The organism is Rhizobium sp. 268, from assembly GCF_036571585.1.
Classification (GTDB): Bacteria; Pseudomonadota; Alphaproteobacteria; order Rhizobiales; family Rhizobiaceae; genus Rhizobium; species Rhizobium redzepovicii.
The window spans coordinates 336,937-449,704 of the sequence record NZ_JAPPSO010000004.1 but is presented as its reverse complement, the minus strand read 5'-3'; the positions used below and the strand labels follow the sequence as shown (position 1 = coordinate 449,704).

The window sequence follows — 112,768 nt, the reverse complement described above, 5'->3', positions numbered from 1 at the left end:
GATAATCCCGGAAATTCCAGCTCCCGCTGGCCCAAAATTGGGGAGCACTTCACAATGGGCCAGAGCTGACCTCAAAATGGATTATTCCAATGGGGCAAGGTCACGCCCAGCGGGCTTTCTGGGATGACAGAGTGGACATTCCCCTAGTTGCCCCAGCCGATTTGGAATCGATCAAATCGAACCTCGCTCAATGGCTGGTTGGAGGCGTTCAGCCTCACCGAACGAAGAACGAGATGAAGCTCGGGGGAATAGTATTGTTCGAAAATAATCGGAGGCAATTCCGTCAGTTCCAGACGGCTGTTGATGGCCCAGACTTTGTAGGAACAAGATGCAATAGTTTCCTCTCCCAAGCCGTCGAACCTCATGAAGGTCGTGCCCGAAACGGATTTTTTGCCATTGATGAAAAGCGTGGTGTCTGATTGCCAGTTCTTCTTCTGGGGTAGATCGTCTAACGCAATCGCATTCGCGTATTTCAGCTCATGCGTCCCGCTGGCACTCACTCTCTTTTCGACGAGCAAGGGGTGCAGATATACAGCCGAGACTGGCTGCAGCGAACCGTCGCGCTCCACCAGCCGTTGTTCGGTTAGACCCGGGCCGTTCGGCTTGTAGAATACGGAATAGAAAGGCGCCTCTCTGGTCATCAGCACGCCCTGTTTGGTCTCATTGGCGGTTAAGCAATTGCCAAAGGCTGGTACCGCCAATGTTATTCCAACCAGTAGCGACAAATTTCTTAGCAAGATGGACATCCTAGATTCCCCTCATCCAAGTCCGCTACCACCGTGCTTGGGTGAAATTGGGGAGATCTAGTCTAGTCGTCGGCCCGGGGCTCGCCCACAGCCTGACCGAACTTGGCCTGATCGACGCGTATCGGATCTGCCTGCATCCGGTCGTGGTGGGGCAGGGGAAGTCCTATTTCGCGGGGCCTCGCCCTCCGCGACAGTCGAAAATCCATTCACCATACCAAGACACCCGCGATAAACCCTAATCTCACAACCCCACGCCCAACCCTCCCAAACACCGGCATTTCCGCACTCGTCGCCCGCCCATTTCAACCTTCCTTAAGCGACCGCTGATTAGCGTGCCCTCTGAAATCGAGGGCCTCTTCCATGTTTACCGTTCTGACGTGCGTTACCGACCAGCATGATCTCACGCTGGTCGGGCTTGCGGGTCTGATCTGCTTTCTCGCCAGCCATTGCGCGCTCGTTCTGCTGCATCGGGCGACCTTATCCGATGGCGCGGTTCGGTGGGTGTGGCTAGCGACAGCGGGGGCGGCGGGTGGTTTCGGCATCTGGGCCACGCATTTCATCGCCATGCTGGCCTACGACCCCGGCGTCGTCGTCGGTTATCATGCCGGATTGACGCTGATCTCGCTCTTGGTCGCGATCGTGGCGACCACGGCGGCAGTTGCCGCCAAGATCGCCTATGACAGATGGGTGGCGAACGTCCTGGCGGGCGTGCTCTTCGGCGTCGGTATCTGGTCTATGCATTTCGCCGGCATGTTGGCGATCGAATTCCCCGGTGAAATCTCGTGGGATACGGGCTTCGTGACGGCCTCAGTCGTTCTCGGCGTGGCGTTTTCGGTCGCGGCCTTTCGATTTGCCGGCCGGAGCGGCCGGTCGACTTTGGGTAAGCTGGCGCCGACAGTTCTCCTGACACTTGGTGTCGTTGCCCTGCATTTCACCGCAATGGCGGGGATCACGGTCATTCCCGGGATCACTGCGCTCAATCCCGCCATGCTTCTTTCGCCGGCGCTGATGGCGGTGACGATCGCAGCCGTCACCATTTCGCTGCTGGCGGCGGGTTTTGCGGCCGCGATCTTCGCCGTGCGCTCGCAGGCCAAGACGGCCGGGGCGGAGCGCAACTTCAAGCTCCTGGTGCAGGGAGTGACCGACTACGCGATCTACATGCTCGATCCGGATGGCAAGGTCAGCAACTGGAATGCCGGCGCCCAGCGTGCCAAGGGCTATAGCGCCGACGAGATCGTCGGCAAGGATTTCTCGCTGTTCTATTCTGAGGAAGATCGCCGCAAAGGCCTGCCGCAGCGGGCGCTTCGAACCGCCCGCAGTGAAGGCAAGTTCGAAGCCCAGGGATGGCGTTACCGCAAGGACGGCTCCTCCTTCTGGGCTCATGTCGTCATCGACCCGATCTATGACGAGGCCGGCGAACTGATCGGCTATGCCAAGATCACCAAGGATAACAGCAAGCAGAAGGACGATGCCGACCGGATCGAGGAGGTCACCCGCAATCTCGACGTCGCGCTCGAAAATATCGGGCAGGGCATCTGCATGTTCGACAGGGACGAGCGCCTGCTGCTTTGCAACAAACGCTATCTGGAAATCTTCCGGTTCCCCGAGGGATCGGTGCGTCCCGGCATGATCTACCGTGAGATCGTCGACATCGGCTATGCCGCCAATACGGAGGATCCCGGCGAGGCGGCCGCGCGGGCCGAGGCGCATTATACCAGGAACATGGCGCTGATCAGATCAGGCGCCGGCAGCGCGGTTCACAAATATCCGAGCGGCATATCCATCCAGCAGAATGTCAACATGCTGCCCAATGGCGGCTGGGTCGTCACCTTCGAAGACATCACCGATCGCCTGAAATCCGAGGAGCAGGTTGCCTTCCTTGCCAAGCATGACGGCCTGACGGGCCTGCCGAACCGGCTACAGTTCGGCGAGAGCGTCTCCGAGGAAATGATGATCGCCGACCGGGTGAGGGGCAATGTCGCCGTCATCGGCATCGATCTCGACAAGTTCAAGGAGATCAACGACCAGCACGGGCACGGCACCGGCGACAAGGTGCTTGTCGAGCTGGCGCGGCGTCTCGATGAAGCGCGGCAGGAGGGCGAGTTCATCGCCCGGTTCGGCGGAGACGAGTTCGCCGCGACCAAGCGCTTCGATGAGCTGAGCGCGCTCCACGATTTCATCGCACGGCTGGAAGGCGCGCTCACCGAGACGGTCACGATCGACGGCTTCGAGATCAAGACGGGCGCCAGCCTCGGCGTGGCGGTTTATCCGAGCGATGCGGCCGGAGTCGACGGCCTTCTCGCCAATGCCGACCTTGCCATGTACCGCGCCAAACAATCCTTGCTGCAGAAGGTCTGCTTCTACGAGGCCGCCATGGACGAGCATGCGCGCCGCCGCCGTTCGCTCGCCAAGGACCTCTGGGCCTCGATCGACCGCAGCCAGCTGCATCTGCACTATCAGGTGCAAAAATCGGTGCGGACGGGCGAGATCACCGGCTACGAAGTTCTGCTGCGCTGGCGCCATCATGAACGCGGCAACATCCCGCCCATGGATTTCATCGGCCTTGCCGAGGAATGCGGCGCGATCCTCCCGATCGGCGAATGGGTTCTCAGGGAAGCCTGCCGCGAGGCGGCGAGCTGGAACAACAACCACAAGATCGCCGTCAACCTTTCGCCGATTCAGCTCGGCCATGCCGATATGGCCGCCGTCATATCGGAGATCCTTGCGGAAACCGGCCTGAACCCGCGGCGTCTCGAAATCGAGATCACCGAAAGCTCGATCATCGTCGACAAGGATAAGGCCTTGCGGACGATGCGGCAGATCAAGGCGCTCGGCGTGTCGATCGCCATCGACGACTTCGGCACCGGCTATTCCTCACTGGAAACGCTGCGCTCCTTCCCGTTCGACAAGATCAAACTCGACAAGAGCTTCATGGCCGAGGTCGAAACCAGCCCGCAATCAAAGGCGATCGTCCGCGCCATCCTGGCCCTTGGCCGCAGCCTTGAGGTGCCGGTGCTGGCGGAGGGCGTGGAAACCCAGGCGCAACTCGACACGCTCTTGGAAGAACAATGCGACGAGGCGCAGGGTTATCTGCTTGGCAAGCCGCAGGCGATGGGCGAGCCGGCGGTTGAGAAGGCCGCTTGACCGAAGGGTTCTATAAAAGGCGGAGGTGCCGATGGATAGGCAAGAAGGCTACAGGCTGTTGCAGCGCTTGAGTGAGCTGGAAAGGCATCGAAAGCCGTTCGAACCGGTGCTGCGATATCGGCCGGCCTCTGTCGAGCGCCCCGACTATAACGGTCTCTCGGAACCTGAGATAAAGGTCTTCGAAAGCGCAATGGAGATCTTGTTGTCCGCGCTAGGTACGGCCGCGAACCATCTTAAGTTCGATGGTTGGCAGCAGACGCGAAGCCCGGACCTTGCCGATAGGATCGAGTTCACCAGGGCGGTTCATCGTTTCAATGCTGGCTTCTACGAGCACGAAATTCCAGGTTACGACCGGGAATCCCGGATGCGACGTCTTAAACGGATACGCTCCGTTTACGGAGCATGGGCGGAACCTATGAACGCACTGCCCCCGCGTCTCGAATACAAGATATTTGTCCATCCAAGCAGCAACGAGGTGCTCATTCAGACCGTCGCCGGAAGCGAGGTCGCAATTTTCTTGGGACGAAAATTCGTGCCGGCAGCACTCATCGGACTTCAATGTGAGTTCATCAAGAACCGTTTCACGAGCCCAGACGATAAACAGTCAAGCAGTTACACTGCCAAAAGCGGTGGAAGGAAAATCTCGGGCTCGCTCACGCGACACACCAGGGATACGTCCGATGACTATCAGTTTGAGGCAAGGGTCGGTGACGATTTACCGTCCAGCTTTGACAGCATGAGAGAGCAATTCTTTCACGTGTTTGCCGAGATGCGAACTCTCGGCCGGTCTCTCTAAGCGATTTCAGATAATCTTGGCGCCATGTGAGATCTTGGTCGGCGGCTGCCTTGGCGCCCAATGTGCATGCCATTTTAACCTGATGAAAGATAGATTGCGGTCGCGCATTGCACATCGGGCTGAGGTCGGGTTCGCGGCCTCGGCTATGGTCCTAGGCTACGCAGCCGCTCCTGACCGCCAGCGTGCTGCGGCGATCGTCTCGGCCGATCTCTCCAGCTAAAAAAGAAGGATTTACGGAGGGCGCCGCCTCTGCGTTGACCCGTCAATCCGGCCATGGCTAAGGTAACGGGCTCCGCAGCAGGATTAGTAGTTCAGGTAAATTGAAGATTTTCCGAACTCTGTCATCCCTCGACCTGCCGCGCCCCTCCGTGCGGTATCGCTGATTAAAGCGGCATCAGGTAATACAAAATGACCCGTCCTGGCGGGGCATTTCCTTATGGACTCCCGTACCGCAGGAAGGCTTCACGCGACCTAACCATAGGAATCACTGGTGCGAGTAGCGACCCTTGTCCAGCGCTCACCGCGCTCGGGGAGCGGGGCAGCCCCCTGCAAGTTTGAACGTCCTTGACATCGTCCGGCCATTGACGGTGAGCCTCACGTCGACTCCGCCGTGCTGTGAGAACCTCCAATGTAATGTCCATGGAGAAACTCCTTGTTACTCGTCCATGGAAACTCGATCACAGATCAGGCGACAGCGGGCAATGTGGGGGCAGACCATCGGTTACGTAGAGCACGGCGAACATCTATCCAAAAGGCCTGTTAACGGTCACAAACAGAGCAAGATCAATGAACGCTTACCTTGGAATGCATAACGACTCCCACCTATGATCCAATCAGCCAATTGCGGATTGCTTTATTATCACAAATATCTATCGCCAGATTCAAAAGGGACTTCTCCGGCTTTTTAAGGCGTGAATATGATTATCTATGCGACCAAAAATGACGCCGATTTAATCCGAACCTGGATCAACGACGAGCCACATATCGCGTGGATCGTCAAAAATTCAGAACAGGACCGCATCTGCCAGTGGAAGGCAGTCGATTCCATTGAGGTGCTGGAAGAGCAGATATACGCGCTGTGGCATGTCAAAAGCGGGGCGCTCAACATTCCGTCTGTTGACCGCAATATTCCTGATGAGATCGTCGCCGATCCATTCGCCGGTTGGTTCCAGACGATGCAGCACAGTGGCCAAACGTCGCCATGGTTTGGTGGCAATTTGCCGGGACCTTATACATTCAGCTTCGCTGAGGCTGGTCAGGAAGCACCAGGAAGTCTCGCCAGATCGGAATTCAACTGGCTTGAAGATCGTTACAAGTCCATTGGAAAGCCTGCACACCCTGATGCCAAGCGTTGGTGGAAAAAATTGCGCCGCTTTCTCGACAAGTCCTCAGTACAAGTGCCATGGACGATTAGCACAAACCGGAAGCGGGTAATTATGGCCCACGTCTTTCCTGAAGCTAAGCTTCAAATCGAAACCGGGCGGCATCGCGACTTGAATCCCCGCTGAGGACGGCGATCAGACAATTAGCGCTCCGTTCGATACATATTTGCCGCGTCTTCTACCCCAGACATTTCATCCAAAGTTTATTTTCTAGGTGAGACCGGCACAACGCTTACGCTCTAACGCAGTTTCGGCAGAAGCGGCTTAGGAAGAAAGGAGTGGACGATGAAAGCGATCACGGTTTCTGGCTTCATTATGCTAGTCTCAGCACCTGGTGCATATGCCGCAACCTTGACCGGGGAGCAGTTGAAAGGCGAGTTGGAGGCCACCCAATCCACTGGAAGTCAAAGACGCAATCGGGCATCACAACTTATAAACCAGACGGAACGATTGAAGCGACTGCCGACGGGACAAGGCCACTTACAAGGGCACATGGAGCATCAAAGGCAACAAGATGTGCGAGAAGTTCGATAAGGAAAAATGCGCGACGATCAATTCGCTTTGGGGGAAGAAATACTCCAAGGGGACGGAACGCTTACGGTGGAATAGCTGCTGTTTTGATTTTCGTAGCCAGGCGGCACGTAAACCGCCTGGCTTCTCGCGCAAGCCCGAGGCCGAAACTCGCGAAGGCGCGAAAAACCGGTTCAGGGAATCGCGAGGTTTTCAGGTGGCGATCGCCGCGCAGCAGGTTCAGCCAGGCCCGCCAGTTTTTCCGCGCCTATGGCCGCGATATGACAATCGTCGTAGCGGAAGTCTCCGTCGAGCAAGGCGGCTTGAGGCGCCACCCCGCCTGTGCGCCGAACGGTGCGTCAGGTCGCTGCCCGTTACCCTAATCCGACCGGAATCGAGGCCGGTGGCTCGACTCCGATCGGTGTCGGCAGGTGGATGAGGGGCATCCCTGCCGATCTCTCAGAGCACGTTCGCGCCCCGAATTTGCTCAAAAAAAGAGAGCATTCCGTTACTCAAACAAAGACGGAAATGCTCTCATAGTCTGGCGCGCAACATAACCGATTAGCTGCGCACCTCACGCAACCCACTGGTGGCTATTCGTCTGACGTCGCCGGCGCGGCGTTTTCCAGCGAGGTGCGGATTTGATCGATCTTACCGTTCGCATCGCCCACGCCCAGAATGGTCTTCGCTTCAGCCAGGACCGCCGGGCTCACCTGACCGGATTTCGTTGCGGAAGCCAATGCATCCTCCAGCGCCGCGTCCCCAAGCAGAGGATCGGTGGCTGTGGGCTCGATTCCGTTGTCGATTTCATACTGGGCATAAGCCACGGCATAGGCCGAGATGGCCGTCATGCGTGGGTCCGAGGTATGCATCAACGCCCTGTAATTCCGCTTCAAGGAGTTCAGGCCCGCAAGCTGCGCCGAAAGGTTTTTCTCTTTTGTGACCCTGTCTGTTCTTGCCGACTTGGACTTGCCTTCCGCTTCCGAAGATTTGCCTTTCAAGCCTGTCGATTTGGAGCCGCTATTGGCTGAACCTCTGCCCTGGTTGTCGCTGCCGTGGCTGCCGCTGCTTCCATGACCGCCGCCATTGCCGCCGCCGTTACCGCCGCCGTTGCCACCACCATTGCCGCCGTCCTTCGCTAGCGCGGCCATATCAATACCGGCAATCGTGACCGGGCCTGCGGCAAGAGCCAGCGAGAGCACAGCCAGAGACGCTAAGGTTGCTATCCGCATCGTTTTCCTCCGGATCAGATCAATAGGCGCCGTGCAGTTTCACGACGTAAGCAGTTGTGAAAGATTAAACCGCGATCGCATTCTGCACATCGGACTGAGGTCTGGTCCCGGCCCACGGCTATGGTCTTAGAGGAAACGCCGGCTTAGCTGACTTGGTGAGGGTGGAAAGGTGTGCCGGCCCGATGAAACAGCCGAGACGCAGCGGCTTGTAAGCCCCCAAGTTTGGCTGGAAAACCAGCCCCACTTTCCGTCTTCCTTGGCCTTGGCCGAGGACCCACGCCACGGTGCGGTGGATGCTCGGCTCAAGGCCGAGCACGACGGAGGGAGGGCGGGCACAAACATCTATTCACGGCGCAGAGTCGGTTCTAACCGCCGACGTGCCGGCGGCCATCATCGCGGCCAATCTGGTGGAGTCGATGCGGGAGGGGCGAGCTGGAACAGGGTGTGTGCTACACCATGTGAGCGGAGGATTGGGCGCGTGGACGCCAGCCGTGCTCCCTCATTCCTGTGCTTGTCACAGGAATCCCGTGCGCCCAAGTCCTTGGGCGTGAAAGACTTTTTCCGCGCGATTTGGTTCGTTCACGGCGCGGACGCGCCGTGGCTGGATTTCTGTGACGAGCACCGGAATAGGGGTGGAGACATGAATGCCTTGAAGCACGGACGCCCAAAATTACGCCAACCGCAAATCAAGAAGCGGGTGCAGCTTCTTGAGGTTCGGGAGGGATTTGGCTTGCCAGGGATATTGATGCGTGCCTTTGACGATGATCAGCAGGTCGCCCATCTTTCTGGCCTCGATGGTCAACTTGGCCAGGAGATTTATGCCGGAGGAATTGAGAAACTCGAGACCGGTCAGGTTGAACGTCACCTGTTTGTGCCCGTCGTGGAGCAGGCCGGAGATCAATGAATAGATCGGTGCATAGGCGTCCGGTCCGGCCAGCCGGAAGACGCCGTCGAAATAGACTTCGTTCTGTTCCGCCCATACACGGAAGTTTTCGTCGCTGATTTCCATTCTTCGCTCACGGATTGGAGGAGGGCGGCATTGCCACGGCTGCAGTCGTCGTCAGGATAATACGCTCATCATTATTCTCTTCGAATGCCCATGCCATTTTTGCGTCGTAATCGCTCAAAAGGGTCAGCAAGCCCAAGCCGGAACCGCTTGCAGACGATATGGCGTTGGTTTCGATTTGCTCAAGAAGAAGTTCCCCAGGATCCTTCGATTGCAGGCGGCGCAGCAGTTGCTGAAAGCGTGAGGCTGTCGCGCCGTCGATGGTGTTCTTTACCCGTATCAAAAAGCTCCCCTCGGATATGCCGGCTTCAATGAGGATCTCACCCGGCTGTCGAAACTTGACGGCGTTTTCGATCAGCTCGTTGCTGAGATAGCCGATGTCATGATGCGCCTGCATGTAGTCCTTTCTTGAACGTGAAAAGGGCAGGGCCATGACCTCAGCGATGAAGTCGGCCGTCATGCCCGAGTGCTTCCATCCAAGCTGAAGCGGTCCATCGGTCAAGGTGAGGCGCGTGCCCGAATCCAGGCTTATGTCAGTCAGAGATTCGATGCCGTATACCGTTGGCGCCATGACTCACCTATGCCGTACTGCGAGAAGCGTGATGTCGTCGTAGATTTTCTGCGATCCGATAAAGAGCATGAGTGTCGCCACAATTTCGGAAACGACTTTCTCAGCGCTCAAATTCCTGAGGCGAACGGCTTCGCAGCACAGCCGGTCCATGCCGAACAATTCTCCGGCGTCGTTTTCGGCTTCCGTGACGCCATCGGTATGCAAGAGTATGAGATCCCCCTTTTCGAACGCGATTTCACGGGTTTTGATGAAGGCGGAGATATCCGCTTCCAGCCCGATCGGTATGCCCAGATCCATGGTGTCTATGCGTTCGACCTCCCCGTTTGCCCTGACGACGATAACTTCCTCGTGTTGCCCCGACAGGATCATCTCTTTTCCGTCGTAGTCAAGAAACGCCAAAGTGAGGTGCTTATCGATTTTCGTCCTGACGATATTTTTGAACAGGGCGCTGTTCAGATTTGTCAAGAATTCGACGGCATCGGTGTTTCCGGCTTCCTGCAGGGCGCGGGCGACAGACTGAACCATCAGCATCAACACGCCGCTTTCCAGCCCGTGTCCGGTGACGTCGCCGATGCCGATCTTCAACCGGTTTCCGTTCTTCAAGACGTCGTAATAATCGCCGCCGACCTCTTCCGCAGGTCTCATATAGGCGGCGATCTCGAGTGCCTGAAAGTCCTCGAGCTCCTGATGCAGCGGAAGCACCATCAGCTGGATTCTCTCGGCGACGGCGAGCTCCGTTCCAAGACGTCTGTTTTCTCGCTGCAGTTGTGCGTTCAGCGTCGAAATCTCTTCCTTTGCATCTTCGATTTGAGCGGTCCGCTCTTCGACGAGCTGCTCGAGATTTTCGGTGTGATAGCTGATTTCTTCGGCCATGCGATTGAAGGCTTCACCGGCCTCACCGACTTCGTCCTTGCTCGATATGGCGACCCTGACCGAATAATCCTTCATCTGGATTCGCTTGGCAGCACCTGCCAGGGCGCTGATTCCGCTGGTTATTCGTTTCGATGCCGCAAAGACCGCGATCGTCACGATCAGCAGGGACATCAGGATCGCCAGAATTTGGTAGAGCACGATCCGGTTCGTCGCCTCGGAAATCTTGGCCTGGGCCGCATAGAGCGAGGCGTCGATTTCACGCTCGGGCACAACCACCCCAAGCAGCATTGCCTCTTGGCGAACCGGGCCGCTGACCCAGAGATTGGTCGCAGGCAGTTTCTTCACGATGGCGATATACGGGACCTCGCTGCCGTCCTGCTGTAACAGCAAGTGTTGGATGCCCTGTTCGCGGTCGAGGGCCAGTTTGGCGATTGCAGGCTGGGAGCTTCCCTTCAGCGAGCGCTCCAGGCCGGTCACGCCGGTTCCGCTCGCACCGCTTGCGGAGCGCAGGCCGAGGGTTTTTTCGCCCGTGCTGTTAATCGCGACGACATTGCCGTCGGACATGGCGAGAAACCCGAAGCCCGATTGGGCGACTTTGACATTTTCAACCGTTTGCGCCAGCTGATCGAGCGTGATGTCGGCGCCGGCTGTCCCGGCGACATCCTGCCTGTCGGCTGTCCATAGGGGATGAAAGAAACTGACGATCAGCTTGCCGGTAATGGCGTCGGTATAGGGCGCTGTCTGGGTGATGTCATCCGCGACAGGCCGCGTCTTCATATCCTTGGCCCAGCCCTGCCAGGATTCGTAAAGTCCGGGGAAAAAGAAGTCCCAGAAATTGGCCTCGTTATGGCCGGGATAAAGGCGATCGAAAGTCTGGGCCTGGTCGGTATAGGGCGCCGTTCTGAAGATCGGCCGTTCTTTCGAGCCGATGTAATACATCTGCAGCTTCGAAGCACCGTGCTGCAGCAGGCTCGGCGCAACAAGATCCAGAACCGCGCTCGTGCGGATATCGCTCTCGACGTCCTGCCTTGGCTGCCGGTCCTGTCCGAGCAGGTAACCCCAGACGCTCACGACCGAGACCGAGCCCGGAGCGTTCTGAGACCACTTCCCCTGCGGATCATAGGAAAGGCTGACGCTGCCCGGAGATGTGCGGGAGATGGCCGCGCCGACGTCGGAATTGCGCGCGGGATCGTCGATCTGCGCCTGCAGCACGCCGGCGAGCGTACTGACGTCGCTATGAACCTGCCGCAGCAGCAAACTCACCTGTGACGCTGTCGAATCCGCGTAGGTGCGGATGTACTCCTGGCTTGCCGCTTCGAGACCCTGGCCGACCTCGAGCGTTGCGTCGCGCGACAGCCTCTGAACGTTCCAGAGCGCCAGCCCGCCGCTGACCAGCAGGTCGAAGAGGACAGCTCCGCCTACGACCAGGATGAACTTTGCCCGAAAGCCTATTCCTGCCGGTCTTTTCAGTGATCTGCCTCCCATCACAGTGGCTTTCGTCCGGAAGCCGCCCAGATCGGCCAGCCGGCATAACCCTTGGGGTGAAGGGCGGCAAAAACGTGATCCTTGAACCCTTGCCGGAACCTGCGGATAAAGTCCACCGAGTCGCCGCGCCGGACCGCCATCTCACCAGCATAGACATTCTCCCAGGCTACGATGATGTCGGCGAAGTCCTGAGGATCCCCGTCGAGGTTCGTCACCATGAAGCAATCGACCTTGATGGCATCGAATCCCGCATCGGCGAGAAGATGCCGGCTTTTCGGCCCCATCTCGACATCCATGTCGAAGTGCCTGAACAGTTTGGCGACTTCCTCGTAAGTCCATTTGATCGTTTCCGCATGCGGCTCGCCCAGGCAATGCGAATTTTTTTCGTTGGTGATGTAGACACGGCCGCCGGGTTTGCAGATGCGGTAAAGCTCCCGCAACAGCATCTCGGGACGGTTGAAAATCTGCAGCGAATGCCGGCAGGTCACAAAGTCGAACTGGTTGTCCCGAAGCAGCATTTGAGAGGCGTCGCCATAAGTATACTCGATCCCCTGCAGATCGAAGTCGGCAGCGACCCTGCGGGCATAGTCGAGGCTGCGTATGGAATGATCGAGCGCCACAAGCCGTTCCGGTTTGAATTCCCGTTGAACCAAGGCGGCGAAATCACCAATTCCGCAACAGATGTCCGCCATGACAAGGCCGTTGCGCAGGCCGTGGCGCGGCAGCAGCTCGCGTTCGTGCCTCCATGTCATTTTCGTCTGGGTCCGCAGGATGGGGATGAAGCTCTCATCCTCGACAAAGGTCTGGCCCGGATAAAACGCCGAATCGTAGACTTCAACCGACAGGTTTGGCTGTGATGTCGCCAACGTCTGGAACAATGAGGTCGACCAGGCCACCACGCTCGACGTAATGATGACGATCTTCCGTTCCGGCCTTGTCCGGCAGTGTGCCGTCAAAATATCGGAGAGGGCTGTAAACGCCGTCATGTTGATGTGCGTCAAACGTTTGACGTTCAGGTAAACGACGCCGCTGTATTGTTCCAAAGTTTGCCGCACCAGCTTAAGAGCATCGGCAATCTCGTTTGCACTTTCGGGCCGCATCTTGCCGGACAGCAGCAGCTCCTGATTTGTCGGATCAAAATGGACGGTGAACGGGCGGGCAAGCAGGTTCATTGGAAATCCTCGGCCGAGGGGAAATCCGCGATGATCTGCAGCCCGTGGGTGCCGTCCTGCTCAATTCGGATAGCGGCACGGAATATGGTGGCCAGATCTTTGAGCAAAATCGTCCCGTCGGACTTCAGGTCAGGCCCGACGCCCGGGAGAGGCTGGCGTCCACTTGACCTCATGCCGGTGCTCTCGCGGTCCTCGCGGGTAAAGGCAATTCTCAGCCGGTTGGACGTCGCGCCGCGATAGAGACTGAAACTTATCCTTCCCGGCTCACGCGTCGAGCGGAAGGCAAGTTCAATGAGTTCGTTGGCCGCGACGGAAAGAAAATTCGAATATCGAGCCGGGTCGCTGTGACCTTGGCCGAGAATGTCGGAGAGATATTCGGTAATCCTGTCGCAAAACTGCCACTGAGATTTGAACGTCGCAACATTCAGTTCCAGCGATACCATCGGCGCCAATGCATGGTCATCGAAGCCAGATGCTTGCTCTTCCAATACAGCCTCCATCAGTTTGTCTGGCGCGTCAGATGCCCTCAAAAAAGCACGGCGAAAAATCTCTCGCTTGCTATACCAGCGCGTGGCTCACAGGTGTTTCAGCCCGGTTGATGAATTCGCCGATCGCCTCGACCGGAAGCGGCCTGCTCACCAGATAGCCCTGAAGCCTGTCGCAGCCCACACTGTGCAGCCATTCCGCCTGAGCCGGCGTCTCGACCCCTTCGGCCGTCACCTGCATGTCGAGGCCATGTGCGAGGTTGACGATGCAGCGGACGATCGTCTGGCTTTTCGGATCGCTTTCCAGATCGGTGATGAAGTATTTGTCGATTTTGATCGTGTCGAAAGGGAATGTCTTGAGATAGCTGAGTGAAGAATATTCGGTCCCGAAATCATCCAGCGAGATCCGTATCCCCAGTACGTTGAGCGTATTCAGCGTGTCGATGTTGTTGACGGTGCGCTCGAGCAGCACGCTTTCGGTGATCTCAAGCTCCAGACGCTCGGGCGGAAGTCCGACAAGGTCCAGCGTCTGCGATATGCGATCCGTGAGGCCGCTCGTCAGGAATTCTGCCGCCGAGACATTGACGGCCACGATGTAATTCTCAGGCCACTTCATCGCTTCGCGGCATGCCTGCTCCAAAACCCATGCGCCGATGTCAGGCATCATTCCATCGGCCTCGGCCATCGGAATGAATGCCGCCGGTGGAATATTTCCAAGCAGCGGGTGGTGCCATCTCAGCAACGCTTCGAACCCGACAATGCAGCCGCCTTCGGCAAGGGGTTGATATTCGACGAAGAATTGCTGTTGGTCCAAAGCCATGCGCAGGCTGCGGCGCAGCAATTCGCGTTGCTCCAGCAATTCCAGCATTGCGGCATCGAAGGCTTTTGCCCGGCCGCGCCCCTCTTGCTTGGCGGCATAAAGCGCAAGATCGGATGCCTTCATCAACTGCTCCGGATTGGTTCCATCTGGAGGAGCTGTGGATATGCCGATGCTGGTGCCGACAAAGACCGCGATGCCATCGATCGTGAAAGGCTTTTTGAATGCGGCAACCAAAGCTTCCGCCAACCGGTGCGCTTTGGCCGGATGTCCCGAGCCCCTGGAAATGACCGTGAATTCGTCGCCGGCCAGTCGGTAGGCTCTGTCATCGCTGGTCAGGCAGTCTTGAATACGCCTTGCGGCAAATTGAAGAAGCTTGTCACCGGCTGGATGCCCAAGCGTGTCGTTAACGGGCTTGAAATCGTCGAGGTCGAGCTGCATCAGAGACAGGGTCTCGTCCGAGCCTGCGGTCTCCTGCAGCAGCGCAGCAAGGTCGTCGCTGAACTGGCGTCGGTTCGGCAGTCCCGTCAGCGGATCGTGGGTCGCCAGATGCAAAAGGGTCGCGCGCTCATCGTCGACAAGCTCCTCGGAGCGAACCACGGCAAACAGCTCTCCGATCCGATAGATCGTCAGCCCGTGCGCGCCCGGCCTGCCCAGATCGCCCGATATTCGCAACGGCTGGGCGCTGTCATCCAAGGAGCGGAAAGCGAGCGTAATCGCTGATTTGTCCAGCTGTGGAAAATGCTCCCAAAGTGACGCGGCCGGTTTGACGGAAGCAGGCAGTTCATTGCCCAGCAAATTCTCGACGGGATTGAAGTCGCGGTCAAAGAACAAAAGCCGGTCGATCGAAGTCGAAGCTTCTGGCTGTGTTTGTCCGAGGGCCGAGCTGGCCGCACGAATTTTCCGCATCTTCGGGCCTCTCTCAGTCGAATGTCCTAACCAGATATCGTAGCAAATCAACTGTCGCACAACTTGTGCACGTCAAGATTTACATTAGGCACCCCTGATTAACAATCCCAAACCTCTGCCGACACGCTTACGATTTGGGGCACACTGCACTGATCCAACAGGGGATTTGCACGATGAGGACGCGGAGTAACGGGATTTAGGCAGCGGCGGCCCAGAGTTCACGCACCAGCTGCCGCAGCGCCAGGGCCTCAGCCCATCGATCGGTCGAGTCGTTGCCGTCTCTGCCGGTGATCGCATAGGGTTTGGGACCCAGCTCGCATGTAAAGATCAGTTCAGCGTCCTCGGCGGAGCGGGATCGCCAGTGGCGAAAACCATACTCCCACCACTCGATGAAGAGATCGACCCAGGGCCGGTGGTGCGGAAAGGAGATCTCGATCTGCACCTGTTCAGGCGAGGCAACCCGACCGTGAAATGCCTGGGTGTTCCCTAGGATGCGTCGGATCAGAGCGTGGTTTTCCTCATCGACCGGAAAGGCGAATTCGCGGCCGACGAGGAAATGCGACAGGTCGGCCAGCAGCGGGAGGTCGGGACGCTGATCGAGCAGATCCAGCGTAAAGAACAGGTCCGCGGTCATCCTGTCGCGATGCGTTTCAATGAACACGGGGATGCCGGCATCTTCCGCGAGCCGCATCCAGCCGTCGAGAAGCGGCAGGCAGGCATCGATGCGGCGCGGGCGGATATCGGGTTGCAGGTTGAGGTGGCTGACCGGAAACTCCGCGGCCAGTTCCAGCGGCAGACGCAGATCGTCGACAAAGCGAGGGAAGCAGCCCCCTTCGATCTTCAAGCCGCTGCCCCGGATGGCCTCGTTGAGGGCAACGACATCGCCCCGGTTGGTGTAATGCGCGCTGATGCCGTCGAAGCCCGCCTCTGAGATCATCGCGATGTTCTCGTCGAGTGTGCGCTCGAACCCATCCGTGTGCCGCCGCTCCATGGCCCAGAGCGATTGGAAGATCAGCAGCTTCTGTGTCATGCGGCCCGCGCGCTCTTAAGAAGCATTTTGAGGTTTACGCCCGGGTCTGCCAGTTCTGCGGGGCTGGGGCTGAGGCCCGCGGCAATCAGCATCTCGGCGAGCTTGATGTCTCTGGCCAGGCCATTGCCGGTGCCAAGGCCCGCGGATGCCGCGAGGCGTCCGTCGTCGAGATAAAACTCCAGTTCGCCCTCCGCGGCCGAACGCAGGACGATCTGATGGGCGGGCTGCGGCAGTCCCGCCACCTGGAGGCCGAGATCATACTGGTCTGACCAGAACCAGGGGAGGGCGCCGAAGGTCTCGGCGGCACCGGCCATATTTCGCGCCGCGGTCTCCGCCTGCGTCCTGGCGTTGCGCCAGCTTTCATAGCGGATATATCCGCCGCCCGGCTGGGCCACCGCCGCGCAATCGCCTGAAGCGAAGACGTTCGGTGCGCTGGTGCGAAGATCGGCGTCCGTCAGAATGCCGTTGCCGGTGGCCAGTCCCGCTGCTTCCGCCAAAGCGATGTCAGGCACCACTCCGATGGCGCTAACGACGAGATCAGCATGCACCAGACTGCCATCGGTCAGGGTGACGCCGTCGTCGCTGATCGCCGCCACGCCTCGATCGAGGTGAAAGCGCACGCCTTCCGCAACATGTCTGGCGTGCAGCGTTTCGGCAAAGCGGGCGGGGACGGCACGGCCCAAAGGTCTCAGCGCGGCTTCGATCACGCTGACCGAAACGTCCTTTCCGCGCAGGACCGCTGCGAGTTCCATCCCGATCAGGCCGGCGCCGATGATCGCCACGCTCCGGCCCGGCGCAACACGGGAGAAGATCGCTTCGGCATCGGCGTGGGTGCGGAAATCGAGTGCGCCCGCTGCACCGGGACATGTGAGCCGTCTCGGCCGCGCGCCGGTGGCCAGAAGCAGCTTTTCATAGTGGAGCACCCGGCCGTCGCTCAAGCGCACCGCTCCTGCGCCAGCATCCAGCTCGGCGGCCGACAAGCCCTTGAGATAGGTGATGCCGGCCGCATCCAGCGCTTCTGCAGCGCAGATCAGCTTCATCTGCACCGCATCGCCGACGGTCTTCGACAAAGGCGGCCGTTCATAGGGCAGGTGGGGCTCGGCGCCGACCAGCGTGACGGGCCCCGAATAGCCTGCTTCACGCAGGGCAAAGGCTGCCCGGGTGCCGGATTCGCCGGCGCCGATGATGACCATACCGTCCATGTTTTCTCCGTGAAAAAAGCGGCCGGCGCTCGTGACGACATAAAAACCAAGGCCTAAAGCGCTGCGCATGTCCGGGCGACATGCATCAAGCCAGAGCGACGCGAACCTCTCCGTCGATGACCTCTGCCGGATAGGTTTTCAGATTTTCGCAGGCCGGAAGCCTGATGGCCTCGCCAGTGCGATAGTCGAACGCGCCGGAATGTTTTGGACATTCCACCTCGAAATCCATCACCAATCCGTCGGCGAGATGGATCGCCTCGTGGGTGCAGAGCCCGGCGGTGCAGTAGACGCTATCATCCGGGCCACGGTAGATCGCGTAGGTGCGCCCGCCATGGTCGAAGCGGATGGCGCCTTCCTGTTCGATGTCGTCGAGTTTGCCAGCTGAAACCCAGGTCATTCGGCCGCTCCCCCGACTTCCAGGCGGGCCTTGCGGGCCGCGAGTTTTTCCTTGCGCCTGCGGTAGCGCTCCTGCATCTGCGCTTCGCCTTCGGGCGAGCCGTCGTGCCAGGTGCCGAACCATTTATCGAGCGGGATCAGTGCGTCGCCGTAGTTCACCTCGAAATATTTGTGGTGGAGGTAATGCGCATAGGCGTGGCTATCGACCAGTTTCTCCTTACCGATCTCGACCTTGTCGAAGCCGACATGGCCGGGAATGGCCCCGAAACCCGCATAGTGCAGCTGGTAGAGCATGAGGATCGGGTTGGAGGGCAGGAACAGATGGTAGAAGGCGGTCCCAAAATAAAGCAGGTGCTCGATCGGATGCATCGACAGCGACGACCAGGGTGAGGGGTTCACCGAATTGTGGTGGACCGAGTGCACCCATTTGTAGAGCAAGGGCGTGTGAATCAGCCGGTGTATACAGAAAAAATGGAACTCATGAATAATCGGCACCACGAGCGCGACAAGCGCCAGCGTCCATGGATTTTCCGCAAAGCTCAGCCACGGCGCGTAGCCATTGGCATAGGCCCAGAGCATGCCGACCTCGACGGCGGTCCAGATCGTCACACCCCACAGGAAGGTGCGCAGCATATTGTCGAGGTTCTGGCGTTCGAACCAGAAGGCGTTGCTCTTGTGGTCGGCCGGGAACTTGCCATTGTACTTGAAGCGGTTTTCCTGCCGTTTCAGCACGTAGAGATGCAGTTCGAAGGCGCCGTAGAACAGGAAGACCGCGACGGCGTTCACCGCATAGAGCCAGGCGATCCAGCCAAAGCTGAGCGTGCGCATTGTTTCCACCGGCGGAATGACCCAGGCCCAATAAGCGACGGCGGAGGCGGCAAAAATCGCATTCCAGGGAAAGAAGTAATGCGGAAGCCATTTCAGGACCGCCATCAGCCGCGGCGGAAACGCAAACAGCGGGGCGGTTTCGGCAGGCTGGTTCGGCGCCCAGTCGCCACGCTTGTTGCGCTTGCCGAATTTCAGATCATCCATTGGCATCTCCTTACGGCGGGCCGGATGTTTCCGCGTCCGCCCGCATCTCTCTGCTGACTGGAAATTAGCAGGGACGCCGGTAAATGCCGAAGCCTTCCTTGATCTGATTAGATCAAAGCCCTTCCTTGGTGATGGTAATAAAACGGATTGGTGCCTGGTCCGGTTTGATATCGGTCAGGCCAACCCGGCGCAGGATCAGATCGAGCGATCGTCTGGCCTGCGCCTCGGGCGCCTGGTCGAGTACCACATCCATGATGCCGTCCTGCAAGGCGCTGCGCGTATAATCGGTGAGTTCGTGGCCGACGAAGAAGATGCCGCGTTCGCGCGCCTGCCGCCGCAGCACACTGATCAGCGCCGAATTGCCACCGCCGGCATTGTAGAGGCCGGCAAGGTCCGGATACATCCGCAAGGCCGAAGACAGGAGTTCGGCGCCGAGATGCTCGTCGTCGAGACCGAACCCCAGCTGCTGGAAGCTGGTGGAGCCGGGATGCTCGAGAAAATAATCCGAAAAACCGCGGATGCGATCGCGGTGCACCTGATAGATCGGATGGCAGATCGCAAAGACCGGACCAGTCCGGCGTGCCATTCGGCTGATGAAGAGCGCTGCCGTCCGGCCGGCGGCATAATTGTCGATGCCGACGAATTCGCCTGTCCGTTCCGAGGCGCGAGTGACGACGTGGACCACCGGCAAGCCTTGGGCGCTGACCGTCTCGACGGCCGCGCCGATCACCGGATTGCTGGGCACCGCCAGGATCAGGCCGGCGCGCCGCAGGCCGGCCGACAAGATGCGGCGCGCGATTTCTTCCGGCTTCATCTCTTCGGTAAAGCTGCGATGCACGATCACCAGCGGGTCGAGGGTGGCCGCGATCCTCTCGAATGCTGCGGAGAGCCGCTGATAGAAGGTCGTTTCAGGACGGACCATCAACACCTCTATGCGCAGCAGGCCGCGATGCGTGTCCGGGAGCTTGCGGGGATAATCCAGTGCGCGCGCGGCAATGATCACCTTCTCGACCAGTTCCGGGCGAACGCCGCCGCGTCCGTTCAGGACCCGCTCGACCGTGGCCGTCCCGACGCCGGCATGGCGGGCGATATCCCGATAATTCGGCTTGTTCACTTTTCAGGTCCCTGGAATGGCCAACGCGATCGGATCGATCCTATGGGCAATCCGTCCCTCTTCATACACCGGAGCCTCGGAACGTACAGAGGCTGGTCGGTGCAGGGTTTGAGCGACACTTGTATCGCGGGTGTAGTCGATCTATGATTTCTTCCACTTCAGCATGAGATTGCAGGCAGTATTTCACCGTTAAACCGGACGCGGGGGACTTTGTCCTCCGGCCGGCCGAAGGAGCTGGGCAATGAAAATTCTCATGGTTCTCACATCGCATGACCAGCTGGGAAATACCGGCAAGAAGACCGGATTCTGGCTCGAGGAACTCGCCGCCCCTTATTTCGTCTTCCGTGATGCCGGGGCCGAGGTCGTGCTCGCTTCGCCCAAAGGAGGTCAGCCTCCGCTTGATCCGAAAAGCAACGAGCCGGCGTTTCAGACCGACGACACGCGCCGGTTCGAACGCGACCCGTCGGCAACGGCTGCGCTTGCCAACACGCTAAAACTGTCTGACATCGACCAGGCCGATTATGACACCGTGTTCTTTCCCGGCGGCCATGGCCCGCTCTGGGATCTGACAAACGACCGCAACGCCCACACGTTGATAGAGGAGACGCTTGCTGCGGGAAAACCGCTGGCGCTCGTCTGTCACGCGCCGGGGATACTGACCAAGGTCAAGGCTCCGGACGGCGGGCCGATCGCAAAGGGTCGGACGGTGACCGGATTTACCAATTCCGAGGAGGCCGCAGTGCAGCTCGTCGAGGTCGTGCCTTACCTGCTCGAGGACGTGCTGAAAGAGCAGGGGGCGAAGTTTTCGACGACGGCAGACTGGGCGGTGCATGTCGTCCAGGACGATCAACTGATTACCGGGCAGAATCCGGCCTCGTCGAAGCAGGCCGCACGCCTGCTGCTGCATGCGCTGAGCTGATATAGCCGGGGGTCGAGATGTTCACCAAACGGCGGCTGGCTTGGGCAACGCCCCTTCACCTTCCGCAGTTCGAAGGCATGCCGAGCTGACGGCTGCGCAGCCTCACGCGATTTTTCTTGAAGAAAAGATCGATCCCGTGTCGGATCGGCGAAGGCTTGTCCGTCCTTGGCGCGTTCATTCCGTCCACTACAAGGATCACCACCATGCCGAACACCATACGCCTGCACCGCGTTTTCGCGACCAGCCCGGAAAAGGTCTATCGCGCCTTTATCGAGGCGGACGCGCTTGCCAAGTGGCTGCCGCCGAATGGCTTTCTGTGCACCGTTCATCATATGGAGCCGGTCGTCGGCGGCACGTTCAGAATGTCGTTCCGCAACTTCACCACCGGCAACAGCCATGCCTTCGGCGGCGAATTCCGCGAACTCGTCCCGGGCGAACGCGTCCGCTACACCGACAAGTTCGACGATCCGAACCTGCCGGGCGAAATGGAAGTTACCGTGACGCTGAAAAAGGTCTCGGTCGGTACCGAGGTTGATATCACCCAGGCAGGCGTGCCCGACCTCATCCCGCCGGAGGCTTGTTATCTCGGCTGGCAGGAGTCGCTGAAAAACCTCGCCAGGGTGATCGAGCCCGATATCCAGGAATAGCGCGATTGCGCCAGGGCTACCGGGGCTGCATTACGAAACGGGAGCAAGCTCCCGGCATCGTCGATAGAATAGGATGCCACGTCGCCCCTCCGCTTTCGCCCCGGCTCCTATCCCCTCGGCCGGCAGTAGAAGGTAGGGCAGAGGCGTTGTCGGTCAATGACAGGCGGGGGTTGCGGCGTGTGCATGCCTGTACAACATTTGACAGGAAGCGCTCACCGGGTTCCTCATCTCTGTCCTTGGGTCAAAGGCCGAGAACAGAAATGAGGGAAAGGTGGGCTTCCACACAACTGTTGGCGGTGATATCGCCACCAGGTAAGCTGGCGGCACGCGCCGCTCAATTGCTCCCGTCGTTCGGCCGCGCCTTGGCGCTGTCGTTGCTGCTGTCCGAGGCAGTTTTGCCGTCGGGCTGCTGACCGAAATATGTGCCGCCGAGGTGGCCGCCGGCGCTGGTGTTTTTGACCTGCTGTTCGGCGCGTTTCTGTAGTTCACGGACGTTGGTCTTGCTCATCTTCGGCTCCCTGTTCGAGGTTGCGACCTCGGGACAACCGTTGGGGAACGACACTGTTCCATATTTTCTGCGGGAACACTTGGCGCCTTTCCCGGTTTTTCCTCCTCAACCAAGGAGAAACGACGATGGGCATGACGACCCCCAAAGATGGTGCTCCCGGCACCACAGATCAGTCTCCCCGATGGGAAGGCCCGAAGGGAAACACCCCGCGCGGCTATCTCAAAGCTAAAGACGATCCGGACCGCGATCGCGACGCGAAGGGCGAAAACAACCGCGATCCCGAGACCAAGGATCTCGGCGATGCGCTGAAGCAGAAGGGCGAATGAGATGGCCAACCCCGAGAAAGACGCGGCCGGCCAGTTCGCCAAATCCCGCGCCGACAGGAAGAGCACCGGCGTTGCCAGCGCCAAGCCGACCGTCATCACCGGCTCCGAAGATGCAACAGTGCACAAGAACCCGCCCGGCAAGAAGAAGCCGCAGAAGGATTGGGACATCAACTACGATCCCTCCGATATGAATGAGGGGCGGATGCGGTAGGCGAAGAATTCCCCTTTAAGTCTGCAGGCAAGCCGACCCCGGCTTTCGGCTTGTTGGGGGCGGCGATGCTCCTGCGGGTGGGCGTGAGGATGAGCTCTTAAAAATAAGCCGCGTGGTCAATATCGGCGAGCAGGTCCGGCTGGGTGGGCTGCCAGTTGAGGAGCGCGCGGGTGTGCTCGCTCGACGCTGGCACGTCGAAGCCCGCGAACATCGCGAACCAGCCGAAATGCGCAGCCGCTTCCTCGCGCGACTTCGAGACCACCGGAACATTGAGCCGCCGCCCGATCACCTCGGCGATCTTCCGGAACGGCACGCCCTCCTCGGCGACCGCGAGGAAGGGGCCGCCCACGGCGCCGCGCTCCAGCGCCAGCCGATAGAGGCGGGCGGCGTCGAGCCTGTGCACCGCCGGCCATCGGTTCTGGCCTTCGCCGATATAGGCCGAAACGCCCGTCCGCCGGGCGAAATCGATCAGGATCGGCACGAAACCGTGATCGCCGTGGCCATGCACCGAAGGCGGAAGCCGGACAGTCGAGGCGCGCACGCCGCGTGCCGCAAGTGATACCGCGGTGATTTCCGAGGCGCGGGGATAGGTCTCTGTGGTGGGCATGGGCGGATCTTTTTCGGTGCCGACGCGGCCGGGCGCATGGCCGAGGCCTGCGGTGACCAGCAGGGGACGGCTGGAGCCTTGGAGAGCTTCGCCGAGCGCCTCGATGGCGCGCCGGTCGAGGGCGCAGTTTTCGGCGAATTTCGAGAAATCATGGTTGAAGCCCGTGTGGATGACGCCATCGGCCTCGGCGGCGCCGCGCTTCAGGCTCTCTACATCCTCGAGCGTGCCGCGATGGACCGCAGCGCCGGCGGCCGCCAATTCCTCAGCTCCTTTTTCCGAGCGGGTGAGGCCAAGCACCTGGTGTCCGCCGGCGATCAATTCACTAACGACGGCCGAGCCAACCCAGCCGGTGGCTCCGGTTACGAATACGCGCATGTCAGCGTCTCCTGTTTTGCTGGAGACAGATATCGACCACGCTGCTATCATGGTAAAGTAGTGATATTATCATGGTATAATGCCTAACAGGATGAGCGAATTCGTCACCTCCGAAAACCGGCTGGGCGCCTATCTGAAGGACCGCCGCGCCAAGCTCGATCCGGCCGCGCTCGGCTTTGCCGGCGAGCGTCGCCGCACGCCGGGGCTACGCCGCGAGGAGGTAGCAGGCCGCGCCAATATCAGCCCCACCTGGTACACCTGGCTGGAGCAGGGGCGCGGCGGCGCGCCGTCGGCCGACGTGCTCGACCGGATTTCGCGGGCGCTGATGCTCACCGATATCGAGCGCGAGCATCTTTTCCTTATCGGCCTCGGCCGCCCGCCCGAGGTGCGCTATTGCAGGCAAGACGGGGTGACGCCCAGGCTGCAGGGCGTGCTCGATGCACTGGACCCGAGCCCGGCGCTGATCCGCAACGCCATCTGGGACGTGATTGCCTGGAACCGGGCGGCAACCATGCTGCTGACCGACTACGGCGCACTGCCGCCGGAAGAACGCAACGTGCTGCGCTTCATCTTCCTCGAGCCGCGCGTGCGCGCAGCCCAGCACGACTGGGAAAGCGTCGCCCGCTTCGTCGTTGCAGCCTTCCGTGTGGACGCGGCCCGCGCGGGTGCTGCGGCCGAGGTCGAGCCCTTGGTCGACGAACTCTGCCGCAAGAGCCCGGAATTCCTGGAAATGTGGCGTGACAACGATGTCCGCACCCACGGCGAGGGCGCCAAACACATCAAGCACCCGGTGCTGGGGTTGCTCGCCTTCGAATACTCAGCATTTCAGGTGGATGGCCGCCCGGATCTCAGCATGGTGGTGTATAATCCTGCCACGGCGGAGGATGCGGAGAAAATCAGAGGGCTGGTGGGGTGAGGTATTAGTCGGGTTCTCAGTGCGGGACTTATGCGAGGCGCACCCGGCTCGTCCTTCGAGGCGCCAGCCTTCGGCTTCTGCGCCTCAGAATGACGCTCTCCTTAGCGGAGACGATTCATCTCCAACGTCGTCTATGATTTTCCGCAGGGGATACTCTCTACATCCCAAATTCGGAGATCGTCGAAATCTCCGTGTCTGGATATCTTGGACATGCTCTTCGCTGACCGGGTTTCAGCTGGCCAAGCGGCGACGTCGCCCCGTCCGTTCTTGCACCGGGCGACGTCTAGTCAACAGCGGCGGCCCTACTGCAGCGTGCGCGTCTGGATCTGCTCTACGGCTGGCTGAGAAGCGGAGGCGGGCACGGCGCCGCCTTCCAGGCCGGTCGCCACGACCGAGACGCGGAACCTGCCGTCAAGGCTGCGGTCGAAAATCGCGCCGACGACGATATCGGCGTCGTCCTGCACTTCGTCGCGAATGCGGCTTGCGGCTTCGTCGACTTCGAACAGGGTCATATCCGAACCGCCGGAGATCGAGATCAGCACGCCCCTGGCGCCCCGCATCGAGATATCGTCGAGAAGCGGGTTGGCAATTGCCGCTTCCGCCGCCTTCATCGCGCGGCTTTCACCGGAGGCTTCGCCAGTGCCCATCATGGCGCGGCCCATGCCGCGCATGACCGATTTCACGTCGGCAAAATCGAGGTTGATCAGGCCTTCCTTGACGATCAGGTCGGTAATGCAGCCGACGCCGGCATAGAGCACGCGGTCAGCCGTCATGAAGGCATCGGCGAAAGTGGTTTTCGCATCGGCAATGCGGAAAAGGTTCTGGTTGGGGATGACGATGACCGTATCGGCCGCCTGGCGAAGCGCCTCGATGCCGATTTCCGCCATCCGCATGCGGCGGTTGCCTTCGAAGGTAAAGGGCTTGGTGACGACGCCAACCGTCAGGATGCCGGCCGCACGTGCGGCGCGGGCGATGACGGGTGCTGCGCCCGTGCCCGTTCCGCCGCCCATGCCGGCGGTGACGAAGCACATGTGCGAGCCGGCCAGATGATCCATGATCTCATCGATCGATTCCTCGGCCGCCGCGTGGCCGACCTCCGGCAGGGAACCGGCGCCCAGACCCTCGGTCACATTGGCGCCGAGCTGGATACGGCGCGTCGCCTTGGAGGTGGCGAGCACCTGAGCATCCGTGTTTGCGGCGACGAATTCGACGCCTGCCAGGTTTTCCGCGATCATATTGTTGATCGCATTGCCACCACCACCGCCGACGCCGATCACAGTAATGTGCGGCCGCAGTCCCGAAATGCCGCCCTTGGCGTCCGTCATCGCGCTCTCCTTTGATGCTTCGTTCACGCCACGCCCTCGTCGCGGATAGCGAATCGGCGCTTAGGATAGCCGCCCAACAAGGCGGAGGCGAGGCGAAAGACGTCTCAGCGGGAGAGATCAAGATCGGGACGGGGCTTGGTGCTTTTCAGGGAGGGCGCCGTGGCGGCCACTCCTTGAACTGGATGCGTGGACCGGTTTCGGCCCATGAATTGGAACCAGGATCGCACCCGTGCTGTTTAACTGGAAGGACGATCGGTCTTTTAGTTCACCTATGGAGGAGCGCGACATGCATACGACCCGATCGAAAGAACTGGCGGATGAATATCTGCGACTGGGCGGTAAACGGCTGGCCAAGATCGATGATAATATCGTCAAGATCCGCCACTGGGAGGATGACACGCCGGAGGCCGAGGCTTTCTGGCAGAAGAACATTGAGCCGCTGGATGAGCGGCGCCGCGTAGAGGTCGAAACGCACCTTCCCACGATCAACGACAGGTGATCGCAGCGATTTCCCGCAAGCCACTATCGATCGCGCCGGCTGTCCAGTCGGCACTGGGGCGACAGGCGGATCGTGCATCCGTCCCTACGAGATCGCTAGGGAAACGCGTCAATGAAGTTTTGATACACAATATAGAAGTGTTCGCCAACCTTGCTGACGCTGAAAGGCCAGTCCGAACCAGGATAGAGATTGACGCATTCTTTCTTTTCCGAGCACAATTTTTGGGTTCGCTGTTGCCAGGCGGTGGATTGCTCGCCTCTGGGCAGGGCAATCTCATCACTCTCATCGTACACAAGCGTCGTGGATGTTGTCGCCTTGAACATACTGTCCCATGCAAATGTCCCGAATCGCGGCTCACCGCTCGTCACATCGGTTCGTACGATCTCTGCGAGATACGCTTGTTTGTTCCAAGCAAATCGAACGCTGTCTGGCGTTATGCTGGTAGCCGCAACGATGTAAATAATGACTATCCACGGAAGAGGCGTGAGCAAGAGTGACACGACACGCCACCAGCGCCGCCGCGCCAAGTTGATGCAAAAGGAACCGACGATGGCGATCACTGTCAGCGCGAGAGTGATAAGGCCGATGGTCCACCAGTCCCATTTGGGGGCCAGCCACCATAGCCAATTTTGCGCCGGGTACGGCAATAACCAGATGGCATATGTCCACGTAAACTTGTCGCCACGTTTTTCCGACTCTGCCACGTTTAGCTACCGGTCATTTTTTGATTCCCTGATCAACAATAACACGCAGGATAGATGGCGATTTGAAGAATAGGGGTGGCACTGATGACCTATCTGAAACAGCCTGCTGATCGCGGCCGTGATGCGGCCGACAAAGCCGACCTCAGATTGTTTGGGAAGAACGCCGATGGCGCGCCGTACCGCACGTTTTCGAGCATTGCGGAAGCTGTTCGCGCCGAAGGGAAAACGCCGACGCTCGCCGTCAACGCCGGCATGTACCGCTCCGATTTTTCACCGATGGGACTTTATGTCGAGAACGGTCGGGAATTGAAACCCGCCAATTCGGCCACCCCCAGACCTCCGCCCGTCGCCAGGAATTTTCGGTTTCTAGCCATACTGAGGACGATCATCTCATCATTCTAACCCGATCTGCGGTCATGCTATGAATCGATTCGCATAGGTGACGTCGATGAGGGATTTCCATGAATTCATATCGCGCAGCAGTTTTGGTTGTCGCCTCGGCTTTGCTGGCGCTGTCGGCCTCGGAAGCATCCGCCTGTAGTTGCAAAGAGGTGTCCACGAAAGAAAGCTTCGCTAGTTCCGATTTGGTCGTAAGAGGCCGCATGAAGCTGGTGACTTACGGTGTCTAGATGCCGGGTGGCGGGTCGGACGGCGAAACAATACGGATGACGCGTGGCGAATTTGAGATCCAGAAAGTGCTGAAGGGAACCTTCAAGGGCAAAAACCTGTCGATGTATACGGGTTCCGGTATGGGAGATTGCGGTCGTTTAGGAGAGTTCATCGCTTCGGCATATAACTACAGCGATAAGAAATTCGTCGTCGAATTCGGCTTGTCAAAAGCCGAACACGCCGGGGAAACTCTCTATTTCACGTCAATCTGTGATTACATAAAGGGTCCGAAGGACGGCCAACAATAACACCGTCCTCAAGCGTCGTCCGGTTCATAAAGGTTGCCGCCGGCACGACGCCTACCGCCCCAACCCCACCGCCACCGGCAAACACAACACACACCGCAACCCCACCACCCCATTCGCCTCCAACACCAAAGACCCGCCGTAAAGCCCCGCAAGTTCGCTCACGATACTCAGCCCAAACCCATTCCCCGGCACTTGCTCATCCTCCCGCACGCCAGGGAGCAGCACAGCATCCAGCCGGTCTGCCGGTATCCCCGGCCCGTCGTCCTCGATCGTGATACGGGCGGTCGGGCCGTCGCGGCGGGCGCGGAGGGTGACGTGGGAGGTGGCCCATTTGAAGGCGTTGTCGATCAGGTTTCCGAGCATTTCCTCGACATCGCTTTCGTCGCAGGCGACGCGCAGGCCTTTGGCGATATCGGTGTCGAAGGCGATCTTGCGCTCGGCATGAATCTGGCTGATGGCCCGGTGGAGATCGGCGACCGAGGCCGCCAGGTCGATGCTGGCGACATTGTCCGTCGAGGCCATCACGCGGCGAGCGGCGGCGAGGTGGTGTTTGATCCTGTTGTCGATCCGGGCGGCGAGGCTGCGTAAGGCGCCTTGCGGATCGTTTTTCTCGTCGAGCGCCAGCAACAGGCTCGCCACCGGCGTTTTGAGGCCGTGGGCGAGGTTGGCGAACTGCATGCGGGTTGCCGCGAGCCGCTCCTCATTGGCCGCCAGCAACGCATTGGTTTTCAGCGCGAGCGGCGCAAGCTCGACGGTCGCCTCATCGGGCAGGCGGGCGCGTTCTCCCCGGTTGATGGCATCGATATTGGCTGCCATGGATTTCAAGGGGCGCAGGCCGAAGCGGATCTGCCAGAGCGTGCCGGCCATCAGCACGAGGCCGAGCAGCAGCATGGAGGGAACCAGCCAGAAGAGCGCGCGGAGCGCGGGGCCGACGAGGGCGATCATCGGCGCCGTCGTGGTGATTGTCAGCGTCATGCCGTCGATGCTGCGGATGGCCTGCCGAAGATAGAGCGGTCGTCTTCCGCGATCACCGCCCGTGCCTGATGTCGGCATGCCCATCAGCACATGGCGCAGATCCTGCCGGGGCGGCGGCGCGTCGATCGTGCCGTTCATCAGGGAGCGGGAGGTCAGGCGCTGTTGCCCGTCGTCGATCTGCCAGTACCAGCCGGATGACGGGCGATCGAAGGGCGGTGCGTCGAGCGGCGCGGACAAGGTGATCCTGCCTTGCGCATCGCGCGTCACCGCGCCGGCAAGGGCGCCGATCTGGGTGTCCAGACGCTGATCGACCTGCTCGCGCACCACCGTCTTCAGCGCCAGCCAGAGCACGATCGCGGCCACAACGAGCGCCAGCGTCACGAAGATGCCGGAGAACATCAGCAGCCGGCCGGCGATCGATCTCGGTTTGAGGGCGGGTGCCTTCATGATGCCGACGTCAGCATATAGCCGCGGCCGCGCACCGTCTCGATGCGATCACCCCCGAGCTTCTTGCGCAGCCGGGCGATGATCACTTCGATGGAATTGGAGTCGACCTCGGCATCACCGTCATAGACGCGCTCGGTCAGCTCCCGCCGGTCGACGACCATCTCCTTGCGCAGCATCAGGCAGGAGAGCACTCGCCATTCCAGCGCCGTCAACTTCAGCGGCAGGCCGTCGAGTTCGAAGGTGCCGAGCTGGGCATCGAAGACCAGCGCGCCGCAGGTCAGCCGCGCGGCGGCGTGGCCGGCCGCCCGGCGCACCAGGGCGCGCAGGCGCAACACCAGCTCTTCCACCTTGAAGGGCTTGGCGAGAAAATCATCGGCGCCGGCCTTGAAGCTTGCGACCTTGTCCGGCCAGCCGTCGCGCGCCGTCAGCACCAGAACCGGCAGGTCGCGGCTGCCATCGCGCCATTCCTTCAGCACGCTGACGCCATCGATCTTCGGCAGGCCGAGGTCAAGGATCGCGACATCGAAGAGTTCGGTCAGGCCCGCATGGAGAGCGTCCTCGCCGTTGCGCGCGATATCGACCACGAAGTTTTCCGATCGCAACACGGCGGCGATCCGGCCGCTGAGGTCTTCGTCATCTTCGACGAGCAATACGCGCATGGGGCAGGGCTTTCCTCAAGGCTGGGCATCTCTGGGGACAGGCCAAAACTATCGGGCCGAGCTTAACTCAATCTGAACGGAGAGGTTCAGGCGGGCGAGGGGACGGGGCGGTTAGAGTGCGGCAACGACTGATGCAAGGAGCAGATATATGCCGAATGAAGACCAGGACAACGTGCATACCGAGGGCGCAGCCATGCCCATCCCGCCAAGACAGCGCCGGCGTCGGCTGGCGCTTCCCATCATCGCCGCCGCCGTGGCGCTGGTCATTGGGGCTGCCGGGGGCGCCGGTGCTGTCAAAATGATGCGTCCGACGCCGGAAATGGCGCCGCTGACGCCGGTGGCGATTTCGGCCATGCCCGCATCGAGCCTCGTGACGATCAAAGGCAAGGTCGCCGAGATCTACGGCAACAAGTTCGTGTTGCAGGACGACAGCGGCAAGGCGCTTATTGAAGCCGGCCGAGCCGGTGAGGGCGGCACTCTCGTTAGCCGTGACGAAGCTGTCACCGTACAGGGACGCTTCGACGACGGCTTCGTGCGTGCGAGCTACCTCGTTCGCCAGGACGGACGAACCGAAGCGCTGGGTCCGCCGAAAGGTCCGCCGCATAGACGATTTGAGGATTTCGATCACAGGCCTTGACGGGCCATGAACCATAGCCGCGCTGCGGTGTTTACAGACATGCTTCTCAATTCCGGCAAAGGAACAATTCCCATGCAAAGATTTCTCCTATCAGGCCTTGCTCTTGCCGCACTCGCCGGCGCCGCCTTCGCTCAACAACCGCCCATCCCGCCGCCCGCCGCGACCCCACCCGCTGCGGTCGACCCGGCCTCGCCACCGCCACCGCCGCCAACGAACCCGTCTGCTTCCGCCGATGACGAGCGGATGATGGGCGAGCCGGATGCGCGGCCGGGAGATCGGCCCGATGATCGGTGGCATCGTTCTAGAGACGATATGGGTTTCCGTGACGACAGAGGCTTCCGTGGTTTCCGTGGTCATCGCCCGTCACCGCCACCGCCGTCCAAGGCAGCGCATTTCCGGATCGAGGATGGGAACACCCGGATCGATCTGAAATGCGCCGAGGACGAACCGATGAAGGCCTGCGCCGATCTGCTGCTCCAGGTGATGGACCGCCTGCAGGGCCAGGACTAGGCTTGAACATCCTGGCATAGCCGGGACGCCGCACGACATTGCAACCGTCCGCGTTCTCTCGCGGGCGGCTTTGCGAAGGCCACCGTCGCCGACAGCCGCCATTCGTCTCCTCCGCAAGCATTGACGGCGGCCCGATTTGGCTTTAGCTGTGACGCTATGAAAATCGCAATGGTTCTGGCATTGGTGATCGGGCGCATGGGCAGGATGGTGTAACCATCCGGCGAAAGCACCCATGCGCGGTAAGCAGGCTCCTGACGGGGCCTTTTTTTATGCCCTGAATCCGGGGCGGGCGCCTCGTCGGACTTTCCACACATCATCACACTGATCAAGGAACGGAACCATGAGATCCCGTCATTCCATCGACACCCCGCGCGCGCAGATGACCGGCGCTGAAATCGTTCTCCAGGCGCTGAGAGACAATGGCGTCAAGCATATATTCGGCTATCCCGGCGCTGCCGTACTGCCGATCTACGACGAGCTTTTCCAGCAGGAAGACATCAGACACATTCTGGTTCGCCATGAACAGGGAGCCGGCCATGCCGCCGAGGGGTACGCCCGGTCAACGGGCAAGGTCGGCGTTATGCTGGTGACCTCAGGACCCGGCGTCACCAACGCGATCACGCCCCTTCAGGACGCCTTGATGGATTCCGTGCCGCTCGTCTGCCTGTCCGGTCAGGTGCCGACGACGCTGATCGGGTCCGATGCGTTTCAGGAATGCGATACCGTCGGCATCACCCGAGCCTGCACGAAACACAATCGGCTGGTCAACGACGTTAATGAGCTCGCGGCGGTCATCCACGAGGCCTTTCGCATCGCCGGATCAGGCCGGCCCGGACCCGTTCTGGTCGACATGCCCAAAGACGTGCTGTTTGCAAGCGGCAGTTATTCACTGCGTGAGGCTGTCGCCCCGGGACCGAGCTACCAGCCGGACAACAGCTGCGGCATCAGGGAGATCGAGGCTGCAATCGCTTTGATGACAGCGGCACGCAGGCCGGTTATCTGCGTGGGCGGCGGCGTCATCAATTCCGGTCCCGAAGCGGTAAATCGGCTGCGCGAGCTGGTCGATCTCACCGGCTTTCCCGTCACGTCGACGCTGATGGGGCTCGGCGCCTATCCGGCTTCCGGCCCGAACTGGCTGAAGATGGCCGGGCTTCACGGCTCCGATGAGGCCAACATGGCAATGCAGGACTGCGACCTCATGCTGTGCATCGGGGCGCGCTTCGACGGCGGGCTGGCCGTCGGCGTCGATGGTTTTTCACCGCATTCCCGGAAGATTCAGATCGATATCGATGCTGCCTCGCTCAACAAGACCGTGCGCGCCGATATCGGTATCCAGGGCGATGCGGGCGGCGTGCTTGCCGAATTCCTTCGTCTCTGGCGAGCGCTGCCGGGCGCCGGACCGGGCGAGATTGGCCGACTGGTGGAGCATGATTGCGGGCTGGCGCGCACGGCGATCGTTTTCCTATGCGGTGCGCGAGGACGTCATCATGCCGCAATATGCCATCGAGCGGCTTTACGACCTGACGAAGGATCGGGATACCTACATCACGACGGAGGTCGGCCAGCATCAGATCTGGGCGGCGCAATATTACGGCTTCGAGCAGCCGAACCGCTGGATGACATCAGGCGGCCTGGGGACGATGGGATACGGGCTGCCTGCCGCCCTCGGCGTGCAGATCGCCAATCCCGACAGCCTCGTCATCGACATGGCCGGTGACGCCTCCGTGCAGATGACGATGAAGGAAATGTCGGCCGCCGTGCAGCACAACGCGCCCATCAAGATCTTCATTCTCAACAGCGGCGATCAGGGATCGGTTCGGCAGCACGGAAATCCGGATTTCGTGAAACTGGCGGAAGCCTATGGCGGACACGGCATTCGCTGCGAGAGGCCCGCCGAACTCGATGATGCGATCCTGGAGATGATCGAGGTGAACATGCCTGTTCTGTTCGACTGCCGCGTCGCCGAACTCGCCGACCGCCTGCCGATGATCGGGCCGGGCCGGGCGCGCAACGAGATGCTGCTGTCCGGCGAGGTTGGCGCCGCGCTGTTTGCCGCGTCAGCTGATGGAGTGGGGCGCGTCGAAAGCGCGTCGCATCAAACTTGATTCATGCGACGCGCTTTAGCTCTTTGGTTGAATGGATGTCGTTCTCCCGGAACCGCTGCACACTTCCTGGCGACATGCATTAGCGGCTTTGGAGCATGGTTTGAAAATGTCAGTCGCAGCGGTGGATTCTGCGACTGGCGTCGAGTCATCAGGCCGCCGCCGATGTGGCCTTGTGCCGGCAGCATCATCGCGGCGCCAACCTGATCTCGCTCAATATCTCCACAGGCGGAAACCGGACACAATCGACGGCATCGAAATTTACCGAGAACTGCATGCTATTTTCGTTCGCCCATTTGATCGCGGCCGCTGATTTCGCCTCCGGCACTTTCGCTGCAATGGTGCAGTGAGGCGCCCAATTGCCGGGTCGATAGTGCCCATGACAGAAGGCAGGATCAATCTTTCGATGGAAAGCCGCGTGCAGTTGGAGAAGAGCGTCGTCTGGGATCGGGCGCGCCCAGAGAACGAGGAACTCGTTCTGAAAATAGCCGATGCCCGAAAAGGCTAAGGTGACGGTGGAGCGCGCGCGGAAAACACTTTCAAGCGCCTCGCCCAATCGATCTGCATCAAACGCCTGATAAACTGCGAGGGTCAGATGGGGAGGATAATTCAAGGTCCGCATCGAAGCCGTCTCTTCGAATGCCGCCGCTTCATCCCAGAGTTTGAAAACCGGCGATGCGGTCTCGTTCAGACATTTGAGGCTGATCCCGTAAGGCATTTGCGAGCGTTATCCAGTCCATCGCGCCTGGACTTTAGGCCGATATTGTTGCCGATGTCGAGCGCCCGGTCGGAGCTAACGGAGGCGGCCGGCATTGCTGGATATCGCGTGGGTTTTGTGTGTTTTCCGCCGCGGATTCGACTATCATGGGATGCTTGAACGATAGGATGCACGGCATGATCGATCATATCACCATGGCGGTCAGTGACCTTGAAAAGAGCAAGGTATTTTATGAACGCGCTTTCGACCCTCTGGGCTACCTTCGGGAAGGAAGGCGTTTTCTGGGCTTTCGATGTCGGTGGCAGCCTCTTCGAAATCCAGCACACTGACGACAAGCCGCCTCTGACCCGTTTGCACGTTGCCTTCCGGGTCCGAAGCAGGGCGGAGGTCGAGGCATTTTATCGCGCAGCACTTGAAGCCGGCGCAAGGGACAATGGTGCGCCCGGCCCGCGGCCGGAATATGCCGACAACTACTATGCCTGCTTCGTTCTCGATCCTGACGGTTACAATATCGAGGCTATGCTCAACGAGCCGGCGGCGTGAGGGTGACGACGCAGGCTGCGAACCTTGTGCGCAAGGGCGGCCAACGGATGACGCATGTGCCGCCGCTCGATCCGTTGTCGACGCTTATCGAGAATTTCCAGCAGCGCGGCGGCACGATCTGGGCCTGCCCGCCCTGCGTCACCTCGCGCGGTTATACGCAGGAAGACATGCTCGACGGCATCGTCATCGTCGGCGCCAGCGCCATGCATGCCGAAATCAAAGAGGGCGCGGCAACGCTGTCGTTTTGACTGGCTGCGCCGGGCCGGGCGACTATCGGGAGTGTCTTGGCGCCCACATTCACCGGCCTGCGCAGGCGCGACGGAGTGCCAAGCGACTATTCTTGCGCTCGGCAATATACTTGTGAGATTGTACCGATATACATGCGATACTGCCGATGCAGGCAGCGCGGGGGCTTCGATGACATCCGTAAGGGTCAATGAGCTGATATCGGTGGCGGGGCAGCCCGATGCCGCCGGTTTTGCTGCTTTTGCGGCGGACGGTTTTGCCGGCGTCATCAATGCCCGGCCGGATGGCGAGGAGCCGGGGCAGCCGGGCGATGCGGCGGAAAAGGCTTCTGCCGCTGCCGTGGGGCTCGCCTACAGCTTCGTGCCGGTGAAAGGGCCCGAGATTACCGAGGCCGATATCCGCGCCTTCCAGAGGGCGATGATGCAAGCAAACGGGCCGGTCGTCGCTCATTGCAAGAGCGGCACCCGGGCGTTGACGCTCTATGCGCTCGGAGAGGTGCTTGACGGGCGGATGCAGCCCGGGGACGTCGAGGCCTTCGGTCAAAACCTCGGCTTCGATCTTGCCGGCGCGCGCCGCTGGCTGGAAAAGCGGGCAGGGCAGGCGGCTGTCGTGAAGGCTTTCTTCGAACCCCGCACTTGCAGTGTGCAATATGTCGTTTCAGACCCGGTAACGAAACGCTGCGCCATCATCGACCCGGTGCTCGATTTCGACGAAATGTCGGGTGCGACGGGAACGGCCAATGCCGATGCCATCCTCGCGCATATCGACAGCGAAGGGCTGACGGTCGAGTGGATCCTCGACACGCATCCGCATGCCGACCATTTCTCCGCCGCGCACTATCTCAAAGGAAAGACCGGCGCGCCGACGGCGATCGGCGCCCATGTCACCGACGTGCAGGTGCTCTGGAAGGAAATCTACAACTGGCCGGCACTCGAAACCGACGGCTCGCAATGGGACCGGCTGTTTGCTGATGGCGACACTTTCGAGATCGGCGGGCTTAGAGCCCGCGTGATGTTCTCGCCCGGCCATACTCTTGCCTCGGTGACCTATGTGATCGGCGACGCCGCCTTCGTGCACGACACCGTGTTCACGCCGGATACCGGCACGGCGCGCACGGATTTTCCCGGCGGCAGCGCCAGCGCTCTCTGGCACTCGATCCAGGCGATCCTGTCGCTGCCCGAGGAGACCCGGCTCTTTTCCGGCCACGACTATCAGCCTGGCGGCCGTCACCCGCGCTGGGAAAGCACGGTAGCCGCCCAGAAGCGCGCCAATCCGCATATATCAGGCATCGACGAAGCCGGCTTCGTGGCGCTGCGCCAGGCGCGCGACCGCACGCTGCCGAAACCGAAGCTGATGCTGCATGCGCTGCAGGTCAACATCCGCGGCGGGCGGTTGCCCGAACCGGAGGCGAACGGGCGACGGTATCTGAAGATTCCGCTGGATGCGTTGTAGGAACGCAGGGAGCAGCGTTGCGGCGTGCTTCGAGGCTTCGCCCGTTCGGGCTGCGCACCTCAGCATGAGGGAGGTTGGTGGATGCCGCGCCCACGACAGCGGGAATAGTAGGATGCTTAAGAGAGCTCCATCCTGGGGATGAGAATGCTGGCATCATACCGGCCAACAGCGCTCCGACGTTCCGTCTCCATATTTCGCCCACCAAACCCAATCTTCCGCAATAATGATTGACGTCGTGCGGGCGGGCGACGTAACTGGCGGTGACGGTTCCCTGAAGATGACTCCAAGGGGATTAATAGGGAACACGGTGAGGACGACCCAGTAGGGACCGAGACCGTGGCTGCCCCCGCAACTGTAAGCGGATTGTCGATCATCTCAGCTGTGGCCAGCGACTGGCCATCTCTGAAGGGCTTATGGCCCTGCCACTGCGATATATCGCGGGAAGGCGGATGAACGACTTATATCCGCAAGCCAGGAGACCTGCCGTCAATCACGATCCAATCAACCGGGCGGGGATGCCCGGATAAGGAACAGACATGATTGACCTTCTGAACCTTCGCCGAATTTCGGCATGCATCCGTCTCGATTGGGCCTCCTGCGGCTAGCGCGCGCGTCAGCGTGCCTTCGGCCGCGCGTGCGGCATAACCGTGCTTTTTCCTTCAATCGAGGTTTTTCATGCGCCAGATTCTCGCCACCATGACATTTGCCTTCGGGCTGATCGGCCTTGCGGCACCGAGCCTTGCTGCCACCCAATATCCTTTGACCATCACCAATTGCGGTGAGCAGGTGACTTTCCAGAAGGCGCCGTCGAAGATCGTTTCGATCGGCCAGGGAATGACCGAAATTCTTTTCTCGCTCGGCCTTGCCGACAAGATCGCCGGCACGGCCGTCTGGGTCGGTCCCGTGCTGCCGCAATATGCCGCGGCGAACAGCAGGATAAAGCGTCTCGCCGACAATGATCCGAGCTTCGAATCCGTCGTCGGACAGGAGCCCGACCTGGTGGCGGCCGAGTTCGAATGGCATGTCGGCGCGCAGGGCTCCGTCGGCAAGCGGGAGCAGTTTCAGGATCTCGGGATCAATACCTATCTTTCGCCGGCCGATTGCGTCGCCAAGGTCAACACCGATGGCGGCGACGGTGTGCGCAAGGAGCTGTTCACGATGGCGCTGATCTATCGCGAAATCGCCGAACTCTCAGAGATCTTCGACGTGAAGGAGCGCGGCGATGCGCTGATTTCCGAGCTGAAGAAGCGCGAGGCGGATGCCGTCGCCTCGATATCAGCCGCATCGGGCAAGAGCCTGCCCATCGTCTTCTGGTTCTCCAGCAAGGAAGTCAACGGCGACGCCTTCATTGCGGGCAAGAACAGCGCGCCTGCCTATATACTGAAGGCGATCGGCGCCAGGAATGTCGTCACCACCGAGGAGGAATGGCCGCTGGTCGGCTGGGAAACCATCGCCCAGGCGAACCCGGCCGTCATCGTGCTCGCCACCATGGACCGGCGCCGCTACGCCGCCGACGATCCGAAGGTCAAGATCGATTTTCTCGAGAACGACCCCGTGACCAAGGAACTCGATGCCGTCAGGAACAGGCACTTCGTGATGATGGACGCGCAATCGATGAACCCAACGATCCGCACGATCGACGGCATCGAGACCTTGGCGAACGGCATCAAATCCTTCGGCCTCTCGCAGTGAAGGCAGCGTCGGTCAGGAAACAAGGATGGTGGGCGCTCGCCGCGCTCACCATTTCAGCCCTTCTCCTTCTCGGACTGATGATCAGCCTTGCCGTTTCGATCGGCGAGATCGCGATCCCGCTGGCGACAACGGCGGAGGCCGTCTCCAACCGGCTGTTCGGAACGCAGTTCGAACTCAGCCGCATCCACCAGGGCATCGTCTGGGATTATCGTCTGAGCCGGGCGCTGGTTGCGGCCAGCGCCGGCGCGTCGCTCTCGCTCTGCGGCGCCGTGCTGCAGGCGCTGCTGCGCAATCCGCTGGCCGAACCCTATGTGCTCGGCATCTCCGCCGGCGCCTCGACGGGAGCCGTCTGCGTGATGATCCTCGGCCTCGGCTACGGTGTTCTTGGCCTTTCCAGCGGCGCCTTCATCGGCGCGGTCATTGCCTTTCTGCTGGTCGGCTTCCTGGCGACGGGTGCGGGAGGAACCGGCGAACGCATCATCCTGTGCGGCGTCGCCGGTTCGCAGCTCTTCACTGCGCTGACCTCCTACATCGTGACGACATCGGCGAATGCCGAGCAGGCGCGGGGCATCCTGTTCTGGCTTCTGGGTTCGCTCAGCGGCGTGCGCTGGCCGGATGTCTATCTCTCGGTGCCGATCGCGCTCACAGGTTTCGTCATCTGCATGGCCCATGTCAGGGCGCTCGATGCCTTCGCCTTCGGTACGGATGCGGCGGCCTCGCTCGGCATTGCGGTGCGCCGCGTCCAGATCCTGCTGTTCGGCCTGACAGCGGCGATGACGGCAAGCGTCGTCAGCATGGTCGGCTCGATCGGCTTCGTCGGCCTGGTCATTCCCCATGCCGCCCGCTTCCTCGTCGGGCCGGGCCATCGGCGGCTGCTGCCGGCAACAGCACTCGGCGGCGCGATCTACATGGTCGGCGCCGATATCGTCTCGCGCATCATCATCCCACAGCAGGTCCTGCCGATCGGCGTTGTTACGGCGCTCTTCGGCGCGCCAGCCTTTGCCGTCATCCTCTATCGCGTGCGGAGGAGCGCATGAGCATTACGATCGACGCGGTGAGTTTCGCCGCAGGCGACACGGTCATCGTCAACGGCGTCAGCCTGACGGTGGCAAAGGGCAAGGTGCTCGGTCTGCTCGGGCCGAACGGGTCCGGCAAATCGAGCCTGCTGAGGCTGATCTGCCGGCTGCGCAAGGTCCGCAGCGGCGTCATCCGGCTGGGCGACGACGATATCGCTTCGCTGTCGCGCGCCGCCCTTGCGCGGCGCATCGCCTTCGTCGAGCAGCAATCGACGACCGAGACGCAACTGACCGTGCGCGACGTGGTGCGGCTCGGCCGCACGCCGCATCGCGGGATGCTTGCGCCCTTCGGCGCGGAGGATGATGCCGCGGTCGAGGAGGCGCTGTTGCGGGTCGACATGCAGGCGAGGGCGGGCCAGCTCTGGCAGACGCTGTCGGGAGGCGAGCGACAGCGCGTCCATATTGCGCGGTCGCTGGCGCAGGCGCCGGGCGAGCTGCTGCTCGACGAGCCGACCAATCATCTCGATATCCAGCACCAGCTCGACATTCTCCGGCTGATCTCGAAGCTCGGCATCACCTGCATCGTCGCTCTGCACGATCTCAACCTGGCGGCAATGTTCTGCGACAGCCTGGCGGTGCTTCAGAAGGGTGAGGTCGTCGCCGCGGGCGCGCCGGAGGAGGTGCTTACAGAGGATATGATCGGCAGGGTTTTCGGCGTTCGCGCCCATGTCCAGAAGTCGGCAGTGCATGGGCGGCACCACATCCAATACGTCCTGGATTGAGGAATGGCCTTTTTCCTGGACTGGCGTATGATTTCCGAGGGCGCCTGCGCCCGGTCGAACGGAGTTTCGAGATGCTCGAACGAAATCAGTTTCCCCTGCGGCCCGTCGTCCCCGGCTTCGCTGTCGCCTGGGTCGCCATCATTTCAGGCGCGAGCGTCGCTCTCAGCCTGATTTTTGCCTGCGTCACGCCCTTCGTGGCCCTGGCGGCGGTATCGGCGGTCATTGTTCCCCGGCGCATGGCGCTGACGGCGGTCCTGCTGGCCTGGCTCGCCAACCAGATGGTCGGGTATCTCGTGCTCGGCTATCCCCAGACTTGGGACAGCTATGCGTGGGGTCTGGCGATCGGTCTTGCCGCATTTGCATCCCTGGCCGCAGCGCTCGGCGTGCTTCACCTTGCGGCCGGCCTGACCGTCACCGCGGGCGGCGCCTTCATGGCCGGCTTCGTTGCCTATGAAGGCGTGCTCTTTGCTGCGACGGCGGTGCTTCCGTCAGGCGAGGAAGCGTTTTCGGCGTCTGTGGTGGCGAATGTCCTGCTGATCAATTCTCTGGCCGCGATCGGCCTGGTCTGCCTTCACGCCGGCGCGGCAGCCGGCCGTGCGCTCGTTGCAAGCCAGCCGGGACCGGCGTTGCCTTAGGCGCAAAGACCTAAGGTGCCGGAAACCGCATTACCTCCCGCAACAGCGCAATGACCTCTGAGACCGACGGCCCTCTGACCGGTGGCGGCACTGCGCGTTCACAGAACTCGCGCCAGACGAACAGCGTCAGTTCCGCGCCGTCCGCTGCGGTTTCTCCGCGTCCTTCTGCAAAGTTCTCGAGCAGACGATACCGGCCGTCCTTCCAGAACAACTCCTCCACCCAGTCATATATCGGAATGACATGAAAATGGATCGGATAACCGGGCGAGTGCCCGTATCGGCCGATATAGACGCGCTGAGCATTCAGGTCTTGTTTCAGCGCCTTCTGCGTTCTTGCAAGCAATGGGCCGAATTCGCCCAACGCCTTTTCCGATAAATCCGAAAGGTCAGTCGTGTCGGTCTTGGAACTGATCATGAGATAGCCGGGAAGGGCGGAGTTCATCCGGTGGTTTACGAGCCATCCCGTGGTCTCGGCAACATGAAACTGCAGAGGAATCTGCAAGCGCCGCCTCTTTCGCTTTCGCAAAGGAACATTTCGACGCGGGAGAATAAGCAGTTTTGCAAGGGCTGCAACGGCGATCTTCAAGATCGATGCTCACTCGCCCTCGGCTCCGCGGCGCTCGCTCGCAAGCCCAACGAGCACGAATGGGTGGCGAACGGCAAGGCGCTGAAGTGAAATGCGCCAAGCATGGGTTGAGATCGTCGCCGGCAACGGCTATCTGGTTCCGGACCGCAAGCGGACCCTCCGCGAACGACAAGGCGCAAAGCTCCCATGATCCCCGATTTCCTCGTCACCCATTCCGGTGGCTTCCATGCCGATGAATTGCTGTCGAGCGTCATCCTGACCCGGCTTTTCCCGCAGGCGCGTATCGTCCGCAGCCGGGCGCCGGAATGGATCACGCCAGGCGAAGGCCGCATCATCTACGATGTCGGCGGCGCCTATGATCCTGCTGCCGGGATATTCGATCACCACCAACGCGGCGCCCCGATGCGCAACGATGGCCAGCCCTACAGCTCGTTCGGCTTGATCTGGAAGCATTACGGCCGTGATTATCTCGCAGCCTCCGGCCTTCCCGAAGCCCATGTCGAGGTGGTGCATGGCACTTTCGATGCGGGCTTCGTGCTGCCGATCGATCTGACCGACAATGGCGCGCTCAGCCCCTCGGGGCCGTTGGCGGGCTTGGCGTTGCCTGCGCTGCTGGAGACGCTGAAACCGGTTTTCGACGAAGCTGAACCCGAGGCCGACGATCGCGCCTTCCACGCGGCGCTTGCCATTGCCCGCAGTTTCGTCGAGGCGAGGATCGCCCAGAGTGCCGCAAAATTGCGGGCCGAGGCGATGGTGCATCGGGCAATCGAGGCTGCGGGGCAGGGCCGAGTTCTGGAGTTGCCGAGGGGAATGCCGTTCCGTCCCGCCATCGTCAAGGCAGGCGCCGAGCAGCTGCTGTTCGTCGTCCATCCGCGCGAAAAGGATTGGTGCGTGACCGGCATCCGCCGCGCCGAGGAGGGCTTCGAACTCAGGGCGGATCTGCCGGCAGCCTGGGCCGGTCTCGCCAATGGAGAGCTGGAGGCGGTTTGCGGGATAGAGGGCGCGAGCTTCTGCCACAACGGCCGCTTCATCGCCGCCGCCAAGACTCGCGAGGCAGCACTTGCCATGGCCGATTTGGCGGTGAAGGAGGCGCTTTCGATCGGGGTGTAGTGGCCGTTATCCGCCTCGGGTTCACCTGATCTCATCTGCGTTCAGGTGAACCCAACTGTGAGGCGATTGACTTGCATCCGCGAAGGATTAAGCTTCGAGCCATAACAACCACCACCCACACGCGAGAGATAATGGAGGGTGTGAGTGGCCGGCGACCTTGAGGAGGATGAGGTTTGCCATGGATTACCGTGTTGTTCTGCTGATTGGTGCAACTGTCACTGCCCTTTTCCCCGGTCATGCCGGGGCGCAGGAGGGTGATGCGACGGCCGGCGCCACTGTTTTCAAGAAATGCGCGACCTGTCATGTCGTCGAGTCCGATACCAACAAGGTCGGTCCGTCGCTGAACAAGCTGTTCGGCAGGAAGGCCGGGACGCATCCCGATTTCGCCTATTCGGCCGCAATGAAGGCGGCCGGCGAAGGCGGCCTCGTCTGGGACGAGACGGTTCTGCGTGACTATCTCCATAATCCGAAGGCAAAGGTGAAGGGCACGAAGATGGCCTTTGTCGGCGTGAAGGACGACCAGGAGATCACCGATCTCATCGCCTATCTCAAACAGTATTCGCAGTGATGGGCAATATTCGCAGTAACGGGCAATACCCCAAATGACGGGCCGCGGCCGGGGTGGCGCATGGCTAAATTGCCGTAATTGCCGATATTTTCTATCTGTGCGATAATAAAGACGGACTTTTTGCGGAATGCGGTTTCACGGGTCAACCTGCTCGAGGAGGAGCGGAAATGGCTGTCGTGCTGATCCTCGTCCTGATTGTCGTCGGCTCCGTGCTTTTTCATGTGCTGAGCCCATGGTGGTGGACGCCGATCGCGTCCAACTGGACCTATATCGACAGTACCCTCGTCATCACCTTCTGGATCACCGGTATCGTCTTCGTGGCGGTGGTGTTGTTCATGGCCTATTGCGTCTACCGCTTTCGCCACAAGCCGGGCAACCAGGCGCATTACGAGCCTGAAAACCGCAGGCTGGAGGTGCTGCTCGCCTCGGGAACGGCGGTCGGTGTCGCGGCGATGCTGGCGCCCGGCCTCATCGTGTGGAACCAGTTCATCACGGTGCCTGCCGATGCCGCATCGGTCGAGGTCGTCAGCCAGCAGTGGCTGTGGAGTTTCCGCCTGCCGGGTGCGGACGGAAAGCTTGGCCGGGCGGAGACGCGCGACGTCAGCCCCGAGAACCCGCTCGGGCTGGACAAGAACGACGCAAGCGGCCTCGACGACATCATCATCGAGGGCGGCGAGCTGCACCTGCCGATCGGCAAGCCGGTACACATCCTGCTGCGCTCCGTCGATGTGCTCCACGATTTCTATGTGCCGGAATTCCGCGCCAAGATGGATATGATCCCCGGCATGATCACCTATTTCTGGCTCACGCCGACGCGGACAGGGACTTTCGAGATCCTCTGCGCCGAACTCTGCGGCGTCGGCCATCCGCAAATGCGCGGCACCGTCGTGGTCGATAACGACGCGGACTACCAGACCTGGCTCGGGCAGCAACAGACATTCACCCAGCTTACGGCGTCATCGGGAGAGCCGCCGCCGGCAAACTGACGCGGTGACGCGGTCGCAGGCCGGTTCAGGGAACCGGCGGGAAGGGAAGAGAGATCATGGTCGAGATTCCATCCGGCAGCATCCCCTCCGCCGAAGTCGAGGATGTCGAGCTTTATCATCCGCACAGCTGGTGGACCAAATATGTGTTCAGCCAGGATGCCAAGATCATCGCCGTGCAATATTCGATCACGGCGATCTCGATCGGCCTCGTGGCGCTGGTGCTCTCCTGGCTGATGCGGATTCAACTCGCCTTTCCAGGCTATTTCGCCTTCATCGATGCCGATCACTATTACCAGTTCATCACCATGCATGGCATGATCATGGTGATCTATCTCTTGACGGCACTTTTCCTCGGCGGCTTCGGCAATTACCTCATCCCGCTGATGGTCGGTGCGCGCGACATGGTATTTCCTTACGCGAACATGCTGAGCTACTGGATTTATCTGCTCGCGGTGCTGATCCTCGCCGCCGGCTTCTTCGCCCCGGGCGGTCCGACGGGGGCCGGCTGGACACTTTATCCTCCGCAATCCGTTCTTTCCGGCACGCCGGGCGGCAAGGACTGGGGCATCCTACTGATGCTCACCTCGCTGATCGTCTTCATCATCGGCTTCACCATGGGCGGGCTGAACTATGTGGTGACGGTGCTGCAGGGGCGGGCACGCGGCATGACCCTGATGCGGATGCCGCTTACTGTCTGGGGCATCTTCACCGCCACCGTGATGGCGCTGCTCGCCTTTCCCGCGCTCTTCGTCGCCTGCGTCATGATGCTCTTCGACCGCGTGCTCGGCACCAGCTTCTTCATGCCCGCCATCGTCGAGATGGGCACGCAATTGCAGCATGGCGGCGGCAGCCCGATCCTGTTCCAGCACCTGTTCTGGTTCTTCGGCCATCCCGAAGTCTATATCGTTGCGCTGCCTGCCTTCGGCATCGTCTCGGATCTGATCAGCACGCATGCGCGCAAGAACATCTTCGGCTACCGGATGATGGTCTGGGCGATCGTCATCATCGGGGGCTTAAGCTTCGTCGTCTGGGCGCACCACATGTATGTCAGCGGCATGCACCCGGCCTTCGGCTTCTTCTTTGCCACGACGACGCTGATCATCGCGATTCCGACGGCGATCAAGGTCTACAACTGGGTGTTGACGCTCTGGCGCGGGGACATCCACCTGACGCTGCCGATGCTCTTTGCGCTCGCCTTCATCGTCACCTTCGTCAATGGCGGGCTGACCGGCCTCTTCCTCGGCAATGTCGTCGTCGACGTGCCGCTGTCGGATACGATGTTCGTTGTCGCGCATTTCCACATGGTCATGGGGGTGGCGCCGATCCTCGTCATCTTCGGGGCGATCTATCACTGGTATCCGAAGGTGACCGGGCGCATGCTGGACGAGACGCTCGGCCAGATCCACTTCTGGATCACCTTCCTCGGTACTTATGCGATCTTCTTTCCGATGCATTATCTCGGCCTGCTCGGCGTGCCGCGCCGTTACTTCGAGATGGGAGAGACCGCCTTCGTTCCGCCATCGGCCCATACGCTGAACATCTTCATCACCGTCATGGCGCTTGTCGTCGGCGCCGGCCAGATGGTCTTCCTGTTCAATCTCGTCTGGAGCCTTTTCCGCGGCCGGGAGGCCGGCGGCAATCCTTGGCGGGCAACGACGCTCGAATGGCAGACGCCGCAGACGCCGCCGGCGCACGGCAACTGGGGCAGGGACCTGCCCGTCGTCTATCGCTGGGCCTATGACTACAGCGTACCCGGGGCTGCCGAAGATTTCATTCCGCAGAATGTGCCGGCAAGCGATGGCGTTACCCGCGAGGCTCCGGCATGAACGTCATCCTGCTTTTCCTCGCCGCCATCGCCGCCATCATCATCTGGTGGCTTTCAGGGCAGCGGCTGACCTCGAAGCCCTGGCTGGAAACCGGCTCGGTGCAGTTGCCGGATCAACACGGCACCGAGCGGCCGCCCGTGCCGGCGGTGAAAATCGGCCTCTTCGTGTTTCTCGGCGTCGTCGGCGCGCTCTTCAGCCTTGCCGTCAGCGCCTATTTCATGCGTGCTGCGTCGGCCGACTGGTGGGGGATGCCGGTTCCGCGCCTGCTATGGGTGAATACTGCGGCGCTTGCGCTCAGCAGTGCTTCACTGCAATGGGCAAAACGAGAAGCGCAGCATGGCCGCATGGAAAGCCTGCGGCCAGCGCTGGTGACGGGACTTGCGCTAGCCGTCTTCTTCCTCGCCGGGCAGATTCAGGCATGGCGGGAGCTGACGGCGGCCGGCTATGTGCTGGCCGACAATCCCGCCAACAGCTTTTTCTATATGCTCACCGGCCTGCATGGCCTGCATATTCTCGGCGGGCTCGCCGTGCTCACGCATACCACGGTCAGGGCATTTTCAACGGAGGTCGCGCCGGACAGGCTGCGCCTCAGCGTCGATCTTTCCGCGATCTATTCGCATTTCATGTTCGCCGTCTGGCTGCTGCTTTTCGCGCTTTTTGCCGGCTGGGCGAACGACTTCGTCGATCTCTGCCGCACACTACTGAACTAAGGGGTTTGCAGATGGCACAGACTATCGAGACACACGGCGGGGCAGACCTCAGGCCGGCCGGCCTTCGCGGTGTCGCCGCCGATTTCAGCTCGGATCAGCGCGCCTTCAAGACCGCCTCCTGGGGCAAGGCGATGATGTGGATCTTTCTCCTCAGCGACACTTTCGTCTTCGGCTGTTTTCTGATCGCCTATATGACCGCCCGCATGTCGACGCCGGTTCCATGGCCCAATCCGAGCGAGGTTTTCGCGCTGCATATCGGCGGGCAGGATGTTCCGCTGATCCTGATCGCGATCATGACCTTCGTGCTGATCTCGAGCAGCGGCACAATGGCGATGGCGGTCAATTTCGGCTATCGCCGCGAACGCCGCGTGACCGCGATACTGATGCTGCTGACGGCCGCTCTCGGGGCAACCTTCGTCAGCATGCAGGCCTTCGAATGGACCAAGCTGATCACCGAAGGCGTGCGCCCCTGGGAGAATCCATGGGGGGCAGCGCAGTTCGGCTCGACCTTCTTCATGATCACCGGCTTTCACGGCACCCACGTGACGATCGGCGTCATCTTCCTGCTGATTACCGCCCGCAAGGTCTGGCGGGGCGATTTCGACGTGGAGCGGCGCGGCTTTTTCACCAGCCGAAGAGGGCGCTACGAGGCCGTCGAGATCATGGGCCTCTACTGGCACTTCGTCGACCTGGTATGGGTTTTCATCTTCGCGTTTTTTTATCTGTGGTGAGGTCGTTATGAGCGAGACAACGGCGCACGGGCAAAGCCCGCATACACAAGCACTGCACGCGCAAGATCACGGACAGCAGCATCCGATCCGGCTCTATCTCTTCGTCTGGGGCCTGCTCTTCGTGCTCAGCGCCTTTTCCTATATGGTCGATTATCTCGGGATCCACGGCTATCTCCGGTGGACGCTGATCCTGCTGTTCATGATGCTGAAGGCCGGGCTGATCGTCGCCATCTTCATGCACATGGCCTGGGAACGGCTGGCGCTGGTCTACGCGATCCTGCTGCCGCCCGTGCTGGTGCTGGTTTTCGTGGCACTGATGGTATCGGAAGCGGACTATACGATCTTCACCCGGCTGGCTTTCTTCGGTGCCACGCCTTAGACATCGGTTATCAGGTGCAACTATCTCCACCGGAGCAACGATGGCCGAGATTCTGCTGTTCCACCACGCTCAAGGGCTGACCCCTGGCGTGCGCGCCTTCGCGGACGAGATCAGGGCAGCCGGCCACATCGTGCATACGCCTGATCTGTTCGACGGGCGCATCTTCGACAGCATCGAGGAGGGGCTTGCCTATATCGGCCAGATCGGATTCGACGCGATCAGGGAGCGCGGCGTCCAGGTCGCCGACGAACTGCCCCGCGAACTGGTCTATGCCGGGTTCTCATTCGGCGTGCTGCCGGCGCAGAAGTTGGCACAGACACGGCGTGGCGCCCGCGGGGCTTTGCTTTTCTACTCCTGCCTGCCGATCAGTGGAAGATGGGCCTTCGGGCCTTGGCCGGAGGGCGTCGCCGTCCAGACGGCATGGATAACGATCCGATTTTTGTCGGCGAGGGCGATATCGACGCGGCCCGCGAGATCGTGGCGAAGGTCGATGACGCCGAGCTTTTCCTCTACCCCGGCGATCAGCACTATTTCGCCGACAGTTCGCTGCCGTCCTATGACGCGGATGCGACCGCGCTCCTCATTACCCGGGTGCTCGCATTCCTGGATCGCCGCTGATCCCGGCGGCCACCGACCCCACAAAATCCCCACCTAAAACGCGTCCTAAAACATGATGGAGGTCGCGCCGGGCGACGATCTCGGCAATGATGGCCGCCTATTCGCCACGATCCTGTCAGGCCATGCTGTTTATTCCGCTTCCCTTCGCCGTTGCCCTTCTGCTGCTTGTCCTCTTCGTTGCCGTCCTCAGGCGCGACGAGGAGGCGGTGCCGAACCGGCCGTTTCTGGCGCTCATCCTGCTTGCCGCGCTGCAATCCGTGCTCTCCGGCCTGCGTTGGGGATATGGGGTCCAGGCCGTTGGGTTGGTCGCGCCGGTGATCGCGGCGATGGTGCCGCCGCTTGCCTATGCCGGGGTTTCCCGGCTGGTGAGAACGAGCCGGCGGCCGCTGCCGGCGCGGATGGCCCTGCATGCCGTGCCCGCCGCCCTTATCCTGCTGCTGATGGCCGTTTGGCGGGAGGCGATCGACATCGCGCTGGTGCTGATCTTCGTCGGTTATGCCCTGGCGATCCTGCTTTTGATGGGCCCGGGCGCCGATGCGCTGCGGCTGGCGCCTTTCGAAGGGGCGGTGCCGGCCTACCGGGCAATCATCTTTACCGCCGCCGCCCTGTGTCTCTCGGCTGCGATCGATACCTTCGTCTTCCTCGACCTCACCTCGGCCCATAGTGCGCGGGCGCTGATGCTGATCAGTATCGGAAATCTCGCCGTCCTCGTCATTCTCGGCATTGCGGCGGCCGCCGCCAGCCGAAGCCGGGCGCCGGCGGAGATGGTGGAGACGGCGCCACGGCCGGAGACGAGCGAAGACAAGGAAACGATCGCCGCGGTCGATGCGCTGATGGAGGCCCGCAAACTCTATCGCGATACCAATCTCAATCTCGACCGGCTGGCCCGCAAGACCGGCATCCCCGCCCGCCAGATCTCGGCGGCGATCAACCGGGCGATGGACAAGAACGTCTCGCAATATGTCAACGACTACAGGATCGGCGAGGCCTGCCGGCTGCTTGCCGGCACCGAGAAACCAGTGACTGAGGTGATGTTCGAGGTCGGCTTCCAGACGAAGTCCAACTTCAACCGTGAATTCCGCCGGGTGACGGATATGACGCCGGTTGCGTGGCGGCAGAGGAAGGGGTGAGGCGGACGGCCTGATCCTCGAAGGACAAGGACGGCCACTGCCACGTACACAATCGCGATCGAGGACTCCCTGGATCGTGTTCGAGGTCGCGATTTCTGTCGGGTCGGCGATGTTTGCCGGCATGAACACGACATCAGAACATGACCGAGACCTTGCGGCCAAGCTCAGATCGCTTTCGATCGAGCCCGGGACCTTGAAGATGGCGCCGCCGAAGCCTCGTGCCCGGCGGCGCGTGATCCCTGGCGCGATGCTTGTCCTTGCTGCGGCGGCACCGCTGGCGGCGGCTCTTTTCTATAGGGCCGAGACGCTGCAGCGTGTCGAGACCGCGCTTGCGGGTTTTTCGGGCGGCGATCTTGCGATATCCGCTGATAGGGTGGAGAGGCGCGTCAGAGACGGCGTCGCTATTGAGGCGATGCGGACTCCGACCGAGGATGAAGCGAAGAGCACAGCTGCGTCGACCCGGGAAATCACCGGCTCCGGCTATGTTGTCGCCAGCGATATCGCCACAGTCTTTTCCAAATATGAGGGCCGGATTGTCGCGGTCGAGGTCGACGCGGGCGACAGCGTCGTCGCAGGGCAGGTGCTGGTGCGGCTTGACGATGCCGGCGCAGGCTTTTCGCTTCGGGGCGCCGAGATATCGGGACGGGCGGCGGCGCTGGCGCTTGATGCGAGGACCATCGAGTCTGCACAGGCGCGATTGTCGTTTGCGCGCAGCGAACGGCTCGCCGGGCGCGACGCCATGTCGGCGCAGGCGCTGGAGGAGGAGAAAACGGCTGTCGACAAGGCCGAGAATGCCGTCCTGCAGGCGCGCCAGGATGCTGAAAAGGCGGAGCTCGAGATCGACAAGGCGCGTGAGCGGGGGGAGGCGCTGATCGTGCGTGCGCCGATCTCCGGCATCGTCACGCGGCTCGACGCGCATGTCGGCGACACGGTGCTGTCGCGCGAGGACAGCGTGCGGGAGGATGAAAGCCTGCTCACTATTACCGATATGGCGAGCCTGGTCATCGATGCCGACGTGGCCGAGGCCAATATCGCGCTGATGCGGCCGGGCCTGTCGGGCGAGGCGATTCTCGACGGCTTCCCCGGCCAGCCCTTTGCGATCGAGGTGTCGAAGATCGCGCCTGTCATTTCGCGGGAAAAGGGGACGGTGACGCTGCGCCTGTCGCTGACGTCGCCGCCGCTGGGCATGCGGCCTGCCATGGCGGCGCGTATCCGGCTGGTGGTGGGGGATGCCGCGGCTTCCGGTGTGTCGGCCGCTGGTGCTCATCACCCGCCCTCGTCCTTCGAGGCTCCGGCCTTCGGCCTGCGCACCTCAGGATGAGGGCTGGTTGTTGTGCCGTGTGGCTGGAAAGCTGATCGGGTGCCGTGCGGCAGGCGGGCTGATTGGTGCCGTGCGGTTCGGCTTCTTGTGCCGGAGATCGCAGCTTCTCTCCGACCTCATTCTGATGTGCCCTGCAGGGGCCTCGAAGAACGAGGGCGGCCACCGGTTACCGGCCACAGATCAACAAACCACCAAGGAGCAGAGCAATGACCGACACTCAAGACCCCTATATCGCGCTTGCCGGCGTCAGGAAGGCGTTCCGGATCGGGGCGGAGACGATACCGATCTTTTCGGGGCTTGACCTCTCCATTCCGCGCGGCGATTTCGTTGCGGTCATGGGGCCGTCGGGTTCCGGAAAATCGACGCTGCTGAATATGCTGGGCGGCATCGACAGCGCTGACGCCGGCGAGATCCGGATCGGGCGCAGCCATCTCGAGCAGATGGGCGAAGGGGCGAGGGCCGCCTGGCGGGCGCACAGCATGGGCATCGTCTTCCAGTTCTACAATCTGCTGCCGATGCTGAATGCGGCTGACAATATCGAGTTGCCGCTGCTCTTGAAGCCGCTGACGCGCAAGGAGCGTCGGGCGCGTGTCGATACTGTGATGGATCTGGTCGGGCTTGCCGGGCGGCAGCGGCAGTTTCCGTCGAGCATGTCGGGCGGGCAGCAGCAGCGCGTCGGCATTGCGCGTGCCATCGTCGCCGATCCTGATCTCATTCTCTGCGACGAGCCGACCGGCGATCTCGACCGGAAATCGGCCAATGATATCTTGGAGATGCTGGGCTTCCTCAATCGCGAGCTTCAGAAGACCATCATCATGGTCACGCACGATCCCGAGGCCGCCGCCTTTGCGAGGCGCACGCTGCATCTCAACAAAGGCGAATTCGTCGAGGGGGAAGGCCGATGACCTTTTTCCAGCTCATGCGGCGCAATGCCTGGCGTAAGCGGCTGCGCGCCATTCTGCTGATGTTTTCGGTCGGCATCGCCTTCCTGATCTACGGACTGACGGCGAGTTTCGTCAGCGGCAGCCAGGGGGCGGCCGGCGCCAGCGACAATCTGCTCGGCGTGTTCAACAAATCGGGCCGGGGGCTGCCGCTGCCGATTGCTTATCTCAACCGGATCGCGGCGGAAGGTGATGTCGCCGCCGTCGCCTATACGGCGCGGATGCGCGGCTTCATCGAGGTCGAGAAGAATGTCGTCGCCGTCAGCGCGGTCGATCCGCGGGCGATTGCCGCGGCCAATGGTGCCGAACTCGGGCTGACGCCCGAGCTGATCGCGGCGCTGGAAGAAGGCGGCGACCGGGTGCTCGTCGGCAGAGCGCTGGCTGAGGCGCAGAACTGGTCGGTCGGCCAGCGCATCGGCCTCACCAGTCAGCTCATGAAGGCGGACGGCAGCCGGAACTGGAGCTTCACCATCGCAGGCATCTTCGAGGGGGCTGATGCCGGCAGCGACACCTATTTCATGCTCGCTCGCTACGACATGGTCAATGCCGCCCGCGCGCGGGACAGGGATACCGTCGACGCCTTCGTGGTGCGCCCGCGCGACGGTATCGCTTCGGGCGTGCTGGCGGCGCGCATCGACGCGCTCTTTGCCAATTCTGCGGCGCAGACCCAGACGCAATCGGAAAAACAGTTCCTCGAAGGATTTCTCCGGCAGTTCGCCGATGTCGGGCTGATCGTCAGCCTCGTCGTCGGCGCGGCCTTCGTGACGATCCTGATGATATCGGTCAACACCATGCTCTTTGCCGTCAGGGAGCGCCGCTTCGAAATCGGCGTGATGAAGGTGCTCGGCTTTTCCCGGGGTCGCATCGTCGCGCTCATTCTCGGCGAGACGCTGTTCACCTTCGCCATCGGCGGGGCCGGCGGGCTCATCCTGGCCAAGCTCGCGACACTGTCGATCGGGCCGGAATTCGGCCTCGTCTTCAGCGGCGAGGTATTGCTGAAATCCATCGCGATCATTGCCGGGCTCGGCCTGCTGACCGGGCTGCTGCCGGCCGTGAACGCCATGCGTCTGCCGATCGTCAACGCTTTCAAAACGAGATAATCCAATGTCATCAGCGCTCAAGCAGACCTTTCTCATGATGAGAATCAATCTCGGCAGCCTGCCGCGTCGGCTCGCGATTTCGCTGTCGATGGTGCTGTCGGTCGCTCTCGTGGTGGCGGTGCTGGCAGGGTTTCTAGCGATGGCGCGCGGCTTCGAGGCGGCTCTTGCCGGTGCCGGCTCGCCAGACATCGCCGTCATCCTCGGCGGCGGCACCAACCAGGAAACCGGCTCCGACGTGCCGGCAGATGCGATCCGCAGCCTGACCGCCATCAGCGGGGACACCGGCATCGCGCGCGACCGGGCCGGCGGGCTGGCGCTGTCGCGCGAGACCATCGTGCCGATCGATGTGAAGGGGAGCGACGGCGCCGAGCAGACGCTGTCGCTGCGGGGCATGGACCGCACCGGGCTCGATCTGCGCGGCCGCGCCCGGCTTTCGCAGGGGCGGCTGTTTGCGCCGGGCGGACGCGAGATCGTCGTCGGCGCCCGCATCGCAGACGCTTTCCCCGGCTTTGCCGTCGGCCAGAGAGTGCGGTTCGGCGCTGTCGACTGGACCGTCGCCGGTCATTTCACTTCCGGCGGCAGCGCCTTCGAATCCGAGATCTGGGCGGATCTGGATGCTGTGCAAGCGGCCTTCGGCCGGCAGGGACAGGTGCAGAGCCTGCGCGTGCGGCTTGCCGGCGGGGGCGATCCCGCGCGTGCGCTGGCGGTGCTGCGTGAGAGACTGTCCGATATATCGGGCACGCCGCTCACATCAATCCCCGAGGCCGATCTTTATGCCGCGCAGGCCGAGCGCACCGAGAGCCTGATCCGCCTGTTCGGCTGGCCGATAGCGCTGCTGATGGCGGTCGGCGCGACGGCGGGCGCGCTGAACACGATGATGAGCTCGGTCTCCGACCGCGGCGTTGAGATCGCCACCTTGCGCCTGCTCGGCTTTTCCCGCCTGCCGGCCTTCGTCGCCACCTGGTTCGAGGCTGTGCTGCTATCGGTGGCCGGCGCCGCCATCGGCATCCTCGCCTCGCGGCTCGCCTTTGACGGTTGGCAGGCAAGCACGATGGGCGCCAACAATACGAAGATGGCGTTTGAGCTTGTGGTTACGCCTGATGTGATTTTGACGGCAGGTTTGCTCGGGCTGGCGGTCGGCGTGATCGGTGGTGCCCTGCCGGCGCTGGCGGCGGCAAGGCTGCCGCTGAGGGCGGCGTTGCGGGAGAGGGGGTGAAGTAGTGCCTCGAAGACCTTGGCTGCCGTGCCGTTTGGCCCCCTCATCTGCCTGCCGACATCTTCTCCCCGCTGGGGAGAAGTGGAATCGTGGGAACGTTTTGCCCTTCTCGAACGCATCCTGTGTAGACACGAAGCCTTCGGCTTGCTCCCCCAGCGGGGAGAAGGTTGCCCGAAGGGTCGGATGAGGGGGCTACACGGCATGCCTTTTATTGCTCTATCGCTCCACATACCGCCGATTCATGCAATTACCCCGCCGGATAATTTTCGGATAAGTTGCATCTTTCCAGTGTGTTAGCAAATCCGCGCCGTTGCCTGTGGAGTAAGGTCCGCAAACCGACCCGCTGCCGCATTGACAACATCTTCTCGCCCTTTTGCCGTGGCGGGTTGCTCCCGCCGCGTTCGGACGGCCGGTTCCGGTCGATTCGAGTGGCGATGTAGCGATCCGACGAACAGGGCAACATTGGCGATATGACAATCTACTATGTGAACTCAGCGACTGGCTCCGACCGCAACGGCGGAACGGGCCAGAACTCGGCTTTTGCGACTTTGTCCAAAGTGGAATCCTTGACGTTGAAACCGGGCGACAGCGTGCTGCTCGCCAAGGGCAGCGTTTTCAACGAGCAATTCGATATCAAATATTCCGGCACCGAGACTGCGCCGATCAAGATCGGCAGTTACGGGACGGGGGCCGCACCCGTCATCCACAGCGGCGGCGATGGCATTCACAGTCTTTATGCCTCGAACATCGTCATCGAAAACCTCAAAATATCGAACACCGGCGGTGCGGCCATCTATGGCGGCGATGTCACCAACTGGACGGTCCGCAATGTCGAGATCGCCAAGAGCGGGATGTCGGAAAACGCAGGCGCCGTCACCTTCAGGAATAGCAAGAACGTCACGGTCGAAGACAGCAAGATATCTGATGTCAAAGGCGACGGTTTCTGGATCGAAAAGGTCAGCGGCGTCAAACTTCTCAACAATTCCGTCACCAGTGCCAGCGGCTCTACGGCCGACGCGATGCAGGTCAACGACAGCAGCAATATTCTGATCAAGGGCAATCATCTCGACCAGACCCATGCCGTCAGTCCGAAGGGGGGGATCGCGCTGGTGCGGGCCTCCGATGCAGTGGTCGCGGACAATGTCCTGACCGGCGGCGGCTTCGGTATCAGCGCGCCTGCGGGCAAGAATGTCGCCATCCACGGCAACGACATATCGGGATATCACGGTTACAGCTGGTCCTTCGCCGTCGGCCTCGGCGATCAGGGCAGCGCACGGGATTACGACATTTCTGACAACCACATTCACGATGGCGCCTGGGGCGTGGCCGTCAGCGGCGCCACCGGCACCAGCTATAGCCTGACGAATATCAAGGTCCACGACAACGTCTTCGACGACCTCACACAGGCGGCGCTGAAGGTCGACAGGCCGGCATCCGGCTCCTTTCTACAACAACACCATCGAGACAGGCGTCAAGGCCACCAGCATATCCCCCGCCATCGTCGACGCGCATACCTTTTCCGTCAGTAACAACCACATGGTCGCAAGTGTCGAGACGGCGCTTGCAAGCACCGAGGCCAAGGTTGCCGCAACGACGGAGGCGGTCTCCGACCCGGCAGTTGTCGCCGTTCACGACAATCTGAAGATCTTCACCGATACGGGCGAAGCCCATCGTGGCAATCTTCTGGAGAACGACAGCTCCGACAACGATACGCTGGTGCTTCGCCGCTTCGGCGACGAAGCCGTCGGCAAGCACGGCCTGACACTGGCTGGAGACTACGGCTCCATCCACGTGGACCGGGAAGGCAACTATGCCTACACGCTCGATGAAACGAAGCTGCCCGACGACCATAGTGGACATGTGAGCGAGTCTTTCAAGTACGGCATCGACGATGGAACCTCCCATCACAGCGACGCGGATACGCTGACCGTCTTCATCCATATGGATGGCTTGCTAAGCTAAGATAGGGGACGGCCTCTCTCCGCCCTCGTCCTGAAGCGTCCCGTAAGGGGCATTGAAGGGCGAGGGCGGCTATTCCCTTACGGTAATTGCGAACGGTCCGTTACCATTTCATTCACCTTTCGGTCGTTATTTTATAGATTATTTTCTCTTAAGTTGTATTGTCGAGGATGCAGCCACCGCCAGGCTTCTCGGGAGCATTGCAGGCCACAGCCTGTCTACCGCCGTCGTGACAATCGAAGATTGTCCTATGGCCTTTCGCCCCGACCGCATCCGATCCACTCATCGCAGCTGATCCCCACACAGCTGCGCGACAATGCGAGCATATGGCGATATGACAGTCTATTATGTGAACTCGGCGACAGGCGCCAACAACAACAGCGGCACGAGCGAGGATGCGCCTTTTGCATCCTTCTGGGCGGTGGAAAATTTGAAGCTGCAGCCCGGCGATAGCGTGCTGCTCGCCGCGGGAAGCGTTTACAACGACCAACTCGACCTGAAATATTCCGGCACCGCCAGCGCCCCGATCACCATCGGCAGCTACGGGATCGGCGATGCGCCGGTCATCCATAGTCCCGGCGACGGCATTCACAGCCTTTATGCGTCGAACATCGTCATCGAGAACATCAAGATCTCGGATACCGGCGGTGCAGCTATTTATGGCGGCTATGTCTCGAACTGGACCGTGCGCAATGTCGAGGTCGATCACACCGGCTTGGCGGGCAAGTCCGGTTCCGTCACCTTCCGAACAGGCTCGAATATCACCATCGAAAACAGCACGATCAACGACGTGAACGGCGACGGCGTGTGGATCGAGAAGATCAATGGCGTCAATCTTCTCAACAACACCGTTACCAATGCCCACGGCACCACGGCAGATGCCGTGCAGATGAACGACAGCAGCAACATCCTGATCAGCGGCAACTATCTCGACCAGACGGGCGCCATTAGCCCGAAGGGCGTGCTGGCGCTCGTCCGGCCTGTCAATGCCGTGATCGAGGACAACACGCTGGTTGGCGGCGGCTTCGGGGTGGCCGCTCAGGCGGGCACGAATATCGCCATCCACGACAACGACATATCGGGGTATGGCGGCTACAGCTGGTCCTACGCCGTCGGCCTCGGCGACCAGGGCGACACCAGAGACTATGATATCTCAGGCAATTACATCCATGACGGCGTATGGGGCGTGGTGGTCAGTTCCGCCGGCACCACCAGTTACGTTCGCGAAGATATCGATGTCCACAGCAACATTTTCGACGACCTGTCGCAGGCGGCGCTGAAGGTCGACAGGCCCGCATCCGGAGCGTTCCACGACAATCTCATCGCCAGCGATGTTACGCCCTACAGCATATCGCCGGCCATCATCGCCGCGAACACCTTTCCCGTCAGCAACAACACGACGCTCGACGAGGCCGACGCCCTGTTTGTGAGCCTTGATAGCCACGCTGCCGGCGATGCAGCGCATGCGGACACGGTTCCGATAATCGTCGCAGCCCATGACAGTTTGAAGATCTCGGCCGACACGGATGTTGCCCATCATGGGAATCTCCTCGAAAACGACAGTTCGGCCAATGGGATCCTGCTGCTTCGCCGCTTCGACGGCGAAGTCGTCGGCAAGAACGGTCTGACGCTGACCGGCCAATACGGCAGCATCCATGTCGACGATCATGGCGACTACAGCTACACGCTCGACGCGGCGAAGCTTGCCGGGCTTACCGGAGATGTGAGCGAGACGTTCTATTATAAGATTTCGGATGGGGCAGCGCATCATTACGATACGGATACGCTGAGCATCTCCATCGATGTGGACGGCGTGCTGACCTGACAAGGGATGCCGGCAAACTCATCGGCCGCCGAGCAGGATCCTGGTGACGTCGATTTCGATTTCCGCGCAGATGATCTCGTATTCGGTGACGATCGCCGGGTCGGCCGACATATCCTTGCGCATGCGATCAAGAACGGCGCAGGCCTCGCCATAGGCTCCGCAGAGTTCGTAAAGATGCGGTTGGCTCGCCGCGGCGGCCCTGATTGTTGCCCGCGTCGCGGGCAGCCTCATCATCAGCCTGGCCAGTCCCTGTTCGGCAATTTGCCGGGGGATGTGCGCTACGCCTTCTTTCCTGACCATGCCGTCAACCCTCGCTGCCTGTATTCCGCTGTCGAGAGTTAGTACGCGGGAATGCAGCATCTGGTTTCATGCCGGATGCAAGATCGTCCTTTAAAACCCCGATGGTGGAGGAAGTCCGGCAAGGCCAGCCGTTGGCGATCGGCGGCTTTCTCTGCTATCCGCTTACGAAGAGAGGCCGATCGCGATGGTGGCGGAAAGCACGCCGCCGTCGAGCTTCTCGAGGTCGAACATGTGATCGGCGGCGTCTTCCGGGATGATGCCGTCAGCTTCATTGCGGGTATCGCGGGCAGGGCGTCCGAGATAGTCCGGATGCTCGCCATAGATGATGTCGCTCAGCGTATCGTCGAAATAGATCTGGCTGACGAGAAGCTCCTTGCCCTCGACGAGGATGCGGCAGTGCACATGCGGCGTGCGGCCCTTGTACCATCCTGGATAGGCCGTCAGGAAGCTTGCCTGCCCCTCTGCATCCGTCAGCTGGCGTCCGCGAAAAGCGAGGCCGCTGATTGCCTCGGCGTCGCCGAGCGTACACATGTCGGCGGCCTCGCGGCCGGAATAGATGCCACGACGATCGGTATGCCAGATTTCGATATCGGCATTTTCGATCGGCCGGCAATCGGCTGCATGGACGATGCGAAGGGCCAGCCGCAACGGTAGTCCTGCCTTTCCTTCCGAGACGTCCTGACGGGCCGGAATATTGTTGACATGGCAGGGGCCAAGGGTCTGGGCTGATGTCACGATGCAATTCGGGCGGCTGCGGAAGAGCGGCGCAGGCAGCTTTTCCAGTGCGACCGATTTTGTGCCGCCGCTCAGGAAGTCTGTTCCCTTCCAGTCGAATGCCCTGGCGGCAACAATGATATGCCGCCGTGGCCAGATCGCCGCCGCGGCCACGGTCGAAGCGACAGTAGTCGCACCTCCAAGCACCAGGGTCCGCCTCTTCATCTGTCTTCCTCTGCCTCAAGACGCATGTAAGGGAGCGGGCCGGAAACTCCAATTAAATCTTGGCAATGATCGACGGCAGCGAAATCTTCGGCATCCAGGGAGCGCCGGGCTCGACGGTGACATATGGCGGCTCAGCTCTCGCCCCTGTAAGGGACAGAGATGCGCTCACCAACTCTATCCCTGCGGACGCCCTCCCGGGCCAGGTCTCTCAGGTCTCGTTCGTGCAACCCGCAAACAGGTTTGAGGCTGAGACAAGTCGAAGTCGCGTCATGTATCGTCGCCATGGCCATACTGGGCGCAAATTCCCGCGATGAAATTAGACGGCGTAACCTAAAGACGCGGCGGTTCAATATCAGCATCATCACGTGGGCCGGCCGGGTCATTGAGGCATAGTCGCCGTCGAAATCCCGATCATTAAAGCGAAGATGGGAGACTGTGATGGATGATCGAACAGTGCGGACGGCGCTGGAGCGTCATTGGGAGGCTTCGGACGCCAGCGATTTCGACGTCGAACATGAAATCTACGCCGAGGACGCCGTGCTTTACTACCCGCAATCGGGCGAGCGGATCCGCGGCCGGCAGAATATCCAGGAGAGCCGGTTCGTCCAGCCGAACAGGAAGCGTTTTACGGTGCGGCGAATGATCGGCGGCGGTGACCTCTGGGTCACTGAATTCATATTGACCTACGACGACGTGCCATCTTACGCGGTGAGCATCATGGAATTCCGCGAAGGCCTGGTGGCCAACGAAACGCAATATTTCGCCGATCGGTTTGAACCTGCACCCTCGCGTGCGCATCTCGTTGATCGCAGGTGAAATCTTGTCACGATAATGCACTACCAAGCAGAGCCAGGTTGAATTGCTGCAAAATTTCTTGAATCGATTTTGGTTTCAATTATGCAGCAGGCATTCGACATTCGTTTCCGAGCCGGGGCAGGGCGCATGGAACCAACCCACTTATTCGAGCTTGTTATCGCGATGTTTCTCGCGATTATCGCGCTGCATTATGCCGCCCACAGGCTCGGACTGCCTCCGTCCGTCGCGCTGCTGACCGGTGGCGCCTTGCTGGCATTTGTGCCGGGACTGCCGGCGATTTCGGTCGATCCCGAGTTGGTGCTGGTCATCTTCCTGCCGCCGCTGTTGATGGACGGCGCCTGGTCGATCGCGCTGTCGCGGCTGCGGCGGCATATGATCGGCATCGCTTCGCTTGCCGTCGGCGCGGTATTCTTCACCTGCGTCGTCGTGGCCGTTGTCGCCCACCTTATCTTTCCGTCACTTCCCTGGGGCGCCTGCGCGGCACTGGGTGCTATCGTTGCGCCGCCGGATGCGGTTTCGGCGCGCGCCGTGCTGGAGCGCGTACGACTGCCACGGCGGCTTCAGATTCTGCTGGAAGGCGAGAGCCTGCTCAACGATGCGAGCGGCCTGGTGCTCTTCCGTTTTGCCGTTGCCGCCGCCGCAACAGGTGCTTTCAGCGCGGGGGAGGCCGCCGGCAGTTTCTTCGTGCTGGCGCTGGGCGGCGCCGTCGTCGGCATCGCGGTCGGATTGGCCTGGGTCAAACTCATCCGCCATCTCGGCGATGATTATCTCATCATCGCGGCCACCGTGCTGCTCGGCTGGATTTCCTATCTGTTGGGCGAACTGCTGCATGTCTCCGGCGTCATCGCCACCGTCAGCACGGGCCTGATCGCTTCCTGGCATCAGCACACGGTCTTTTCAGCGGCGACGCGCATGCGCGGCACGTCGTTCTGGACGGTGATGATCTTCCTGATGGAAGCGGCGGTCTTCACATTGATCGGGCTGTCGCTGCGGGATGTCGTCGAACGCGGCGGCGGTTTGACCACCGTAATCGCGACCATGGGGCTGCCGATGCTGGCAATCCTCGTGACGCTCGTGGTCGCGCGTTTTGCCTGGGTCTTCGCCTCCGATCTCGTCATCCGCGCCTGCGCGGCTCTGGGGTTCACACGCGCCCGGCCGCTCGGAGCCGGCGGTGCGACCGTCCTGAGCTGGGCAGGCGTGCGCGGCGTGGTCACGCTCGCCCTGGCGCTTAGCCTGCCAGAGGGGTTCCCGGGCCGCGACTTCATCCTCGCCACGTCCTTTGCCGTTATTCTCGGAACCGTGCTCGTGCAGGGCACGACATTGGGGCGGGTGATTGCCTGGGCGCGGCTGCCGCCGGAGACGGAAAGAGCGCGTCTCTCCATGAGCCAGGCTGAGGCCGCCATGGCACAGGTGCAGTTCGGGATCGTGCAAAACCTGGCCTATGACGCAGAGGGAAAGCTCATCCACCCGCAATTGCTGGAACGCTACCAGCGCAGGGCAACGGCGATCGTCGAAATTATGCCGAGAGAACCGAGCACTACGTGCCGTTGCTGCACGCTCACTTCGACGTCGTTCTCGAAGCGGTCGCGACCGGGCGCCGGGAACTCATTCGTCTCCACCGCGCCGGCGACATCGATGACGAGACGTTGGACGAGCTGGAACGCGATCTCGATCTCGAGGAACTGAGCGCGATCTCGGCCAAGGCCTGACGTTCAATGTCCTACGCCGCGGAGTTCGCGACGCGGGCCAACTCTCCCAACTCTCTTCGCTGCCGTGCTCTAAATCGCAATCTGTTCGCCGAGCTCGACGACGCGGTTTGACGGCAGGTTGAAGTAATCGGAGGGATCGATCGCCAAACCTTCCAATGCCATGAATATGCGCTCCTGCCAGCCGGGCAGGCCGGTGTTCGGCGTCCTCACAAGGTTCCGGCGACCGAGATAGAAAGAGGTCTTCATGATCTCGAACTTGAAACCTCCCTCCCGGCAGAGCGCCAGCGCCCTGGTGACATCAGGATCGTCCATGAAGCCGAAGGTGAGGTCAAGGCGCACGAAGCGCGGCGAGAGTTGGCTGATCTTGATGCGCCTGTTGTCGGGGACATAAGGTTCGTCTTCGGTCCAGACGGTCAGGATGACGTTCTGCTGGTGGAGCACGTGGTTGTGCTTGAGATTGTGGAGCAGAACGTTCGGCGTGCGGTCCGGGACGCTGGTCAGGAAGACTGCCGTTCCCGGAACGGTGACCGGCGAATGGTCCGACTTTCGCTCGATCGACCTGATGAAGGAGTCGAGCGGGATTTCATTGTTGGCGCGCAGTCTCTTCAGATAGGCCTGCCCGCGCGTCCATGTCCACATCAGGATCATGATCGCCAGCGCAAGGGCGACCGGAACCCAGCCGCCATCATAGATCTTCAGGAGGTTGGCCGCCAGGAACAGGACTTCGATGATGAAGAGCGGCAGCAGCAGGGCAGCGGCGAGCACGAGGGGGTAGCCCCAGACGGCGCGAAGGAACTGGAAGACCAGCATGGTCGAAATCACCATAGTTCCGGTCACCGAGATGCCGTAAGCCGTCGCCAGCGACTCGGAGTCGCCGAAGGAAAAGATCAGCATCAGGACACCGACCAGGAGGAGAAGATTGACGCTCGGCACGTAGATCTGGCCGGTGTTGGTCTCCGACGTGAACTTGATCCGCAGCCGCGGCAGGAAGCCGAGGTGAACCGCCGAACGGGCCAGCGAAAACGCACCGGTGATGACGGCCTGGCTGGCGATGATCGTCGCCATCGTCGCCAGCAGCACCACCGGCAGCAAGGCCCAATCGGGATACATCAGAAAGAATGGATTGGCAGCCGTTTCGGGACGGGCGAGAACGAGCGCGCCTTGTCCGAGGTAGTTGAGGAGCAATGCCGGAAAGACGAGCACGAACCATGCCGTCTGGATCGGGCGGCGTCCGAAATGCCCGAGATCGGCATAGAGCGCTTCGCAGCCGGTGACGGTCAGAAAGACGGCGCCGAGCACGATGAGGCCGACAGTGCCGGCATGGGTAAGGAACAGGAATGCATTGACCGGATTGAGCGCCTCCAGAATCGCCCAATCGTCACCGATATGGATCAGACCGCCCGCCGCCATCGCCAGAAACCACAGCACCGTAATCGGCCCGAAAAACATCGAGACGGCAGCGGTTCCCCTCGACTGGACGCCAAACAGAACGATCATGATCGCAGCCGACGCAAGCGGGACATAGTCGGCAAAGGCCGGGGTGACCAGCTTCAGGCCTTCCAGCGCCGACATGACCGACAGAGCTGGCGTGATCATTGCATCGCCGATGAAGAGAGCCGCTCCGATCAGGCCGGCGAAAAAGAGCACGGGGACGTTCCGTCCCATCTTCTTCATCAGGAGGGCGAGAAGCGAAAGCGTGCCCCCTTCGCCGTCATTGTCCGCCCTGAGAAGGAAGAGCACATATTTGAAGGTCACAATGATCGTCAGCGTCCAGACCATCAGCGAAATGAGCCCGATGACCTCGGCCTCATGCACGCCATCGGCGGCAAAGGGCCTCAGCGCCTCACGAAGGGCATAGAGCGGGCTGGTGCCGATATCGCCATAGACGACGCCGATCGCGCCGACGACCAATCCGACAAAGCCCTTATGGCCGGCACCTTCACCCGTATTGTCTGCACGTGTTGATGTCATGGTTCCCCGCTCATGCCACTTGGCCATGCACACAAACATATGCCGCATTGCAGAACGGCAAGTAAATTGATGCGGATGCGAATTTTTTGTGAGGGCAGAAGGCTGGGCTGAGGAGGCCAGCATCCACTTGTGGCGTCACAAGCAGTGGCTTGACGGCTGCTTCCGGCGAGCCGCCAACCACTCTTGAAACGAGCGGGGGCGTCAGCATGCTGACAGGAACTGTCAGCAACGGTGGGAGATAAGCGAAAACCGCGGATTTTGGGGCCAGTCGCCATTTCGTCGGAATGTCCGGCTATCGCGGATGCTTGGGCTTCAACCCCGCCCCAATCGGAGCAAGTCCCCGAGATGAAGCCGCATCATCGCATTTTCTTCATTCAATTTGCAGTGGCCCTTTCCGTCGGTGCGTTTCTTTCGCGGCTGCCCGACCTTCAGCGCAAGTTCGGCCTTGCCGAGGGCGAACTCGGCCTTTTGCTCGCTGTCTTGTCCTCAGGGGTTCTGTGCGGACTGACGTTCGCGGTGAGGTTCATCGAGAGGCTCGGTGCACGCAAAACCGCCTTCGTCACCGTCTTCGGCGCGTCGCTGTTTTTGGCGCTGATCCCCTGGATGCCTTCGGCTCCGTCGGCGGTGCCTTTATTCTTCATTGCCGGCATTTTCACCGGAGCATTCGAGATCAACGCCAATATCGAAACCGATCGCCATGAGGCGCTGCTTGAGTATCGCATCATGAACCGGGCTCACGGCATGTGGAGCCTCGGCTTCTGCCTCACCGCCCTTGTTGCCGCCGGCATGCGGCAGGCTGCCGTGTCCATCGAACTGCATACCTTCCTCACCCTCGTCATTGTCTTGATTGCTGGATCGATCGTTTTCTCCGGGATCGAGAATGCGCCCAAGCGGCGCGATGCACACCCCGGACATGCGCCGCTTATCGCCTTTCCCACCGTCGGACTGCTGCCACTCTGCCTCGTCGGCGCAGCTCCGCTTCTTGCCGAAGGCGCAAGCGTCGATTGGTCGGCGATCTATATGCGGGACGTGTTTGCCGTCGAACCCTTCGTCGGCGGGCTCGGCGTGACCATCTTCTCCTTGCTGATCGCCATCGGGCGGCTCGGCATGGACCCGGTCGTCGACCGCTTCAATCCCCGCCCGGTCGCCATAACCCTCCTTGGGATCACGGTCATCGGTGTTGTGACGGTTGCGACGGCGACGCATCCTGTTGTCGCGCTTGCGGGCTTCGGCCTGACGGGGATCGGCTGCTCATCGGTCTATCCGCTTGCCATCTCGGCTGCGGCCCGGCGCAGGGATCGACCTGCACTGGTCAGCGTTGCAGCACTCGGGCAGACGACGTTTCTCGTGTTTTTCGCGGGGCCACCGCTGCTCGGTTTCGTTGCCGAACAGCTCGGCATCCGCTTTTCGTACTGGACAGTCGTCCCTGTTCTCGTCGCGGCACTTCTGGTCACCAGGGCGCTTGCCGCGGATCCTGCTCCGGTCACCGACCGGCCTGAACCGGTGCAACCTCACGGTTGACTCGCCGCGGTGGCCATCCGCTATCCGGCAGCGTCTATATCCGCAACCGACAGGGTGGTGCACGACCACCTTTAGCCCCTGAATGGGCGCGGGCGCAATGTATTTCCCATCGAAATTAAGTATTACTGTGACTATCTTAAATATAGCTCGTACAGGTGATGGCCGCGGTCGCTCACTGCTGTCAACTTTTTGGTGAATCAACTTGTTGCTCAATCACTTGCGCGTGAAGTTCATCCAACCCGGAAGGAGCTGGGTTCGGATGGTGAAACTCTCCTCTTTCGGCCCGACAAACATGCGGTTTGCGGAGTTTGTTGGTCGGGGTCAGCCCCTGCCTGCAGCGGTTTCGTGCCTTTCTCCGGCTTAATTTCCGCCGCCAAAATGCCAGTATTAGTTGTTTCTAAATCACGCCATAATTGGCTTCTACGTTGCCGCGCCTGTTTTATTCTTCGCCACATTTCTGAATTTCAGCGTTATACAAACATGGTGGGTAACTATGAAGGTTATTCTCGTCATCGTCCTCACGGTGCTTGCCGTGCCCTGTGAGGCGGACATGCTGGGCACGGCAGTCAAGTACAAGAGCATGCACGAACGCTCCATCTCCTTCCTCAGCATCAATCCCCGCAGGGTATCGTGGTGCGGGGCGTTCCTGGCCTTTGTCGCCAAGCGGTCTTCGCGACAACCGCCGCCCAACCCCAATATGGCGGTGTCCTGGAGGAAGTTCGGCAAGCCGGTGTTCTTCCGCGCCGCCAGGCGAGGGGATGTCGTCGTGATCCGCACGGGCAGGCGCTTTCATGTGAGCCTTTTCGATCACATCGACCAGCGCCGGCAGTACGTCTACCTGTTCGGCGGCAATCAATCCAACCGGGTGCAATTGTCCAGGTATCGCGCCAGCTCGGTCGTGGCGGTGCGACGATGATGCCGGCTTGGCCTCTGCTGCGAAGCTGATTTCGCCGCCATCCCTTGAGAGTGCCTTCCTTCGATCGCGGCGCGTTTAAAGTTTGCGCGCCCTTATATGCAGGAAGATCGGCGCGATGCGGGTGTCGGCGACGACAGGCTCGGCTGCCAGCTCCGGAGACGCTGCCGGCTCGCCGAAGGCCTCTATAGTCAGTCCCGCGCCGACGATCATCGAAACCCAGGTCGACAGCGTCCGGTGAAAGCGCGGGATGGCAAAGGGCGTTAGCATCGCCCGCTCCGTTTGGGGTATGGAGGAAAAGATCCAGCGCTCGATCCGGCTGTCGCTCTCGTCGAAATAGTCGGCGATCTCTACCGCGACCCGCTCGCCGGCCTCGTTGCGGATATTGCCTCCAGCCACGGCGCGTCCCCGCCGTGATTGAATCGATACTGCAACGGAAAAGAGTCTTCGCGGCCAAGGACTTGGGCGCACTGGATTCCTGTAACGGGCACAGGAATGAGGGAATGCGGGGTGGGCGTCCGCGCCCTCGTAGAACGCATATGTGCCGCAACGGAAGTATCACCCCCGACCGACGCTCCTGAACGCGGCAATGATGCTCTCCGCCGCCAGTTCCGCCTGATCCGATGTCGTCTGGAAATTGGTGACGGAGAGACGCAACACGTCGCGGCCGTGCCATTTGGCGCCGCCGGCAAAGATCAGGCCATCCGCCTGGATCTTTTCGATCGTCTTTCGGGTCATGGTGTCACCTTCTTCGTCCGGACTGTCGGCCGCGAAGCGGATGATGAGCTGGTTCAGCGTGACCTCGTTCAGAATGGCGATGCCGGGCTCGCGCCCAAGCAATTCGGCGGCCAGCCGCGCCGAGGCGCAGCACTGGTCGATGAGGGCGGCCACACCGTCGCGCCCGAGATGTTTCAGCATCGCCCAGGTGGCAAAGCCGCGCGCCCTCCTTGATAGCTCGGGCACGTAATGGGAAGGATCGCGTTCACCTTCGCCGGCGAGCGGCAGATAGCTTGCGGCAATCGTCATGGCGCGGCGATGAGCAATTTCATTGCGGATGATCGCATAGCCGCAATCATAGGGTGTCTGCAGCCATTTGTGACCGTCGGTCGCCCAGCTATCGGCGGATTCGATGCCGCGGCTGAGATGGCTGGTCTTCTCCGACGCTTGCGCCCAGAGGCCGAAGGCGCCGTCGATGTGCACCCAGGCGCCTTTCGCTTTCAGCGGCGGGATGATCGCGGCGAAGTCGTCGAAAGCGCCGGTATTGATCTGTCCCGCCTGGAGAATGGCGATGACGGGACCGGAGACCCTCTCGAGCGAGCGCGCCAGCGCGGCCGGGTCTATCCGTCCCACCGGATCGGTGCGCACGCGCAGCACGCGATCATGGCCGAGGCCCAGGAATTGCAGCGCAGAGAACACCGTCGTGTGAGCGTCGTCGCCGATCAGTACGGTGATTTCGGGCGCGCCGAACAGGCCGCGAGCATCGCCATCCCAGCCGACTTGGCGCAGCACCTCGCCCCGCGCCGCGGCAAGGCAGGTGAAGTTCGCCACCGTCGCGCCCGTAACGAAACCGACCGAGCTTTCAGCCGGCAGCTTCAGAAGATCGAGAAGCCATCTGGCAGCAACGGTCTCGATGGCGGCAGCGGCCGGGGCGGCGGTATGGTTTCCGGCATTCTGGCCCCAGGCGCTGGTGAGGAAATCGGCTGCGACGCCGACGGGATGGGAACCGCCGATGACCCAGCCGAAGAAGCGTGGTCCGGTGGTTGCATGCAGCCCGGGTTCGGCGCCATCTGCGAGCTGCGTGATGACATCAAGCATTTGCGAACCGACCGTCGGCAGTGGCTCACTGAAGGCGGCAAGCGAGGTGGCATAGTCGTGAGCGGGCATATGGCGGGCGGGTATCGCCTGCCGAAACCCGGCCGCAAGCCGGGCAGCTTCCTGAAACAGAGATGCAATTGCCGACATGCAGATCCCCCTGCCGCCGACGTCCCCTGGATGCCCTCGACGCAAGCTGTCGGCGCATGCAGTCTAGCCGATCTTGCCGACGCTGTCTTGGCAGCGAAATATAAGATCGATCTTGGGCGTCGCGGAATTTTGCAGCCTTACGGCGCCGCCGGCAGCGTTAGCTCGATAACGCCCAGCAGCGAGGCGACGCCGGCATCCATTAAGGCGACCTTGGGGAGAACGGCATTGATGTGAAATCGCGTGAGTTCCAGCGGCGCGTTGACGCTTTCCAGGTCGAAGCGCGCCGCATGCATGGCGGCAAACCGTCTCGGCAACGCGCAGAGAAAATCGGTCTCGGCGAGGATGGCAAGGGCGAATGTGAAGTTCGGCACGGTCAGCGCGACGCGCCGCGCGCAGCCGTGCTTGGCTAGGGCCTCGTCGACGAAACCATGGGGATCGCCGCTGAGCGAGACGACCAGATGCTGCATCTCGCAGTATCTGACCAGGGTCGGTTGGCCGGCGAAGGTATGGCCGGTCCGCATTGCCACGACGAAATCCTCTTCATAAAGCCGGCTGACGTGGAAGCGCTGCGGAATGTGCTCGGTGGGAATGACCGCGATGTCGGTCAGCCGGTCGTCGAGATCGGCGAATGCGTCGCGCCACGCACGCTCCGGCGAGGTTTCGTTGGGCGCCGGCAGCAGTTGGCGGATGCCGATATCGATGCCGGGTGCGGTGCGGTGAAGCTTGTCGAGGAGCGGCGCCAGCAGCACGGCCGAAACACCGTCCGGTGCGGCGATCGTGAAGCGGCGGGTGGAGTTTGCGGGATCGAAGGGTTCGACGGCTGAAAGCATCTTTCGCACGTGGGCGAGAACATCGGCGATCGGTGCCGCCAGTTCCGTGGCGCGCGCCGTCGGCACGACGCCCTTGGGCGTTCGCAGGAACAGTGGATCGTTCAGCAGTCGCCGCAGCCGGCCCAGCCCGTGGCTGACGGCAGAAGAGGTTAGGTTCAGCCGCTCGGCGGCGCGGCCGACATGACGCTCCTCCAGCACGGCCTCGAAGAGCACGAGCAGATTGAGATCGCTGCGGGAGAGATCAACTGGATTCAGCATATCGCTGAAATCATATCATTGGATTCAGTGCCGCTGAAGTGGGATTTGCACTGTAGCGGGCGCAAACGGCATCCGCATAGCCGAAGGAGCAAGGTCATGTCATTCCCATCCAGTTCGATGCCGGCCGAGAGTTCCATCGCCGAAGGGGCCTGTGCGGAGCTCATCTGCCGCACGGCAGAGGCGAATGCGGCGCTGATGCGCGGCGATATCGATGCATACCGCGCCTTGAATCCGCACGCGGCCGATTACACGCTGATGTCGCCATTCGGCGGGCGGCCGACGCATGAGGCAGAGTTGACGCAGGAGCGCTGGCAGGCGATCGGCCGTTTCTTCGCGAACGGCACCTTCGAACAGGAGGTCGTGCAGGCCTATGCATCAGCCGACATGATTGTCCTCGCCATTATCGAACGATGCCGGGTGGAGGTCGGCGGTCTGCCGATGCAGGACTGGCCGTTGCGCGTCACCCTGGTTTATCGCCGCGAGGACGAAGAATGGCGGTTGGCGCACCGCCATGCCGATCCCCTCGCCAAGGGTATCAGTCTGGAACAGGCAGGTGTTTTGGCGCGCGCTGAGGCATTGTGATGCCAGCCGACACGCATCTTTGACGAACTGCACCCCGCGAATTCCGGAAGCGAGATGGGAGGATTGAGCGGCAGCCGACGTTGACATGCGCGTCTCGCCTTTACCGGGATGGCCAAGATAAATCGAGCAGTGCGGGAGATGTTGTCTGGGAATCGCCAATAACTATCTTATTCTGCGTGGTCCATTTCTGAATTTTACTGGTTTCATCTAAAATCTATTGCCTTTTTTCAAGTATCATTCAATGATGCGGAAATATCATTCGCGCCGCTGTCAAGGTCGCTCTGCCAATCAGCGAGGGATATGCACTGAAGTATTTCGTTCTCTATACGCTGATTTGCATGGTGGTCGGGATGGTTCTTCTCGTCATTGTCCGTCAGACTGCACCCTTCAAGCTGGACAAGCCGAGCGATCAAAGGACCGAGTGGTCAGCTGATGGATCGGCGGCGGGGTCCACCGATCAGCCGGATAATCTTGTTGTGCGGTCGACGCGCGAACCGGCGACCGAGCGACCGGCCGTCCGGCCGTCCAATCAATGGGACCTCCGGCCAACGAACCAGCCGACGGACGGCGATCCGTCGGGCGTCCGGAAGGGCGGCCGGGTGGGAACCCCGGCGCAGTAATTGCAGCCGGAGCCCTGCCTCGTCCTTCGAGGCCTCTCAGAATAAGGCTGTCTGGGGCGCGGTTCTTCCGACGCCCTCGGAGCCTCGAAGGACAGGCTCCAGCATTGACCCCTGCATTCTTCCGCCGCCCGCGCACCCGCCTTGTCTTCGAGGCCCCTTGCGGGCCTTCTCGGGCTGAGGCTTTTCCAGGCTTTGGCGCTAGGCGGGTGCAATGGGGGCCGGATTTGAGTCATCGTCTCCGCTTGCGTCGGCTGGAGCACACTGTCATGACGACAGCCGAGATATCTCGGGAGGTCTCAGAATGGATGCAAGCGGCGTAACGATCAGGCATATCCAGGCAGGCGAAGTGGAGGCCTTCCGGCGCATTCGTCTGGAAGCGCTTCGCACCGAACCCGCCTCCTTTGCCAGCCGCTATGAAGACTGGGCAGCTCTTTCCCTCGATGAGTGGCGCAACCGCCTGAGCGAGCCGGTCTTCATCGCGTTTCAGGATGGTGAGCCCGTCGGCATAATGGGCCTGATCCGCCAGCGGTCGAGCAAGATGGCCCATCGTGCGACGATCATCATGGTCTACATCGGAAGGAGCCTGCGCGGCACCGGTCTTGCCGAGAGGCTTCTCGATGTCGTTGTCGATCATGCGCGCCAAATCGGCATCCGGCAGCTGGAACTCTTCGTCAGCGCGGAGAACGCGGCGGCGATCCGGTTCTATCATCGACAGGGCTTCTCCGAGGTCGGCAGGATCCCTGCCGGGGTTCTGGAAGAGGGCAGGGAGATCGACGACGTCATCATGGCTCGCCGTCTGGTCGATTAGGCCTCACGCGAAATTTCAGCGCATTTGCCTTACCGGATCTATTGACCTCAAGCACGGTTGGGGTCGCAGGATGCCGGCAGAGGCTGGGGGTTTGCCGTGACGAAAATTCTGAAAGACGAGGATCTGGCCGGCAATACGTTGATGCGTGTTGCCATCGATGCGCTCGAGACCGCTTTTCTTGCGAGAGCCGACAATCGGCTGGTCTCTCCGCCCCGACATCATGTGTCCTTTCCCGATCGAGGCGATCTCGTCTTCACCGTCGGCGGCATGCTTGGCGACAAACCACTTGCGGGTTTTCGCGTGTACGAAACATTCGACGGGGCAGAGCATTCGCAGATCGTCGCGGTATGGTCGGCCGACGATGCCAGGCTCAAGGGCATTGTTCTCGGTGAGCGCCTCGGCAACCTCAGGACCGGTGCCATTGGAGGTCTCGCCGTCCGCCACCTCAGCGCGCCCGGCGCCAGGATCGTCGGGATCATCGGCAGCGGAGCGCAAGCGCGAACCCAGCTTGCCGCAGCCGCCGCCGTTCGAAAACTGGATCGCGCCCGCGTCTATAGCCGCGACGAGAAAAATCGCACCGCCTTCGCAAGCGAGATGCAGCACGCCCTCGGGCTGGAGGTGGAGCCTGTCGAAAGCGTCACTGAGGCCGTTGAGGACGCCGATATTGTCATCTGCGCGACGACGAGCCAAAAGCCTGTCATCCATGCGCGTGATCTGAAGCCCGGCGTGCACGTCAACACTGTCGGTCCGAAAACGCTTCATGGATACGAACTCGGTCTTGATATCGCGGATGCCGCTGCCGTGATCGCGACGGATTCCCCCGAACAAAGCCGGGCTTACGCTTCGCCCTTTTTCCTCGCCGGCTCCGGCAACGAAGATCGCATGGCCGACCTTGCCAACATCATTGCCGGGACAGCTGCCGGGCGGGGATCGTCCGGGGAGACGACGCTGTTTTGCTCGGTCGGCCTTGCGGGAACTGAAGTCGTCGTCGCTTCGGCAATCCTCGATAGGCTAGTGGCATCGGCGTAGGGTTTGATTCAGGGGATGTCTTCAAGTCTTTGGTTTTCATGCATATTTCCGTTGAGGTCCATCAGCTGCCGGAGCGCCCGCCTTGTCCGTCGAGGCCCCTACGGGGCACTTCAGGATGAGGCTCTCTTGGAGGCCGGGCACAACCAGGGACGCGCTTAGAATTTGATTCAACGACGCGCTTCAAGCCTCTGGTCAACCCTGTCTCTTCGCCCTTTCTCAGGCCGGATTGAGGACATCCTGCATGCTGTATTCGCCGGGCGCGCGTCCCGCGACCCAGCGGGCGGCGGCAAGTGCGCCGCGGGCAAACATGCCGCGGTCGAGCGCCGAATGCGAAAGTGTCACGACTTCCTCGGCGGCGGCAAACAGAACGCTGTGTTCTCCGACAAGCCCGCCGGCGCGCAGGACGGCGAAGCCGATTTCGCCGGGCGGCCGTTCGCCGGTGATGCCGTCGCGGCCGCGCCGCTCGACGGAGGCGAGGGAGACGCCGCGGCCCTCGGCGGCGGCTTCACCGAGCATCAGCGCCGTGCCGGACGGCGCGTCGATCTTCCTGTTATGGTGGGCTTCGAGGATTTCGATATCCCAGCCCTGCGCGGGAAGGGCGCGGGCGGCCTGGGCAACGAGGCCGAGCAGCATGTTCAGGCCGATGGAGAAATTGCCGGAGCGCAGAATGGGAATCGTCCGGGCGGCCTCCATGATCCGCTTGAGTTCGTCCGGTTCGAAACCCGTCGCCCCGATCACCAGGGCCGGTCCGCCGGCCGAGGCGCACAAGCCGGCAAGTTCGGCAGCGGCACGTCCCGTGGTAAAATCCAGGATCACGTCGGCGGTCGCGATCGCGTCCGAACGGTCGATCAGCCCTTCCCCGATCGAGCCGGGGCGACCGATGCCGCCAATGACTGCAAAAGCCGGATCGGCCGCCAGCAGCGGCAGGACGGCGCGACCCATTCGACCGTTCGCGCCGGCGACCGCTATTTTAATTGGTGAGGTCACAGTTTTTCCTTGCTGCGGTATTCCGATGGAGGGCTGTCGTCATCCGGCGTTCGCGCCGGAGAAGGGGATTTGCACCTACCGCACTTCCGCTCCCGGCGCAAAGTGGGGATCTCCTCCGGCCGTCCCCGTGAACGGCGGGTCCTTACCAGTTGCCGGGGTCGGCGGTGTGATCGATGCTGGCGAATTCATCCGCCTTTTCTCGATCCAGCTTCACCTCCATAGTCAGGCTCGTCTCGTCGGTGACGGCGTAGCAGTCAGGGAGCGGTCCTTTTGAAAGTTCCTGATACAGGAGCAGGGCGGCCTCTTCGGCGGTATCGGCCTCGATCTCCCGAGTGAGGGCAACGGTGAATTTATGCATGGTCAGCCTTTCGATCGGCGCGCAGGCGATGCGCAGCTTACGCAGTCTGACACGAGTTTTGTGGCAAGGACACAAAAAGCGTGTCGTTTAGAATTTGATTCAGGCGATGGTTTCAGGTTCTTGTTTTTATGGACGTCGCGGCCATGGCACCGCCGCGCAGTTTTGGGAGAACTCAGCCGAGAAGGATAGATCATGCGCCTGAATCAGGTGACCGTTACGATGCCTGACCTCGATCTGGGCTGGAGCTTCTACAGCGTCCTCGGTCTGAGGCCCGTCGTTGATGGCCGTCCACGGTATTCACGCTTCCTCTGCCCGGACGGGGACAGCACCTTCTCGCTGCATCAGGGCGAAAGTGGCGGTGGCGGAACCACAGTCTATTTCGAGTGTGAGAGCCTGGACGAGACGGTCAGCCGCCTTAGCGAGGCCGGCCTGCAATTCGTGAGCGGACCCGAGGACAAGAGTTGGCTGTGGCGCGAGGCGGAGCTGCTCGACCCTGGCGGTAACCGCATCATCCTTTATTTCGCCGGATCCAACCGCGTCGACCCGCCTTGGCGGGTGGGTCAAGGTGGCCCGTCCGAAACTCGTCCGTCGGAACCACCGCGATCTTCCTTAGTGCAAAGCCCCCGAATCGAACCTGAATGATGGCATGGCGACCCGAGGGTTCGGCGATTTAGGAGCGCTCAGCTGTCGCCGAGGAAATAAGCTGCAAGGGCTGGAGAAACACGGTTTGCTTCTTATTTCACCGAGGGAATTCGAAACGAAACGCGAAAGGACCCGCGCAATGGCAAAGAACACGATCTGCGTATGGTACGACAAAGACGCCGAGACGGCGGCCCGCTTTTATGCGGCGACGTTTCCCGACAGTGCCGTCGGCGCCGTCATTCGGGCACCGGGAGATTATCCGGATGGCAAGCAGGGGGATGTATTGGTCGTTGAATTCACCGTCGCGGGTATTGCCTGCATCGGCCTGAACGGGGGTCCCACGTTTAAACACAGCGAGGCTTTCTCGTTCCAGATCGCAACCGACGATCAGGAAGAAACCGATCGCTACTGGAACGCCATCGTCGGCAATGGCGGCCAGGAAAGTGAGTGCGGCTGGTGCAAGGATAAATGGGGTGTCTCCTGGCAGATCACGCCGCGTGTCCTTTCCGAAGCGCTGGCGGCAGGCGGTGGTCAGGCAAAACGTGCTTTTGACGCGATGATGACGATGAGGAAAATCGATGTCGCCGCGATCGAGGCGGCCCGGCGCGGTTGAGGCGCCTGCGCGAAATCAATAGATGCCCCGCTGTCAGAACCAGAGGTCGCGCACGCAGCGCCCTTTGGATGGAAGATCTTCGAACGTGTCCAGGCCGTCGAAATGATCGATGGGCAGATCGGCGACGAGATCCGGCGGCGCAAGCCGCATGTTGACTGCCATGCGCCGGCGGCCATCCTTTTGAAGCCGCAGGCCGCGCCAGCTCAAGACGCAGGCGCAGGATGGGCAGAACAAGATTTCGAGAGACGACGTCTCCCGGCCCGAGCGGGTATAGGAGGCGGTTTCTCCGCTGAGAGCGATACGCTCTCCTTCGTAATCATAGGCCCAGAGGGTGCCGTAACGGCGGCAGAGGGTGCAGTTGCAGGCGGTGATCGAGCCGGGATCGCCTTCGAGCGTCCAGCTTGCCTTGCCGCAATGACATGAGCCCGTCAGCATGAGTGTTCCATCCAGCTGTTTCTTCCGGGCATCCTGCCCCAATCGCGAGACGATCACAATTGGGCTTTCAAGCGCCTCGCTTCCCTCCGCTCGCGAGCCCGTTCGGTTAATTTATGAAATTTCTAGTTGAGATGGCGGCCGAAAGATGATCCCATGCGACTTGGCGTAGCCGAGTCCACGCTTCCTCCCAATTTTTGATCCGAGCGATCCATGTCGATTTCCGATGCGATCTACCGTCCCTTTGAAACCTGGATCCGGCCGCTCGACATTCCGTACCGACCGCTTCCTTCTAACGGGCCTGTGGCCGTCCTTCTGCACTTCATTTCGATGTTTCGAGGCGTTCTCATCGCTTTGGCGTTTTCCTCGATGGCAATCGAAGCAATCAACCTCACGATCGTCTGGGGACTTGCGGTCATTGTCGACGGTGTGACCCAAAAGGGCGCGCCTGCTTTCCTGAACAGTGAATGGCCGCTGCTTGCCTTCCTCGGCTTCCTGATTTTTCCAGCCATGCCAATCGCCTCGTTTCTTCTCAACACTTTCAATTCGCATACGCTCGGTGTCGGTATGCCTGCCGCAATCCAGTGGCAGGGTCACAAGGCGGTGGAGCGGCAGGATCTCGCTTTCTTTCACGATGTTTTTGCCGGGCAGGTCTCCTCGCGCCTGTCACAAGTGGCGTCTTCCGTCCAGCAGCAGATCGTTGTCGCCTTCCAGGCCATTCCGCGCTTCCTGTTGCAGATGGTCGGCTCGGTGCTCTTGCTGGTGAGTTTGTCTTGGCAGCTTGCCCTGCCGGTCGTCATCTGGATCGCGCTCAATGTAGCGCTCGCCACCAGGATGGCGCCGGTCTTTACTGAGCGTTCGCGGCGCACCGCCAAGCAGCGCAGCCTTGTCGCCGGTGCTATTACCGATCTCTACACCAACATGCAGATGATCAAGCAGTTTGCGGCTGAAGACAGCGAAGCGGGTGCTATCCGACGAATCATCCAGAAATCCGTGCAGACGCAGCACAGGGAGCAACGCATCTACCGCACGTCGGAATTGATCGTCGTGGCGCTCAACATGATGCTGTGGCTCGCCATGCTTTCTATCGGCTTTTCCGGGCTCATCAACGGCTTTCTCACGGTTGGCGAGTTCGTGGGCGCGGTCTATATCCTGCACCGGCTGTCCGGGCACACCTTTACTTTCTTGCAGATGGGACAGCAGATTTTCCAGGCGATCGGCACGATCAAGGACGCTATGCCGGTCATGACGACGCCGCCGACCATCACCGACCGGCCGGATGCGTCGAGTCTCACGGTCAGCCGCGGGGAGATCCGCTTCGAAAAAGTCCACTTCGCCTACAAGTCGGGCAAGCCGGTCATCGATGCGTTGTCGCTGACGGTGCGGCCCGGCGAGAAGGTGGGCCTGGTCGGTCTCTCCGGAGCCGGCAAGACCACGCTCGCAAATCTGCTCCTGCGCTTCTACGACATCGGCGACGGCGCGATCCTGATCGACGGGCAGGATATTCGAGCGGTCACGCAGTCGAGCCTTCGCCGCGCCATCGGGGTCATCGCGCAGGACGTCGCATTGCTGCACCGGTCGGTCGGCGACAATATCCGCTACGGCCGGCCGGAGGCGACGCGGGACGAGATCGAAGAGGTGGCGAAGATGGCAAGCGCCGATGCCTTCATTGCCGATCTTGCCGACGGCGAGGGCCGCAAGGGTTATGACGCCTTCGTCGGGGATCGCGGCATCAAACTTTCCGGCGGCCAGCGGCAGCGTGTTGCTATCGCCCGCGTTCTGCTGAAGGACGCGCCGATCCTGGTGCTGGATGAAGCGACCTCGGCGCTCGACAGCGAATTCGAAGCCGCCATCCAGGAAAGGCTAAACCTCGTCATGGAGGGGAAAACAGTGATTGCCATCGCCCACCGCCTGTCCACAATCGCCAGAATGGACAGGATCGTCGTGCTCGATCACGGGCGGATCGTGGAGGAGGGCAGACCGGAGGAACTGGTCGAACGCGATGGCCTGTTTGCCCGTCTGTGGAAACGCCAGACCGGCGGCTTCATTCCTGAAGACATTCATGAAGCATTGCCGGCTTCGCCTGCGACCTGACGAGCGACTGGCCATCTCTAAGGCTAAATTGGGATGCCGTCAGCGAACCAAGAGCAGGCGGTCGCCGATCAAGCTCAGGGCGACGCCCATCACGCGCTCCATGCCGGCCTTGAAGCGCAGGAAGCCGGCGGAAACGCGCGGGTTCGAGAAGAAAAAGGCCAGGCCGCAATACCAGAGAGCCGAAAGAAGGAAGCAGGTCAGGGCGATGAAGCAATAGAGCCAAACGGGCGCATGTGCGGGAATGACAAGCGCAAAGATGCTGCCGAAGAAAGCCACCGATTTCGGATTGGTCATGCTGACGACGTAAGCGCGGCGCATGGCGGAGCACCATGCGGCTTCGCTCGGTCCCGTCGGCTTCAAGGGCTTGGACGCGTTGCGGATCATCTTCAGCCCCAGCCAGATCAGATACAATGCGCCGGCCACCTGCAACATCATATGCAGCCATTCGAAATGGGTCAGGAGAAACCCGAGCCCGGCCATCGCCATGACGGCCCAGGTCAGGGATGCGACCGCAATTCCGAGACCCGCAAAGAGCCCGGCAGCGCGGGATACCGACATGCTTGTTTTGGTGACGATGATGAAATTCGGTCCGGGGCTGACGAGGGAGGCGATGTAGACGCTGACGAGCAATGCGAGCGAATTGATATGGTCCATCCGGCTTTCCTACGTTGCTGGCCGGAGTGCCTATGCGAGGCCGGTGGTTATTGAAAGGGCCCATCACTCAAGGGCTGACGGGCCCGCCCGCGGCGCCTCTTGACGATCACGGCGGCAATCCTGCCTACTGCCGGCAAGGGAACCGGGGCAGAGTGGTTATGATCAATCCGTCGAGCAACGCGGGAATGCGCGACCCCGATGTCACCGTCCGTCGCATTCTCAAGGTCAACCATGCGGGCGAGTTCGGCGCCATCAGGATCTATGGCGCCCAAATCCTGATGGCCCGGCGGCTGTTTCCCGGCATCGTGCCGGCGCTCGAAGAAATGCGCGAGGACGAGATCGAGCATTGCCGGCTGTTTCGCGAGGCCATGCCTGCAAGGCGCGCCAGGCCGTGTCGCGTCATGGCCTTCTGGAGCCTCGGTGGTTCCGTGCTCGGCATCCTGACGGCGCTTGGCGGGCGCAACATGATCTGGATTTGCACAGAGGCGGTGGAAAGCACGGTCCATCGCCATCTCGAAGACCAGCTGGCCTTCCTCGCCCAGCGTGATCCCGAACTTCACGCCCTCATCGCGTCGATCCAGGAACAGGAGCTGGCGCATCTCAGGAAAGCCGAAGACAGCCAGAAGAGACGGGGCCTGCGCCACGCCTTGCTCCTGCCCGTCATCGGTGCCCTGACCGACCTGATGATCTGGCTCTCCACCTGGGGAGACTCGAGCTGGATGCGGGCCGAAATGACGCGTGCGGGGAGGGGGTAGGCTTTGATGGGTCAGTTTAGAGGAAGTTATGGCCGCAGAAGAAACGGTAAGCTTTGAGGTCGATGGGTGTCGTGTTGTCGGAACATTGTGTCTGGCGGTCTCGGCAAACGCACCGATTGTCGTGCTTCTCCATGGGTTCGGAGGAACGCGGCACGAACTCATAATTTCTCACACCGGCACCGGTATTCTGGCGCATACGGCGGAGAAGCTCGCGTCTCTGGGGTTTTCGAGCCTTAGGATTAACTTTCGAGGTGTTGGCGAAAGCGGCGGACGCTTTCAAGACGCGACGTACAATCACCAAGTCGAGGATTGCATCGCTGCGATGGACTTCGTCAGCGATCTGCCGTCGGGTGGTCCAAATGCGATATTTCTGCTGGGATGGAGCCAGGGTGGGCTGGTTGCTGCCGCGGCGGCGGGCCGTACAAATCGACCAGCGGCGGTTGCGCTCTGGGCCCCCGTCGGCGAACCCAAAGTTTCCTTTCCAGCCTTGATCGGGCGCGATGTGTATGAACGGGCACTCGCAAGCCGATCGCCTACCAATGTCCAGATGCCGTGGGGCGCGTCGCTAACCCTCGGGCATGAATTCTTTGCCGACGTCGAAAATCTGGATCCGTTAAACGAGATCGCTAACTATCGTGGACGGGTTTTTATTGCTGAAGGTAGCCTGGACACTGCTATTCCTCTGGGAACAGCGGCAAAATTCGCTCAGGCGCACAAGGGTGCACACCAAGTTTGGGAGGCTCCCATGGATCATATCTTCAACACTTCTGAGAACGTCGAGATGCTGGACAAGCTGATCACCGCCACTGCACTGTTTTTCAGTGCCCAACCGATTTGAGGCGAATCAAGATGCGGTACGCGGCTCGATGCCCACTTCGATCCAGGCGGATTTCCTCGGGCACTATTCGACAAGCCCAAGGATCGGGCCGTAGCCGCCGTGCCAGGAGCGGTCGTTGCGGCCCATCGCCGGATGGTAGAGCCCGACACCGTTTCCGCCGTCGAAAAACAACGCGTCGGGGCATTGCAGCTGGTCGCGGAAGAGCCGTGCGAAATCGTGGAAATTCACTCCGTCTTCGCTGATTGCCAAGCGGACCGTGCCGGCCGCGCAGATGCCGATACCGCTTCTGCGGGTTCGATCCGTCGAGCCGGGGATCAAGATCGGGTTCAGCTTGTCGGCGATGACAAGCATCGGACCGGACTGCGTGGCGAACCGCACCTTGGGCGCATTTTTCAGAAATTCATCGGTCGGCAGTATGCCGGCGCCTGCTTCACCAAGAAAGAATACGCCGTTCGGCTTCTTGTAGAAATTCGGCACCTGGCCGGCGGAGCTTTCGGCCTTTGCGGTATTGGCGGGTTTCAATTCCCTGGCGTTTTCGACATACAGCCCCATCGGCGAAAAATCGGCCCGGTACATGCCGGCGTTGACGGCCAGCACCAGCGTCTTCCCCTCGGCGCGAACGGCTTCGGCAAGGCTTGAAAAAGTCCGGTACGGCTCGCCATCGGCGCCCTTCCAGAACAGGCGCAGGTCGGCTTTCCCCGTTTGCAGCGTGCAGACGACGTATTTCGCCTCTTCGAAAGTCTCCTGGTCGCATTGCTCGGCATGGGCCTGATGCAGGGGTGTCATCGTTGCTGCCAGCATCATGGTGGCCGCGAACGCGGCTTGTTTAAAATAGGTCATCGGCGTCACGTCCTTGAGCTGTCTACCATGTGCCTGACAGAGCCGTGCCGGCGAGCAGCACGCCCGTCGGTATATTGGCGAGGAACAGGCGATAATTCAGGTCCGGGCGGGCAAGGTCGATCCGCCGGGTCTGCCACGCAAGCTGGGCTGCGATCACCAGCATTCCGATCGTATAAGGCGACGACATCTCCAGCAGCCAACCCCCGAGCGACCACGCCGCAACGGCCAGAGCATAGAACAAGCCGATCCACAACTTGCCGCGCCGGCCGAACAGGATTGCCGTCGATTTCAGGCCGAGGCGGGTGTCATCCCTGACATCGACATAGGCATAGACCGTATCATAGCCGATCTGCCAGGCGACGGCCCCGGCCCACATCAGCACAGCGCCGGCCGGGATATGGCCGGCAATCTGGGCCCATGCCATCAGCATGCCCCAGTTGAACGCCGCGCCCAGCACGGCCGGGGGCCAATGGGTGAATCGCTTGCAGAGCGGATAGACGAAGACGAGCGGCAGAACCGATATCGCGATCAAACGCGTGTAAGGCGTCAGGAAAAACAGAAGCGAGGCCGCGAGCATCAGTTCGGCTACCAGAAAGACGAAGGCGTGCATCGCACCGATATCGCCGCTTGCGAGCGGCCGAAAACGGGTCCGCTCAACGTGAGCGTCAAAATTCCGATCCGCGATGTCGTTGACCGTGGAGCCGGCGCTTCTCATCAGCAAGGCGCCGAGAGAGAAGATCACGAGTTCACCGAGGTCCGGCAGGCCGTGCGACGCCTGAATGAGGGCAGCCCAGCACGGGAAAAGCGTCAGCCATATTCCGACCGGCCGATCCAGCCGCGCGAGCCGCGTATAAGGCCGCCATGCGACCGGCAATCGGCGATCCACCCAGTCGCCATGGTGGATGTCGCTGAGGTCGGGGTGACTCGAAGTCATCATGAGACAATCCAAATTTCCTGTCGCAGCGGCCGGGATAGCGGCGGCCAGAATAGGAATTTTTGCAAACGGAGCAATGGCCGCCTGCAGCGAGCGGCAGCCTTGGGTCCGTTCCTATTTACCGGCGAATGCGACATGGGGACCGGCGCCGCGATCCGGCGCATCTGCGGGCTGGCCGAAGAAACGTTTGGCCATTTCGGTCGGGCCGATACCCTCCAGATATCGGAAGCCCAGGCTCAGCAATCGGTCCGCGAGCTGCTTGGGATCGAAGTGCGTCAGCCATGGCTCGCCGGCAGCGGCCGTGCGCGACCCCATTTCCGCGGCGCGGGCGCGGCGTTCGGGCGGATAGTTCTCCAAGGGTTCGCTGTAGTCAAAGACGATGGACGAGCTCGGCAGGCCGGCGACGAAGCGCAGCAGGGCAAACACCGACGGTTCCGTGAGATAGGGCACGACGCCGAGCCAGATGAAGAAGGAGGGCGTTTCGAGTTCGAGACCGCAATCGACCAGGCGCGTTCCGAGATCTTCCTGCTCGAAATCGACGGGAACGAATGTCGGCAGATTTTGCGTCACCCCTATCTCGCTCAGCCGCCGCTGCTTCCAGCTCTGCGTGGCAGGATGATCGACTTCGAAGACCTTCAAGCCGGCATGAGGATTGCGCAGTGCGAAGGTGTCGAACCCGGCGCCGAGGATGACGGCCCGGGGACGTGCCGAACGCCGCGCTCTTCCTCTGGTCGCTGACGCATGGCCTTGCCTTGCTGATGATAGACGGCCAGGTCGAAGCCGGAGCCGATCCCGATGCGAAGGTCGAGGAAATCCTGAAGCTCGTCGGCATGGGATTGCCTGCAGCGAGATAGGCTGTTGTCGGCGCGCTCGGCCCATCCTCTCCACACAAGTCCGTCCAGCAGGATTGCTTCGATCCTGAGCATGAGCGAGTGGCACGGAGATCGGGCAAGAAGCCCGAATATTCAATCGCTACCAGGCGGTACGGGCAGTGCCGAGTGCTGTTGTATGCGAGGATGATACCTGCGCGATATGCGTTTTGAGCGACACGACGCAGTTTCCCGGAAAACTGAGTTTGTGCATCGTCAAGTGCTTCAGCAACGCCTCCGCATCGCGCTTCTCAGTAAGCGGAAATGTCACAGTCATGCGAGTTCCTTCCAACGAACACAGTGAGCATCCGATATAGCTAATGTCTAAATTCTTTTGCGCCGCAACAAGAAAATTTTAATGATAAAATTAAAATCGATTAGCTTTTTCGTGTGTCTTTTTAAGATCGTTTGAAATCGGATTCCCGGTCGCGGCTGCCAACGCGCCGACGCAAGGCAGGCTCATCTGCCGTTGCGGGCTGCCCAGCTCCTGAGCCGCAATCCGTTGAGTTTGATGAAGCCTTCGGCGTCGTGATGGTCATAGGCGACGGCGCTTTCCTCGAAGGTGACGAGATCGGCGGAATAGAGTGAGCAGGGCGAGGTGCGGGAGATGACCGTAGCGCTTCCCTTGTAGAGCCGTACCGTCACTTCGCCGCTGACGAAGTCCTGGCTCCGGTCGATCAGAGCCTGCAGCATTTCCCGCTCGGGAGAGAACCAGAAGCCATTGTAGATCAGCTCGGCGTAGCGGGGCATGATCTCATCCTTGAGGTGTGCGGCGGCACGATCGAGCGTGATCGTTTCAATGCCGCGATGCGCCGCAAGCAAAATCGTGCCTCCCGGCGTCTCGTAAATGCCTCGCGATTTGATGCCGATGAAGCGGTTTTCGACGAGATCGAGCCGCCCTACGCCATGTCGACCGCCGAAGCTGTTGAGTTCTGTGAGCAAGGCAGCGGGTGTCATCGCCTGGCCGTTCACGGATACAGGGTCGCCGTTTTCGAAGCCGATGGTGACGGTCTCGGGGGTATCGGGAGCGTCGACAGGATCGACCGTGCGCTGATAGATGTATTCGGGCGCGGCCTCGGCCGGATCTTCGAGGATTTTGCCTTCGGTCGAGGTGTGCAACAGGTTGGCGTCGATCGAGAAGGGCGCTTCGCCGCGCTTGTCCTTCGGCACCGGGATCCGATGCATCTCGGCATATTCCAGAAGCTGCATGCGGGAGCGGATGTTCCATTGGCGCCAGGGAGCAGCGACCTCAATCGACGGATCGAGTGCATTGACGGCGAGTTCGAACCGGACCTGGTCATTGCCCTTGCCTGTCGAGCCGTGGGCAACGGCATCAGCACCGACCTGCCGGGCTATGGCGACCAGATGCTTGGCAATCAGTGGCCGGGCGATGGAGCTGCCGAGCAGATACTGCCCCTCATAAAGCGTGTTGGCGCGCAGCATCGGAAAGACGAAGTCGCGAACGAATTCCTCCCGCAGATCGACGATACGGATGTCCTTGACCCCCAACATTGCTGCCTTCGCCCGCGCCGGCTCAAGCTCCTCGCCCTGGCCGAGATCGGCGGTGAAGGTCACGACCTCGCACCCATAGGTCTCCTGCAGCCATTTGAGGATGATCGAGGTATCCAAGCCGCCGGAATAAGCGAGCACGATTTTATCTATCTGTCTTGCCATCAACCGTCTCCATATCGATGCTTGCAACGATAGGTCATGTCTTGCGCAACTAGCTTGCGAAGAAGCCTCAAAATTGCGATCGTTTGGCATATTATGCCACTATGAAAGAACTCGGAGCTATAAAGTGCCGAACATCCTTGATGCGATCGATCGCCATATCCTGCGCGTGCTTCAGCGCGACGGGCGCATTTCGAATGTCGAACTGGCAAAGGAGGTGGGGCTGTCGCCTTCGCCCTGCCTGCGCCGCGTGCGGCTCTTGGAAGAGGCGGGTGTTATCGATCGGTATGTTGCTGTGCTGGACCCGGCAAAGGTTGGGGCGGGGCTGACGGTTTTTGCCCGCGTATGGTTCAAGACCCAGGATGCCGAGGTTACGCTGCGCTTCGCCGAAGCGGTCCGGCGGTTTCCCGAGGTGATGGAGTGCTACCTGACGACAGGAGAATGTGATGCCGTGCTGCGGATCGTCACTGCCGACCTGCACAGCTATTGGCGTTTCCAGGCCGACCACCTGACCCGCATTCCGAGCGTCCTCAGCGTCAAGACCGATGTGCCGATGGAAACGTTGAAGCGGAGCTACGAACTGCCTTTGCGATAGGTGCGCGTGGCATCCTGCATGTCGGTGGATGGCCAGCCCGGCCTTTCTCGGGATGAGGGCTGGAAGGAGAGGCCAGAGATCACGCGTGCTTAGAAACCAGCGGCAGGAGGGTTCCGCCTTCGCGCGAGCCAGACCATGCTCAAACCCAGCAGCAGGGTCATCACCACATGAGTCATATAATCAAGCGTGGTCTGCGGGCCAACGCCGACGGCGATGGTGAAGGCGCCGACGAGAGTGCCGAGGAGCGCGAAGGTCTGGGCGCAGAGCGCCGCCGTTCGGCTCCATGGGCGGTTGAGGATGAACGAGATCAAGCCGAGCAGAAGGACGGCCGCTATCACCGCTTCGGCGATCATCGCTTGGCGGTGCTCGTGAGCTTCAAGGATAAAGCCGGCATGGGTGAGCGAAGCGGTGGCATAGAGGCAGGTTTCAATCAGGAAGAGGATCGTGAGGGCATTCATGGCGTCTCTCCTTGGCAGCCGATGAGGGACCGATTGCTCCATCTCGTGACCTTGCGCCGATCTTTGTCGATACTAAGCGCTGCCATTGTCCGCTTTCAAAATATGGCCAGTCGTCGCCTTGCCTACCGCCTCCGAAACATGATTTCGAATGGCGTCCGCACTTTCCTGCGGTGACGCGAAAGTGACATCCAGGACGAGGGTGTTTTGATGTTGAGGATCGAGAACGCAAGCTTGTCGGCTGCGTTTTCTCGACGCCTCCGCATCTGTGGATTTCAGGTGGGCACGGCGTGCCGGTGTCGAAATCCGGCGCGCCAACTCGTCCTCATCGCAGAGCAGCCGCACTGGCACCAGCAAGGCTTGGCGTTGTTGTGCTGCGGCAGCAATTTGCTGAAACGTGCGCATGCTTCGCTGATCGCCGTCAATCCCGGCATGCGTGAAGATGAAATTGGCCGAAGGCGCGCTATAGGCCACGATCGCATCCAAGACGGCTTGCCGAACCCTGCCGGTGTATTCCCATATTCCTTCCGGGAGGGGGGACGTCCCGCCGTCATCCAGGAGGCGCAGTATCGGGTTGTTGAACCAGTGATTGTCGATAATCTTTGCGGGGACAAGCGGACTTAATTCTTTGGCGATCGCGAGTTTGCCGACGCCCGGAAAACCGATCAGCAGAATGAAAATATTCATACGGAGCAACGTCCCTCATTCAATCTGGATATGGATATGGTCGTCGTGGCGGGCGGCACGGCAGCCTTGGAAGCGGACGTGGCTGTCGGTGATGCCAAGCGCGTTCTTCAGATGCGGCTCGATGAAGATTTTCTGCAGGCCGAAGCGTGCCACGCCTTCGCTGGTCAGCCAGGCGACCGCGGCCGATGTGCGCTGCTCCTCGATGCCATAGGCCGGAAACAATGGCTGCAGCGCGTCGAAATCCCAGCGTGTGGTCAGCCAGTCGTTGCGGCCTTGGCATGGCAGTTCGTCGCCTGGTGCCGGCTCTTCGAAGGCGAAATAGCCGATCGGGGAGCGGGTGGCGCCATTCAGGAAGGCGCCGTCGGCATTCTTGTAATAATAGGCGAAGTCGAGCTTTTTCCCGTCAGCATGCGACAGATGCGGCAGCAGCGGAAAGCCGTTTACGAAGGGGAAATTTGAATCGAGCGCAACGGTGACGGTGCCCGGAAATTCCTTGTCCATGTGAGCGGCAAGCGCCTTTGCCAGATCGCGCAGGTCAGGCGTGACGTAATTGCGGTTCAGCAGGCAATAGATCGGGGAGCGGATCACCAGCCTGTCAGTGGCGACCGATCTGCAGGAGAGGGGAACGCGCCCGAACATCGGGGCTGCGAGGCCCGCGGCAAACGACGCACCGGCATAAAAAAGCAGGAAGATGGTCAGCTTTGCCAGAAAGCGGCGGATGCGCCAGGCGCGTGACGCGGCGAGGGCGATGACATAGGCGACGCCGCCGATCTGCGTGAGCAGCGTCAGAATGACGACGATCAGGACGTGGAGGGTAAAACGGGACACTGGGAGAGCCTTGCGGGACGTTGTCATCCCATAGGCGAGGGGATGCTGATCGGCAAGATAGCTGCAGGCCGGCGACCGGCCAGTGCGCTCCAAATTGACAGCGGCAGTTATCTGACTTAAGTCAGATAATATGGTTTGCGATCCTATCTCTCGCGTCCGTCGCTTCAACCGTGCCGTCACCTCCGAGGTCGGGGCTCTCGACAGCTCGTTCCTCGGACGCGGACGTCCGCTGGGGGCTGCCCGCGTGCTCAATTCGATCGGCCGGGGACAATCGGATGTTGCCGCGATCCGCGATTATCTGGGCCTCGACTCCGGCTTGATGAGCCGCCTGCTGCGCAGCCTGGAAGAGGAGGGTCTCATCGAGACGGTGCCGAACGCTGAGGACGCACGTCGCCGCGTCGTCAGATTGACCGAAAACGGCCGGTCCGAGTTTCAAGCCTATGAAGCGCTTTCCAATGCGCAGGCGGAAGCATTTCTGGCGCGCCATCGCCGTCCGGAAGAACTTCTGTGCGCCATGGATATGATTGCTTCCTCGCTGAAGCGCGACCAGATCGTGATCGAGGAGAAGGACCCTCGGCACGAGGATGCCCGCTATTGCCTAAGCGAATATTACGGCGAACTTGCACGCCGCTTCGAGAAGGGTTTCGATGTGTCGCTGTCCCGCGATCCCGATGCCACGGATATGATCCGTCCGCGCGGTGCGTTTCTGGTGGCCATGTCCGATGGCCTGCCGATCGGCTGCGTTGGAATGAAGGGCGATGGCGGCGAGGTCGCAGAGGTTAAGAGATTGTGGGTCGCCCCATCCGCACGTGGTCTCGGGCTCGCAACATGCCTGATGACGGCCGCCGAGACCATCGCCCGCGAACTGTCCGTCAAGCTCCTGCGCCTGGATACGAACAGCGCGCTTTCCGAGGCGCAACAGCTTTATCGCGGAAGCGGCTGGGTTGAGATCGGCCGTTTCAATGACGACCCATATCCCGACACGTTTTTTGAAAAGCGTCTTTAGAAGAAGTTCGATGGATCGATGGCCCTACTGGTGAGCCAGATGCTTCGACAGTTCGGCCAAAAGCCTGTCGCGGTCGGTGGTCGTCTGGACAAGATCGACGGCGGCGGTGACGGCGCGGCGTCCTTCGACGCTGTCGACGTCAACCTTCCTGTCGGAGCACCATTGCCGAACGGCATCGGTGACGAGGATTATTTCGCGGTCGTCGAGGTAAATCAGGGATTGGAGCATCACGCGCACTCCGTTGACCGGCAAGAACCCGCAGCAACTCTTAAGCGGTCCCGCCGAAAAATCTTATGGCCGACAATATAATTTTACGCTTATAAAATGCGAACACCACTGCCATTTTAGAATGGTGCGATGACGTACGGTTCCGGGCCGGCTCCAGGGGCCAACGGGATGTATTGACGGCCGTCAGACCGGCACCTGCTAAGGATTGTCTGATCTTCTGCATCGGGGTTTCGGTCTTGATGTTGCGGACGCTTTGGATGCGGCTAGGCTGCCGGTGCTTCCGACCGTCGTCATCGCCATCTTTGCCGCAGACATCCTGCGGCATGCGCGCTGGCAAAGGCGATATCAAGTCAGATCGGCGGCTGGTTTATTTTGCCAGCACGATATGTGTGGCGTGTTCAGTGGCGACATGCTCGGCGACGCGGAAGCCGTGGGCGGGCAGGTCGATGCCGGCGAACATCGCTTCTCCCTTGCCGAGCACGACGGGCGAGATGGCGAAATGCAATTCGTCGATCAGGCCGGCTTGCAGATATTGGCGGACGGTGCTGACCCCGCCGCCGATTTTCACGTCCTTGTCGCCGGCCGCAGCCTTCGCCTTTTTAAGTGCATCTTCGATGCCGCCGGTGATGAAGTGAAAGGTCGTACCGCCCTCCATGACGAGGGGTTCGCGCGGGTAGTGCGTCAGGATAAAGGTTGGCGCGTGATAGGGCGGGTTCGGCCCCCACCAGCCCTTCCAGCTCTCATCAGGCCAATCGCCGCGAATGGGGCCGAACATGTTGCGCCCGAGAATGAAGGCGCCGAAATTCGCCATGCCGCGGGCGGCATAGTCCTCGTCAATCCCTTGTGAACCGTCGTCCTTTCCCTGCATCGCGCGGAAAGTGCTGGTATGGAAAAACCATTGAAACATCTCGGCTCCGCGTTTGCCGAGCGGATCTTGCATGCTTTGTTCCGGACCCGCACCGAAACCATCTACGGACAGGGAAAACCCTGCGACACGCACCTTTGACATGTTCTCCTCCATCTAATTGCGATTTGAAACCGGTTGCGTTATCTCACGAGTGATCCTATATTGCAACCAGTTTTTTCTAGGAGTGCATGTCGTGGATATCGAACTGCGGTCGGGCTGCCCGATCAACCTGACGATGGAGGTGCTGGGCGACAGGTGGAGCCTCATCATCATCCGGGACATCATGTTTGGCAACCGTCGCCATTTCCGCGATCTTCTGACCCATTCGGAAGAGGGGATCGCCTCCAACATCCTGGCGGCGAGGCTGAAGCGCCTGCTCTCGCTGGGGTTTATCAGCAAGCGGGACGATCCGAGCCACAGCCAGAAGGCAATCTACAGCCTCGAGGAGCCGGCCATCCAGCTTGTTCCCGTCTTCGCTATGATCGGCGCCTGGGGGCGGCGCCATCTGCCTGTCAGCGAGGAGCTGAGCATCCGGGCGCAGCTTCTCGAAGAAGGCGGGCCGCCGCTCTGGGACGACTTCATGAAGGATCTCCGGCAAATCCATATCGTCGATCCGATCGGCGGAGCCAACGGCACGCGCACCTCGGCGGTGCTGGCCAAGCTGACGGCGGCGTTCCTCGAGGTCCGAGCGAAATCGTCGGCGCTGGCCTCCTGATATCGTGGGAAATCACCCGGCCCGATCAGCCGCCGGCGCCCTGGTATTTCCCGGTGGCGTAGCGCCAGTACGCCATTGCGATCAGCACCCAGACCGGGCCGGCCGCCAGAGCCGCAGGCGCGGCCCAGTCCCCGAGGATGGGGACGGGTTTGCCGAGCAGGGCGGCGACGGGAACCGAACTGGTGAGGGCTAATGGCACCGCGGTGATGAGGGTGATCTGAATGCCGCCGGGAAATATGTTGAGGGGATAACGCGTCAATTCCCAAAAGCCGAAGAAGATCGAGAACAAGTGATTGGAGCGCACCCAGATCAGTGCCGTGGCGCCGATCATCGTGATCAACGAGGCGGTCAGCAACGCCGCGCTGGTGAGCGTGGCAATGAGGAATGACACGGACCAGACCGACCAGCCGAAATCGACGGATAGGACGGCCCAGCCCATCAGCGCCACCGCGAGGATGACGTGGCCGGCGTAGCTGATGTTGAGACCGGAAAAGATCAGATAGGCCCAGGGACTGAATGGCTTGACCAGCAGCGTATCAAAGGTGCCAAGCCGCACCAGTTCTTCCAGGTCGCGCAGTTGCACGAAGCTCATTGCTGCACCGAGAGAATAGGCGAGCAGCTGGAAGCTGAACAACAGCGCCAACTCCGGCCAGGTCCAGCCGCCGAGCGTGTCGAATCGCGCTAGCAGGATGCCGATGGTGGCGAAGACGCTGCCGTAAGAGAGGATCTGCGCAAGACGATCGAGCCAGAAGGCGCCGCGATATTCCATCTGCGAGCGGACATACATGCGCACCAGCAACGGGATGACGCGGAGGTGGTGGAGGAGCACGGTCAGCCTCCCTGCACGGTGATGCGGGTGGAGGCTGAGTGCCATAGCCAAAGGACGCCCAAGAGGAACAATCCGGCCCAGCCGAGACCGAGGCCAAGATGAAGCCAGGTGTCGGCAGTCGAAAGCCGGCCGAGATAGACGGCATTGGGATAATAGACGACCCAGGCGAAGGGCAGATGGCGGGCGACCGTCGCCAGCGGCTCGGGAAAGAACCAGAAAGGCACGAGTACGCCGGAGAACAATTGCAGCAGGGCGCCGAGGATCCAGTCGAGTGAGAAGCTCGTCATCAGCCAGAAGGCGATGAGGCCGAAGAACGCCGACATCAGGAATAGGAGCGTAAAGGAAAGTGCCCAGAAGGCGATGAACATCAGGGCGTGGAACAGGCTTGCCGGCGGTAGCATGCCGTAAAACAATGCGGTGAAGGCGATGGTTGGGATCACCTGCGTCATCAGCCGATAGAAAAAGCTGCCGCATTCGTTGGCGAAGAGATAGAGCGGATAGGATAGCGGCTTCAGCAACCAGACAGCGATATCGCCTGTTTTGAGCGACCGGCCGATCTCGCCGATGATCCTTTCAGGCCGGGTGGCGCCCATCACCGTGCCGCCGAGCAGCGCATAGGTTACCATCTGCTGCAGCGAGACGCCGTCGACCACGACTGCACCGACCCCGGCATAGGCGGCCTGCCAGATGGCGACGCGGGCGAAGACTTGCACCAGTTTGCCGAAGATGTTGGCCCAGACCTCATTGCGATAGGCGAGCTGGGAATGGAAGGAACTCCGGGTAAAGGCGAGATAGGCGCTCATGACGCCCGCGCCCTGGCGTTGCGCCCCTGGTAAAAGGTGCGGATGACTTCTTCGATGTCCGGCTCGTGCAAAGCCACATCCTTGAGGCCGCGGTCGCTTCCGACCTCCGACAGGATCCTGACCAGCGAAACGTCTTCGCGTTCGATCAGATAGTTCTTGCGCAGGCCCTCGTCGCTGACGAGCGAAGCGGTGCTGAGCGGCAGCGGCCCGGGGTCGCTGGCAAATTCGAGGGTCAGCCGCCGGGCCGAACCCAAAGCGGCGCGCAGGCTCCTCAATTCGCCGTCGAAGATCAGCCTGGCGTGATCGACCATGATCAGCCGCGGGCAGATGGTCTCGATGTCCTGCAGGTCGTGGGTGGTGAGGATGATGGTCACACCGCGCTCGCGGTTGATCTCGGCAAGAAAGCGCCGCACCGCATCCTTGGCGACCACATCCAGCCCGATGGTCGGTTCGTCCAGAAAGAGGATTTTCGGATCGTGCAGCAGCGACATGACGATCTCGGCGCGCATGCGCTGGCCGAGGCTGAGCTGGCGCACCGCGCGGTCGAGAAAGGGCGTCAGGTCGAGCAGCTCGCTGAAGCGCCGGAGATTATCCGCATAGCGGGCAACGGGTATGTCGTAGATGCGCTGGTGCAAGGTAAAACTGTCCACCAGCGGCAGGTCCCACCACAGCTGGCTGCGCTGGCCGAAGACGACGCCGATTTCGCGAGCATTATCCATGCGGCTCAGATGCGGCGTGCGGCCGAGCACCGAGAGCGTGCCGGCGCTCGGCACGAGGATGCCGGTCATCATCTTGATCATCGTGGATTTGCCGGCGCCGTTGGGGCCGAGATACCCCACCGCTTCGCCGGCCGCGACGTCGAAATCGATGTCGGAAACGGCCAGAACTTCGGTATATTCGCTCGTCACCAGCGTCTTCAGGGCGCCCAGAAAACCCGGAAATCTTTTGTGCTGCCGGAAGCGTTTGCTGACGCCCCGTGCCTCGATCAAAGCCGTCATCTGTATTTCCCGCCGATTCGGCAGCTGTCAGGATTGGAACCCAAGCTAACGCCGGGCTCGGCCAGTGCAAGCAAAAGTCGCTTTTGCCTTTCCCTCAATCGCGCAATTCGAAGCGCTCCCGCGCCGCCTGCCGTTCCGAAAAGACGCGCGGCGCCACAGCCTTTTGCGTTGACAGCCGCGGTCAATCGATCGCTGTTGGGCTCATGAAGATTCTCGCAATATCCGGCAGCGCTAGGCGCGATTCCACCAATACGGCCATGCTGCGGGCTGTCCGCGCCGTTGCCCCAAGTGATATCGAAATTGCGATCTTCGATGGTGTGGGAGGTTTGCCGGTATTCTCGCCCGATCTCGAGGGGGAAGCTCTGCCGGCGGCCGTGCGGGATTTCGTCGCATCGATCGCTGGGAGCGACGGGGTGATCATCGCCAGCCCGGAATATGTGCGATCCATCCCCGGCGGCCTGAAGAACGCGATCGACTGGCTGGTCTCTGGCGAGCAGATCGTCCACAAGCCCGTTGCGCTGCTGCACGCATCGCATCGGGGCGATGACATGCTGGAGGGCCTGCGCACGATCCTTGCCACCATCACCGATCGGTTCGCAGCGGATATCTTTCTCCGGCTACCTCTGATGAAGCCGGAACCGGCCGAGGTGTTGCGGGCGGTCGAGACGGCGGAGAACCGTTCGAGGGTGCAGGCCTATCTTCAGGCCTTCTCGGCCTATTGCGAGGCAGCTGGCCAGACGGTCATCGGACCTCCATCATGAGGCCGCTCTCGAACGCCGCTTTTCCGTGAAGCGAGTGCAGTATTGCGAGCGGGGCTGCGAGCAGCGCCGCGACGATGAAGGCGGAGAGGGCATGTCTGGTGAGGAGACGAAGGATAGGTCTGATCATCTCGATTTCTAGGCGCCGCGGATATCTTCTGTGCTGGACCTCGACAATTGCGGCAGCATGACCGGCGCCTTGCAAGCTCCGCAATGCTGCCGCAACCCTTGTGGCGGAGAAAAGGGAAACTGAGACACAGGCGGGCGATGCGAATATTGTTGATAGAAGACGAGAGGGAACTGGCCGAGGCACTGTCGGCAGCACTCGGCAAACATGGGATCGTCACCGACCACACGATGCATCTGGCCGATGCCGTCGAGTTGACGCGGCAGAACCACTACGACGCGATTCTGCTCGACCGGCGCCTGCCTGACGGAGAGGGGTTGAGCTTCATTCCGGAGCTGAGGCGGACCGGAAAACATACGCCGATCATCGTGCTGACGGCGCGCAACGAGCCCAAGGAGCGGGTCGAAGGCCTCGACCTCGGCGCCGACGACTATCTTGGCAAGCCGTTTCTCGTGGAAGAACTGATGGCACGGCTGCGGGCGGTGCTGCGGCGGGCGCCGGATCTTGCCGAATTGCAGATTGCCGCCGGGCGGATGGTGATTGATCCGCTGCACCTCAGCGTCACGGTCGGCACGGTGCCGCTCGACCTGCCGCGACGCGAACTTCTGGTATTGGCAGCCCTTGCCAGGCGGAAGGAGAAGACCGTGCTCCGCTCGACGCTGGAGGCGGCGGTTTATAATTACGAGGAGGAGATCCAGTCGAACGCGCTCGACGCGCATATTTCGCGGCTGCGCAAGCGACTGATCGATGCCGGCGCTGGCGTCGCGATCCATAATATCCGCGGCGTCGGCTATCTCATGAAGGAAGAATGATGGCCAAGGCGCAAGACGCCAATCCGTCGCTGTGGTGGCGACTCAGCTGGCAGCTCAGCATCGTCTTCGTCGCTGTGGTGGCGGCTGTCATCGTCGGCCTTTGCATTTATGGGGCGATAATCCTTTCGCCGAACGTCGCCACGGAAGACAGGCTGACTGTGGCGCTCGATGAGGCGCTGGCCCGCGATGCTCAAGGCAGGCTCGTCATGACCGACAGCCCGCGTCTTCGCGCCTTCAAGGCCGAGAGCGACAGGCTCTGGTTCGTCGTGGCGACGCCGGACGGGCAGACGGTTTCCTATGGCGCCGTGCCGGAGGCCTATCAGGCGCTCGGCCCCTATGTGTATCTGATCAAGGAGGCCGATATACGCGGTGCCGCATCTGTCGGCGAGAGTGCCTCGATCGACAGCGTCGAGACCGGGATCGGGCCTTTGCGGGTGATGTATGGCGGCAACCCGAGCCGGAGCGCCACCTTCCTGACCATGCTCACAGAGACCTATCCGATCTATGTGCCGCTTCTGGTGATCGCCCTGCCGGCGGTGTTTTTTGCGGTCCCGAGGATCGTCGGGCGGTCGCTGAGGGGGATCAGCGAGGTGGCGCGTGAGGCGGCGGCAATCGACCCGCGCCGGCAGGGCGCACGCCTTCCCGTGAGCGGCATTCCCCGGGAAGTGTCGCCGCTGGTAGCGGCCTTCAACGGCGCGCTGGAACGGCTGGAGAATGAATTCCGCAAGCGCCAGCGCTTCCTGATCGATGCTGCGCATGAACTGCGCACCCCGATCGCCATCATGCAGACACGTATCGACGGGATGCCCGACGGCCGGGAGCGGCGGCGGATGCTCGACGACGTGGCGCGGCTGGCCGAGGCGGCCGAGCACCTCCTCGATTTCGAGCGAAACGACCAGGCGGTCGATCTTGACGAAACGGTTGATCTCGTCGGCATCGCCCGTACCGTGGTGGCCGACCTCGCGCCGCTGGCAATCGCGGGCGGTTACCAGATCTGCTTTCAAAGCGATGCGGATAGGCTTGAACGCCGCGGAAGCCCTTCCGCCCTGCCGCGGGCGGTCAGCAACCTGGTGCGCAACGCCATCGATCATGGCGGCAACAGAGGTATGATCACGGTTTCGGTCTCGCGCGCGGTTTCGGGCGGCGACAGGATCAGCGTCGCCGACGAAGGGCCGGGCATTCCGGCCGAACATCGCGAATTGGTGTTCGAGCCCTTCTATCGCGTCACCCCCAGAAGCAAGGGCGCCGGTCTCGGCCTCAGCCTCGTCAGGCAGGTCGCCGCAAACCATGGCGGCGAAGTCGGCATCGAAAGCAGTGTTGCCGGGACGCGGGTGACGATCGAACTCGCATAGACGCGTACGCCTGTCGGAAGCGGCCTGTAATGTTGCGGCAATTCTCGACCGCCACTTTCGCTGGAGACTAAACACCTAGAGCGCCGCGCGTCTTACAAGACGCGCCAAGGACGCTCTAGCGCTTTAAACCCGCGCATAATTTTCCGAAAATCGATTTCGACTTTCGGGGTTATGCGCTACCGGCGACGGAGGCCAGACAGCGTGCTCAGCAATCCATTTCCATTTTCTTTGCCATGGGCGCCGAGAGGCTTGTCTCTCGCCGTGTTGATGGCGCTCGCTATGGCAGGGGCAGGATGCAGCTCGGTGCCGCTCAAAGAGGCCGGCACGCTTTCCTCCTACGGCAATCTCGGCGCGCCGAAGGGCAAGTTGTCGAAATCGCGCGTCTATGTCGATGGGACGCGCCTTATCTCGGCAAATACGGTGAGCATCGTGCCGACGAGCTTCGCTTTCAGCGCCGCGACCCGTGTCAAATCGGACGCGGACCGTGTGATGGTGGCGAATGCGCTGGACCGAGCGCTCTGCATTTCGCTCAGCGACAAATTTCAGCTGGTCTCTTCAGGCCAGCCGGCGGACCTGACGATTCGCTCCGTCGTTACCGACATCGTGCCGACCAATAAGGCGATGGCTGGTGTTTCCACCGTCGTCACCGTTGGTACCGGTTTCGTGCTGCCGGTCGCCGTGCCGCGGCTGCCGGCCGGTCTCGGCGGACTGGCGGTCGAGGCGGAGGCCGTCGACAGTGGTGGCGTGCAGCGGGCGGCGATCGTCTGGTCGCGTGGGGCAAACTCGCTGCAGAACACGCCCCGCGTTTCCGAAGTCGGCGATGCCTATAGCCTGGCGTCGAAATTCAGCAGCGAGTTTTCCCGGATGCTGATCAAGGGCAGGGAGCCGAAGGGTGTGGATATCTCGCTGCCGTCTGGGCAGCGGATGAAATCCTGGCTCGGCGGAAAACCGAAATACGCCGCCTGCGATGCCTTCGGGCGATCGCCCGGACTGATCGGCGCGGTGGCCGCCAAATACGGCGTGCCGCCGCAATGGACGGAGAAGAAGCCGACACCGGCGGCGACTTATTGAAAAAATGCGCGCTCAGCCCCGCCCAGGCTGACGGGACGGACGGAGCAAAGGCGGGCAAGGCCCGTGTTCCGTCCGTCTGGAAATCCGTCCCGCATTTTCACGTCAGCCGGTGGCTCCTGCCTTCAGCCGGAAATAGAGTTTGAGCTGATCGGGCCTGTCGGAGGGATGCGGGCCGCGCATAAACAATTCACCGCCATTGCGCTCGATCACGCGCCGCGAGGCATGATTGTCCTCGTTGCAGAGGATGAGGAGGCGGTGGAGGCCTTCCTTTGCCGCGACCAGCAGCAGCAGTTTAAGGGCGGTGGTCACGTGGCCGTTGCGCTGTTTCCACGGCACGACGGAGTATCCCACATGTCCCGATACTTCGGACGGCAGTTCCTCGGTGCCGGCTTGAAAACGCAGGCTGATGCTGCCGCAGAATTCGCCGTCCCATATCTAGAACAGACGGGTGATCAACTCCGGCGATCGGATCCCGCTGCCCCGTTGGTCACCAGCAATGAGGCCGTTGAGGAACCCCGATCTGTGCTGGCGTAGCCGCTGGAGTTCGCCCAAAATATAGGCTTGGTCGCCGGCGCGGTGTGGATCGGGAGACCAGCCGGCGGCGCAATTCAGAGGTTCGATCCGCGCGGCTCACAAGCTGGAAGACAAGCACGGCTGGGCGCTGTTGGGAAGCGAGTTGTGTTGGGGCGCGGGCGTCACTGATGGCGCAGGCGTTGCCCGAGCAAGATCAAAAAAAGCCCCGCATCTTCATGCGAGGCTTGCTGCTGACGGGTAGACGGGCTAGCGGCACTGGCGGCGCGGGCCGTAATTAGGCTGATAGGTGTTGTCGTAGGCGCGATAGGACCGGTAGCGGCTGTAGCAATAGTCGGCATGCGAGCTGTAGCCGGGTGAAGAATAGGCGCGCGGCTGCGAGGCGATGATGCCGCCGATGAGGGCGCCGGCAGCCAGGCCGCCGATGATGGCGCCGCTATTGTCGTGGTGACGATACCGGCGATCGTAGCGGCGATCCCAGCCGTAGCGGTCGTCGCGATAGTGGCGGTCGCGATCATAGTGGCGATCGCGATAGTAGCTGCGGTTATTGTTGTATCTGCGGGTTTCGCCGTAGCGCGAGCAGACGATGGAGTAAGGACTGCAGCCGACGGTCATAATCCGGGCATCGGCATTACCTGACCCCGGAGCCGATTGCATGGTGTTCGGCACGAAGACCGGGCCTGCCGAAGCCGGCACTCCGGAGAAAGCCGTGGCTATCGACAGCGCAATGATGGCGAACCTGTTCATTTCACTCACCTTGGGTAAACGGATGTATCCAGGGCATAACGCAGCGGAAGGCAATTGGTTTCATTTTGGGATGGGGAGGGATGACCTATGTGCGTATCCGCTAACGTAAAAAGCAGCTCGGCCACCGGCGGAGCGTGTCCTGCCGGAGGCTGAAGGATGCTCTTCCAGCGCGCGGCGGAATTGCGTTATCAGGTTCGCTTCCCGCCGGCCAGCAATCGAAGCTGGCTCTCGTCATGCACGCCTTGCCGGTAAAGCTCGATGATAAGAGCGCCGAGGCGGTCGGCTTGCTCGCCTGACCGGTCGATCTGGAACTCGCTACACAGCGCTTCATGGACCCGCCTACACACATCGAGGTCTTCGGATGCGAGCGGTTCGTCACGCGTGCTGAACAGCTTGTCTGACATCGCAATCTACCCTCTTTCGATGCCGTGAATCGCTAACGGTGAAAAAAAGATAATTTCGCGATCCTTGCTCTGCAAGATGGGCGAACGTCCGATATTCAAAACAATTCGGGGAGCGCCCACTCGGAAGGATACTGGCGAGGCAGCGCGGTATGGGATGATAGCGATGAGCGTTTCGACCTGACAGAAAATCTACTTGGTTGTGGGGTCCTTGCCGATTTGCTTCGACAGGCGCAGTTCTTTCAGCCGCTTGGTTTTCTCCCGGCGGGCCCGCTGTTCAGCCTCGATGGTTTCCTTGGCAGCTCGCTCGGTGTTCTCGAACCGATCCTGCCGGTAAGCCTTTGATGAGGGTTCACGTTCTCTTGTCATGGCCGCTAAACGCAAATCGGCGAAAACGGTTTCATGAGAAAATGCGTCACCGGCTATCAATCGATCAGTCTGCGGCGACAGCGCCCTTTTGTGATGCCGGCCGTCGGGCGCCTGATCGGCGCCCGGCGGATTGATCGTTCAGCCCTTGATGAAGGCGAGGATGTCGGGATTGATGATGTCGGCATGGGTGGTGCACATGCCGTGCGGAAATTTCTCGTAGACCTTCAGCGTGGCGTTCTGCAGCAGCTTCGACGAGAGCAAAGCGGAGTCGGCGATCGGCACGATCTGATCATCGTCGCCGTGCATGACGAAGGTCGGCACGGTGATGATCTTCAGGTCTTCGGTGAAGTCGGTTTCCGAGAAGGCCTTGATGCCGTCGTAGTGCGCCTTGGCGCCGCCGATCATGCCCTGGCGCCACCAATTGTTGATGACCGGTTCCGACACCTTCGCACCCGGCCGGTTGAAGCTGTAGAATGGGCCAGCCGGCAGGTCACGGTAGAATTGCGAGCGATTGGCGGCGAGCTGCTTGCGCAGGTCATCGAACACCTCGATCGGCAGGCCGCCGGGATTAGCAGCCGTTTTCACCATGATGGGCGGTACGGCGCCGATGATGACGAGCTTGGCGACGCGGCCCTGGGGTTGGCCATGACGGGCGACGTAGTGGGTCGCTTCGCCGCCCCCTGTGGAGTGGCCGACATGGACGGTGTTCCTGAGATCGAGATGCTCGACGACGGCTGCGGCATCGGCGGCGTAATGATCCATGTCGTGACCTTCGCCGACCTGGGTCGAGCGGCCGTGGCCGCGCCGGTCATGGGCGACGACCCGGTAGCCCTTCTCGAGAAAGTAAAGCATCTGGGCGTCCCAGTCGTCGGAGCAGAGCGGCCAGCCGTGATGGAACATGATCGGCTGAGCGGCCTTCGGCCCCCAATCCTTGTAGAAGATCTCGACGCCGTCCTTGGTGGTGACTTTGCTCATTTCATAGCTTCCTTGTTGGTGGGGTTGATGCGGTCGGAAATTTGCGCCGTTGCCGGCAGAATTGGCAAGACGACGAGCGCTGCCGCGCGAGGCTTGGGCAAGAAGGTTAAGCCGCAGGCAACGCCGGCTCGATGTTGTTATTGAAGGCCTGTTTCTATTCTATTGATATGACCGCAGTTTGTATGGTTCGATGCATTGTCGCCGTAACAGGCTGGTCATAGCGTATCGAGGGCAGCGGATTGCACGGGCGAACATCTGCAGTGAGCCAGTTTTTTGCCGTTCGTTCAAGATATCTGTCCGGGTAGTTCGATATAGCTGTCCGCCTAGTTATGCTCGCGTGCTATCGCAATTGCGGGAGCTACCCTCGCTCACTTGAACCGCGTTCGAGGCCCAACCATCTAATCCTCAACAACAGTATGATGGCGAACCGTCGCAACCAAGACCGCTTGGGCCGCGGAAGACGGTTATTCCCGCCTGAGGATCAAATCATGGGTTACATGGACAAAGCGATAGCGCCTCAGAATAATGGGGCGCTGATCGATGCCTATTCACAATCGATCGCAGCAGCAGTCGACACGGTCGGGCCGGCCGTCAGCCGGATCGAGAGGGTCGGTGGCCGGCAGGGGCATGGGTCGGGCTTCGCCGTCTCGCCAGACGGCCTGATCATTACCAACAGCCATGTCGTCGACGACGCCAAAGTCGTCCGCATTACCACGCCCGACGGCTTCGTTACGGAGGGCCGGGTGTTGGGCCGCGATGTCGATACCGATATCGCCGTCATTCGCGCCGACACAAGCACCGGCGCCTGGGCGAGGCTCGGAGATTCCCAGCGGTTGCGCCGAGGCCATATCGCCATCGCGATCGGAAACCCGCTCGGTTTCGAATGGACTGTCACCGCCGGCATCGTCTCGGCGCTCGGCCGGTCGATGCGGGCAGCCAGCGGCCGCCTGATGGAGGATGTCATCCAGACCGATGCGGCGCTCAATCCCGGCAACTCAGGCGGGCCGCTGGTGTCTTCCAGCGGGGAGGTCATCGGCGTCAATACCGCCGTCATCCAGGGCGCGCAGAGCATCGCTTTTGCCGTAGCGTCGAATACCGCCAATTTTGTCGTTTCGGAAATTCTCCGCTACGGCCGGGTCAGGCGCGCCTTCATCGGTATCGCAGGCGATACGATCGTGCTGCCGCGCCGCGTCGCGCTTGCGGCTGGCACGGTGCAGACGACCTCCGTTCGCATCCGGCGCGTCGAGCCGGACGGACCGGCAGCAAAGGGAGGGCTGCAGGAGGGCGATTACATCCTCGCCATCGACGGCAGTCCGGTCGGCGGTGTCGACGATATCGTCAGGCTGATGGATGGCAGCAGGATCGACCGGGATACGGAGATACTGGTGTTCTCGGTGGCGGGTCGGATCGAAAAGAAGACCTTGCTGCCGGTGGCGCGGACGTCGTGACAAAGACGTCACGTTCCGTCAGGCGCTGACCGCCTCCTGCTCCACTCCCGAAAAATCCACTGCCGCAAAAGCTGCGGCCAGCACCTCCGGCCCGGCACCGCTTTTGGCCGCGTCGGTCGACAGGATCTGGCGGTAGCGCCTGGCGCCGGGCAGGCCGGTGAACAGGCCGACCATGTGGCGGGCCACGTGCTGCAGCCGACCGCCACTGGCGATATGGCGCTCGGCATAGATCATCATCCGGTCGCGCAGGTCTTCCCAGTCCGGTTCTCCCGCGGGAGCGCCGAAGAAGCGCTGGTCGACTTCGGCAAGGATCGCCGCATTCTGATAGGCTACGCGGCCAAGCATGACGCCGTCGACATGGGCGAGATGGGCGGCGGCTTCATCAAGCGTGCGGATGCCGCCGTTGATGCCGATGAGGACATCGGGCCACCGCTGTTTCATCCGGTAGACGATCTCATAGTCGAGCGGTGGGATCTCGCGGTTTTCCTTGGGGCTCAGGCCCTTCAGCCAGGCTTTGCGGGCATGGATCCAGATCGCGTCGGCGCCGGCATCGAGAACGCGGGTGATCAACTCCGGCAGGGCCTGTTCCGGCTCTTGCTCGTCGACGCCGATCCGGCATTTCACCGTCACCGGCACGGTTGCGACCCTCTTCATCGCCGCGATGCATTCGGCCACCGTTTCCGGCGTCAGCATCAGGCACGCGCCGAAGGTGCCCGACTGCACCCGGTCGGAGGGGCAGCCGACATTGAGGTTGATTTCGTCATAACCGTAGGATTCCGATATCTTCACCGCTTCGGCAAGCTTGGCCGGATCCGATCCGCCGAGTTGCAGGGCCAGCGGATGTTCCGCTGCGTCATGGCCGAGCAACCGGTCGCGCGGACCATGGATGATCGCATCGGCCACCACCATCTCGGTATAGAGCAGCGCCTGCCGGCTGATCTGGCGATGGAAATAACGGCAATGCCGATCCGTCCAGTCGATCATCGGGGCGACCGCGAAAATCGGGCTCTTCTGCGTCATCGACGTTCCATAATTCGTTGTTCTCTGGGGGCCGCATGGGCGCCGCACCGCCATGGGGCGGGATCATCTCTTCAGCGCGCATATAACATCCGGCGGTGAGATCGACAAATGGCGTTCACGCAAACAGAAACGGCGCCCCTTGCGGAGCGCCGTTCATGCCGCCGAAGCGGAAAGTCTAACTTACGAAGCCGAGATGTTTACGGCCTTCGGGCCCTTGCCCATGCGGTCCGGCTCGGTGTCGAAGGTAACCTGCTGGCCTTCGCGCAGCGACTGGATTCCAGAAGCCTGCAGCGCAGAGATATGGACGAAAACGTCCTTTGCGCCGCCGTCCGGCGTGATGAAACCAAAACCCTTGTCCTGGTTGAAGAATTTTACGGTGCCCTTGGTGGCCATTGGGATCGTCCTTTTCCCTTAGTCTGTGTAGTATCCGCGCCCCCGAGAGGAAGCGGACGGCTTTAGCTTTCGCCCCGATCGATTGGGACGAAGGGTCAGTCGGAGAAGTCACGTACGGGGAAAGAACGTCTACGTAGGCGGGTAGTCCCGCGCCGCCTTCCAAACGGAAGGGATTACCACATCAGTCCAGTCACCGGCATGCAAATGCCCGAGTAGGTGAATTGGTGCCAGCTTTTCGGGCAAAAAGCAAGCGGGATTATTTCGACATGCCCGCATCGAAGTCGGGAAATGTCGAAGATTCAGATACTTGACGAAAAGTTAGCGGTTCCTTGCACGGCTGTGCCATAGAGGGATTCCGTGCCGAACCGGGACGAGCGGGTAGATTCGATAGCCGGGCATGGATTTTGTCGTCTGGCGCGGCCATCGATCAGCCCTCATCCAGAGGTGCGGAAGCCGGAGGCCGAAGCCTAGAAGGACGGGGCGGACACCGGCGCCATTGCCTTCGCTTCTGGATGCGAGGCACACGAAATTGCATGGGAGATTTCCTCGCCTGCCCTCGTGGTTCGAGACGGCCCTTCGGGCCTCCTCACGATGAGGGCTATCCTCTGCACCTGCGGCTTTCTACCCAAGTTAGCGCAATTGTTGCTTCATCCATGCGAGTGTGCCCAAGGCCGCCCCTTATTGTGTATCACCCAGCAACGCGCTCAGGCTCCACGGATTATCCGCCTTCTGATTGGCGATGTCGTCGACCTTCCAGCCTCCGTGTTGCCGCACCAGCGTGTAGAAGAGTGTCACCTCTTGGCCGTTTTCGAACTGCACCTCCACCTCGGCCTTATCATCCAGCACGATTGGTTGGCCGATCCTGACGTCGCTCGCCGTGCCGTCCTGGCCCGCGATGACGGGATCGAAGTCGATTGCGCCGACGTCGCCCTCGGGCGTGTTGTCGAGGTCGGCCTGCAGGAGTTCGTTCAGATGGTCGGAAAAGAAGATCGAATAAGGCGAGGGCGCCTCGGCATCGCTGTTGTCGGTGTTGTAACTGTAGAGAGCCTTGAGCAGCGCCTTCGGTGTCTTGTACGTCTCGGCCGATGCGGGCAAGGCTGCGAGCGCTGAGACGGCCAGGGCCAGGATGAATGTGGGCAGGCGCATGCGGGCTCTCCTCGGATGACGAGAAATCATAACCGAAACGGGTATCAAGGTGGAGGTGCATTTTGGAAAAGGGCTGTCCGGGAAGCGGTCGCCGCCCTCGCGGTTTCCTACGAATTTCGCGGGCACCAGGAAAGTTCGGCCGTTTGGGCAGCCAGGCGGGGAGTCCGGCCTTTTTGTCGAGATCGCCGGTTGCGCATCTCTGCGTCCACCGGCGATCGTATCGCGGTTAGATCAATGCCTCATGCGACTGGCTCGTAAACGACGGTTCGAAGACGTCCTTTACGATGATCGTGAAATCGTGGCTGGTGGTATTTCCAGCCGCGTCATAGGCTTCGGCGGTGAAGGTCAGGCTGTGGTTGCTTTCAAAGTCGATCGCGGCCTTGGTCTGGATCTTGTTGCCGACGAGCTTGAAGATGCCGTCCGCGTCGTCGGTCAGCCGCCACTTCACTGCCCCGCCTTCCGGGTCGACGGCCGAGAGAAGACCGACCGATGTGCCGATCGCGACGTTTTCGGAGATTGAGCTGCGCGAGAAGGAGAGCTTGATCGGCGCCTGGTTGGCCGGCGCTTCGTTGACATCAAGCACGTTGATCGTGATGTCCTTCTCGACCGTGACTTTGCCGTCGGAGACGGCGACCTTGATCGTGTGCGACGTCGCCGTCTCGTAGTCGAAGGTCTTGGAGGTGACGATCCGGTTGCCGTTGAGGCGGAAGTGATCGTCGGCGCCATCGATGAGCTTGTAAGTGAGTTTGTCGCCGTCGGCGTCCTTGGCGCTCAGCAGGCCGAGCGTCGTCCAGACAGGGGTGCTTTCCAGCAGGGAGGTTTTCGACAACTGGATGTTGGTCGGCGCGGTATTGTGGTCAGCTGTGAAGGTGCCCTTGGTGAAATCGTAGACACCATCGGCAAAACGAGCGATTTCGATGTCACGCAGCGTATCGGTCCCTTCCTTGGCGCTGGTCAGGACGTGATCGCCGTTGTTCATCGCGAAGGTATAATTGGCGAAATTGCCGGAGAAGACCGCCGTGTCGATGCCGGCGCCGCCAAACAGTGCGTCATTGCCGGCGCCGCCTTCGAACCGATCGTTGCCATCGGTCCCGAAGAAATAGTCGTCTCCGCCGCCGGTCTTGACGTCGATGCCGAAGGCGGTGCCGAAGATGTCGACATGGCGGTTTGCCAGCTCGTCGGAAAGATCGGCATGGGCGCTGTCCGTCAGCGTCAGTGCAAGCACATCGTCCTCGTAACCCGGCTTGTCGTATTTGACGATCTTGTCGAAGCTTTCGAACTGGGCGGCCGAAGCGAGAACCTCGGCGCCCGCCGTTTCGAGAATTTCGACGTGTTTGATCGTCAGGCCGGCAAGTCCGATGAATTCCATGCCGGGATCCAAGGTCGGCTCGATAACGCGGAGCGTATCCGTGCCGGCGCCGCCATCAATCGTTCCGGAAAGCGCGGAAGAGTGTGACTGCAAGTTGATGGCATCATTGCCGTCGCCGGCGTCAATGTCGAAGGCTTCAGGGGCGGTGGAAATATTATCGCCGTCGGTGATCTTGTCGTCGCCCGCTCCACCCCTGAGGACATCACTTCCGGCGCCACCGAAGAGCTTGTCATTGCCTGCGCCGCTGTCCAAAATGTCGTTGCCATCAGTCCCAGTCAACAGGTCGCCGCCGCCGCCGGTCTTGGCGTCGATACCAAAGGCGGCGCCGCTAATGTCGACCCCATAGTTTGCCAGTTCTTCGGAAAGATCGACATGTGCGCCGTCTGTCAATCTCAAGAAAACGGGAGAGTCCGGATCCGAGCTGATGATCTTATCGAAGCTCTCGAACTGCGCGGCCGAACCAACGGCTCCATGACCTGCCGTATCAAGAATTTCGACGTTCTTGATCGTCAGGCCGGTGAACTGTCCGCCTAGCAACTTGTCAAGGCCAGCGCCACCATCGATTGTTCCAGAGAGCGCCTGAGCATATGTCTCCACGCTTATGGTATCGTTGCCGTCGCCCGCATTGATGTCGAGGACTTCCGGAGAAATGCCGACAGAGTCACCATCAAAGATCGTGTCGTTGCCTGTTCCGCCCCTGATGATATCATTTCCGGCGCCGCCATAGATCGTGTCGTTGCCTTCGCCGCCGGTCAGCAGGTCATTTCCGTCGTTGCCATTGATGAGGTCGTCGCCGCCGCGGGCGTCGAAAATATCATTGCCGCCAGTCCCTAAGAAGTGATCCTGGCTGCTGCCGGTCGTGACATCGATACCGGAGACCCTGCCATAGATATATACTTGGCCACTTGTCAGTTCGTCAGAGAGATCGACATGGGCACCGTCCATTATGCTCAAGTTGATGTCAAAACTGCCATTTTGTGCGACGATCTTGTCGAAGCTTTCGAGCTGCGCGGTCGATGCGACAATGCCAAATGGCCCTGCCTCGAGGATTTCGAAGTTCTTGATTGTCAGGCCTGTCAGAGCACTAGCTTGCAGCCTGTCGGTGCCGGCGCCGCCGTCGACTGTTCCGGATATTTTGAGGCTGACATCGTTTGATAGGTTCACGATGTCGTTGCCAGTGCCCGCATCGATGTTGAAGACTTCAGCGGCGCTTGAGAAATAGTCACCATCGTAAATCGTGTCGTCGCCTGCGCCACCGCGGATGACATCATTGCCGACGTCGCCGGTGAGTACGTCATTGCCTTCGCCGCCATTGAGCGTGTCGTTGCCAGTGCCGCCGTTGATCGAATCGTTTCCGCCTCCACCATTCAGCGTGTCTGCGCCGGCCCCACCCCAAATAGTGTCGTTGCCTCCGCCTGTTGTGATCACATTGGCACTACCTGAGCCCGTCACATTTGCCGAAACCGAGCCTAGCTCGTCGGCCAGGTCTGCCGTACCGGAGGCTGAAACTTGCAGTGTGACCGTAGCGAGAGGATTAGCGGCGGAGTAGCGGATAACATCGTACGCTTCGAACTCAGCGCCGGTTTTGGTGATTGGTGAGCCGTTGGTGTCCAGAATGTTCAAGGCCATATTCAAACTTTCAAAAAAGAGGTTGGGACGCATCCCTGAATCTGGGAGCGATCATGTTGAGGCTAGATCAGCGCTTAGTGCAGCAGGCTCGAAAACGATGGCTCGAAGACGTCCTTCACGGCGATCGTGAAGTCGTGGCTGGTAGCATTTCCAGCCGCGTCATAGGCCTCGGCGGTGAAGGTCAGGCTGTGGCTGCTTTCGTAGTCGATGGCAGCCTTTGTCTGGATCTTGTTGCCGACCAGCTTGAAGATGCCGTCCGCATCATCGGTCAGCCGCCACTTCACCGTACCGCCCTCCGGATCGACGGCTGAGAGAAGACCGACCGATGTGCCGATGGCGACGTTCTCGGAGATCGAGCTGCGCGAGAAAGACAACTTGATCGGCGCCTGGTTGACCGGCGCCTCGTTGACGTCGAGGACGTTGATCGTGATGTCCTTTTCGATCGTGACCTTGCCGTCGGAGACGGCGACCTTGATCGTGTGCGACTTGTCCGTCTCGTAGTCGAAGGCCTTGGAGGTGACGATGCGATTGCCATTGAGGCGGAAGTGATCGTCGGCGCCGTCGAGCAGTTTGTAGGTGAGTTTGTCGCCGTCGGCGTCCTTGGCGCTGAGCAGACCAACCGTGGTCCAGATCGGCGTGTCCTCCGAGAGAGAGGTTTTCGAGAGCTGGATATTGCTGGGTGCCGTATTGTTGAGTTTGAATGTTTCCGTGGCGAAATCGTAGACGCCATCGGAAAAACGCGCGAATTCGATGCCTGTCAGCGTATCTGTTCCTTCCTCGGCGCTCGTCAGGATGTGATCGCCATTGTTCAAAGCCAGGGAGTAATTGGCGAAATTGCCTGAGAAGACCGCGGTGTCGATGCCAGCACCGCCGATCAATTTGTCGTCGCCGGTCCGGCCATTGAAAAGGTCGTTGCCGCCACTGCCGTCGAAAATGTCGTTGCTGCCGGTGCCGACAAACTCGTCGGCGCCACCGCCGGCCTTGACGTCGATGCCGGAGGCAGAGCCGGTAATGAAAGCCCCGCGATCCGCCAGCTCGTCGGAAAGATCGAGGTGGGCGGTGTCTGTTAATACCAATGAGGGACGATTGTCGGGTTGATCGGTCGACCAGACGATCTTGTCAAAGCTTTCGAACTGCGCGCTCGAACCATCAACCTCCCATCCCGTTGCAAGGACTTCGATGTTCTTGATCGTCAGGCCGCTCAGCGACGAGGCTTCGAGAGTGTCAATCCCGGCACCGCCATCGATTGTTCCTGAAGCCACCGGAGCGGGTGCCGACACGGTTATAAAATCGTCGCCGTCGCCCGCATCAATATCGACGATTTCAGGGATAAGACCAAAAAACTCGCCATCGGAGATGAAATCGTTGCCCGCGCCGCCTCTGATGACGTCGTTTCCGGCGGCGCCCCAGAGCATATCATTGCCGTCACCGCCATTCAGAGTATCATTGCCATCGCTGCCAAGGATCCGATCGTGCCCGGCGCCACCGTTCAGCGTGTCTGCGCCATCGCCGCCTTCAAGCTTATCGTTGCCTGCGCCTGTCGTAATCACATTGTCGCCGCTCCAGCCTACCACATTGGCAGAGACCGCGCCCAATTCGTCGGAAAGGTCCACCGTCCCGGAATCTGAGACGAACAGAATGACCGGCGAGAGAGGATTGTCTGCTGAGTCACGGATGACGTCGTATGCTTCGAACTCAGCGCCGGTCATGGTAACAATGGTGCCATTCGCATTGAGGACATTTAACGGCACATTCGGTGGGGTATCGCTGATTGTGAAAGTTTCCGTGCCGAAGTCGTAGAGGCCATCGGCAAAGCGGGCGAATTCAACGCCTGTCAGCGTATCCATACCTTCCGCGGTACTGGTCAGGAGGTGATCGCCATTGTTCAACGCAAATGAATAATCGGCGAAATTGCCTGCGAACAGTGCCGTGTCGGTGCCCGCACCGCCATCGATGGTGTCGTTGCCTGCGCCGCCGGTCAATTTGTCATCGCCGGCATTGCCATTGAGGGTATCGTTGCCGCCGCTGCCGTCGAAAATGTCGTTGCCGTCGGTCCCGGTAAACTCATCGTCACCGCCGCCGGTCTTGACGTCAATGCCGAAGGCATCGCCGTCGACGAACGCTCCGAGATCTCCCAACTCGTCGGCCAGATCGAGGTGGGCGCTGTCCGTCAGTGTCACCGCGGCGCGAAAATCGCCAAACGGATCGGTCGACCAGACGATTTTATCGAAGCTATCGAACTGTGCGCTCGATCCGGCGACCGACCATCCTGCCGTCTCAAGGACTTCGATGTTTTTGATCGTCAGGCCCCGGAGCGAAGCGGCTTGCAGCGTATCGATCCCATTGCCGCCATCAATCGTTCCGGAATTCAGCGGAGCCAATGTTCCTAAGCTTATGGAATCGTTGCCGTCGCCCGCATTGATGTCAATGACTTCCGGGCTCAGGCCGAAAAGCTCGCCATCGTCGATCGTATCGTTGCCTGCACCGCCTCTGATAACGTCGTTCCCGACGTCGCCGGAGATGTAATCATTGCCGTCACCGCCATTCAGCGTGTCATTGCCAACGCCGCCATTGAGGCTGTCGTATCCTGCGCCGCCATTCAGCGTGTCTGCGCCGTCGCCGCCTGCAATATTGTCGTTGCCTGCGCCTGTCGTGATCACATCGTTGCCGCTTGTGCCGATCACGTTGGCGGAGCCAGAGCCCAGTTCGTCGGAAAGGTCTACGGTGCCGGAATCCGAGATGACCAGGTTGACCGGGACGAGAGGATTGATTTCGGAGTCGCGGATGACGTCGTAGGCTTCAAACTCAGCGCCGGTTTTGGTAATCGTCGCGCCATTCGTGTCCAGAATATTCAGCGGGGTGCTAGGCTCGATGCTGTTGACCTTGAAGGTTTCAGTCGCGAAGTCGTAAACGCCATCGGCAAAGCGCGCGAATTCGACGTCTGTCAGTCTATCCGCGCCTTCCAGCACGCTCGTCACGACGCGGCTGCCATTGTCGACCGCGAAGGAGTAATCGGCGAAATTGCCTGTGAATGCAGCCGTGTCGATGCCCGCGCCGCCACTAATGGTGTCGTTGCCGGCGCCGCCGGTCAGTTTATCATCGCCGTCGTTGCCATTGATGAGGTCGCTACCGCCGCTGCCGTCGAAAATATCGTTGACGTCGCTGCCCGCAAACTCATCGTTGCCGTCGCCGGTTTTGACGTCGATTCCGGAGAAGCCGTGGACGAGAGTTCCGAGATCTCCGAGTTCGTCCGAAAGATCGAGGTGGGCGCTATCCGTCACCACAAGTGAGGGGTCAAAACTGAAGAACGGATCGGTTGATCTGGCGATTTTGTCGAAGCTTTCGAACTGCGCGCTCGAACCGCTCACCTGGAAATCGGCGAGTTCAAGCACTTCGACGTTCTTGATCTTTAGATCGCGGAGCGCCGAGGCACGCAACGTATCGATCTCGGCACCGCCATCGATCGTTCCCGATATCAGTGGAGCAAATCTCTCAATGGTTATCAAATCGTCGCCGTCGCCGCCGTCAATATCGACAATTTCTGGCTGGAGGCTGCCATCAGGTCCGAGCACAAAGCCAAAACCACCATCAGTGATCCGGTCGTTGCCATCACCGCCGACCAATTTGTCGTTGCCGGCATTGCCGTAGATCGTGTCGTCGCCGGCGCAACCGCTCAGTATGTCTGCGCCGTCGCCGCCTGAGAGGATGTCGTTGCCGGCACCGGTCGTGATCGTATTGTCGCCGCTCGAGCCGATCACGTCCGCCGATACCGAGCCCAGCTCGTCAGCCAGATTCGCGGCGGAGGAGTCGGAGACGGTGAGGGAGACAGGTACGGAAGGATTGGCTTCAGAGTAGCGGATAACGTCGTAGGCTTCGAACTCGGCACCGGTGTTGGTAATTGTGGCGCCGTTTGTATCCAGAATGTTCAAGGCCATATTTTAATCTTCCCCAAAAGATGCGTTTTACTCTGAAAAATGAGAAATCCCCGAAAGAACTGTTCATCGGCTCACCGGACGACAACCCCACGGGGATCTATGCCAACCATTAATGAAGTTTTCAATGAAAAATTGTGATTTTTTCTTGGTCTTTTAACGAAAAAGTAAGGCAGAAATACTGGGAAAGGACTTTGAATTTGCAAACCAAAAGTCGTATTTTAGTCTTTTAATTTATACCCATCCTAAGCGGACATAAGCTCGCGGTATAAGCGTGAAAAACTGTATTCGTTTGGCGCGCTTTGGCATTGCGCGCCGGCGCCCGACCATCGGCGTCGCTGTCCCGGCTGATGGTGGGGTTGGCGCCTGCCGTTTGAGGGCGGCCTAGTTCTCATGCGAGCTTGATGAGGCCCGCCGCGGTGGGCTGGAAGTCACAGGCTCGGTAGAAGTCGGTCAGGTGCGGTTCGAAATCGACATGCAGCCACTCAGCGCCGCGCTCCCGCGCAACTCTCGTCGCTTCCCTGACCAGCCGAGTCGCAATCCCCTGCCGGCGCAGGTCGGAATGCACTGAGGTGTCGAGAATGAAGGCATGGATGCCGCCATCCCAGGCGACGTTGACGAAGCCGACGAGTGTGTCGTCGTGATAGGCGCCGATATGGGTGAGGCTGCGGGGGAGGATGCGGGAGAAATCCGGTGCTTCAGGCGTGTTCCAGGCTGCCGACCAGAGGGCGTTGAGTTCGGCGGGCGAGGGGAAGGGGTCGATGCGGAGTTCGGGCATGGGTGGTTTCCGATTCGTTTGTCACGCCGCTTGCCTGACGTGTTTTTTCCGCCAATTCGCCTTGCTTCGCAATAGACCGATTGATGGGGCAGGCCTCCTCTCAGCCTCGACGAGAGGGCGCCTACTTCTCATCCTTCATTTCTGTGTCATCCTGGCCGCGAAGGGGCATTCCTGAACGGCCACAACTGACGCTTCGTTGACGACGTCACCGCTGAGAACATAATCAGAACATCTAATATTCGATCGACAGGAAGCACAATGTGCGGACGCATCTTCGTAAAAACTTCGCTTGAAGAATTGATCGGCAATTTCGCCTTTGCAGTGAAGGGCGGGGATATCGACGGGCTGGGAAACCGCTTTCCCCGCTGGAATGGGGCGCCGTCGCAAGATTATCCTATTATCATCAGGGATATCGTGCGCGAACCCGATACGTCGGGGCCTATATTCGTGACCGCGCGCTGGGGTCTGATGCCTTCCTGGGCGAAACCCGGCGGCAGGCCGCCGCCAGTCAATGTTCGATGCGAGACGATCAGCGGCAACGGCATGTTCCGCTCGGCATACCGATCGCGTCGCTGCCTCATTCCCATCAATGGCTTCTTCGAATGGAAGGACATTCACGGGACCGGCAAGAACAAACAGCCCTATGCCATCGCCATGACCGACGGCTCGCCTTTTGCGCTCGCCGGCATCTGGGAGACGTGGACGGATGAGAGGGGCGTGTCCATCCGCAACTTTGCCGTCGTCACCTGTGAGCCGAACGAGATGATGTCTGAGATTCATGACCGCATGCCCGTCATTCTGCATCGCGCCGATTACGAGAGATGGCTGTCGCCCGAACCGGACCCGAACGATCTCCTGAAATCCTTCCCCTCCGAACTGATGACGATGTGGAAGATCGGCCGGGATGTCGGCTCTCCGAAGAACGATAGGCCGGAGATCATCGAAGAGGTCGAGGACGATCCGGAACCGACGCTGATCTAAAGCAATCCGGGCAAAAGCGTGCGGCGTTTTGCGCCCGGAATTGCTCTGATTTTACGGCTCGGGCGGAGCCATTCACGAAACCATGCGGCAGAGACATCCTCACGAGGAGAGGAAACGCATGCAAGACGATATCGGAACGCTTCTCAGATCGTTCCTCAATAATGCCCTTCGCAAACAGCCTCAGCGCCGCATCCGGGATTTCGGCGGCTATGAGGTCGGCAAGCGCCGAAACCTTCATGTCATCAAACCGATCGCGCGGGATACGGCAGATTTTCTCTGCACCTATCTCCTTATCAGGCTGCGCGGCGAACCGGCGAGCCGGGAAGGTGTGGCCTCCACCGTCGCCGCTGCCTTGAAGAATGTCTCTGATGAGTTCGCCTACAAACTGACCTGGCACAGTGACGAGGCATGGAACACCGTTTGCAACTCGGTCGCAGAGTTTCTCGAAGGCTGCCTGCAGATCGAGGCGAAACCCTATGATGGCTCCCTGACGGCGCAATCGGACTATAACGGCTGGAAGAGCTGGGAGATGGTCGTCAGCGGCGAGACGCCGCGGGGGAGGTGGCGCCACTCCTGGAAGGAAAAGCCCGGCGACGATTTCATCGGTTTCTACGGCGATGCCTGCATGGGGCGGATCTTCAAGATCGACCTGACGGGGTCGGACGAGCGCTGGTACTGGCTGATTGCGGCCGACGGCAGCCCTCGGCGCGGCTGGCCGGCGGCGGGGTTCGAGGCGAGCGCCAGGAGTGCAGCCTGTCGGGTAGAGCGGATTTATTTTGCGCTGGTAGCGGGGACGGGGAGGGTCGGGTCTGGATGAGGGGGAAGTATGTTCGCCGCGGCATTGGTTATTTTGCGGAGTGGGCTCCCTCACCCGGCGTCCCGTTCGCTCACCGCCCCGGCCGCCCAGTCTTCCCCTTCGTCCGGCCCTTACGCTTTTGTTCGCCCGGATCCTCGTAGCTGCCGGCGCCCACCGGGGCGCGTACTACGGGCCGCAGGCCATCGTCGCGCTCCGGCTGGCCCTCCAGCAGTGGTGAAAACCGCTTCGAACCCTTGGCGGCATCGGGCTTTTCCGGCAGCTGTCCGGTGACCGGCTTCTCCGTGCGGCCGACCGTCATTTCGTCGAGGTCGTTTTTGCGGAACAGGCTCTTCTTGGCGGGTTCGGCGATGTCGCGGCCCATGTCATTGAGGGCGGGTTTGCGGAAGAGGGGCGTGGCAGTGTCGGTGCCTGGGCCCATGTCGTCGATTGAAGGCTTAGCGAAGTAGGAGGGGGTGGCCCCCTCATCCGCCCTGCCGGCACCTTCTCCCCGCTGGGGAGAAGGGTATTTGTCGCGAGCTTTACCTTCCATTGCCTTGGATTCCTCTCGGGCCATCGGATCGTCCATCACGGCCAGTTCGGCGGCCTTGAGGCGTTTGATTTCGTCGCGGAGGCGGGCGGCTTTTTCGAAGTCGAGATCGGCGGCGGCGTCGCGCATGCTCTTTTCGAGCGCGTTGAGATGGGCCTGTAGGTTGTTGCCGACGAGGTTGCCGCCATCGGCGAAGCCCTTACCTGAAACGCCTGAGATATCGGCGCGGACGTGGTCGCGTTCGTAGACAGAGTCGAGGATGTCGGAGATCCTGGCTTTCACCGATTCCGGGGTGATGCCATGCTCCTGGTTAT

At 60.9% G+C, this 112,768-nt stretch carries 103 protein-coding genes, 14 pseudogenes and 1 riboswitch (1 of these 118 cut by a window edge); of the genes and pseudogenes, 61 read left to right on the top strand and 56 right to left on the bottom strand.

Annotated features, from left to right (window positions below; genetic code table 11):
• Positions 1-143: 143 nt before the first annotated feature.
• Positions 144-746 carry a hypothetical protein gene (locus tag OS035_RS10940; protein WP_097626006.1) on the bottom strand — a complete coding sequence of 201 codons (603 nt, stop codon included), beginning with the start codon at positions 744-746 and terminating at the stop codon, positions 144-146.
• A 65-nt stretch (positions 747-811) separates the two neighbouring features.
• Between OS035_RS10940 and OS035_RS10935 the strand changes: the two are divergent.
• The 4 genes and pseudogenes from OS035_RS10935 to OS035_RS10920 all read left to right on the top strand — a co-directional run.
• A pseudogene (locus OS035_RS10935) lies at positions 812-985 on the top strand (dihydrofolate reductase family protein); the annotation flags it as partial.
• 121 nt (positions 986-1,106) lie between these two features.
• Complete coding sequence (locus OS035_RS10930; protein WP_183779565.1) at positions 1,107-3,890, top strand: bifunctional diguanylate cyclase/phosphodiesterase; 2,784 nt, start codon at positions 1,107-1,109, stop codon at positions 3,888-3,890.
• 31 nt (positions 3,891-3,921) lie between these two features.
• Complete coding sequence (locus OS035_RS10925) at positions 3,922-4,686, top strand: hypothetical protein (RefSeq protein WP_097626004.1); 765 nt, start codon at positions 3,922-3,924, stop codon at positions 4,684-4,686.
• 917 nt (positions 4,687-5,603) lie between these two features.
• Complete coding sequence (locus OS035_RS10920; RefSeq protein WP_183779563.1) at positions 5,604-6,194, top strand: hypothetical protein; 591 nt, start codon at positions 5,604-5,606, stop codon at positions 6,192-6,194.
• A gap of 586 nt (positions 6,195-6,780) precedes the next feature.
• On the opposite strand, the pseudogene OS035_RS33555 reads toward OS035_RS10920, so the two are convergent.
• From OS035_RS33555 to OS035_RS10860, 13 genes and pseudogenes are all read right to left on the bottom strand, one after another.
• Positions 6,781-6,898, bottom strand: a pseudogene (locus OS035_RS33555) (sialate O-acetylesterase); the annotation flags it as partial.
• 273 nt (positions 6,899-7,171) lie between these two features.
• Positions 7,172-7,810 carry a hypothetical protein gene (locus OS035_RS10915; RefSeq protein WP_183855265.1) on the bottom strand — a complete coding sequence of 213 codons (639 nt, stop codon included), beginning with the start codon at positions 7,808-7,810 and terminating at the stop codon, positions 7,172-7,174.
• 670 nt (positions 7,811-8,480) lie between these two features.
• Complete coding sequence (locus OS035_RS10910) at positions 8,481-8,819, bottom strand: slr1659 superfamily regulator (RefSeq protein WP_331813671.1); 339 nt, start codon at positions 8,817-8,819, stop codon at positions 8,481-8,483.
• Between the two features lie 7 nt (positions 8,820-8,826).
• Positions 8,827-9,387 (bottom strand): slr1658 superfamily regulator, encoded by a 561-nt coding sequence (locus tag OS035_RS10905; protein WP_183779559.1) that lies wholly within the window; start codon positions 9,385-9,387, stop codon positions 8,827-8,829.
• A gap of 3 nt (positions 9,388-9,390) precedes the next feature.
• Entirely contained in the window at positions 9,391-11,745 is a 2,355-nt protein-coding gene (locus tag OS035_RS10900; RefSeq protein ID WP_183779557.1) for a SpoIIE family protein phosphatase, read from the bottom strand.
• The gene (locus OS035_RS10895; RefSeq protein ID WP_183779555.1) at positions 11,745-12,917 is read right to left on the bottom strand and encodes a methyltransferase domain-containing protein; all 1,173 of its coding nucleotides are present in this window, start codon (positions 12,915-12,917) and stop codon (positions 11,745-11,747) included. The genes OS035_RS10900 and OS035_RS10895 overlap by 1 nt, the downstream gene beginning before the upstream one ends.
• Positions 12,914-13,417 carry a hypothetical protein gene (locus OS035_RS10890; RefSeq protein WP_442967683.1) on the bottom strand — a complete coding sequence of 168 codons (504 nt, stop codon included), beginning with the start codon at positions 13,415-13,417 and terminating at the stop codon, positions 12,914-12,916. Before OS035_RS10890 ends, OS035_RS10895 begins: the two co-directional genes overlap by 4 nt.
• A gap of 58 nt (positions 13,418-13,475) precedes the next feature.
• Complete coding sequence (locus tag OS035_RS10885; RefSeq protein WP_331813670.1) at positions 13,476-15,128, bottom strand: putative bifunctional diguanylate cyclase/phosphodiesterase; 1,653 nt, start codon at positions 15,126-15,128, stop codon at positions 13,476-13,478.
• Positions 15,129-15,324: 196 nt separating this feature from the next.
• Positions 15,325-16,158 carry a sugar phosphate isomerase/epimerase family protein gene (locus tag OS035_RS10880; RefSeq protein WP_183779551.1) on the bottom strand — a complete coding sequence of 278 codons (834 nt, stop codon included), beginning with the start codon at positions 16,156-16,158 and terminating at the stop codon, positions 15,325-15,327.
• Complete coding sequence (locus OS035_RS10875) at positions 16,155-17,360, bottom strand: NAD(P)/FAD-dependent oxidoreductase (protein ID WP_097625996.1); 1,206 nt, start codon at positions 17,358-17,360, stop codon at positions 16,155-16,157. Before OS035_RS10875 ends, OS035_RS10880 begins: the two co-directional genes overlap by 4 nt.
• A gap of 85 nt (positions 17,361-17,445) precedes the next feature.
• On the bottom strand, positions 17,446-17,757 hold the full coding sequence (locus tag OS035_RS10870) for a MocE family 2Fe-2S type ferredoxin (protein ID WP_097625995.1): 312 nt from the start codon (positions 17,755-17,757) through the stop codon (positions 17,446-17,448).
• Positions 17,754-18,788 carry a sterol desaturase family protein gene (locus tag OS035_RS10865; RefSeq protein ID WP_097625994.1) on the bottom strand — a complete coding sequence of 345 codons (1,035 nt, stop codon included), beginning with the start codon at positions 18,786-18,788 and terminating at the stop codon, positions 17,754-17,756. The genes OS035_RS10870 and OS035_RS10865 overlap by 4 nt, the downstream gene beginning before the upstream one ends.
• 112 nt (positions 18,789-18,900) lie before the next feature.
• Positions 18,901-19,902, bottom strand: coding sequence for a LacI family DNA-binding transcriptional regulator (locus OS035_RS10860; RefSeq protein ID WP_183855251.1), 1,002 nt, complete (start codon positions 19,900-19,902; stop codon positions 18,901-18,903).
• 241 nt (positions 19,903-20,143) lie between these two features.
• Here OS035_RS10860 and OS035_RS10855 point away from each other — a divergent pair, with 241 nt between their 5' ends.
• The 3 genes and pseudogenes from OS035_RS10855 (at position 20,144) to OS035_RS10845 (ending at position 21,468) form a co-directional block, all read left to right on the top strand.
• A complete protein-coding gene (locus OS035_RS10855; RefSeq protein ID WP_310807672.1) occupies positions 20,144-20,821 on the top strand; it encodes a type 1 glutamine amidotransferase domain-containing protein in 678 nt (225 codons plus the stop codon).
• A gap of 5 nt (positions 20,822-20,826) precedes the next feature.
• Positions 20,827-20,910: pseudogene (locus OS035_RS10850) on the top strand (GFA family protein); the annotation flags it as partial.
• Between the two features lie 114 nt (positions 20,911-21,024).
• The gene (locus OS035_RS10845) at positions 21,025-21,468 is read left to right on the top strand and encodes an SRPBCC family protein (RefSeq protein ID WP_183855247.1); all 444 of its coding nucleotides are present in this window, start codon (positions 21,025-21,027) and stop codon (positions 21,466-21,468) included.
• A 334-nt stretch (positions 21,469-21,802) separates the two neighbouring features.
• Here the strand turns inward: OS035_RS10845 and OS035_RS10840 are convergent, their stop codons facing one another.
• Positions 21,803-21,976 (bottom strand): hypothetical protein, encoded by a 174-nt coding sequence (locus OS035_RS10840; RefSeq protein ID WP_003593709.1) that lies wholly within the window; start codon positions 21,974-21,976, stop codon positions 21,803-21,805.
• A gap of 125 nt (positions 21,977-22,101) precedes the next feature.
• Here OS035_RS10840 and OS035_RS10835 point away from each other — a divergent pair, with 125 nt between their 5' ends.
• Positions 22,102-22,302 carry a hypothetical protein gene (locus tag OS035_RS10835; RefSeq protein ID WP_012558107.1) on the top strand — a complete coding sequence of 67 codons (201 nt, stop codon included), beginning with the start codon at positions 22,102-22,104 and terminating at the stop codon, positions 22,300-22,302.
• Between the two features lies 1 nt (position 22,303).
• A complete protein-coding gene (locus OS035_RS10830; protein WP_183855246.1) occupies positions 22,304-22,513 on the top strand; it encodes a hypothetical protein in 210 nt (69 codons plus the stop codon).
• Between the two features lie 97 nt (positions 22,514-22,610).
• Here the strand turns inward: OS035_RS10830 and OS035_RS10825 are convergent, their stop codons facing one another.
• Positions 22,611-23,495, bottom strand: coding sequence for an SDR family oxidoreductase (locus tag OS035_RS10825; RefSeq protein ID WP_310804993.1), 885 nt, complete (start codon positions 23,493-23,495; stop codon positions 22,611-22,613).
• Between the two features lie 91 nt (positions 23,496-23,586).
• Between OS035_RS10825 and OS035_RS10820 the strand changes: the two genes are divergently transcribed.
• Positions 23,587-24,411 carry a helix-turn-helix transcriptional regulator gene (locus tag OS035_RS10820; protein ID WP_097625987.1) on the top strand — a complete coding sequence of 275 codons (825 nt, stop codon included), beginning with the start codon at positions 23,587-23,589 and terminating at the stop codon, positions 24,409-24,411.
• 302 nt (positions 24,412-24,713) lie between these two features.
• On the opposite strand, the gene ftsZ is transcribed toward OS035_RS10820, so the two are convergent.
• A complete protein-coding gene (ftsZ, locus tag OS035_RS10815) occupies positions 24,714-25,736 on the bottom strand; it encodes a cell division protein FtsZ (protein WP_331813669.1) in 1,023 nt (340 codons plus the stop codon).
• Positions 25,737-26,022: 286 nt separating this feature from the next.
• On the opposite strand from ftsZ, the gene OS035_RS10810 reads away from it, so the two are divergent.
• Positions 26,023-26,235: a hypothetical protein gene (locus tag OS035_RS10810; RefSeq protein WP_245426816.1), complete on the top strand. Its 213-nt coding sequence runs from the start codon at positions 26,023-26,025 to the stop codon at positions 26,233-26,235.
• Between the two features lie 95 nt (positions 26,236-26,330).
• On the opposite strand, the gene OS035_RS10805 is transcribed toward OS035_RS10810, so the two are convergent.
• A complete protein-coding gene (locus OS035_RS10805; protein ID WP_331813668.1) occupies positions 26,331-26,939 on the bottom strand; it encodes a hypothetical protein in 609 nt (202 codons plus the stop codon).
• 132 nt (positions 26,940-27,071) lie between these two features.
• Between OS035_RS10805 and OS035_RS10800 the strand changes: the two are divergent.
• Together OS035_RS10800 and OS035_RS10795 are read left to right on the top strand one after the other, a co-directional pair.
• Positions 27,072-27,260, top strand: a pseudogene (locus OS035_RS10800) (phosphodiester glycosidase family protein); the annotation flags it as partial.
• Between the two features lie 344 nt (positions 27,261-27,604).
• Complete coding sequence (locus tag OS035_RS10795; protein WP_097625984.1) at positions 27,605-27,856, top strand: hypothetical protein; 252 nt, start codon at positions 27,605-27,607, stop codon at positions 27,854-27,856.
• Positions 27,857-27,907: 51 nt separating this feature from the next.
• On the opposite strand, the gene OS035_RS10790 is transcribed toward OS035_RS10795, so the two are convergent.
• Entirely contained in the window at positions 27,908-29,278 is a 1,371-nt protein-coding gene (locus OS035_RS10790; RefSeq protein ID WP_097625983.1) for a sensor histidine kinase, read from the bottom strand.
• Positions 29,275-29,937 carry a response regulator transcription factor gene (locus OS035_RS10785; protein WP_097625982.1) on the bottom strand — a complete coding sequence of 221 codons (663 nt, stop codon included), beginning with the start codon at positions 29,935-29,937 and terminating at the stop codon, positions 29,275-29,277. Before OS035_RS10785 ends, OS035_RS10790 begins: the two co-directional genes overlap by 4 nt.
• Before the next feature lie 148 nt (positions 29,938-30,085).
• On the opposite strand from OS035_RS10785, the gene OS035_RS10780 reads away from it, so the two are divergent.
• The 3 genes and pseudogenes from OS035_RS10780 (at position 30,086) to ilvB (ending at position 33,189) form a co-directional block, all read left to right on the top strand.
• Positions 30,086-30,574, top strand: coding sequence for a hypothetical protein (locus OS035_RS10780; RefSeq protein ID WP_097625981.1), 489 nt, complete (start codon positions 30,086-30,088; stop codon positions 30,572-30,574).
• Positions 30,575-30,646: 72 nt separating this feature from the next.
• Complete coding sequence (locus tag OS035_RS10775) at positions 30,647-31,084, top strand: hypothetical protein (protein ID WP_331813667.1); 438 nt, start codon at positions 30,647-30,649, stop codon at positions 31,082-31,084.
• 340 nt (positions 31,085-31,424) lie between these two features.
• A pseudogene (ilvB, locus tag OS035_RS10770) lies at positions 31,425-33,189 on the top strand (biosynthetic-type acetolactate synthase large subunit).
• A 184-nt stretch (positions 33,190-33,373) separates the two neighbouring features.
• Here the strand turns inward: ilvB and OS035_RS10765 are convergent.
• Positions 33,374-33,904, bottom strand: a complete 531-nt coding sequence (locus OS035_RS10765; RefSeq protein ID WP_097625979.1) for a 2'-5' RNA ligase family protein — start codon at positions 33,902-33,904, stop codon at positions 33,374-33,376.
• A gap of 176 nt (positions 33,905-34,080) precedes the next feature.
• On the opposite strand from OS035_RS10765, the pseudogene OS035_RS10760 reads away from it, so the two are divergent.
• From OS035_RS10760 to OS035_RS10730, 7 genes and pseudogenes are all read left to right on the top strand, one after another.
• A pseudogene (locus tag OS035_RS10760) lies at positions 34,081-34,447 on the top strand (VOC family protein).
• A 20-nt stretch (positions 34,448-34,467) separates the two neighbouring features.
• Positions 34,468-34,695, top strand: a pseudogene (locus OS035_RS10755) (DsrE family protein); the annotation flags it as partial.
• Between the two features lie 169 nt (positions 34,696-34,864).
• Positions 34,865-36,145 (top strand): bifunctional sulfur transferase/dioxygenase Blh, encoded by a 1,281-nt coding sequence (blh, locus tag OS035_RS10750; RefSeq protein ID WP_097625978.1) that lies wholly within the window; start codon positions 34,865-34,867, stop codon positions 36,143-36,145.
• 247 nt (positions 36,146-36,392) lie between these two features.
• Positions 36,393-36,647, top strand: a riboswitch (cobalamin riboswitch).
• A 173-nt stretch (positions 36,648-36,820) separates the two neighbouring features.
• Positions 36,821-37,837 carry an ABC transporter substrate-binding protein gene (locus OS035_RS10745; RefSeq protein ID WP_097625977.1) on the top strand — a complete coding sequence of 339 codons (1,017 nt, stop codon included), beginning with the start codon at positions 36,821-36,823 and terminating at the stop codon, positions 37,835-37,837.
• Positions 37,834-38,874: a FecCD family ABC transporter permease gene (locus tag OS035_RS10740; RefSeq protein ID WP_131711779.1), complete on the top strand. Its 1,041-nt coding sequence runs from the start codon at positions 37,834-37,836 to the stop codon at positions 38,872-38,874. The genes OS035_RS10745 and OS035_RS10740 overlap by 4 nt, the downstream gene beginning before the upstream one ends.
• Complete coding sequence (locus OS035_RS10735; protein ID WP_097625975.1) at positions 38,871-39,635, top strand: ABC transporter ATP-binding protein; 765 nt, start codon at positions 38,871-38,873, stop codon at positions 39,633-39,635. The genes OS035_RS10740 and OS035_RS10735 overlap by 4 nt, the downstream gene beginning before the upstream one ends.
• 71 nt (positions 39,636-39,706) lie before the next feature.
• Positions 39,707-40,270 (top strand): hypothetical protein, encoded by a 564-nt coding sequence (locus tag OS035_RS10730; RefSeq protein WP_331813666.1) that lies wholly within the window; start codon positions 39,707-39,709, stop codon positions 40,268-40,270.
• Positions 40,271-40,280: 10 nt separating this feature from the next.
• Here the strand turns inward: OS035_RS10730 and OS035_RS10725 are convergent, their stop codons facing one another.
• Complete coding sequence (locus OS035_RS10725; RefSeq protein ID WP_183779517.1) at positions 40,281-40,772, bottom strand: HIT family protein; 492 nt, start codon at positions 40,770-40,772, stop codon at positions 40,281-40,283.
• Between the two features lie 270 nt (positions 40,773-41,042).
• Here OS035_RS10725 and OS035_RS10720 point away from each other — a divergent pair, with 270 nt between their 5' ends.
• The 15 genes and pseudogenes from OS035_RS10720 to OS035_RS10650 all read left to right on the top strand — a co-directional run bounded on the left by OS035_RS10720 (position 41,043) and on the right by OS035_RS10650 (position 57,276).
• Positions 41,043-41,966, top strand: a complete 924-nt coding sequence (locus OS035_RS10720) for an MYG1 family protein (protein WP_183779515.1) — start codon at positions 41,043-41,045, stop codon at positions 41,964-41,966.
• Positions 41,967-42,144: 178 nt separating this feature from the next.
• The gene (locus OS035_RS10715) at positions 42,145-42,534 is read left to right on the top strand and encodes a c-type cytochrome (RefSeq protein WP_179613570.1); all 390 of its coding nucleotides are present in this window, start codon (positions 42,145-42,147) and stop codon (positions 42,532-42,534) included.
• Between the two features lie 167 nt (positions 42,535-42,701).
• Positions 42,702-43,520 (top strand): cytochrome c oxidase subunit II, encoded by an 819-nt coding sequence (locus OS035_RS10710; protein WP_097625970.1) that lies wholly within the window; start codon positions 42,702-42,704, stop codon positions 43,518-43,520.
• Between the two features lie 56 nt (positions 43,521-43,576).
• The gene (gene ctaD / locus OS035_RS10705; RefSeq protein ID WP_097625969.1) at positions 43,577-45,346 is read left to right on the top strand and encodes a cytochrome c oxidase subunit I; all 1,770 of its coding nucleotides are present in this window, start codon (positions 43,577-43,579) and stop codon (positions 45,344-45,346) included.
• Positions 45,343-46,056, top strand: a complete 714-nt coding sequence (locus OS035_RS10700) for a cytochrome c oxidase subunit 3 (protein ID WP_183779514.1) — start codon at positions 45,343-45,345, stop codon at positions 46,054-46,056. The genes ctaD and OS035_RS10700 overlap by 4 nt, the downstream gene beginning before the upstream one ends.
• A gap of 11 nt (positions 46,057-46,067) precedes the next feature.
• Positions 46,068-46,787, top strand: coding sequence for a heme-copper oxidase subunit III family protein (locus tag OS035_RS10695; RefSeq protein ID WP_131711778.1), 720 nt, complete (start codon positions 46,068-46,070; stop codon positions 46,785-46,787).
• Positions 46,788-46,794: 7 nt separating this feature from the next.
• Positions 46,795-47,166 (top strand): cytochrome C oxidase subunit IV family protein, encoded by a 372-nt coding sequence (locus OS035_RS10690; RefSeq protein ID WP_097625966.1) that lies wholly within the window; start codon positions 46,795-46,797, stop codon positions 47,164-47,166.
• A 40-nt stretch (positions 47,167-47,206) separates the two neighbouring features.
• A pseudogene (locus OS035_RS10685) lies at positions 47,207-47,784 on the top strand (dienelactone hydrolase family protein).
• An 86-nt stretch (positions 47,785-47,870) separates the two neighbouring features.
• Positions 47,871-48,914 (top strand): helix-turn-helix domain-containing protein, encoded by a 1,044-nt coding sequence (locus OS035_RS10680; protein WP_179867123.1) that lies wholly within the window; start codon positions 47,871-47,873, stop codon positions 48,912-48,914.
• A gap of 76 nt (positions 48,915-48,990) precedes the next feature.
• Positions 48,991-50,235: an efflux RND transporter periplasmic adaptor subunit gene (locus tag OS035_RS10675; RefSeq protein WP_331813665.1), complete on the top strand. Its 1,245-nt coding sequence runs from the start codon at positions 48,991-48,993 to the stop codon at positions 50,233-50,235.
• A 206-nt stretch (positions 50,236-50,441) separates the two neighbouring features.
• Positions 50,442-51,140 (top strand): ABC transporter ATP-binding protein, encoded by a 699-nt coding sequence (locus OS035_RS10670; RefSeq protein WP_331813664.1) that lies wholly within the window; start codon positions 50,442-50,444, stop codon positions 51,138-51,140.
• Entirely contained in the window at positions 51,137-52,276 is a 1,140-nt protein-coding gene (locus tag OS035_RS10665; RefSeq protein ID WP_331813663.1) for an ABC transporter permease, read from the top strand. The genes OS035_RS10670 and OS035_RS10665 overlap by 4 nt, the downstream gene beginning before the upstream one ends.
• Positions 52,277-52,280: 4 nt before the next feature.
• Complete coding sequence (locus OS035_RS10660; protein ID WP_331813662.1) at positions 52,281-53,492, top strand: ABC transporter permease; 1,212 nt, start codon at positions 52,281-52,283, stop codon at positions 53,490-53,492.
• Between the two features lie 470 nt (positions 53,493-53,962).
• Positions 53,963-55,454 (top strand): annotated as a pseudogene (locus OS035_RS10655) (right-handed parallel beta-helix repeat-containing protein).
• A gap of 331 nt (positions 55,455-55,785) precedes the next feature.
• Entirely contained in the window at positions 55,786-57,276 is a 1,491-nt protein-coding gene (locus OS035_RS10650; protein WP_183779497.1) for a right-handed parallel beta-helix repeat-containing protein, read from the top strand.
• Positions 57,277-57,294: 18 nt separating this feature from the next.
• Here OS035_RS10650 and OS035_RS10645 read toward each other — a convergent pair whose 3' ends face one another.
• Together OS035_RS10645 and OS035_RS10640 are read right to left on the bottom strand one after the other, a co-directional pair.
• Entirely contained in the window at positions 57,295-57,576 is a 282-nt protein-coding gene (locus OS035_RS10645; protein ID WP_097625958.1) for a nodulation protein, read from the bottom strand.
• A gap of 162 nt (positions 57,577-57,738) precedes the next feature.
• Entirely contained in the window at positions 57,739-58,515 is a 777-nt protein-coding gene (locus tag OS035_RS10640; RefSeq protein WP_183779495.1) for a dioxygenase family protein, read from the bottom strand.
• A 438-nt stretch (positions 58,516-58,953) separates the two neighbouring features.
• Between OS035_RS10640 and OS035_RS10635 the strand changes: the two genes are divergently transcribed.
• Both OS035_RS10635 and OS035_RS10630 read left to right on the top strand, forming a co-directional pair.
• Positions 58,954-59,331, top strand: coding sequence for a nuclear transport factor 2 family protein (locus OS035_RS10635; RefSeq protein WP_183779493.1), 378 nt, complete (start codon positions 58,954-58,956; stop codon positions 59,329-59,331).
• A 126-nt stretch (positions 59,332-59,457) separates the two neighbouring features.
• Positions 59,458-61,040 (top strand): annotated as a pseudogene (locus OS035_RS10630) (Na+/H+ antiporter).
• Between the two features lie 69 nt (positions 61,041-61,109).
• Here OS035_RS10630 and OS035_RS10625 read toward each other — a convergent pair.
• Entirely contained in the window at positions 61,110-63,011 is a 1,902-nt protein-coding gene (locus tag OS035_RS10625) for a potassium transporter Kup (RefSeq protein ID WP_331813661.1), read from the bottom strand.
• Positions 63,012-63,356: 345 nt separating this feature from the next.
• Between OS035_RS10625 and OS035_RS10620 the strand changes: the two genes are divergently transcribed.
• Both OS035_RS10620 and OS035_RS10615 read left to right on the top strand, forming a co-directional pair.
• Positions 63,357-64,532 carry an MFS transporter gene (locus OS035_RS10620; RefSeq protein ID WP_183855191.1) on the top strand — a complete coding sequence of 392 codons (1,176 nt, stop codon included), beginning with the start codon at positions 63,357-63,359 and terminating at the stop codon, positions 64,530-64,532.
• Positions 64,533-65,025: 493 nt separating this feature from the next.
• Positions 65,026-65,448, top strand: coding sequence for a TIGR02594 family protein (locus OS035_RS10615; RefSeq protein ID WP_097625952.1), 423 nt, complete (start codon positions 65,026-65,028; stop codon positions 65,446-65,448).
• A gap of 75 nt (positions 65,449-65,523) precedes the next feature.
• On the opposite strand, the pseudogene OS035_RS10610 reads toward OS035_RS10615, so the two are convergent.
• The 3 genes and pseudogenes from OS035_RS10610 to OS035_RS10600 form a co-directional block, all read right to left on the bottom strand.
• Positions 65,524-65,832, bottom strand: a pseudogene (locus OS035_RS10610) (SAM-dependent methyltransferase); the annotation flags it as partial.
• A gap of 171 nt (positions 65,833-66,003) precedes the next feature.
• The gene (locus tag OS035_RS10605) at positions 66,004-67,407 is read right to left on the bottom strand and encodes a pyridoxal phosphate-dependent decarboxylase family protein (RefSeq protein ID WP_183779488.1); all 1,404 of its coding nucleotides are present in this window, start codon (positions 67,405-67,407) and stop codon (positions 66,004-66,006) included.
• A 137-nt stretch (positions 67,408-67,544) separates the two neighbouring features.
• Positions 67,545-68,495 (bottom strand): LysR family transcriptional regulator, encoded by a 951-nt coding sequence (locus tag OS035_RS10600; protein ID WP_331813660.1) that lies wholly within the window; start codon positions 68,493-68,495, stop codon positions 67,545-67,547.
• A gap of 96 nt (positions 68,496-68,591) precedes the next feature.
• On the opposite strand from OS035_RS10600, the gene OS035_RS10595 reads away from it, so the two are divergent.
• The 3 genes from OS035_RS10595 to OS035_RS10585 all read left to right on the top strand — a co-directional run bounded on the left by OS035_RS10595 (position 68,592) and on the right by OS035_RS10585 (position 71,534).
• Entirely contained in the window at positions 68,592-69,077 is a 486-nt protein-coding gene (locus tag OS035_RS10595; RefSeq protein WP_097625949.1) for a YybH family protein, read from the top strand.
• A gap of 921 nt (positions 69,078-69,998) precedes the next feature.
• Positions 69,999-70,505, top strand: coding sequence for a GNAT family N-acetyltransferase (locus tag OS035_RS10590; RefSeq protein ID WP_097625947.1), 507 nt, complete (start codon positions 69,999-70,001; stop codon positions 70,503-70,505).
• Between the two features lie 96 nt (positions 70,506-70,601).
• Entirely contained in the window at positions 70,602-71,534 is a 933-nt protein-coding gene (locus OS035_RS10585) for an ornithine cyclodeaminase family protein (protein ID WP_183779484.1), read from the top strand.
• 216 nt (positions 71,535-71,750) lie between these two features.
• On the opposite strand, the gene dapB is transcribed toward OS035_RS10585, so the two are convergent.
• Together dapB and OS035_RS10575 are read right to left on the bottom strand one after the other, a co-directional pair.
• Positions 71,751-72,521 (bottom strand): 4-hydroxy-tetrahydrodipicolinate reductase, encoded by a 771-nt coding sequence (gene dapB / locus OS035_RS10580; RefSeq protein ID WP_331813659.1) that lies wholly within the window; start codon positions 72,519-72,521, stop codon positions 71,751-71,753.
• Positions 72,522-72,663: 142 nt separating this feature from the next.
• Entirely contained in the window at positions 72,664-72,879 is a 216-nt protein-coding gene (locus tag OS035_RS10575; RefSeq protein ID WP_097625945.1) for a hypothetical protein, read from the bottom strand.
• A 192-nt stretch (positions 72,880-73,071) separates the two neighbouring features.
• Here OS035_RS10575 and OS035_RS10570 point away from each other — a divergent pair, with 192 nt between their 5' ends.
• Positions 73,072-73,521 (top strand): VOC family protein, encoded by a 450-nt coding sequence (locus tag OS035_RS10570; protein ID WP_183779480.1) that lies wholly within the window; start codon positions 73,072-73,074, stop codon positions 73,519-73,521.
• 139 nt (positions 73,522-73,660) lie between these two features.
• Positions 73,661-74,134, top strand: coding sequence for a VOC family protein (locus OS035_RS10565; RefSeq protein WP_097626067.1), 474 nt, complete (start codon positions 73,661-73,663; stop codon positions 74,132-74,134).
• Between the two features lie 33 nt (positions 74,135-74,167).
• Here OS035_RS10565 and OS035_RS10560 read toward each other — a convergent pair whose 3' ends face one another.
• A complete protein-coding gene (locus OS035_RS10560; protein WP_097625943.1) occupies positions 74,168-74,569 on the bottom strand; it encodes a GFA family protein in 402 nt (133 codons plus the stop codon).
• Between the two features lie 210 nt (positions 74,570-74,779).
• On the opposite strand from OS035_RS10560, the gene OS035_RS10555 reads away from it, so the two are divergent.
• Positions 74,780-76,660, top strand: coding sequence for an ABC transporter ATP-binding protein (locus OS035_RS10555; RefSeq protein ID WP_097625942.1), 1,881 nt, complete (start codon positions 74,780-74,782; stop codon positions 76,658-76,660).
• A gap of 39 nt (positions 76,661-76,699) precedes the next feature.
• On the opposite strand, the gene OS035_RS10550 is transcribed toward OS035_RS10555, so the two are convergent.
• Positions 76,700-77,314, bottom strand: a complete 615-nt coding sequence (locus OS035_RS10550) for a LysE family transporter (protein ID WP_097625941.1) — start codon at positions 77,312-77,314, stop codon at positions 76,700-76,702.
• A gap of 158 nt (positions 77,315-77,472) precedes the next feature.
• Here OS035_RS10550 and OS035_RS10545 point away from each other — a divergent pair, with 158 nt between their 5' ends.
• Positions 77,473-78,069 carry a demethoxyubiquinone hydroxylase family protein gene (locus OS035_RS10545; protein ID WP_097625940.1) on the top strand — a complete coding sequence of 199 codons (597 nt, stop codon included), beginning with the start codon at positions 77,473-77,475 and terminating at the stop codon, positions 78,067-78,069.
• 28 nt (positions 78,070-78,097) lie between these two features.
• Positions 78,098-78,907 carry an alpha/beta hydrolase gene (locus tag OS035_RS10540; protein WP_097625939.1) on the top strand — a complete coding sequence of 270 codons (810 nt, stop codon included), beginning with the start codon at positions 78,098-78,100 and terminating at the stop codon, positions 78,905-78,907.
• Positions 78,908-78,970: 63 nt separating this feature from the next.
• Here the strand turns inward: OS035_RS10540 and OS035_RS10535 are convergent, their stop codons facing one another.
• The 3 genes and pseudogenes from OS035_RS10535 to OS035_RS10525 form a co-directional block, all read right to left on the bottom strand.
• The gene (locus OS035_RS10535) at positions 78,971-79,747 is read right to left on the bottom strand and encodes a phosphodiester glycosidase family protein (protein ID WP_097625938.1); all 777 of its coding nucleotides are present in this window, start codon (positions 79,745-79,747) and stop codon (positions 78,971-78,973) included.
• A gap of 22 nt (positions 79,748-79,769) precedes the next feature.
• Entirely contained in the window at positions 79,770-80,684 is a 915-nt protein-coding gene (gene ubiA / locus OS035_RS10530; RefSeq protein ID WP_131711774.1) for a 4-hydroxybenzoate octaprenyltransferase, read from the bottom strand.
• Between the two features lie 111 nt (positions 80,685-80,795).
• Positions 80,796-81,380: pseudogene (locus tag OS035_RS10525) on the bottom strand (class I SAM-dependent methyltransferase); the annotation flags it as partial.
• Between OS035_RS10525 and OS035_RS10520 the strand changes: the two are divergent.
• Positions 81,377-81,535 (top strand): annotated as a pseudogene (locus tag OS035_RS10520) (TetR-like C-terminal domain-containing protein); the annotation flags it as partial. The pseudogenes OS035_RS10525 and OS035_RS10520 overlap by 4 nt on opposite strands.
• 474 nt (positions 81,536-82,009) lie before the next feature.
• Here the strand turns inward: OS035_RS10520 and OS035_RS10515 are convergent.
• Entirely contained in the window at positions 82,010-83,314 is a 1,305-nt protein-coding gene (locus OS035_RS10515) for an argininosuccinate synthase (protein WP_331813658.1), read from the bottom strand.
• A gap of 34 nt (positions 83,315-83,348) precedes the next feature.
• Between OS035_RS10515 and OS035_RS10510 the strand changes: the two genes are divergently transcribed.
• Positions 83,349-83,816 (top strand): Lrp/AsnC family transcriptional regulator, encoded by a 468-nt coding sequence (locus tag OS035_RS10510; RefSeq protein ID WP_097625935.1) that lies wholly within the window; start codon positions 83,349-83,351, stop codon positions 83,814-83,816.
• An 89-nt stretch (positions 83,817-83,905) separates the two neighbouring features.
• On the opposite strand, the gene OS035_RS10505 is transcribed toward OS035_RS10510, so the two are convergent.
• From OS035_RS10505 to OS035_RS10495, 3 genes are all read right to left on the bottom strand, one after another.
• Positions 83,906-84,274, bottom strand: coding sequence for a hypothetical protein (locus OS035_RS10505; RefSeq protein WP_131711772.1), 369 nt, complete (start codon positions 84,272-84,274; stop codon positions 83,906-83,908).
• A 72-nt stretch (positions 84,275-84,346) separates the two neighbouring features.
• Positions 84,347-84,958 carry a chloramphenicol phosphotransferase gene (locus tag OS035_RS10500; RefSeq protein ID WP_097625934.1) on the bottom strand — a complete coding sequence of 204 codons (612 nt, stop codon included), beginning with the start codon at positions 84,956-84,958 and terminating at the stop codon, positions 84,347-84,349.
• Between the two features lie 15 nt (positions 84,959-84,973).
• Positions 84,974-85,786: a hypothetical protein gene (locus tag OS035_RS10495; RefSeq protein WP_097625933.1), complete on the bottom strand. Its 813-nt coding sequence runs from the start codon at positions 85,784-85,786 to the stop codon at positions 84,974-84,976.
• 130 nt (positions 85,787-85,916) lie between these two features.
• Between OS035_RS10495 and OS035_RS10490 the strand changes: the two genes are divergently transcribed.
• Positions 85,917-86,792 carry a bifunctional helix-turn-helix transcriptional regulator/GNAT family N-acetyltransferase gene (locus OS035_RS10490; protein WP_097625932.1) on the top strand — a complete coding sequence of 292 codons (876 nt, stop codon included), beginning with the start codon at positions 85,917-85,919 and terminating at the stop codon, positions 86,790-86,792.
• Positions 86,793-86,816: 24 nt separating this feature from the next.
• On the opposite strand, the gene OS035_RS10485 is transcribed toward OS035_RS10490, so the two are convergent.
• Together OS035_RS10485 and OS035_RS10480 are read right to left on the bottom strand one after the other, a co-directional pair.
• Positions 86,817-87,020, bottom strand: a complete 204-nt coding sequence (locus tag OS035_RS10485) for a hypothetical protein (RefSeq protein WP_097625931.1) — start codon at positions 87,018-87,020, stop codon at positions 86,817-86,819.
• 367 nt (positions 87,021-87,387) lie between these two features.
• Positions 87,388-88,029: a dihydrofolate reductase family protein gene (locus OS035_RS10480; RefSeq protein ID WP_131711771.1), complete on the bottom strand. Its 642-nt coding sequence runs from the start codon at positions 88,027-88,029 to the stop codon at positions 87,388-87,390.
• A 91-nt stretch (positions 88,030-88,120) separates the two neighbouring features.
• Here OS035_RS10480 and OS035_RS10475 point away from each other — a divergent pair, with 91 nt between their 5' ends.
• Positions 88,121-88,642, top strand: coding sequence for a winged helix-turn-helix transcriptional regulator (locus OS035_RS10475; RefSeq protein WP_097625929.1), 522 nt, complete (start codon positions 88,121-88,123; stop codon positions 88,640-88,642).
• Positions 88,643-88,667: 25 nt separating this feature from the next.
• On the opposite strand, the gene OS035_RS10470 is transcribed toward OS035_RS10475, so the two are convergent.
• Genes OS035_RS10470 through OS035_RS10460 form a run of 3 tightly spaced genes read right to left on the bottom strand, consistent with a single transcriptional unit; the run spans position 88,668 to position 91,272 of the window.
• Positions 88,668-89,516, bottom strand: a complete 849-nt coding sequence (locus tag OS035_RS10470; RefSeq protein WP_179867122.1) for an ABC transporter permease — start codon at positions 89,514-89,516, stop codon at positions 88,668-88,670.
• Positions 89,474-90,274 carry an ABC transporter permease gene (locus OS035_RS10465; RefSeq protein ID WP_097625927.1) on the bottom strand — a complete coding sequence of 267 codons (801 nt, stop codon included), beginning with the start codon at positions 90,272-90,274 and terminating at the stop codon, positions 89,474-89,476. Before OS035_RS10465 ends, OS035_RS10470 begins: the two co-directional genes overlap by 43 nt.
• A complete protein-coding gene (locus OS035_RS10460; protein ID WP_183779473.1) occupies positions 90,271-91,272 on the bottom strand; it encodes an ABC transporter ATP-binding protein in 1,002 nt (333 codons plus the stop codon). The genes OS035_RS10465 and OS035_RS10460 overlap by 4 nt, the downstream gene beginning before the upstream one ends.
• Positions 91,273-91,475: 203 nt before the next feature.
• On the opposite strand from OS035_RS10460, the gene OS035_RS10455 reads away from it, so the two are divergent.
• The 4 genes from OS035_RS10455 (at position 91,476) to OS035_RS10440 (ending at position 95,392) form a co-directional block, all read left to right on the top strand.
• Complete coding sequence (locus OS035_RS10455; RefSeq protein WP_183779471.1) at positions 91,476-92,033, top strand: NADPH-dependent FMN reductase; 558 nt, start codon at positions 91,476-91,478, stop codon at positions 92,031-92,033.
• 264 nt (positions 92,034-92,297) lie between these two features.
• A complete protein-coding gene (locus OS035_RS10450; RefSeq protein ID WP_097625925.1) occupies positions 92,298-92,969 on the top strand; it encodes a response regulator transcription factor in 672 nt (223 codons plus the stop codon).
• Complete coding sequence (locus OS035_RS10445; protein ID WP_183779469.1) at positions 92,969-94,321, top strand: sensor histidine kinase; 1,353 nt, start codon at positions 92,969-92,971, stop codon at positions 94,319-94,321. Before OS035_RS10450 ends, OS035_RS10445 begins: the two co-directional genes overlap by 1 nt.
• Before the next feature lie 171 nt (positions 94,322-94,492).
• Entirely contained in the window at positions 94,493-95,392 is a 900-nt protein-coding gene (locus OS035_RS10440; protein WP_097625923.1) for a DUF3313 domain-containing protein, read from the top strand.
• Positions 95,393-95,494: 102 nt separating this feature from the next.
• On the opposite strand, the pseudogene OS035_RS10435 reads toward OS035_RS10440, so the two are convergent.
• The 5 genes and pseudogenes from OS035_RS10435 to OS035_RS10415 all read right to left on the bottom strand — a co-directional run.
• Positions 95,495-95,995 (bottom strand): annotated as a pseudogene (locus OS035_RS10435) (GNAT family N-acetyltransferase); the annotation flags it as partial.
• Between the two features lie 177 nt (positions 95,996-96,172).
• Positions 96,173-96,670 (bottom strand): BA14K family protein, encoded by a 498-nt coding sequence (locus OS035_RS10430; protein ID WP_097625922.1) that lies wholly within the window; start codon positions 96,668-96,670, stop codon positions 96,173-96,175.
• Positions 96,671-96,858: 188 nt separating this feature from the next.
• Entirely contained in the window at positions 96,859-97,074 is a 216-nt protein-coding gene (locus OS035_RS10425; RefSeq protein ID WP_097625921.1) for a hypothetical protein, read from the bottom strand.
• 189 nt (positions 97,075-97,263) lie between these two features.
• Positions 97,264-97,497, bottom strand: a complete 234-nt coding sequence (locus tag OS035_RS10420; protein WP_375166047.1) for a hypothetical protein — start codon at positions 97,495-97,497, stop codon at positions 97,264-97,266.
• 81 nt (positions 97,498-97,578) lie between these two features.
• Positions 97,579-98,415: an alpha/beta fold hydrolase gene (locus tag OS035_RS10415; protein ID WP_097625919.1), complete on the bottom strand. Its 837-nt coding sequence runs from the start codon at positions 98,413-98,415 to the stop codon at positions 97,579-97,581.
• Between the two features lie 488 nt (positions 98,416-98,903).
• Between OS035_RS10415 and OS035_RS10410 the strand changes: the two genes are divergently transcribed.
• Complete coding sequence (locus OS035_RS10410; protein WP_097625918.1) at positions 98,904-99,863, top strand: S1C family serine protease; 960 nt, start codon at positions 98,904-98,906, stop codon at positions 99,861-99,863.
• A gap of 18 nt (positions 99,864-99,881) precedes the next feature.
• Here OS035_RS10410 and dusA read toward each other — a convergent pair whose 3' ends face one another.
• The 6 genes from dusA to OS035_RS10375 all read right to left on the bottom strand — a co-directional run bounded on the left by dusA (position 99,882) and on the right by OS035_RS10375 (position 110,130).
• The gene (gene dusA, locus OS035_RS10405; protein WP_183855160.1) at positions 99,882-100,883 is read right to left on the bottom strand and encodes a tRNA dihydrouridine(20/20a) synthase DusA; all 1,002 of its coding nucleotides are present in this window, start codon (positions 100,881-100,883) and stop codon (positions 99,882-99,884) included.
• 180 nt (positions 100,884-101,063) lie between these two features.
• Positions 101,064-101,276 (bottom strand): cold-shock protein, encoded by a 213-nt coding sequence (locus OS035_RS10400; RefSeq protein ID WP_003540801.1) that lies wholly within the window; start codon positions 101,274-101,276, stop codon positions 101,064-101,066.
• 678 nt (positions 101,277-101,954) lie between these two features.
• Positions 101,955-102,422: a DUF3828 domain-containing protein gene (locus tag OS035_RS10395; RefSeq protein ID WP_183855158.1), complete on the bottom strand. Its 468-nt coding sequence runs from the start codon at positions 102,420-102,422 to the stop codon at positions 101,955-101,957.
• Positions 102,423-102,648: 226 nt separating this feature from the next.
• On the bottom strand, positions 102,649-105,420 hold the full coding sequence (locus OS035_RS10390; RefSeq protein WP_331813657.1) for a metal-binding protein: 2,772 nt from the start codon (positions 105,418-105,420) through the stop codon (positions 102,649-102,651).
• Positions 105,421-105,494: 74 nt separating this feature from the next.
• The gene (locus OS035_RS10385; protein WP_442967679.1) at positions 105,495-109,355 is read right to left on the bottom strand and encodes a metal-binding protein; all 3,861 of its coding nucleotides are present in this window, start codon (positions 109,353-109,355) and stop codon (positions 105,495-105,497) included.
• A gap of 388 nt (positions 109,356-109,743) precedes the next feature.
• The gene (locus OS035_RS10375) at positions 109,744-110,130 is read right to left on the bottom strand and encodes a GNAT family N-acetyltransferase (RefSeq protein ID WP_310804962.1); all 387 of its coding nucleotides are present in this window, start codon (positions 110,128-110,130) and stop codon (positions 109,744-109,746) included.
• Between the two features lie 258 nt (positions 110,131-110,388).
• Between OS035_RS10375 and OS035_RS10370 the strand changes: the two genes are divergently transcribed.
• Together OS035_RS10370 and OS035_RS10365 are read left to right on the top strand one after the other, a co-directional pair.
• Positions 110,389-111,111 (top strand): SOS response-associated peptidase, encoded by a 723-nt coding sequence (locus OS035_RS10370; protein ID WP_097625872.1) that lies wholly within the window; start codon positions 110,389-110,391, stop codon positions 111,109-111,111.
• 118 nt (positions 111,112-111,229) lie between these two features.
• Positions 111,230-111,928, top strand: a complete 699-nt coding sequence (locus OS035_RS10365; RefSeq protein WP_183855152.1) for a hypothetical protein — start codon at positions 111,230-111,232, stop codon at positions 111,926-111,928.
• A 70-nt stretch (positions 111,929-111,998) separates the two neighbouring features.
• On the opposite strand, the gene uvrB is transcribed toward OS035_RS10365, so the two are convergent.
• Positions 111,999-112,768: the final stretch of an excinuclease ABC subunit UvrB gene (gene uvrB / locus OS035_RS10360; protein WP_331813656.1), read on the bottom strand. 2,179 nt of this gene lie beyond the right edge of the window; only the last 770 of its 2,949 coding nucleotides appear in the window; its start codon lies off the right edge, out of view; its stop codon occupies positions 111,999-112,001.

What these genes read in the sequence shown, in the direction of transcription:
- OS035_RS10940 (WP_097626006.1), bottom strand. Translation starts at nt 746, where the DNA reads ATGTCCATCTTGCTAAGAAATTTGTCGCTACTGGTTGGAATAACATTG.
- OS035_RS10930 (WP_183779565.1), top strand. Translation starts at nt 1,107, where the DNA reads ATGTTTACCGTTCTGACGTGCGTTACCGACCAGCATGATCTCACGCTG.
- OS035_RS10925 (WP_097626004.1), top strand. Translation starts at nt 3,922, where the DNA reads ATGGATAGGCAAGAAGGCTACAGGCTGTTGCAGCGCTTGAGTGAGCTG.
- OS035_RS10920 (WP_183779563.1), top strand. Translation starts at nt 5,604, where the DNA reads ATGATTATCTATGCGACCAAAAATGACGCCGATTTAATCCGAACCTGG.
- OS035_RS10915 (WP_183855265.1), bottom strand. Translation starts at nt 7,810, where the DNA reads ATGCGGATAGCAACCTTAGCGTCTCTGGCTGTGCTCTCGCTGGCTCTT.
- OS035_RS10910 (WP_331813671.1), bottom strand. Translation starts at nt 8,819, where the DNA reads ATGGAAATCAGCGACGAAAACTTCCGTGTATGGGCGGAACAGAACGAA.
- OS035_RS10905 (WP_183779559.1), bottom strand. Translation starts at nt 9,387, where the DNA reads ATGGCGCCAACGGTATACGGCATCGAATCTCTGACTGACATAAGCCTG.
- OS035_RS10900 (WP_183779557.1), bottom strand. Translation starts at nt 11,745, where the DNA reads ATGGGAGGCAGATCACTGAAAAGACCGGCAGGAATAGGCTTTCGGGCA.
- OS035_RS10895 (WP_183779555.1), bottom strand. Translation starts at nt 12,917, where the DNA reads ATGAACCTGCTTGCCCGCCCGTTCACCGTCCATTTTGATCCGACAAAT.
- OS035_RS10890 (WP_442967683.1), bottom strand. Translation starts at nt 13,417, where the DNA reads ATGGAGGCTGTATTGGAAGAGCAAGCATCTGGCTTCGATGACCATGCA.
- OS035_RS10885 (WP_331813670.1), bottom strand. Translation starts at nt 15,128, where the DNA reads ATGCGGAAAATTCGTGCGGCCAGCTCGGCCCTCGGACAAACACAGCCA.
- OS035_RS10880 (WP_183779551.1), bottom strand. Translation starts at nt 16,158, where the DNA reads ATGACACAGAAGCTGCTGATCTTCCAATCGCTCTGGGCCATGGAGCGG.
- OS035_RS10875 (WP_097625996.1), bottom strand. Translation starts at nt 17,360, where the DNA reads ATGGACGGTATGGTCATCATCGGCGCCGGCGAATCCGGCACCCGGGCA.
- OS035_RS10870 (WP_097625995.1), bottom strand. Translation starts at nt 17,757, where the DNA reads ATGACCTGGGTTTCAGCTGGCAAACTCGACGACATCGAACAGGAAGGC.
- OS035_RS10865 (WP_097625994.1), bottom strand. Translation starts at nt 18,788, where the DNA reads ATGGATGATCTGAAATTCGGCAAGCGCAACAAGCGTGGCGACTGGGCG.
- OS035_RS10855 (WP_310807672.1), top strand. Translation starts at nt 20,144, where the DNA reads ATGAAAATTCTCATGGTTCTCACATCGCATGACCAGCTGGGAAATACC.
- OS035_RS10845 (WP_183855247.1), top strand. Translation starts at nt 21,025, where the DNA reads ATGCCGAACACCATACGCCTGCACCGCGTTTTCGCGACCAGCCCGGAA.
- OS035_RS10840 (WP_003593709.1), bottom strand. Translation starts at nt 21,976, where the DNA reads ATGAGCAAGACCAACGTCCGTGAACTACAGAAACGCGCCGAACAGCAG.
- OS035_RS10835 (WP_012558107.1), top strand. Translation starts at nt 22,102, where the DNA reads ATGGGCATGACGACCCCCAAAGATGGTGCTCCCGGCACCACAGATCAG.
- OS035_RS10830 (WP_183855246.1), top strand. Translation starts at nt 22,304, where the DNA reads ATGGCCAACCCCGAGAAAGACGCGGCCGGCCAGTTCGCCAAATCCCGC.
- OS035_RS10825 (WP_310804993.1), bottom strand. Translation starts at nt 23,495, where the DNA reads ATGCGCGTATTCGTAACCGGAGCCACCGGCTGGGTTGGCTCGGCCGTC.
- OS035_RS10820 (WP_097625987.1), top strand. Translation starts at nt 23,587, where the DNA reads ATGAGCGAATTCGTCACCTCCGAAAACCGGCTGGGCGCCTATCTGAAG.
- ftsZ (WP_331813669.1), bottom strand. Translation starts at nt 25,736, where the DNA reads ATGACGGACGCCAAGGGCGGCATTTCGGGACTGCGGCCGCACATTACT.
- OS035_RS10810 (WP_245426816.1), top strand. Translation starts at nt 26,023, where the DNA reads ATGCATACGACCCGATCGAAAGAACTGGCGGATGAATATCTGCGACTG.
- OS035_RS10795 (WP_097625984.1), top strand. Translation starts at nt 27,605, where the DNA reads ATGACGCGTGGCGAATTTGAGATCCAGAAAGTGCTGAAGGGAACCTTC.
- OS035_RS10790 (WP_097625983.1), bottom strand. Translation starts at nt 29,278, where the DNA reads ATGAAGGCACCCGCCCTCAAACCGAGATCGATCGCCGGCCGGCTGCTG.
- OS035_RS10785 (WP_097625982.1), bottom strand. Translation starts at nt 29,937, where the DNA reads ATGCGCGTATTGCTCGTCGAAGATGACGAAGACCTCAGCGGCCGGATC.
- OS035_RS10780 (WP_097625981.1), top strand. Translation starts at nt 30,086, where the DNA reads ATGCCGAATGAAGACCAGGACAACGTGCATACCGAGGGCGCAGCCATG.
- OS035_RS10775 (WP_331813667.1), top strand. Translation starts at nt 30,647, where the DNA reads ATGCAAAGATTTCTCCTATCAGGCCTTGCTCTTGCCGCACTCGCCGGC.
- OS035_RS10765 (WP_097625979.1), bottom strand. Translation starts at nt 33,904, where the DNA reads ATGCCTTACGGGATCAGCCTCAAATGTCTGAACGAGACCGCATCGCCG.
- blh (WP_097625978.1), top strand. Translation starts at nt 34,865, where the DNA reads ATGACATCCGTAAGGGTCAATGAGCTGATATCGGTGGCGGGGCAGCCC.
- OS035_RS10745 (WP_097625977.1), top strand. Translation starts at nt 36,821, where the DNA reads ATGCGCCAGATTCTCGCCACCATGACATTTGCCTTCGGGCTGATCGGC.
- OS035_RS10735 (WP_097625975.1), top strand. Translation starts at nt 38,871, where the DNA reads ATGAGCATTACGATCGACGCGGTGAGTTTCGCCGCAGGCGACACGGTC.
- OS035_RS10730 (WP_331813666.1), top strand. Translation starts at nt 39,707, where the DNA reads ATGCTCGAACGAAATCAGTTTCCCCTGCGGCCCGTCGTCCCCGGCTTC.
- OS035_RS10720 (WP_183779515.1), top strand. Translation starts at nt 41,043, where the DNA reads ATGATCCCCGATTTCCTCGTCACCCATTCCGGTGGCTTCCATGCCGAT.
- OS035_RS10715 (WP_179613570.1), top strand. Translation starts at nt 42,145, where the DNA reads ATGGATTACCGTGTTGTTCTGCTGATTGGTGCAACTGTCACTGCCCTT.
- OS035_RS10710 (WP_097625970.1), top strand. Translation starts at nt 42,702, where the DNA reads ATGGCTGTCGTGCTGATCCTCGTCCTGATTGTCGTCGGCTCCGTGCTT.
- ctaD (WP_097625969.1), top strand. Translation starts at nt 43,577, where the DNA reads ATGGTCGAGATTCCATCCGGCAGCATCCCCTCCGCCGAAGTCGAGGAT.
- OS035_RS10700 (WP_183779514.1), top strand. Translation starts at nt 45,343, where the DNA reads ATGAACGTCATCCTGCTTTTCCTCGCCGCCATCGCCGCCATCATCATC.
- OS035_RS10695 (WP_131711778.1), top strand. Translation starts at nt 46,068, where the DNA reads ATGGCACAGACTATCGAGACACACGGCGGGGCAGACCTCAGGCCGGCC.
- OS035_RS10690 (WP_097625966.1), top strand. Translation starts at nt 46,795, where the DNA reads ATGAGCGAGACAACGGCGCACGGGCAAAGCCCGCATACACAAGCACTG.
- OS035_RS10680 (WP_179867123.1), top strand. Translation starts at nt 47,871, where the DNA reads ATGATGGCCGCCTATTCGCCACGATCCTGTCAGGCCATGCTGTTTATT.
- OS035_RS10670 (WP_331813664.1), top strand. Translation starts at nt 50,442, where the DNA reads ATGACCGACACTCAAGACCCCTATATCGCGCTTGCCGGCGTCAGGAAG.
- OS035_RS10665 (WP_331813663.1), top strand. Translation starts at nt 51,137, where the DNA reads ATGACCTTTTTCCAGCTCATGCGGCGCAATGCCTGGCGTAAGCGGCTG.
- OS035_RS10660 (WP_331813662.1), top strand. Translation starts at nt 52,281, where the DNA reads ATGTCATCAGCGCTCAAGCAGACCTTTCTCATGATGAGAATCAATCTC.
- OS035_RS10650 (WP_183779497.1), top strand. Translation starts at nt 55,786, where the DNA reads ATGACAGTCTATTATGTGAACTCGGCGACAGGCGCCAACAACAACAGC.
- OS035_RS10645 (WP_097625958.1), bottom strand. Translation starts at nt 57,576, where the DNA reads ATGGTCAGGAAAGAAGGCGTAGCGCACATCCCCCGGCAAATTGCCGAA.
- OS035_RS10640 (WP_183779495.1), bottom strand. Translation starts at nt 58,515, where the DNA reads ATGAAGAGGCGGACCCTGGTGCTTGGAGGTGCGACTACTGTCGCTTCG.
- OS035_RS10635 (WP_183779493.1), top strand. Translation starts at nt 58,954, where the DNA reads ATGGATGATCGAACAGTGCGGACGGCGCTGGAGCGTCATTGGGAGGCT.
- OS035_RS10625 (WP_331813661.1), bottom strand. Translation starts at nt 63,011, where the DNA reads ATGACATCAACACGTGCAGACAATACGGGTGAAGGTGCCGGCCATAAG.
- OS035_RS10620 (WP_183855191.1), top strand. Translation starts at nt 63,357, where the DNA reads ATGAAGCCGCATCATCGCATTTTCTTCATTCAATTTGCAGTGGCCCTT.
- OS035_RS10615 (WP_097625952.1), top strand. Translation starts at nt 65,026, where the DNA reads ATGAAGGTTATTCTCGTCATCGTCCTCACGGTGCTTGCCGTGCCCTGT.
- OS035_RS10605 (WP_183779488.1), bottom strand. Translation starts at nt 67,407, where the DNA reads ATGTCGGCAATTGCATCTCTGTTTCAGGAAGCTGCCCGGCTTGCGGCC.
- OS035_RS10600 (WP_331813660.1), bottom strand. Translation starts at nt 68,495, where the DNA reads ATGCTGAATCCAGTTGATCTCTCCCGCAGCGATCTCAATCTGCTCGTG.
- OS035_RS10595 (WP_097625949.1), top strand. Translation starts at nt 68,592, where the DNA reads ATGTCATTCCCATCCAGTTCGATGCCGGCCGAGAGTTCCATCGCCGAA.
- OS035_RS10590 (WP_097625947.1), top strand. Translation starts at nt 69,999, where the DNA reads ATGGATGCAAGCGGCGTAACGATCAGGCATATCCAGGCAGGCGAAGTG.
- OS035_RS10575 (WP_097625945.1), bottom strand. Translation starts at nt 72,879, where the DNA reads ATGCATAAATTCACCGTTGCCCTCACTCGGGAGATCGAGGCCGATACC.
- OS035_RS10570 (WP_183779480.1), top strand. Translation starts at nt 73,072, where the DNA reads ATGCGCCTGAATCAGGTGACCGTTACGATGCCTGACCTCGATCTGGGC.
- OS035_RS10565 (WP_097626067.1), top strand. Translation starts at nt 73,661, where the DNA reads ATGGCAAAGAACACGATCTGCGTATGGTACGACAAAGACGCCGAGACG.
- OS035_RS10560 (WP_097625943.1), bottom strand. Translation starts at nt 74,569, where the DNA reads ATGCTGACGGGCTCATGTCATTGCGGCAAGGCAAGCTGGACGCTCGAA.
- OS035_RS10555 (WP_097625942.1), top strand. Translation starts at nt 74,780, where the DNA reads ATGTCGATTTCCGATGCGATCTACCGTCCCTTTGAAACCTGGATCCGG.
- OS035_RS10550 (WP_097625941.1), bottom strand. Translation starts at nt 77,314, where the DNA reads ATGGACCATATCAATTCGCTCGCATTGCTCGTCAGCGTCTACATCGCC.
- OS035_RS10545 (WP_097625940.1), top strand. Translation starts at nt 77,473, where the DNA reads ATGATCAATCCGTCGAGCAACGCGGGAATGCGCGACCCCGATGTCACC.
- OS035_RS10540 (WP_097625939.1), top strand. Translation starts at nt 78,098, where the DNA reads ATGGCCGCAGAAGAAACGGTAAGCTTTGAGGTCGATGGGTGTCGTGTT.
- OS035_RS10535 (WP_097625938.1), bottom strand. Translation starts at nt 79,747, where the DNA reads ATGACCTATTTTAAACAAGCCGCGTTCGCGGCCACCATGATGCTGGCA.
- ubiA (WP_131711774.1), bottom strand. Translation starts at nt 80,684, where the DNA reads ATGATGACTTCGAGTCACCCCGACCTCAGCGACATCCACCATGGCGAC.
- OS035_RS10515 (WP_331813658.1), bottom strand. Translation starts at nt 83,314, where the DNA reads ATGCCAAACGATCGCAATTTTGAGGCTTCTTCGCAAGCTAGTTGCGCA.
- OS035_RS10505 (WP_131711772.1), bottom strand. Translation starts at nt 84,274, where the DNA reads ATGAATGCCCTCACGATCCTCTTCCTGATTGAAACCTGCCTCTATGCC.
- OS035_RS10500 (WP_097625934.1), bottom strand. Translation starts at nt 84,958, where the DNA reads ATGAATATTTTCATTCTGCTGATCGGTTTTCCGGGCGTCGGCAAACTC.
- OS035_RS10490 (WP_097625932.1), top strand. Translation starts at nt 85,917, where the DNA reads ATGGTTTGCGATCCTATCTCTCGCGTCCGTCGCTTCAACCGTGCCGTC.
- OS035_RS10485 (WP_097625931.1), bottom strand. Translation starts at nt 87,020, where the DNA reads ATGCTCCAATCCCTGATTTACCTCGACGACCGCGAAATAATCCTCGTC.
- OS035_RS10480 (WP_131711771.1), bottom strand. Translation starts at nt 88,029, where the DNA reads ATGTCAAAGGTGCGTGTCGCAGGGTTTTCCCTGTCCGTAGATGGTTTC.
- OS035_RS10470 (WP_179867122.1), bottom strand. Translation starts at nt 89,516, where the DNA reads ATGGCACTCAGCCTCCACCCGCATCACCGTGCAGGGAGGCTGACCGTG.
- OS035_RS10465 (WP_097625927.1), bottom strand. Translation starts at nt 90,274, where the DNA reads ATGAGCGCCTATCTCGCCTTTACCCGGAGTTCCTTCCATTCCCAGCTC.
- OS035_RS10460 (WP_183779473.1), bottom strand. Translation starts at nt 91,272, where the DNA reads ATGACGGCTTTGATCGAGGCACGGGGCGTCAGCAAACGCTTCCGGCAG.
- OS035_RS10455 (WP_183779471.1), top strand. Translation starts at nt 91,476, where the DNA reads ATGAAGATTCTCGCAATATCCGGCAGCGCTAGGCGCGATTCCACCAAT.
- OS035_RS10450 (WP_097625925.1), top strand. Translation starts at nt 92,298, where the DNA reads ATGCGAATATTGTTGATAGAAGACGAGAGGGAACTGGCCGAGGCACTG.
- OS035_RS10445 (WP_183779469.1), top strand. Translation starts at nt 92,969, where the DNA reads ATGGCCAAGGCGCAAGACGCCAATCCGTCGCTGTGGTGGCGACTCAGC.
- OS035_RS10440 (WP_097625923.1), top strand. Translation starts at nt 94,493, where the DNA reads ATGCGCTACCGGCGACGGAGGCCAGACAGCGTGCTCAGCAATCCATTT.
- OS035_RS10430 (WP_097625922.1), bottom strand. Translation starts at nt 96,670, where the DNA reads ATGAACAGGTTCGCCATCATTGCGCTGTCGATAGCCACGGCTTTCTCC.
- OS035_RS10425 (WP_097625921.1), bottom strand. Translation starts at nt 97,074, where the DNA reads ATGTCAGACAAGCTGTTCAGCACGCGTGACGAACCGCTCGCATCCGAA.
- OS035_RS10415 (WP_097625919.1), bottom strand. Translation starts at nt 98,415, where the DNA reads ATGAGCAAAGTCACCACCAAGGACGGCGTCGAGATCTTCTACAAGGAT.
- OS035_RS10410 (WP_097625918.1), top strand. Translation starts at nt 98,904, where the DNA reads ATGGGTTACATGGACAAAGCGATAGCGCCTCAGAATAATGGGGCGCTG.
- dusA (WP_183855160.1), bottom strand. Translation starts at nt 100,883, where the DNA reads ATGACGCAGAAGAGCCCGATTTTCGCGGTCGCCCCGATGATCGACTGG.
- OS035_RS10400 (WP_003540801.1), bottom strand. Translation starts at nt 101,276, where the DNA reads ATGGCCACCAAGGGCACCGTAAAATTCTTCAACCAGGACAAGGGTTTT.
- OS035_RS10395 (WP_183855158.1), bottom strand. Translation starts at nt 102,422, where the DNA reads ATGCGCCTGCCCACATTCATCCTGGCCCTGGCCGTCTCAGCGCTCGCA.
- OS035_RS10390 (WP_331813657.1), bottom strand. Translation starts at nt 105,420, where the DNA reads ATGGCCTTGAACATTCTGGACACCAACGGCTCACCAATCACCAAAACC.
- OS035_RS10385 (WP_442967679.1), bottom strand. Translation starts at nt 109,355, where the DNA reads ATGGCCTTGAACATTCTGGATACAAACGGCGCCACAATTACCAACACC.
- OS035_RS10375 (WP_310804962.1), bottom strand. Translation starts at nt 110,130, where the DNA reads ATGCCCGAACTCCGCATCGACCCCTTCCCCTCGCCCGCCGAACTCAAC.
- OS035_RS10370 (WP_097625872.1), top strand. Translation starts at nt 110,389, where the DNA reads ATGTGCGGACGCATCTTCGTAAAAACTTCGCTTGAAGAATTGATCGGC.
- OS035_RS10365 (WP_183855152.1), top strand. Translation starts at nt 111,230, where the DNA reads ATGCAAGACGATATCGGAACGCTTCTCAGATCGTTCCTCAATAATGCC.